This is a genomic window from Clostridium cavendishii DSM 21758 (genome assembly GCF_900141845.1).
In the GTDB taxonomy this organism is placed as follows: Bacteria; Bacillota; Clostridia; order Clostridiales; family Clostridiaceae; genus Clostridium_AG; species Clostridium_AG cavendishii.
Map to the genome: position 1 here is coordinate 173,015 of NZ_FQZB01000011.1, position 95,234 is coordinate 268,248.

64 protein-coding genes and 1 pseudogene (1 of these 65 cut by a window edge) are annotated in these 95,234 nt (G+C 28.2%); 11 read left to right on the forward strand and 54 right to left on the reverse strand.

Annotated elements, in window-relative coordinates; genetic code table 11:
• The 28 genes from BUB01_RS13485 to BUB01_RS13620 form a co-directional block, all read right to left on the reverse strand.
• Nucleotides 1-4,396, reverse strand: partial view of a non-ribosomal peptide synthetase gene (locus BUB01_RS13485; RefSeq protein ID WP_072988698.1) — the 5' portion only. Its footprint begins 3,569 nt before the window's first position; 4,396 of the gene's 7,965 nt are visible here — the first part of the coding sequence; its start codon is at nucleotides 4,394-4,396; the stop codon falls past the left edge of the window.
• Between the two features lie 5 nt (nucleotides 4,397-4,401).
• Nucleotides 4,402-8,205, reverse strand: coding sequence for an SDR family NAD(P)-dependent oxidoreductase (locus BUB01_RS13490; protein ID WP_072988701.1), 3,804 nt, complete (start codon nucleotides 8,203-8,205; stop codon nucleotides 4,402-4,404).
• Between the two features lie 28 nt (nucleotides 8,206-8,233).
• Entirely contained in the window at nucleotides 8,234-9,481 is a 1,248-nt protein-coding gene (gene fabD / locus BUB01_RS13495; RefSeq protein ID WP_072988703.1) for an ACP S-malonyltransferase, read from the reverse strand.
• 3 nt (nucleotides 9,482-9,484) lie between these two features.
• Nucleotides 9,485-15,898 (reverse strand): non-ribosomal peptide synthetase, encoded by a 6,414-nt coding sequence (locus BUB01_RS13500; RefSeq protein WP_072988706.1) that lies wholly within the window; start codon nucleotides 15,896-15,898, stop codon nucleotides 9,485-9,487.
• A gap of 126 nt (nucleotides 15,899-16,024) precedes the next feature.
• Complete coding sequence (locus BUB01_RS13505) at nucleotides 16,025-22,249, reverse strand: non-ribosomal peptide synthetase (RefSeq protein WP_072988710.1); 6,225 nt, start codon at nucleotides 22,247-22,249, stop codon at nucleotides 16,025-16,027.
• Nucleotides 22,250-22,306: 57 nt separating this feature from the next.
• A complete protein-coding gene (locus BUB01_RS13510) occupies nucleotides 22,307-23,239 on the reverse strand; it encodes an ACP S-malonyltransferase (protein WP_072988713.1) in 933 nt (310 codons plus the stop codon).
• Between the two features lie 51 nt (nucleotides 23,240-23,290).
• Nucleotides 23,291-25,165: an asparagine synthase (glutamine-hydrolyzing) gene (gene asnB, locus BUB01_RS13515; RefSeq protein ID WP_072988716.1), complete on the reverse strand. Its 1,875-nt coding sequence runs from the start codon at nucleotides 25,163-25,165 to the stop codon at nucleotides 23,291-23,293.
• A 126-nt stretch (nucleotides 25,166-25,291) separates the two neighbouring features.
• Nucleotides 25,292-26,869 (reverse strand): amino acid adenylation domain-containing protein, encoded by a 1,578-nt coding sequence (locus tag BUB01_RS13520; protein ID WP_072988718.1) that lies wholly within the window; start codon nucleotides 26,867-26,869, stop codon nucleotides 25,292-25,294.
• A gap of 98 nt (nucleotides 26,870-26,967) precedes the next feature.
• Nucleotides 26,968-28,107 carry an acyl-CoA dehydrogenase family protein gene (locus tag BUB01_RS13525; RefSeq protein ID WP_072988721.1) on the reverse strand — a complete coding sequence of 380 codons (1,140 nt, stop codon included), beginning with the start codon at nucleotides 28,105-28,107 and terminating at the stop codon, nucleotides 26,968-26,970.
• On the reverse strand, nucleotides 28,100-28,345 hold the full coding sequence (locus BUB01_RS13530; RefSeq protein WP_072988724.1) for an acyl carrier protein: 246 nt from the start codon (nucleotides 28,343-28,345) through the stop codon (nucleotides 28,100-28,102). Before BUB01_RS13530 ends, BUB01_RS13525 begins: the two co-directional genes overlap by 8 nt.
• Before the next feature lie 15 nt (nucleotides 28,346-28,360).
• Nucleotides 28,361-29,212, reverse strand: a complete 852-nt coding sequence (locus BUB01_RS13535; RefSeq protein ID WP_072988728.1) for a 3-hydroxyacyl-CoA dehydrogenase family protein — start codon at nucleotides 29,210-29,212, stop codon at nucleotides 28,361-28,363.
• 399 nt (nucleotides 29,213-29,611) lie between these two features.
• Nucleotides 29,612-29,878 (reverse strand): hypothetical protein, encoded by a 267-nt coding sequence (locus BUB01_RS13540; RefSeq protein WP_072988731.1) that lies wholly within the window; start codon nucleotides 29,876-29,878, stop codon nucleotides 29,612-29,614.
• A 933-nt stretch (nucleotides 29,879-30,811) separates the two neighbouring features.
• Nucleotides 30,812-31,057: a phosphopantetheine-binding protein gene (locus BUB01_RS13550; protein ID WP_072988735.1), complete on the reverse strand. Its 246-nt coding sequence runs from the start codon at nucleotides 31,055-31,057 to the stop codon at nucleotides 30,812-30,814.
• Nucleotides 31,048-31,740: a 4'-phosphopantetheinyl transferase family protein gene (locus BUB01_RS13555; RefSeq protein WP_084108791.1), complete on the reverse strand. Its 693-nt coding sequence runs from the start codon at nucleotides 31,738-31,740 to the stop codon at nucleotides 31,048-31,050. Before BUB01_RS13555 ends, BUB01_RS13550 begins: the two co-directional genes overlap by 10 nt.
• Before the next feature lie 1,131 nt (nucleotides 31,741-32,871).
• The gene (gene carB / locus BUB01_RS13560) at nucleotides 32,872-36,072 is read right to left on the reverse strand and encodes a carbamoyl-phosphate synthase large subunit (RefSeq protein WP_072988738.1); all 3,201 of its coding nucleotides are present in this window, start codon (nucleotides 36,070-36,072) and stop codon (nucleotides 32,872-32,874) included.
• A 61-nt stretch (nucleotides 36,073-36,133) separates the two neighbouring features.
• Nucleotides 36,134-37,183, reverse strand: coding sequence for a carbamoyl phosphate synthase small subunit (locus BUB01_RS13565; protein ID WP_072988741.1), 1,050 nt, complete (start codon nucleotides 37,181-37,183; stop codon nucleotides 36,134-36,136).
• A gap of 112 nt (nucleotides 37,184-37,295) precedes the next feature.
• Complete coding sequence (locus BUB01_RS13570; RefSeq protein WP_072988745.1) at nucleotides 37,296-40,370, reverse strand: cyclic peptide export ABC transporter; 3,075 nt, start codon at nucleotides 40,368-40,370, stop codon at nucleotides 37,296-37,298.
• A gap of 118 nt (nucleotides 40,371-40,488) precedes the next feature.
• Complete coding sequence (locus tag BUB01_RS13575) at nucleotides 40,489-44,973, reverse strand: non-ribosomal peptide synthetase (protein WP_072988749.1); 4,485 nt, start codon at nucleotides 44,971-44,973, stop codon at nucleotides 40,489-40,491.
• Nucleotides 44,974-45,098: 125 nt separating this feature from the next.
• Complete coding sequence (locus tag BUB01_RS23700) at nucleotides 45,099-45,287, reverse strand: hypothetical protein (protein WP_242958404.1); 189 nt, start codon at nucleotides 45,285-45,287, stop codon at nucleotides 45,099-45,101.
• Nucleotides 45,288-45,402: 115 nt separating this feature from the next.
• A complete protein-coding gene (locus BUB01_RS23705; RefSeq protein ID WP_242958405.1) occupies nucleotides 45,403-45,558 on the reverse strand; it encodes a hypothetical protein in 156 nt (51 codons plus the stop codon).
• A 77-nt stretch (nucleotides 45,559-45,635) separates the two neighbouring features.
• Nucleotides 45,636-47,387, reverse strand: coding sequence for an acetyl-CoA carboxylase carboxyltransferase subunit alpha/beta (gene accA / locus BUB01_RS13585; RefSeq protein WP_072988754.1), 1,752 nt, complete (start codon nucleotides 47,385-47,387; stop codon nucleotides 45,636-45,638).
• Between the two features lie 25 nt (nucleotides 47,388-47,412).
• Nucleotides 47,413-48,756, reverse strand: coding sequence for an acetyl-CoA carboxylase biotin carboxylase subunit (locus BUB01_RS13590; protein ID WP_072988757.1), 1,344 nt, complete (start codon nucleotides 48,754-48,756; stop codon nucleotides 47,413-47,415).
• Nucleotides 48,749-49,174, reverse strand: coding sequence for an acetyl-CoA carboxylase biotin carboxyl carrier protein (locus BUB01_RS13595; RefSeq protein ID WP_072988760.1), 426 nt, complete (start codon nucleotides 49,172-49,174; stop codon nucleotides 48,749-48,751). The genes BUB01_RS13590 and BUB01_RS13595 overlap by 8 nt, the downstream gene beginning before the upstream one ends.
• Before the next feature lie 254 nt (nucleotides 49,175-49,428).
• A complete protein-coding gene (locus tag BUB01_RS23990; protein ID WP_084108798.1) occupies nucleotides 49,429-49,578 on the reverse strand; it encodes a 4'-phosphopantetheinyl transferase superfamily protein in 150 nt (49 codons plus the stop codon).
• An 818-nt stretch (nucleotides 49,579-50,396) separates the two neighbouring features.
• Entirely contained in the window at nucleotides 50,397-51,353 is a 957-nt protein-coding gene (locus BUB01_RS13605; protein WP_072988762.1) for a hypothetical protein, read from the reverse strand.
• A gap of 323 nt (nucleotides 51,354-51,676) precedes the next feature.
• Entirely contained in the window at nucleotides 51,677-52,615 is a 939-nt protein-coding gene (locus BUB01_RS13610; RefSeq protein WP_072988765.1) for a type I phosphomannose isomerase catalytic subunit, read from the reverse strand.
• Nucleotides 52,616-52,659: 44 nt separating this feature from the next.
• Nucleotides 52,660-54,201: a response regulator gene (locus BUB01_RS13615; protein WP_072988768.1), complete on the reverse strand. Its 1,542-nt coding sequence runs from the start codon at nucleotides 54,199-54,201 to the stop codon at nucleotides 52,660-52,662.
• Entirely contained in the window at nucleotides 54,194-55,972 is a 1,779-nt protein-coding gene (locus BUB01_RS13620; protein ID WP_072988772.1) for a sensor histidine kinase, read from the reverse strand. Before BUB01_RS13620 ends, BUB01_RS13615 begins: the two co-directional genes overlap by 8 nt.
• Before the next feature lie 237 nt (nucleotides 55,973-56,209).
• Between BUB01_RS13620 and BUB01_RS13625 the strand changes: the two genes are divergently transcribed.
• A complete protein-coding gene (locus BUB01_RS13625) occupies nucleotides 56,210-56,884 on the forward strand; it encodes a DUF624 domain-containing protein (RefSeq protein WP_072988775.1) in 675 nt (224 codons plus the stop codon).
• A gap of 146 nt (nucleotides 56,885-57,030) precedes the next feature.
• On the opposite strand, the gene BUB01_RS13630 is transcribed toward BUB01_RS13625, so the two are convergent.
• From BUB01_RS13630 to BUB01_RS13650, 5 genes are all read right to left on the reverse strand, one after another.
• A complete protein-coding gene (locus BUB01_RS13630; protein WP_072988778.1) occupies nucleotides 57,031-57,939 on the reverse strand; it encodes an ROK family protein in 909 nt (302 codons plus the stop codon).
• A gap of 41 nt (nucleotides 57,940-57,980) precedes the next feature.
• The gene (locus BUB01_RS13635; protein WP_072988780.1) at nucleotides 57,981-59,372 is read right to left on the reverse strand and encodes a glycoside hydrolase family 1 protein; all 1,392 of its coding nucleotides are present in this window, start codon (nucleotides 59,370-59,372) and stop codon (nucleotides 57,981-57,983) included.
• Between the two features lie 15 nt (nucleotides 59,373-59,387).
• Entirely contained in the window at nucleotides 59,388-61,022 is a 1,635-nt protein-coding gene (locus BUB01_RS13640; protein WP_072988783.1) for a beta-N-acetylglucosaminidase domain-containing protein, read from the reverse strand.
• A gap of 207 nt (nucleotides 61,023-61,229) precedes the next feature.
• Nucleotides 61,230-61,772 carry a hypothetical protein gene (locus BUB01_RS13645; protein ID WP_207649993.1) on the reverse strand — a complete coding sequence of 181 codons (543 nt, stop codon included), beginning with the start codon at nucleotides 61,770-61,772 and terminating at the stop codon, nucleotides 61,230-61,232.
• A gap of 156 nt (nucleotides 61,773-61,928) precedes the next feature.
• The gene (locus BUB01_RS13650; RefSeq protein ID WP_072988789.1) at nucleotides 61,929-62,807 is read right to left on the reverse strand and encodes a YegS/Rv2252/BmrU family lipid kinase; all 879 of its coding nucleotides are present in this window, start codon (nucleotides 62,805-62,807) and stop codon (nucleotides 61,929-61,931) included.
• Between the two features lie 349 nt (nucleotides 62,808-63,156).
• Here BUB01_RS13650 and pssA point away from each other — a divergent pair, with 349 nt between their 5' ends.
• Nucleotides 63,157-63,681: a CDP-diacylglycerol--serine O-phosphatidyltransferase gene (gene pssA / locus BUB01_RS13655; protein ID WP_072988792.1), complete on the forward strand. Its 525-nt coding sequence runs from the start codon at nucleotides 63,157-63,159 to the stop codon at nucleotides 63,679-63,681.
• A 33-nt stretch (nucleotides 63,682-63,714) separates the two neighbouring features.
• Here the strand turns inward: pssA and BUB01_RS13660 are convergent, their stop codons facing one another.
• The 7 genes from BUB01_RS13660 to BUB01_RS13690 form a co-directional block, all read right to left on the reverse strand.
• On the reverse strand, nucleotides 63,715-64,080 hold the full coding sequence (locus tag BUB01_RS13660; RefSeq protein WP_072988795.1) for a hypothetical protein: 366 nt from the start codon (nucleotides 64,078-64,080) through the stop codon (nucleotides 63,715-63,717).
• Between the two features lie 103 nt (nucleotides 64,081-64,183).
• The gene (locus tag BUB01_RS13665) at nucleotides 64,184-64,738 is read right to left on the reverse strand and encodes a rubrerythrin family protein (protein WP_072988798.1); all 555 of its coding nucleotides are present in this window, start codon (nucleotides 64,736-64,738) and stop codon (nucleotides 64,184-64,186) included.
• Nucleotides 64,739-64,783: 45 nt separating this feature from the next.
• Nucleotides 64,784-66,154 (reverse strand): SpoVR family protein, encoded by a 1,371-nt coding sequence (locus BUB01_RS13670; RefSeq protein WP_072988801.1) that lies wholly within the window; start codon nucleotides 66,152-66,154, stop codon nucleotides 64,784-64,786.
• Between the two features lie 80 nt (nucleotides 66,155-66,234).
• Nucleotides 66,235-67,410, reverse strand: a complete 1,176-nt coding sequence (gene yhbH / locus BUB01_RS13675) for a sporulation protein YhbH (RefSeq protein ID WP_072988804.1) — start codon at nucleotides 67,408-67,410, stop codon at nucleotides 66,235-66,237.
• A gap of 7 nt (nucleotides 67,411-67,417) precedes the next feature.
• Nucleotides 67,418-69,340 (reverse strand): PrkA family serine protein kinase, encoded by a 1,923-nt coding sequence (locus BUB01_RS13680; protein WP_072988808.1) that lies wholly within the window; start codon nucleotides 69,338-69,340, stop codon nucleotides 67,418-67,420.
• 633 nt (nucleotides 69,341-69,973) lie between these two features.
• The gene (gene recQ, locus BUB01_RS13685; protein WP_072988813.1) at nucleotides 69,974-71,740 is read right to left on the reverse strand and encodes a DNA helicase RecQ; all 1,767 of its coding nucleotides are present in this window, start codon (nucleotides 71,738-71,740) and stop codon (nucleotides 69,974-69,976) included.
• 251 nt (nucleotides 71,741-71,991) lie between these two features.
• Nucleotides 71,992-73,662 carry a nucleoside kinase gene (locus BUB01_RS13690; protein ID WP_072988816.1) on the reverse strand — a complete coding sequence of 557 codons (1,671 nt, stop codon included), beginning with the start codon at nucleotides 73,660-73,662 and terminating at the stop codon, nucleotides 71,992-71,994.
• A gap of 192 nt (nucleotides 73,663-73,854) precedes the next feature.
• Between BUB01_RS13690 and BUB01_RS13695 the strand changes: the two genes are divergently transcribed.
• The gene (locus BUB01_RS13695; protein WP_072988819.1) at nucleotides 73,855-74,556 is read left to right on the forward strand and encodes a DUF421 domain-containing protein; all 702 of its coding nucleotides are present in this window, start codon (nucleotides 73,855-73,857) and stop codon (nucleotides 74,554-74,556) included.
• Nucleotides 74,557-74,574: 18 nt separating this feature from the next.
• The gene (locus BUB01_RS13700; RefSeq protein WP_072988823.1) at nucleotides 74,575-74,955 is read left to right on the forward strand and encodes a DUF4363 family protein; all 381 of its coding nucleotides are present in this window, start codon (nucleotides 74,575-74,577) and stop codon (nucleotides 74,953-74,955) included.
• Between the two features lie 170 nt (nucleotides 74,956-75,125).
• Here the strand turns inward: BUB01_RS13700 and BUB01_RS13705 are convergent, their stop codons facing one another.
• On the reverse strand, nucleotides 75,126-76,163 hold the full coding sequence (locus BUB01_RS13705) for a nucleoid-associated protein (RefSeq protein WP_072988825.1): 1,038 nt from the start codon (nucleotides 76,161-76,163) through the stop codon (nucleotides 75,126-75,128).
• Between the two features lie 573 nt (nucleotides 76,164-76,736).
• Here BUB01_RS13705 and BUB01_RS13710 point away from each other — a divergent pair.
• The 4 genes from BUB01_RS13710 (at nucleotide 76,737) to BUB01_RS13725 (ending at nucleotide 80,324) form a co-directional block, all read left to right on the forward strand.
• Nucleotides 76,737-77,360, forward strand: a complete 624-nt coding sequence (locus BUB01_RS13710; protein WP_072988828.1) for a class I SAM-dependent methyltransferase — start codon at nucleotides 76,737-76,739, stop codon at nucleotides 77,358-77,360.
• A gap of 128 nt (nucleotides 77,361-77,488) precedes the next feature.
• Nucleotides 77,489-78,640, forward strand: a complete 1,152-nt coding sequence (locus BUB01_RS13715; protein ID WP_072988830.1) for a trans-sulfuration enzyme family protein — start codon at nucleotides 77,489-77,491, stop codon at nucleotides 78,638-78,640.
• 121 nt (nucleotides 78,641-78,761) lie between these two features.
• Nucleotides 78,762-79,670, forward strand: coding sequence for a PLP-dependent cysteine synthase family protein (locus tag BUB01_RS13720; protein WP_072988834.1), 909 nt, complete (start codon nucleotides 78,762-78,764; stop codon nucleotides 79,668-79,670).
• Between the two features lie 198 nt (nucleotides 79,671-79,868).
• Nucleotides 79,869-80,324, forward strand: a complete 456-nt coding sequence (locus BUB01_RS13725; RefSeq protein WP_072988837.1) for an S-ribosylhomocysteine lyase — start codon at nucleotides 79,869-79,871, stop codon at nucleotides 80,322-80,324.
• 43 nt (nucleotides 80,325-80,367) lie between these two features.
• Here the strand turns inward: BUB01_RS13725 and BUB01_RS13730 are convergent, their stop codons facing one another.
• Complete coding sequence (locus BUB01_RS13730; RefSeq protein WP_072988840.1) at nucleotides 80,368-80,862, reverse strand: hypothetical protein; 495 nt, start codon at nucleotides 80,860-80,862, stop codon at nucleotides 80,368-80,370.
• Nucleotides 80,863-81,207: 345 nt separating this feature from the next.
• On the opposite strand from BUB01_RS13730, the gene BUB01_RS13735 reads away from it, so the two are divergent.
• Nucleotides 81,208-81,771: a class IV adenylate cyclase gene (locus BUB01_RS13735; protein WP_072988842.1), complete on the forward strand. Its 564-nt coding sequence runs from the start codon at nucleotides 81,208-81,210 to the stop codon at nucleotides 81,769-81,771.
• A gap of 302 nt (nucleotides 81,772-82,073) precedes the next feature.
• On the opposite strand, the gene BUB01_RS13740 is transcribed toward BUB01_RS13735, so the two are convergent.
• Together BUB01_RS13740 and BUB01_RS13745 are read right to left on the reverse strand one after the other, a co-directional pair.
• On the reverse strand, nucleotides 82,074-82,745 hold the full coding sequence (locus tag BUB01_RS13740; protein WP_072988845.1) for a hypothetical protein: 672 nt from the start codon (nucleotides 82,743-82,745) through the stop codon (nucleotides 82,074-82,076).
• A complete protein-coding gene (locus tag BUB01_RS13745) occupies nucleotides 82,746-83,303 on the reverse strand; it encodes a flavodoxin family protein (RefSeq protein ID WP_072988848.1) in 558 nt (185 codons plus the stop codon).
• 268 nt (nucleotides 83,304-83,571) lie between these two features.
• Here BUB01_RS13745 and ribD point away from each other — a divergent pair, with 268 nt between their 5' ends.
• Together ribD and ribA are read left to right on the forward strand one after the other, a co-directional pair.
• Nucleotides 83,572-84,630, forward strand: coding sequence for a bifunctional diaminohydroxyphosphoribosylaminopyrimidine deaminase/5-amino-6-(5-phosphoribosylamino)uracil reductase RibD (ribD, locus tag BUB01_RS13750; RefSeq protein WP_159433250.1), 1,059 nt, complete (start codon nucleotides 83,572-83,574; stop codon nucleotides 84,628-84,630).
• Between the two features lie 59 nt (nucleotides 84,631-84,689).
• Nucleotides 84,690-85,289 (forward strand): annotated as a pseudogene (gene ribA, locus BUB01_RS13755) (GTP cyclohydrolase II); the annotation flags it as partial.
• A gap of 31 nt (nucleotides 85,290-85,320) precedes the next feature.
• Here the strand turns inward: ribA and BUB01_RS13760 are convergent.
• The 10 genes from BUB01_RS13760 to BUB01_RS13805 all read right to left on the reverse strand — a co-directional run.
• Nucleotides 85,321-86,163 carry a prephenate dehydrogenase gene (locus BUB01_RS13760; protein WP_072988858.1) on the reverse strand — a complete coding sequence of 281 codons (843 nt, stop codon included), beginning with the start codon at nucleotides 86,161-86,163 and terminating at the stop codon, nucleotides 85,321-85,323.
• Between the two features lie 19 nt (nucleotides 86,164-86,182).
• Nucleotides 86,183-86,617 carry a type II 3-dehydroquinate dehydratase gene (gene aroQ, locus BUB01_RS13765; RefSeq protein WP_072988863.1) on the reverse strand — a complete coding sequence of 145 codons (435 nt, stop codon included), beginning with the start codon at nucleotides 86,615-86,617 and terminating at the stop codon, nucleotides 86,183-86,185.
• Nucleotides 86,618-86,691: 74 nt separating this feature from the next.
• The gene (locus tag BUB01_RS13770; RefSeq protein ID WP_072988866.1) at nucleotides 86,692-87,231 is read right to left on the reverse strand and encodes a shikimate kinase; all 540 of its coding nucleotides are present in this window, start codon (nucleotides 87,229-87,231) and stop codon (nucleotides 86,692-86,694) included.
• A gap of 14 nt (nucleotides 87,232-87,245) precedes the next feature.
• On the reverse strand, nucleotides 87,246-88,070 hold the full coding sequence (aroE, locus tag BUB01_RS13775) for a shikimate dehydrogenase (protein WP_072988868.1): 825 nt from the start codon (nucleotides 88,068-88,070) through the stop codon (nucleotides 87,246-87,248).
• Entirely contained in the window at nucleotides 88,064-89,287 is a 1,224-nt protein-coding gene (locus BUB01_RS13780) for a chorismate mutase (protein WP_072988871.1), read from the reverse strand. The genes aroE and BUB01_RS13780 overlap by 7 nt, the downstream gene beginning before the upstream one ends.
• Before the next feature lie 2 nt (nucleotides 89,288-89,289).
• Nucleotides 89,290-90,369: a chorismate synthase gene (gene aroC, locus BUB01_RS13785; RefSeq protein WP_072988874.1), complete on the reverse strand. Its 1,080-nt coding sequence runs from the start codon at nucleotides 90,367-90,369 to the stop codon at nucleotides 89,290-89,292.
• Nucleotides 90,347-91,633 (reverse strand): 3-phosphoshikimate 1-carboxyvinyltransferase, encoded by a 1,287-nt coding sequence (gene aroA, locus BUB01_RS13790; protein ID WP_072988877.1) that lies wholly within the window; start codon nucleotides 91,631-91,633, stop codon nucleotides 90,347-90,349. Before aroA ends, aroC begins: the two co-directional genes overlap by 23 nt.
• Entirely contained in the window at nucleotides 91,633-92,739 is a 1,107-nt protein-coding gene (gene aroB / locus BUB01_RS13795; protein ID WP_423231126.1) for a 3-dehydroquinate synthase, read from the reverse strand. Before aroB ends, aroA begins: the two co-directional genes overlap by 1 nt.
• 113 nt (nucleotides 92,740-92,852) lie before the next feature.
• The gene (gene aroF / locus BUB01_RS13800) at nucleotides 92,853-93,866 is read right to left on the reverse strand and encodes a 3-deoxy-7-phosphoheptulonate synthase (protein ID WP_072988885.1); all 1,014 of its coding nucleotides are present in this window, start codon (nucleotides 93,864-93,866) and stop codon (nucleotides 92,853-92,855) included.
• 635 nt (nucleotides 93,867-94,501) lie between these two features.
• On the reverse strand, nucleotides 94,502-95,234 hold a 733-nt coding region (locus tag BUB01_RS13805; RefSeq protein ID WP_143152498.1), incomplete at its 5' end, for a C40 family peptidase.

The window sequence follows — 95,234 nt, forward strand, 5'->3', positions numbered from 1 at the left end:
ATTCAACAGAAACTTTATGATCAACCCCTAACTTAAAATCTTCTATAATTTCTTTATTTATAATATTGCCTAATAGCAATTCTTGGTCAACTTCAATTATATTTGTTTCAATAAGATTAGGTAACTTTTCTTGATTTAATTGACCAAGAATAATATTACTATCGCTAATCTGTAAGGCATTATCGAAAAACTCAAGTGCATCACTGGTTAGAAGTGCTTTAAAAATTCCATCATTGTTTACATTGAACCGTTTTGCCATTCCTATTTCACTCCAAGCCGGCCAATTTACAGAAATTATCTTTCCACTTTCACCCTGTTGTGAAGCAAAAGAATCAAGATATGCATTTGCTGCTGTATAATCCCCTTGACCAATTCCACTGAGTATAGCTGTAATGGAAGAAAAAAGAACCATAAAATCAAGTTTATCCTGCTTAGTTACTTGGTCTAAAATCCAAGTTCCTTGTATTTTAGGAGAAATTACGTCATAAAATGTTTTAAAATCTTTTCTAAATATAAATCCATCCCCAGCGACCCCTGCACAATGTATAACACCATTGATTCTTCCAAATGTTGAGCGTATTTTATCAAAGGCAAGTGTTACATTATTTAAATCTTGAATTTGCATACACATCGTATATACCTTAGATCCATGTTTTTCAATTTCAATAATTTTATTAACTTTTTTTGACACATTGCCATTATTCTCTCTCTGTATTTGATGCCATGCCTCTCTTTTAGGAAATTCAGATCGTGTTACTAATATTAAAGTTACATTAGCTTTACGTGCTATGTGTTCAGCTATTTCCAATCCTAAATCACCTGTTCCACCTGTGATTACATATATCCCATCATTAATAATCTTATGTTCACTTTGTTTCAATCCCTCATACTTACATAATGTTTCTCTATATCTTTGATTGTTACGATATGCAGCTAAAAAATTTGTTTTATTGCTCCAAAGATCCTCTGTAAATATATCAGTAAAAATCTCTGTATCAATATCAAGTAGTCTACAATGTATATTAGGATATTCCATACATACACTCTTTGCTAATCCAAATAATGCCGCATTTTCTGGATGTACAACTAATTCATCCCCTGTAACCTTATAAGCATATTTTGAAATTAGTATAACTTCTATATCATTATTTGAAAATTTCTTAACCATCGACTTTGTCATATAAAATAAACTATACAACCCTCTATCAAGTATATTTTCAAGTTCATTCAAAGTATTAGTATTATCATCTGAAAGCATTCCTCCTATATATATAATGTGTGTAACTTGAAACTCTGACTTTAACACACTAAAAAGTGAATCAAAAGATTCCATATCGGAAGATATTACAAAACTTGTATTATTTTTTCTAAAATAGCTATGTCCAAATTCCACAAAAATAGCCTCATTATAGTAATCTTTATATGCATTTGAAAATCCCTCTCTTAAAGCTTCATTTCCACCAATCACAACAATGTCAGCTCCATTTGTGAATTCCTCAAATTTATTCTGAAACTTATTTTGTTTAAATTTAATTTGATATTTAAAGTCTACTTGTTGTTGTACTTTTAATTTACTAAAATTAGTAACAAGTTTAAGAATTATGCCATCAATTTCAACTAAACATTTTTCATGCTCATCCATTATACAAACATTGTATTTTATAAATTCCTCATTATCTATATCCGTTACCGGACACAATAAAGCATATACTTTTGCTGGTAAATTACCAAATACCTTAACTTTTCTATATGAAACAGGTAAATACACCTTAGACTTTCTTTGAGAAAGATGTGCACCTACGGATATAGCACAATCCAATAGTGCAGGGTGTAAGTGATATTGCTTCAGGTCTTGTAAAAAATCTGTATTAAGTTGTAATTCAACCAATGCTTTGTCATTTCCTGTTTGCAATTTTTTAATACAATTCCATCTTGGACCAAAAGTTATAGCTCCACCTTCTTTAAACACATCTTCAATATCAAATTCTACAATTTTGGAGCATTCTTGTTTAAACTCTTCAAGAGAAAATTGTTTCGATGGGTTTTCTTCACCTCTATGCAGTACATATTTTCCTGATCCATGTATTGTCCAGTTACCTGAAGTATAATTATCATCCAAATTACTACTAATAATTTCATAACCTATCTGATTTCTTTCAATAGAAACTATAAACTGTACAGTTCTTTCTTTATAAGGATTCATGGTTATAGGTGAATATATCTGAATATCTTCTATTGAGCATACACTTTGGTTAAATATCCGTTTTCCAGCTACAACAGCCATTTCTATATAGGCAGTTCCCGGAATTATGCTATCTCCATCTACTTTATGTTCCTGCAAAATCCAACTTTCTTCAACTGAAATCCTCGATTCAAAAATCACCTTGTTTTTAGTTATAAGTTTTATATCTCCTAAAAGAGGATGTTCATCATTATGTTTTTTAGTTTTCTCTGTCTTAATAGTTTCTGATGGAGATATCCAAAATCTTTTCTTTTCAAATGGATAACCTGGTATAGAAATCTTATTATATAATCCTTCTTCATAAAATTCTTGCCAATTTATTGTGGCTCCATTAATATACATACTACAAATTTCACGAAGTACATCTATGTTCTGGGATTCCTTATTCGTTTTTATAAATAAATCTGCTTTCTTTGAAATTTTCCTGATTTGTCCATCATTTAGCTCATTTCGGCTTAATCCATTCTTTAACCTAACAATTTTATGAAATCCATAAAACTGATTTTTATCTGGTACATTGAAATCTACCAAATTATTACCTATAGTTTCCATTAATTTTCCTAAAATTTGCTCTTTATTATTAAAAATAATTGCTACCCTATGCTGGTACTGGCCTCTTGAAATTGAAGCTGTATAACAAAAATCACTAAGACTTATGTTTGGATTTCTTCTTAAGTAATTTAAATATTTCATAATTTGCATCAATAGGGCTTGTTCTGTTTTTGCAGAGCATGTAAAAAGATAATTCTTTTTATCATTTTTAATAATTTTTTTCTCATCTGCTTCCTCCAAAAGAATATGCACATTAGTACCACTAAAACCGAAAGCACTTACTCCACATCGACGTATTTTACATGCAGGATTCCAATCTACTGTATGGCTATTAAAAAAAACTGGCGAAGATATAAAATCAATCAAACTATTGGGAGAAACAAATCCAACTGTTCCTGGTAACTTTTTGTACTTTAATGCTAATACCACTTTAATGATTGAAGCTAGTCCTGAACATCCTACCGTATGTCCTATATTATTTTTAACTGACCCAATTCCACAAAACTGCTTTTTATTTGTATATTTTTCAAAAGCTTGAGTCAAACCTTTTATTTCTATAGGATCTCCCAATACAGTTCCTGTTCCATGAGTTTCAATGTAACTAATGGTTTCTGGATCTACCCTCGCATCTTCCCAACAGCTTTGAATAACTTCTGCTTGAGAAATACTACTAGGTGCTGTGATGCTAGAAGTAGTTCCATCATTATTAGCTGATGACCCTTTAATAATGGCATATATATTATCATTATCTTCCTTTGCTTTTTCTAGTGGTTTTATAAGTATAGCCGCTATACCTTCACTCCATACAGTTCCATTCGCATGTTTATCAAAAGCTTTTACTTTGTCATTAGAGGCTTCATATACCATCCCTCCAGTTTCTGGAATCATATGTAATGTTACACCACCTACAATTGCTTGCTTACATTCTCCAGCTTTTAATGATTGTAATGCAACATGCAATGCAACCAAACTGGAGGAACAAGCTGTGTCTATAACTAAAGCAGGACCTTTTAAATTTAACAAATAAGAAATCCTACTAGCCATTATCCCAGTATGACAACCTGTAATCGCCAACTCATCCCCTGAATTCTCAATAGCTTTAAAATATTCTTTAATACTAGTTGTTTCGTGTCCAACAAACACTCCAGTACTGCTTCCTTTTATTGAGTTTATATCAATACCTGAATCTTCTATAGCACTAAAGGCTACTTGTAAAAATAGCCTCTGCTGTGGATCCATACGTTCAGCTTCCTGAGGAGATATGTTAAAAAACCTAGCATCAAAATTGTCCACTGATTGCAAATAACCGCCCTTTCTATAACTGATTGCATCTTCCATAAAAATATTAATGTCTTTTTTCCTATTATCAGGAAACTCTCCAATTGTAATATAACCATTATTAATAATATTCCAATATTCCTCTAGGTTATCTGCACCAGGAAAATTCAGTCCAATACCTATAATAGCAAACTCTCCATTTTTCACTTCATTACTTTCTACTTTTTTAAAATTATCAAGTTCACTAAGTAAAATTTTAGCTTCTTTTGCTGTTAAACTCTTATTAGCAACTTCACGAAGTATATGTTTTTTAACTTTTTCCAACTTCTTCACCTCTTCTCCAAATATCGTGCAGCCTCTAATTCTGATATCTCTCCATTTTCTAATTTTGCCAAAACAATATCTATATCATCATAATCAGAATGTATTCCTAATTTTTTATCAAGATATTCTGCCATACTTGAGATTGTCGGATAGGAAAAAATATCTGATACATTGAAAATATTTGGAAATACCTTATCCAATCTATTAAGGAGATGAACTGCTAACAATGAATTTCCTCCAAGATCATAAAAATTATCATACAAACTGATTTCTTCTACATTCAACGCTTCTGCCCATATAGCTGCAAGCTTCATTTCATTATCAGTTAATCCATCTTTCAAATCTGTCAATTTGAAATCAAATTCATCTATAGAATATTGAACGTCTTTAAATGTATATTCTATTTTGTTCTTACTTTCTATATCACGCATTATATTTTCAGATAACTCCACGGGTTTTGCATCTGGTTGTAATTGTAGGTCATTAAAATTAATTTCTCCTACAACTATATTACTAAGATCAGAATACATAAGCTTATCAAAAGCTTCAATAGCCTCTGATGTTAATAGCTTATGGAATCCTGTTGATTCATTTATTCCATAATCAACAGCCATCCCAGTTTCTTTCCACATAGCCCAATTAATACACAACGTTTTTCTATTTTCCTTGTTGCGATACTCCGAATAAGCATCTAAAAACATATTTGATGCTATATAATCACTTTGTCCTAAAACTGGAATAAAAACAGCTACAGAAGAAAATAAAATAAAGAAATCTAGTTCATCCTTTTGAGTAACCTTATCTAATACCAATGTTCCAAGAACTTTAGGTGCTAACACTTCATTAAATTTTTCATGGCTTTTTGTTTTTATTAAACCATCTCCCGCTTTTCCTGCAGCATGTATAATACCATTTATACTATTGTATTTTTTACGTATTTCATCAAATGCATGAGATACAGCTGATTCATCAGTTATATCAAGGGTAAGTATTTCTAAATTACACCCTTGCCTTTTTATTTCTTCTATAGTCTTTATTTTTCGTTTTAATTTGCTATTTCCAGGTTTATTTAGGATATCTTTAAACTCACATTCTTTAGGAAATGATTGTTTTTTTATCAGAATTATATTTTTATAATTATTTCCAGCTAAGTAGGTTGCTATTTCTAATCCTAAACCACCTGTTCCTCCAGTAATAATATAAGCTCCATTATATTCATTTACACATGATAATTTCACATCTTTTGGTATCTCATAATAATCTAATGTTTTAATATATCTTTTATTCTCACGATAAGCTACAATAGGTTCCAATCTATTTGAAATTAGCTCTTCTGATAGCAATGAAGAATCCGTATAATTATCAATATCTATTCCTCTGCAAAATACTAGATTGCTTTCATGATTCACAGCAGATATATATCCAAATAAAATAGCATTTATTGGATTGAGCTGATTCTCTAATTCAGTTACCTTGTTTACATTCTGTGCTATAACATAAATGTTTAATTTTTCATCAAGCTTAAAGTTTAATATTTCTTGTATAAATTTATGAAAACAAAAAATACCTTTATTTAAATGTTCCTGAATCGCAGAAATTTCACCTAATTTATCTTGGCTAAAATTTGATGCAAAATAAACTATTTCTGTTATTTTGCTTTCAATAAGACCTCGTATGTAATCTTTAACCTTATTACTACCACTTTGTATACATGTAACAAAATCACTAATATCACATACTGTTATAGTCTCATATAAACTCTTAAACTTTGTACAAAGTTCTTTACTATAGCCTGTACTATCGCAAATAACTAGGACATTGTGCTTTTCTGGTGTTACCGTGGGAACCAATATAGAATCATGAATCCATTCTATTTTACTGTATAATTTATTATTACTTTTAATATCAAACCAACATCTACTTTTCTCAAATGGATACTTTGGAAGAGACAATTTTACATAGTCTCTATTCCATATTTGATGCCATGGAATATCAAGCCCCTCAATATATAGGTTGCAAATCTCTATGGGAGTTCTGCTGTAAAATTTAGATTCTTCATTTAATCCTAATAACGATACATTCAAATTATCCTTCGTATCAATTAATTTTTGAATATTTACTCCTCTGCCTTGAGCAGATTTACAATTTTTACAAAATACATTTTCACCACAATTCTCGGGACTATTTATCCATTTTTTCAGTTTATCAACAATTTCTTGTGTATTTGACACAATCAATGCTAATCTATGTTTATAATGACTTCTTCCGTGAATCAAAGTGCCACAAATATCCTCTAATGGTATATAGTGTTGTTTACTTAAAAATACAATATATTCTTCTGCTAACTTTCTTAACATATTTTCACTTCTAGCAGATAAAACAAATATAGACTCAACCTCAAATTTTTCGTCATTTTCTATCTGACTATTATCCTCTGAATACTCTTCCAATACTAAATGACAGTTAGTTCCACTTAATCCATAAGAACTTATTCCAGCTATTCTAATATCATCATTCAAACCCCATTCACAAAGTTCATTATTAATGTATACAGGAAGTTCATGAAACGGTATTGACTGATTTGGCTCTTGAAAATGAAGCAAAGGAACCATTTTTTTCTCTTGCAAACACTTACAAATTTTTATAAACGATGCTATACCTGCTGCTCCTCCTAAATGACCTAAGTTTGTTTTAACTGAACCAATAGCACAAAATTGCTTATTTTTGGTATAATGATCAAATGCTCTTTTAAGCCCTTCCATTTCTATTGGATCTCCAAGATGTGTTCCTGAACCATGAGCTTCTATTAACGTAATTGTTTCTGGAGATATTCCAGAAGAAGCCCACGCTTTTACAAGTAATTCTTCCTGAGCTCTAGCATTTGGTACAGTAATACTCATAGAACTTCCATTTTGGTTAACAGCTCCCCCTTTAACTATGCAGTAAATATGATCATTATCAGCCAGAGCTTTATTTAGTGGTTTTAACAAAACAGCTCCTACCCCTTCACCATTTCCAGTACCATCAGAGTTATTATCAAAGGACTTTGTTCTATAATCAGAAGCTTCTATTCCAATTTGCTCCGACTTCTTTCCTTTAATAGGTAACAAATGAAGTTCTACTCCACCTGCAATAGCAAGATCACATTCTAAAGTTCTCAGTGCCTGACAAGCGGTATGAATAGCGACTAAAGATGATGAACAAGTAGTATCAATAGTTAAATTTGGTCCCCTCAAATCTAGAAAATGTGAAACTCTTGCTGAAATAACTGCACGTGTATTTCCTACCATTGCCATAGCATTTACTTCATTTTCTATTTCATCTATAAAACGTTTATAGGTTCGTTCTGTCTCAAAATCATTACTATATCCTAAATAAACACCAGTATTTGTTCCTTTCAACATATCACTGCTATATCCAGCATCTTCTATACAATGATAAGCTACTTGTAAAAAAAGTCTTTGAGCTGGATCTAACAAAGAAGCTTCCTTTAATGAATATCCAAAAAATTGATAATCAAAATACTCAACTGAATCTAAAAATCCACATTCTATGAATTCAATATCATCTTTTGGATATGACTTATTTCTCAATAGTTTGTCAGCCTCTCTTCTTCTAGATTGCGGAAAAACATCTACACAATCCTTTCCTTCACACAAATTTCCCCAAAATTCATCCAAGTCTCTCGCCTTGGGAAACTGACATGCAATCCCCACCACTGCAATATCATTTGCTGTAGTCTCCGATATATTTATAGATGTCTTAGCATCTACATCATCTAATGAAAAATTAAGTATTTTAGAATCCAATAAAATCACCTACTTAAATCTATGTCAACTACTCAAGAAGCATCTGAATATAAGTTTTATCAGAATCAGTCTCCTCAATCAGTTGCTGTAACCTTTCCTCTCTTTCATCTAGTGGTGTATGCTTAGTTTCAAAATTGCTGACAAGCATATTTATAGCTTGTCTTATATGTTCTTCCATTGGTATTGAACCATTTGATTCCAATTCTTCTACTATTCTTTTTAAATTGTTGTATGGTTTAACTACTCCATTATTATATTCTTCGGCATTATAATTTGAATTAGGTGTACAAACAGCAATAGCCATACAACGATGTAAAAACAACATTTTATCCATCTCTTTATCCTTTAAGTACATTTCCAATGTCTCTCTGTCTTCCTTTTTATCAAAAGCATAAGTCTCAATCTTAGGAAATGATCTTCTAATGATATTCCTTAAAGTAGCCTTCGGTCCAATATCTATAATAAGATTCACATCTTGTGCCTCTAAAAAATACATAGTTTGATTCCATTGTACAGGCATTGTAAGCTGATGTGTTAAGTTCTCAACAATTGCATATTTACTTGTATATGGTAATGCATTAACATTAGATAAAACTGGAATTTTAGGTTCTTTAAAATCCATTGTATACAGTAATTTCTGTAATTCTCTAGCAGCTGGTTCCATTAGTTCACAATGAAAAGGTGCGCTAACCTGCAACCACGTAACTTGTCCTCCATTCTTTTTAACTATTTTTTCAAGTTCGATGAGTCCATATTGTTCTCCAGATACTACTGTTTGATTTCCTGAATTATAAATAGATACACCTACATATTTTTTACTATCCTGAACTATTTTACAGAAATAATGTACCATACTAGAATCCATGTCAGTTATAGCTATCATTCCACCTTTACCATTTGAAACAGCCTCCTGCATCAATTCTCCTCTTTTACGCACAAGTTTTACAGCATCTATAAACTCAATAGCATCTGCGCATACTAATGAAGATATTTCCCCCAAACTATGTCCAGCCAAGAAACTTGGCTTAATTTTATGCTCATTCATTAATACTCTATATGCGGCAACTTCTACAGTTAATAGAGCCGGTTGTGCCACAAAGGTTTGTTCCAAATATTTGCTATCACCATTAAAACATGTACTAGCTAAATCATAGCCCAGCACTTCACTTGCTTGATGAAAAATTTCACGTACATAATCATAATTATCATAAAACTCTTTTGCCATACCAATATATTGAGATCCCTGTCCAGGAAAAACAATTGCTAACTTATTCATATATTATTCATCTCCATTCTGTAATTCTAAAACTATTATATTTAAAAGTTGAACGTACCCATTTAGGAACTTCTCCATTTTTTCTTTTAATAACACATCAGTACTAAAACCTAAGGATAGCATAAGTTCATTTTTTTTGTATTTATAAGTAAGCGATATGTCAAATACATTTTCATCTACTCTGTTTAATTGAATATTTTCTCTACTTGAAAAAAGTGAGATAATAATTTTGTTCTTTTTCTGAGTTCTTTGTAGTGTTTTGTTTGTAAACTCTTTGTTATGTTGTCCTACCAATTGTTCTATTATTACATCAGATAATTGTTTAATACTTTCAATTTCTTCAAAATTCACTGAAATATCTATAATTCTAGTTTTATCTGACACATAAATTGTTACCTCTCTTGATGTGCTAACTTCATGCAGAAGATAAATATATGACACAATCAACGCTATATCTATTTCCTTAAATGAATCATACTTTTGCTTACGTAATTTTATATATATATCCTCTTCTAAATTCGCTATCAGCATTGTTCGGTTACCCATAATATTATTCTTTACATGATATTCTTCTAATAACTTAACTCCTTTTAGTTTAAATTCATTTCTAACAGCCGGTAAGTTTTGCTTATCAATAAAATGTGACAATTCTATAATAGTTGAATGAATAAATAAATCAGCTACTGTAACCTTATTTGACAATTCAGCTGTAACTCGTGAAAGAACTTTAACAATTAAAAATGAGTTTCCACCTAAAGCAAAAAAGTTATCTGTTGTACTTATTACTTCTTTATTCAAAATATCTTTCCAGATTGCAAGTACAATTTTCTCTGTATCCGTTTTAGGTGGTATTATTTCCCTAGCTACTCTTTGTTTTTTTACCATGGAAAAAAGTTCCTTATAATCAATTTTCCCATTAGTCATTAATGGAAATTGACTTATAAAAACAAAGTGTTCTGGTATCATGTAATTTGGTAAAATTTCTTGAAGATTTCCCCTTAAAACCTCAGGACTTATTGGCTCATCATGAATATAAAATGCAAATAAAGAAACTTCACCCTCATCTGATTTTATGGACTTAACAATCACATCTTTAACACTACATTTCATAATTAATGCATTTTCAATTTCTCCTAACTCTATTCGGAAGCCGCGAATCTTTACTTGATTATCTAACCGCCCTTCAAAGACTAGGTCATTATTCTTAAGTTGTCTTACAAAATCTCCAGTTTTATATATTTTCTTAGTATAATCAATAGGATGTTTAATAAACTTTTCATAGGTGAGATTCTGATCATTATAATATCCTCTAGCTAAACCTCTTCCAGCGATGCACAACTCCCCTATTACTTCTGGCGGTTGTAGTTCATTATTTTGATCAACAATACAAAGCTCAGTGTTTGTAATTGGCTTTCCTATACTAACATGTGATACATCCGTTATTTCTTTCATAGTAGACCATACTGTTGTTTCTGTTGGACCATACATATTGAAAACTCGTAAATTTCCTGTGGATTTAACCTTTTCAGCCAGAGATTTGCTTAAATTTTCACCACCTATCATTATTGCTTCTAATCGTCCTATTCCTGATAATATCTTTTGATTTTCAAGAAGTAGTTGTAATCTAGATGGTGTAACTTGCATAAAATTTATATATCTCTTTTGAAACATTGTTGCCAACAATTCTGGATCAAGCTGTTCTTCTCTTGAAGCAAGTATAATTTCCATACCGCAACAAAGTGAAACTAAACTTTCCAAAACAAAGATATCAAATGATATTGTTGTTATTGATAAAAATGTTTTTCCTTCACCAAATGGTAGTTCATTTTTCATACTAACTATAAAATTTGAAAGTGCAGAGTGATCTATAATTACCCCCTTTGGTTTACCAGTCGATCCAGACGTATAAATCATATAAGCTATATCTTCCATGTCATTTGGCAAATATATTAACCTATCTTCATAATTTATACAGCATAACTCTTCAATAACAATTACTTCTTTTACCATTTTATGGTCTGTTAAATATTTCTCATTTGTTATTAATACTTTACATTCACTATTATCAATCATATATTGTATTCTTGATTTAGGGTACTCGGGATCCAAAGGAAGGTATCCACATCCTGCTTTAAGTACTCCAAGCATACTGATTATAATTTCTGGTGATCGATCTACTAAAATGGCAACCACATTTCCCTTGGATATTCCATTCTTCCTAATCGCATCAGCAATAATATCTGACTTTCTATCTACTTCATAATATGTAATTGAGTTATCCTTAAATGAAATTGCAACATTTGATGCTTGTTTATTTGCTTCTTTTTGAAACATTGATATTACATCACAATCCATATAATCTATTTGTTTCCCAATATAAGGTTGAATATCATCACTGTTATATATTTGTAATAACAACTCAGTTTTTGAAGCTGGTAAACTAGTTTTTTCTATCATATTGCAAAGTATTTTTTCAAAATAATCAAAATACGTATTAATCTGTTCTTTAGTAAAATGATCTAAATCATAACTAACTTTTAAGAAAAATTCATTATGTGTATGCATACAAATAAAGTCTAGAGGAATTTCTGTTTTATAATACTCATCGACGTCAAAACTCTCAACAGACTTCACTTTCTGATCCATCTGATCATATATATGGAAATCAACATAATTAAAAAAGTTATTTATATATATATTAGAAGAGTCATTATCTGCGTATTGAATAATCTTTGAAGTTGGTAGCCTTCCATAATGCTTCAACTGAATCATTTTTTCATTAATATCCTTTAAAAAGTCTCTCCAAGTCATCTCTTTCTCTATTACACATCTGAAAGGAACAGTATTGAGAAAACATCCAAGCATCTTATCCCCATCTTCGCAAAGTGGTCGATTATTTTCTACCAATCCTACTAAAAAGTCTGTATTATAAGATGTCATGTATAACATAAAAACATATGCAGCAAAACAAATAGATCTGATTTGTACTCCTTCTTTAATTGAAAGTTCCCGAATTAATTTATTTTTATCCATACCTAAGTTATATACCATAAATTGTTGTTCTTTTAATTCACTTCTTGTGTTTTTCTGTAATTGTGGAAACTCTAAAAACTTACAACCTTTTAATTCCTTTTTCCAAAATTCTTCCACAGACCTATCCTTATCAAAACGTATCTGCTGAATTATATAATCTTTGTAACTATGTTTTAATCCAACATCAGACAATAATTTGCCTTCTTTAATACTTACATACGTATTTGTTAATTCTGTCATGAAAGATGCAACACTCCATCCATCTAAAATAGAATGATGAACACTTAAAAGTAAAGCATAATCTCCTTGATATGATAGCTGAAAAATAGCTATCCTCCATAACTGATTTTTGCTTTCACTTTCTAAAGATATAAATGGATTCTGTCTATCTTTAATCATATGTTCAGATATTGCTAACATTTGATCTGCTTTAGAAATATTTTGTAAGCAAAAAAACTGCACTTTATTCGTTACTGCTTTATAAACAACTTGTACATGTGTAATAAAATTAGTTAAATAATACTTAGTTCTTAAAATAGGATGCTTCTTACATAATATATCTACTGATTTTTTAAATATATCCATTTGGAAATCTTCATCAAAAAACGTAACTATATGTTGATCATGATAAACAGAACCTTCTGATGATTTTAACGATTGCAGCACCATCCCCAACTGTATATCACTCATAGGATAAAAGTCCTCTATCATTTCCTCGTTAAGAATATCAAACTTATCTGACGTTAAAATCATCTGCTTTGTCTTATCTAATTCTAAATTGGCTTCTTCAAATGACTCTCTTACTCCAATATCTTTTGCATTCAAAATATAATTCTCTAGCTTTATAATATTATTATTTTCATATAAATTTATTATTGATAATTCAATCCCCATCTGTATATTTATCAAACTAATAGCGCGAATAGCTTTTATAGAATCTCCACCCAACGAAAAAAAGCTAGTATTTATCGAAAAACACTCAACTTTCAGAACCTCTTTCCATATATCATAAATACTTTGTTGTATACTACTTTTGGGTAAAGTAATTTCTTGATGCTGGATATCCACATCTTTTATATCCATGTCCTGAATATTAATCAATTCTTTTCTATTTATCTTTCCATTTGGTAAAAGAGGCATTTGATCTATAAAATAATACCGTGCTGGTAACATATAAGATGGTAAATAAAGTGACAGATGCGCCTTTAATTCTTCTGTATTTATTCTTTCTTGCCCAGAATAATAAACACATATATCTTTTTGATCTTCTACAATATTACGTACAACAGCTATGGCTTCTTCTATTTGTTGATGTCTAGTTAATGCAGCCTCAATTTCACCTAATTCAATTCGATATCCTCTTATCTTAATTTGGGAGTCATTTCTTCCTATATATTCTATATTACCATCGGGAAGCCATCGAGCTATATCTCCTGTTTTATAACAAATTTCTTCTGTACAATGTGTGTTCTGAATAAATTTCTCCTTTGTAAGCTCTGGTCTATTCAAATATCCCTTGGCTACCCCAACTCCTGAAATATATAATTCACCAATTGCTCCTATTCCCTGTCTTCGTTCTTCCAAATCAACAATGTAAAGTTTAATATTATTTATCGGTTTCCCTATAGGAATATTTTTTCCCCCATCATTTCTTGAACATTCATAATAAGTTACATCAATAGTTGCTTCTGTAGGACCATATTTATTAATAAGTTTCGGTGAGGATTTTTGTTGAAACAAGTCAAAGAAATCATTTACAGCATTTGCACTTAAAACCTCTCCACTACAAAAAACATATTTTAATTCATATAAAAGATATGAATTTTTATTCATTCTAACAGTTGCTGTAAACATTTGTAGCATAGTAGGAACAAAGTGAATCACCGTTACTTTATATTTGTGAATTGCTTCAACTATTGCATTAGGATCTTTTTCTGCACCAACCTCTAGTAATAACAGTGAAGCTCCACTTAAACTCCATAATAAAATCTCCCAAACTGAAACATCAAAACAAAATGTTGTTTTCTGCATAATTACGTCTGTAGAATTTATTGGGTATTTTTCCTGCATCCAAAGTAATCGATTTACTAATGAATTATGTTTTATCATGACCCCTTTTGATTGTCCAGTTGATCCGGATGTGTATATTACATATGCAATATCTGTAGATAAACACTGTGCATTCAAATTCTCCATTTCTCCGGAAAACCATCTATAAGAATCTTCTAGATTAATTACAAAAAAAGTATCACTTATAGCATGTGATAATGGTCCTTTTATTATTAAAGCCTTTGCTTGAGTATCAGTTAAAATATTTTCTATTTTATGTTTTGGGTACATAGGGTCGATTGGTACATATGCTGCTCCGGCTTTTAAAACAGCTAATATACTTATTATTAATTCAGCAGAACGCTCCATACATATGGCGACAATATTGTTACTTCCAACTCCTTTTTCTATTAACTTACGTGCCAACTGATTTGCCATTTTATTTGTTTCATCATAAGTATATTTATGATTATTAAAAATAAGTGCACAATTATTTGGCACTTTCTTAGTCTGCTCCTCAAAATATGAGTGAACAAGTCTATCAGAAGGAAATGATTTTTCTGTATCATTGAATTCATTTAACTTAGTATATTCCTCCTCACTTATCCAACAAATATCTGATATAGGAGCTTCATACAGATCTACCATTTGTCTTAATACTAAAGCTGTTTTACAAATCCAATTTTTAACTGAAACGTCATTATATTGTTTATTGTTATATAAAACCTGAATGAACAATCCATGTGATTCTTGAACCAAGGTAAATATAGTCTGATCAACCAGTTTTATTTCACTAATATTCCCATGAATCTTTTCACTACTAATAATAATTCTATATGGGTCATAGTTATTGTTATTAGTATTTAATCCTACATCATGTAAAATACGTTCCAAAGGATAGTGTCCATGTTTTACAGCTTTTTTAATTTCATCTACAGCCTGATTTAGAAATTTTTTAATTGTCATGGTATTATCTATCTTCATTTTAACAGCTAAAATTTGATTTATTTGCTGTGTTGACTGCTCACTTTTTAACATAGGCATGCCAACCATCAGATCCTTACTATTAATAAATTTTCCTACAACATATGCCGTAGCAGCAAAGAAAATAGAAAATAATGCAACATCAGAACCTCTACATAAAATATACAATTTATTTTTTAATTCTTCAGTTACTGGTATCCTCATCAAATCTGTTTGTACTTTACTCGTTTGAAAATCCGGATAAAATCTACTAAACTCTGTACCGCTTTCAAATTGATTTATCCAAAATTCTCTATCTTTTTCATACATGTTATTTGATTCTATTATATTCAATAAAAGATCTTTATTCATTATTCCCTCTATCCTAAATAATTTAATATTCTTGAATTTTGGTCCTTCAAAGTAGAAGGACCATTAAAATTTCTAACATTTATCTAATATCTTCATTGTTAATTGGTACATTACTGTCTTGAATAATTAATTTAAAATTTTGCTTTCAACCAAACTTACCATACTTGAAACAGTTGGATGTGAGAATAGTTCTACTACTTGAACCTTTATCTGCCACCTATTTTCAATTAATGTTCTCAATTTTACTAAAGTAGCAGAATCCCCTCCAATTTCAAAAAAATTATCTTCAATATCAATTTGAGATGTATTTAACACCTGTTCCCAAATATTGCACATCTCAGCTTCATTATCATTTTTTGTTTCTATTACTTCTATTTTCTTATTATAAAAACCCTTAACCATGCTTTCTAATTCATTTTTATCTATTTTCCCATTTAATGTTAATGGTATCTTGTCAACAAACATGAATTGTGAAGGAATCATATAATATGGAAGTTTTTCTGCTAAATAGTTACGAATCTCTTGGACATCCATTTTTTCTCTTACCACTATAAAAGCAATTATAGATATTTTATCACTTGCATCTTTAATACCTAGAACAACAACCTCTTTAACCTTTTTATTTTGCAATAAGATTGTTTCAATTTCATTTAATTCTATCCTATGTCCTCGAACTTTAACCTGGTTATCTTTTCTACCACAGTAAACAAGTTCACCATTTCTCAACTGTTTTGCATAATCACCAGTCTTATATAATCGCTCTTCAGGGTTATATGGATTATATACAAATCGTTCCTTAGTCAATTCTGGTTGATTAAGATATCCTCTAGCTACCCCTTCCCCACCAACATATATTTCTCCAATTGATCCTAACGGTACCAACTTTTTATTTTCATCCATCAAATATGTTGATAGCGTTGATATAGGTTTCCCAATATTACTTTGATTGTTATCTATTTCTTTGTCTGTTATTTTTTTATATGTTACATGAACAGTAGTTTCAGTTATTCCATACATATTTATTAAGGAAACATTTTGATTTTTACTATGCCACTCTTTCAGCATAGCTGGTTGTAGTTCCTCGCCTCCAAAAATAACATACCTTAAATTATGATCATTAATATCAACAGCCTCTTGTTCTATTAACATATTTCGAAAACTTCCTGGTGTTTGATTTAATACTGTTATCTTTTCTTTTTTCAATAATCTCCAAAATTCTTCTGGATCCCTAGCAGTTTCTCTTGAAATTACAACTGCTGTGCCACCATATAATAATGCTCCATATAATTCCCAAACGGAAAAATCAAAGCAAAATGAATGAAATACGCTCCATATATCAGACTCATTAAAGTCAAAAATCATATTATCATTTTTCATCAAACGTACTACATTTTTATGCTCAATTACAACTCCCTTTGGTAAACCCAAAGATCCTGATGTATATATAATATAAGCTATCTGATTTGGTGAAACTTCATCTGATGAATAGATACACTCCTGATCATCCAACTTTTCTTTATCAATACAGATTATACATAAATTTGTTTCATCAATGTTAAATGTTAATAATTCTGTTTCTGTTAGTAATATTCTCGCTCCACTATCATCGAGCATAAATTTTTTTCTTTCATCTGGATATTCAGGGTCAATAGGCATATATGCCCCACCTGCTTTTAATATTCCTAAAATTCCTGCTATCATTTTTATAGAACGATTAAAATGTATTCCAACTATATCTTCTTTTTCCAATCCTTTCCTTTTCAATAAAGTAGCAATTTTACTGGAATATTCATTCAACTCAAGATAACTCCACTGTTCTTCTCCGCAGATAATAGCTATTTTATTAGGTGATTTCTTAACCTGTTCTTCAAATAATTGATGTATAGTTTTATCAATAGGGTATTTTATAGATGAATTATTATTTTCACTCAATAAAAATGAAGTCTCCTTCTCCGATAATATATCTATATTCTCAATCATTACTTCTGGATTCTTTATTATATTTTTTACTAATCTTACATATCTATTTGCCAGCTCTTCAATTGTACTATGTTCAAACAAATCTGTGCGATATTCCCAATCTATTATCAATGTCTGATTTCTTTCGCTAATAGTCATCAATAAATCATACTTAGCCATTAATCGATTAAGTTCATAAATATAATGTTCATTCCCTGGCAATTCATTTACAGAAAAATCATTATTCAAGAACGTTAATACAAAATCAAAAATAGGATTTTTCCACATTTCTCTATAATTACTTAATTTTTCAGCTAAAACCTCAAATGGATAATCTTGGTTATTAAAAGCTTCTATTGTAATATCTTTTACTTCATAAAGATAGCTCGTAAATGACATTCTAGGATTAACTGTAGTCCATATCGGAACCATATTAACAAAATTACCAATAACTTTCTCTAAATCCGGATGCCTTCTACCTGCAACTGGAGTTCCTGTTATAACTTCACTTTCTAAACTGTATTTTGATAACATTACATGAAATGAAGCAAGCATAAACATATACATTGTAGTTTTCGTTTTGCGTAAAAATTGTACAATAAGTTCCACATCATCTTTTTCAATTATATGACTAACTTTTTTTACATTTGCACCTAAAGACTTAGGTCTTTTAAAGTCCATAGGAAAACTCATAGCTGGTACCCCATTTTTAAAACGTTCTAACCAGTATTGTTCTTGAAGAAATAATTCACCTGATTCAACAGAATGTCTTTGCCATATTGCAAAGTCTTTATATTGAACTTCTATATTCGGTAATACTTGTCCATTGTATATTTTATTGAATTCATTCAATAAAATCTTATAACTTAGACCATCAGAAATTGTATGATGCATATCAATCAGCATAATATGATACTCATCATTATTTACATTTAATAGTTTAACTCTTAATAACGGTGCTTTACTTAGATCAAAACTTTGAATAAATGAGCTAATTTTTATATCAAGATCTTTAGCATCAACTTTCTCTTCTAATATTGTTAGTTCACCGAATTCATGAATATTTTGTACATAAGTACCATTAACTGCTTTAAATGATGTTCTCAAAGCCTCATGTCTTTGAACTAATTTATTAAACGCACTTTTTAATTTTTCAGAATCTAACTCTCCTATAATTTTAATTGCTAAAGGCATATTATAAACAACTCCGCTTCCATTTACTTCACTATGGAGTAAAAGTTGACTCTGTGCATATGAAACAGAATAATCTGTATTATCTTGTTGATTTTCTAAATTTTTATTTTTTGATAAAGCATAAAATGCTATTTCTTTTTTAATAGGTTCTACATCAAAATCTCTATTGCTAATATCTAATTTTTTTTGAATATATTGAGATAATGCACTTATGGTTGGATGTTGGAACATTTCAGATAAAGGAATTTTTATATTGAATTCTTTTGCAAGTTGGCTATTTACTTGAAGTATGTTAAGTGAATCTCCCCCAACATCAAAGAAATCATGATGAATACCGACTTTTTTATCTAAAATTTTACCCCATATTTCCCAAATCTTTCTTTCAATCTCATTTTTAGGTGCTACTTCAACAACTTCAACTTCAAAAATCTTATTATCGCCTATATATGCCTTGTTGTTGATTTTCTTTCTCACTTCAGACATATCTTTAACTTGAATAAAGTAAAGAGGAACTAAATAATAAGGCATATTATCTTTTAAATAATTACGTAATGAATTTATATATATTTCTTTATCTGCAGTAAAATAAGTATATACGTATTCTTTTTCTTCATATTTTTGTATACATGTTAATGAGTCATTAATTCCCTCAAATTTAGTAACATATGAATCTATAACTTCTGCATATATGTTGTATCCGTCTAATCTTTTTACTTTACTTGAAGTGTGTACTAATTGTAAAAAACCATTTGTGTTCCATATTCCATACTCACCAGTTCGAATCCAATTTTTTTGTGTAGTATCATTTGGTCTTAATACACAAATCTCACCAATACCACCTATTATTTGCTCACGCCCATATCTATCCAATAAACAAAAGTAATTCTCATCTATAGGTTTTCCAATTAAATTATTTATTCCCCTTTCATCATTACGAGTATAATTATAAACAAATGTATAAAAATCAAATTCTAGATATCTATAAAGACCTATAAGCTCACAACAAGTTTCACAACTTATAACATCTTTAAATAACTGAACTAAGCTTTGTTTTAAAGGAATTTCATCAGTAAAAGTATATTTTAATTGCCCAAATTCACTAATATCATAATCTTCCTCAATTAATATTAAAATAGAATCAAGTAGTGATGGAATTGTCCTCAAAACAGTCACCTTACAGTCAATTAAATCATTAACTATCATATCCACGTCACTGCAATTTTCTGGATAGCAAAACATTGCTCCATTAGATAAACACCATATTAATTCCCATGCCGAATCAAAACAATTATAAGGTGTACATTGATATATTATATCTTCTTCACATATAGGAAACATTTTTTGTAAATATACTGAATTCATATACATTTCTATATTTTTTTCATATACACTCTGATTTTTTCCATTTACTATATGTGAATTCTTAACACAATATGATTCCCATTCTATTTCATTCTCAAATATTTTATTAATTTCTATAATATTTTGTCCCGATAAATTTTTATCTTCAGTAATAACGAAATTTTTATCTTTTATGAGATTATCAGAATATCGTTTTGGAAAATTATAATCAACTAATTCAAATGTACCTCCAACCTTCCATATTCCAATCATCGCAGCAAATAGATTAACAGACCTTTTTAGATGTAAAGCTACTATATGATTTGATTTGTAACCAACCTTATTTAGAAAATTTTTAACATGTTCAGCTTTTTCATTAAGAATAGCATATGTAGTTTTTTGATTTCCACAGCTAATTGCAACTCTATTTGAATTCCTATTTACATGTTCTTCAAATAACTTAATAAAACCCTCATATGAATTTTGCAATGAATTCTCCTGTAAACTTATAATTTTTTCATCATTCATATACTTCATTTTATCAAGATTGATATGTGGATTGCTTAAAGTTGATTGAATTATATTTATTAAATGCTTATATATTCCATCAATATATTCTTGCATAAACTTTTCAGTATCATAATTTATAGAAATATGAATATACTCATTTTTATCATGATATAATGTGACTGTTAAATCATAGTTATTCATTTCATTTATTGATACATCTTTTATTTTTAAGCTAAATTCAGACATAGATTCAATAGGATAATCTTCTACAACAAAAATAGTATTAAAGATACTATTTCTTCCAGATATATCTGTTAATTTCTGTATATCAACTAGTGAAGCACTTTCGTATGGTATTCTTTCACAAATATCTTCTCCAATTTTCCCCAAAACCTTATCTGGAGTATCCATATTACTTGTTTTTACTCTAAGAGGTATAGTATTTATGAACATACCTACAGTTTCAAGTATTCCCGGCAACGATACATTTCTACCTGATATTGTAGTTCCAAATACTACATCATTGGTGTCAAGATAATCTTGAAGTAATAAACCCCATATCATATAAAAAAATGCTGCAATAGTAGTATTTTTAGATTCTAAATATCCATAAATATTTTGACATAATTCTTTAGGTAAGTAAAAATTCGTAGATCCTACATCTTTTATAATATTGTCATTTTGTATCATCCCCAGATAAGTTGGTTGATTAATACCACTTAAGTAATTTCTCCAATATTCTGTATGAGGTGCCTTATCTTGACTTCTAATTTGTTGAGCAAAACTTCCAAAAATATTTGCGAAATTAATTGTATTTTCTATACTATAGTTATTAGATATAGAATCATATAATCTTAAAAATTGTTTCATAATAATCCCATTACTCCAGCCATCAAATAATATATGATGACTACTTAATATCACTAAATACTGATTACTATATTTCTTACATAAAGTTATACGAAAAGGAACTTCTTCCTCCAATTTAAAACCTAGTATCTTATCTTTTATCTTTATATTTACAATAGCTTCTTCTTTTTCCTTTTCACCTAACTCAGAAAAATCATAATGAAAAATACTGGGTATTACTTCTTTTAATATAATTTGCAATGGTTTAGATATTTTCTCCCACCTAAAGATAGTTCTTAGTGCCTCATTCCTAGTAACCACTTCTGTCCAAGCCTTTTCAAAAATATGTTTATCTATTTCCCCATCTATTTCCACTAATAATTGTTCAAAATAGAGGTCTTTATTGTCTAAATTATTTAAAGAATGAAATAACATTCCTTCCTGTACAAATGTCAAAGGATAAATGTTTTTAATTGCTGATTTTTGAATCTTTACCATTATATGACCCCCCTGAGGTAAATTCGCATTATTCATTAAATATTAATTATGTGAATTTCATATCATCTTTCTAATTTTCTCCAAGTCTGCAGGAAGATGAAAATTATATGTTTTTATTTGTTCTGTGGTGTTTTTCATTAGGAATGATAATATATTTTTTGATCCAATTTCTACTGCATTATAGATGTGATTATTTAATGCATATTGAATACAATCATTCCATTTAATTCTAGATGAAATACATTGAGCTAACGTTCCAGGTATATCCCCACATCCATTATAAGGAAGAGCAGTCATACTAGATATAATAGGGAATTTAAAAGGATTAAATGAATATTTTACCAACTCATTCATAAATTTATCAGCAGCTTCCTTCATTAAAATACTATGAATAGGACCATCTATATTTAATGGATATACTATCGCTCCCATCCTTTCTAATTTTCTAGCAGTTCTCATAATTGATTTCATCTCACCTGATATTGCAACATGGTGTGGAGAATTAACAGCTGAAATATAAACTTCATATCCTTTTTCTTGTTGTTCTTTACACAATTTTTCAACTTCTAAATGGTTTAAATTTACAACCCACATCATAGTTCCATTATTCTTTTGTATATGTGTTTCTATAATCTTTGTTCTAGCCTTTAAAATTAGAAGCATATCTTTATAATCAACTGCATTTGCACATGTCAAAGCAGTAAGCTCACCTAAACTATGTCCAATTCCTATCTGTGGAATAATACCAGTTTCATTATATAAAACTCTATAAGCTGCTACACCTACAGCAAATATAGCAAACTGTGCATTATGTGCTTTATTTAGTTCCTTACTATATTCCTTATTAAAGCATAATTTACGAAGATTTACTTTAAGAAAATCTTCTGCTTCTTCTAAAGTCCTATTCGCAATATCAAAATTATTACAAAGTTCATATCCCATTCCGGTATATTGCGCTCCGTGACCTGGGAACATAAATAATGTATTCAAATTAATCATTCACCTACCAATAATATTTTTTTAATTTCTAATAATTCAGTTTTATCCATTAAAATTAGGTAAATTAAACTTTTCACTTAATATACCAAATGTTATTACTGTTATTAATAAATCACTTTCAAAAGGTACATTTAATCTAAATCCTTGGGAGCAATATTTCTTTTTTAGTTGCTCAACAGTATTAGGGTTAAAATATCCTTGTCTCTTAATAGTAGAATAAGACAAAATATCGTTTACATACTCTTTACTATTTTGTAAAATATAAGCACTCCCTGGAGCTGTAAATGCAAATTTTTCTCTATCCAATATCTTTCTAGGTATCCAATTTTTAGAGACTTTTTTCAGTATGTATTTTTCATTTCCATCTTTAAGTTTAAATCTAGGTGGTATCCTTGCAGCAAGTTCTGCCAAATTTTTATCAAGAAATGGATATCGCGCCTCTATAGAATTAGCATATGACATTCTATCTCCATGATCTGATATCAAGTGATCTGCCAATCTTAATTTTAAATCAATATATGATCGTTGATTGATTATATCCCTATTTACCATTCTTTTTTTATTTACAACAAAATGATTTAAACAATCAAATTTATCAAAAATTTCAAGCATACCATTAGAATATAATTCTTTTTTTACACTTGAATTTTTGTAATACTCCTTTTCATAAACAAATCCATCTATTCCCCATAATAACTCTTGAATTTTTCGTTCCTGTATAGCAAATTCATCTCCAAAATTTTTCTTAGATCTAATTCTATCAAATTTATAACCTACGTAACCAGCAAAAAGTTCATCTGCTCCTTCACCAGTTAAAATAACCTTAATATTTTCTCTTCTAGCAGCTTCAGAAAGAGCTTCAGAAGCTGTATTATATGTTTCTCTCAGAGGACATTCACAATGATAAATAACCTTATCTAATCTACTAGATATATCTGAATATTGAAAAGTTTTACTATGGTGGATTGAGTTAATAAATTGCTGTATACAATGCTGATATTCATATTCTGAAATCTGTTCATCACTGAAATCAATAGAAAAAGAGTGCCTTATTATGTTTGGTGAAAGCTCCTTTACCTTTGCCGCAATTATGGATGAGTCTAAACCTCCACTCAAATATAATCCGATAGGAACATCTGAACGCAACCTAAGCTTAACAGATTCATTTATCCTTTCTCCAAGCTCTTTTGTGTAATAAGAAATGCTTTTCTCATAGTCTTCATGTCCAATTTCGGGAAAATCAATATCCCAGTACTCAAATTCTTTTACATCATATAAATCAGGTTTTACAATTAGATAATGCCCACTTTTCAAACTATTAATATTTTTAAATAGTGTTCTAGGACTAATTAAACCAGGAAACGTTAACACTTGATCTAATCCAGTTAAATCAACTTCTCTTTTAACACTTGGATGTTCCAATATTGATTTAATTTCTGATCCGAATATAAAAAAATTATCGGCTATTGTATAAAAAAAAGGAATAACACCAAAATGATCCCTTGCACATAGCATTATATTTTTTACAGAGTCATATATTACAAAAGCAAATTGCCCATTTAAATACTCAATACAACTACTACCATGTTCTTCATACAAATGTAAAATCACTTCAACATCAGTATTAGTTTTAAAGACATGTCCACGACTTTTCAATTCTGCTCTAAGTTCTATATAGTTAAATATTTCTCCATTGCAAATTAAAAATATCTTATTATTTTCATTTGATAAAGGTTGCATTCCTCCACTTAATCCAATTATACTTAATCTAGTAAAACCTAAAGCAATACTTCCATTACATAAAACCTGTTCTCCATCTGGTCCTCTATGTTCTAGCTTATTTATCATATTAGTAATAATTCTTCTATTACATCGATTACTCTTTGTCATATCAAAATAGCCACAAATTCCACACATCTTATTCCCTCCATCCATTTAAATAAAATAACTCAAATAAAAAATTCTATCTTCAATTCTAAATAGCAGTTTTTAATTTAGTTTAACGTTATGACTATAAATATTTCATTCCTAATGGACTTAATGTTAAATATTCTTTAGCATATTTCGGTCTATTTTTCCAGTTGGTAACACCGGTAACTCTTCCAATAGAGTAATGCGATTTGGAACCATATATTGTGGTAAACTTCCCCTTAAATGATCTTTTATAAGTTTTATGTCAATTTCTCCACTAGGTACTATGAATGCTATTAGTAAAACATCACTGTTCTTCTCAATATTAACTACAGCACACTGCTTAATATTTTCTAATTCCATTATGCTAGATTCAATCTCTTCTAGCTCAATTCTAAGTCCTCGTATCTTTACCTGACAATCTTTTCTTCCATGATACTCAATATTTCCATCCTTCATAAATGCACCTAAATCACCAGTTTTGTACATTCTCTCATTTGGAATTAAAGGATTCTCTATAAATCGTTCCATTGTTAATTCTTGATTGTTTAAATAACCTCTTGCCACTCCCACTCCTGAAATACAAATTTCTCCTACTTTTCCTATTGGTTGAATTTCACCATTAGATAAAATGTATATTTTTGTATTATCTATAGGCTTTCCAATCGGTACTCTTTCCAACTTTCCCTCTGTAGGGCAATTATAACAAGTAACATCAACCGTTGCTTCTGTTGGTCCATACAGATTAATAATACGTGCACCAGTTTTTGTATATAAAATTTTATTAAATAATTCAACACATATAGGACTCAAAACCTCACCACTAGTAAACACATATCTCAAACTTGATAGCCTATTAACTTCATCCGTGTCTTCTATATATTTTAAAAATTGGAATAACATAGAAGGTACAAAATGAACGACCGTAACATGGTTTTTTTCAATAGAATCAATTATTGCCTGTGGAAATCTTTCCATTCCAGGATCAAGTAAACATAATTGTGCCCCTGCAATAGACCACCAAAATAGCTCCCAAACAGAAACGTCAAATACAATAGGTGTTTTCTGCAAAATAACATCATCTTTTGATAATGGATACATTTTTTGCATCCAATTTAATCTATTTACAACAGAGCGATGTTCAACAACTACGCCTTTTGGTTTCCCTGTTGTACCAGATGTGTATATTACATAAATCGGGTCTCTGGCTTCGCAAACATTAACTAAATTTTCAACTGTTGTTTCATTCTCTATCACAACATCTATATTAATTAACTCTACACTATCTGTCTTGATTGCATCATTTTTCTTTACTAATACATAATTAATTCCGCTATCATATATAAGATATTCAATTCTTTTTGATGGAAGATCTGTTGAAATCGGCATATAAACTCCACCAGCCTTAATAATTGCATATACTCCAACAATCATTTCTAACGATCTATCTGCCACAATCCCAACAATTTCTCCTGTTTTAACACCTTTAGTATCTCTTAAAAATTTGGCTAACAAATTTGCTTTTCTGTTAATATCACTATATGTGTATCTCTGCCCATGAAAACATACTGCCACCCTATTTGGATACCATAATGACTGTTCTTCTATAAAACGCTGTATAGTTTTATTTTCTGGAAAATATGCATCAGTATGTTGAATATTTATACTACTCACATCATCAAAAAATACTTTGCTGTTATTGTATATCATTTTTACTCCTTCTTTATTACTTTCATACCAAATCTATACTTAAGTTTAGTAATACTTATCTATTTCATACTAATTTTATTATTATTTATAAATAATAATTATTTTTTATATTTTTTAGTAAAATAATTAGTTAATATCATTTCATGAATTTGGTTACTTCCCTCAATAATTTCTAAAATTTTAGAATCTCTATAATATCTTGATACAGGAGAAGTTCCTATACATCCACTAGCTCCTAAAATCTGAACGGCATTAGCGGAATGCTTACAAGCTACTTTTGAGACAAAATATTTTATTATCATTACTTCTTGAATAAGAGTGGCAATATTATCATTGTTACAAATACTTAAACACAATCTACTAGCAGCTTCATAATCTGTTCCCATCTGTGTTATCATCTCTTCAATAACACTTTGCTTAATTAAACGTTGTTTAAATGTGACACGATTAGAAGCATACTTGCAGCTTTCTTTCAAACAGCCTTCTAATATGCCAAGAGCAGTGAATGTGACACTGACTCTACCATAATTTAAAGCATATGGAGCAACACATTGCAAAGCCATATTCTCTTTTGCAACTAAATTTTCTGACGGAACATAACAGTTTTGAAATTCTAAAACTGCCAGGTTGCTTGCACGGAATCCTAGCATATCATCAATTTGAGTCACCTTCAATCCTTCCGTATCACGTGGTACCAAACATGCAATAGATTGACCATTATCATCTGTTTTTCCAAATACTAAAATAACATCAGCACTAGCTCCAAAGGTAATCCATCGTTTTGTACCATTAATCACATACCCATTATTCTCTCTTCTGAATGATGTTGTAATACCTTGTACATCACTTCCTGCTTCTGGTTCCGTAAGAGCTAATGCTCCTAAAATTTCACCAGCACACATTTTGTTTAGCCATTTTTCTTTTTGTTCCTCAGTTCCCCACTTATATATTGTTTGTAGTACCATTGTATGAACATTAAATAAACCAGCAAGAGATGTACTTGCTTCAGCAACTATTTTCGTAAAAATACCATATGTCATTATATCCCAGTTGTTTCCTCCGTAGATTTCCGGCATACAACAACCTAAGTATTTTTTTTCAGAACACAATGTAATAATATCTTTTGGTATACTTTGATTTTTCTCCCATTCATTTGTATATGGTAATATATTTTCTTGAACGAATATACTAAATTCATCGTAATATGCTTGATATTCAGTATTTAATAAATTATACATTTTGAACCTCTCTTTTTTTATTTATAAAATTAATAATAGCATTTACAGATTTAAAATTCTCCATATCTAAATCTTCTATTTTTATCTTAATATCAAAGTTACGTTCTAAAAATGTCATCAAATCAATAGCAAATAATGAGTTCACCAGTCCTTCTTCAAAAATTTCAAGATCGTAATCTATACTCTCTACATCTGCATTTTCAGATATATATTTAGCAATAATTTCTTTATTAATCATTCTTTATCCCTCCTACTACTTGTATTTATAGAAACCTTGTCCTGTTTTTTTGCCGAGATGTTTTGCATCTACCATCTTCTGCAACAAAGGACAACAGCGGAATTTTGATTCATGATAGCTTTCATATAGCACATTTAATGAATTTACAACTGTATCTAATCCTATTAAATCCGCTGTTTCCAATGGCCCCATTTTATGTCCAAAACAATCTCTAAATATTTTATCTACCTGTGCTGGTGCTGCAACTCCATTGTACACAACAAATGCTGCCTCATTCATAAATAAATGAGAAGTACGATTAGAAACAAAACCAGGTGCATCCTGTACTAATACCATTGCTTTTCCTAAAGACTTTAAGAAATTATTTGTATCTTCAATCGTTCTCTCTGAAGTATAAAATCCTTGAATAACTTCAGTAGTTTTTTTCAGATAAACAGGATTCATATAATGTACCCCAATAATTCTATCTGGAGCATCAACAAAACTTCCTATTCTTGTTATAGAACAACAAGAAGTATTTACCTGAATACAAACATTTTTATCGCAAACTTCATTTAGTTGTCGGTATATCCCTTCTTTTATTTCTAAATCTTCCGTAGCATTTTCAATTATTAAATCGCACTCTTTCATTTCAGTAATGTCTGTAGTATAACGTACATTTTTTTCACAATCATTGATATCAAGTTGTTTTAAAGCTGGTAGTAAAAGACTTGAATATCGTATAGTATTCTTCATTTTAGTCTTTGCCTCTTCCAAAATATCTGTATTTATATCCAGCAATATAACCTTGTATTTATGTAGTAATAAGTCAATACTTATATCTACCCCCATTGTACCGGCTCCTATTACCCCTATTGTTTTACTCATACAAACTCCTCCATATTTAATGTTTTTTACATATTAATTTATTACGTATAATTCTACTCAAAAAACACATTTTGAGTAATGAAAAAATCTTGGCTTTTTAAATCTTTGATATAAAAGGATTAAGAAATATGCTTAATCCTTTTAATTTAATTTATGAGAATGTAATTTTTCTATTTTTCACAAAAATCTTTCTGTATAAATTCATTTTACAAATATATAGGCTATATAAGTTTTAACTATCCATAATTCAGATCATAATCATCTATATTGAAAATTCTTAAATTTTCAATATAAATTTTATGTATACCATATTCTGTTTTATGGTTTCGTTAAACTATATATAACTTCTTTATTTGCCATATATTATTTCTCATACAAGGTTAATGTTAATTACTTTTCTTACTTAAATTCAATTCTATAATCAAGATTGGATAATATTTTTTCTGTATTTTCACGATAATGAAAATCTTCATATTTACTAAGTTGATTCCAAATTTCAGACAATTTTTTCTCATCTGATGGAGTCAAAAAGAAAACTGCTACTGAACGTCGAGTCAATAAATTTTCATATGGAATTTCCCAGTCTCTTACTATATCATTTAACTTCATTTGATCTAAATCTTGTTTTACTTCAATAATATCCAAAACGTTTCCAATCTGTGTCATTATAGCACCTCCATAGTATAATAATAATCTATCCACTAAAAGCTATTCTTTTCTTAATAGATTTATAGTAAAAACTTTTAAAAGCCTACATTCTTATTTAACTTTCTTTACCACAGCTAATTCTAAAATAAAAGGAACAGAAGAGCCTTATTCTTCGAAAAGTCGCATCTTCTTAGAGTTCACATAAATTTATAATTTTCACCTCTTTTGCTGTCTTCGTTATAAGGAACTTAATGTTATCGTTATCAATAACATTATCCAATAGCACGAACGTTAACATCAGAAAAACACTATTGACAGATCTGATTCAAAAAAGCTACTTTAATAGATTTAAAGGTTTCTCTTGACCCATGGAACCTTCCTCTTGATTTAAGAAATATTTTAAAAAATATTATGACCTAATAGATGATCCTCTCTACTTACGTGAATAAACTTCAATCTGAACTTCAAATGGTATTTCCTCAGTATTTCTAAATACTTTCAAATATAACTACAAATATGTCAATAAATTTAAAAATGCTCCCATAAATGACGTTATAAATTCCATACGCCTTACTGCTCGTTTTTGACTTACTTATGCTAATAATAAGTATAATGCCATTATTCAGGCTGCAAATGCTACCAAGACTTTTTACTATAATGTAATCTATAACATCAATAGTATTCGTTTACATTTGATTCAAAAATATGCTGAAAAAATTTTTCAACTCCCTCTGACATAAATGCACTTGTTAACGCAAATGAACCTATTGATTTTGTGAGGCAGATTCATCTTCTTGAAACATTTAAGGATTCAAAAAGGCATATCAAAACGTGGTTCCATGATTGTCAGAAAATTAATTCACATCAGAAACCCGCCAAAAGAATTGCATCTCTCAGCTAAGCTTAACAACATTTAAAATTTACTACAAGCTCCTCCATAATCCATGATTACTATTTTTGAGTTTTTTCTTGCACGTAATTGCACAGCATGTTAAGAAAAACATACTTATTAAAATCCAATTCTTCTTCATCAAACTCAAAATCAAATTCCTTTTCAATACCAACAACTATCTTAATAAAAGAAATTGAATTTATAGCTAGTTTAGTTAAATCATTATTATTCTCCAAATATTCCCTAACATTCTGTATATCACTATTTAGGGCAATGATTTCAATTATTTTTTTTCTTATATCCATATTAATATCTCCTTAAATATATTTTCATAACTTAAATACTTAATATCATTATCAAAATCATTATCTTCTCCACAAATTGATAATTTATATTCTTTATCAATTTTGAATTGCTTAAAATTTGGCCTAATTTGATCTTCAGATGTAATAAAAATATCATTTTCATTTACGTTTAAGCTAAAAGAATTAAGCGGTATAGATAACCCTTTCCCTTTATACTTTATATAACTTTCTTTTAACGTCCAAAGATCATAAAAATAGCTTATTTGTTTTTCTAATTGTTTACTCATCAAATCTTCATATTCAATTTTTGAAAAAAATCGTTTTGCAATATCTAAATCAATAGGCTTTATTTTCTCAATATCTATGCCAACTTCTTTATTACTTATAGCACATACTACCCAATTTTCAGAATGAGATATATTAAAATAAAAATTAGGTGGATTTTTCAAAAATGATTTTCCAAACTTATTATAAATAAATATTAAATTTTTATTGTTACAATTAGTTTTTTGACATGCCAAATATCTTACAAGTATATCGGCAAATAATGTTCTCTTTGAGTCCTCTATAAAACGAAATCTCCTTATTCTTTCACATTTATCTTTAGAAACAAGTAAAAGTAATTTTTCATACATTTCTTCATCTATAGATTCATCAATTCTAATTGCATATATCTCTATCATTTAATTACCCCATTTAATATCTTTCATCATTTTTGAATAAACTTCCTTTCCATACAAAAATCATTTATATTCTCTATACCCCATTAATACATTTTTATAGATTATTTTTTAATACTTCTTCATTTAAGAATCCCAACATCCATCTTAATTTCCAATATTATTTATAAAATTAACTCCTCTTACTTGAATATAAAAGAGGAGTTAATTATTCTAATCTTAAGATAATCTAAAGTTTCACATAAACACTATTAATGCTTAATTAAAGTCCACTTTTCGTTTTTCTCAATATTATTATATTTATATTTTTAATGAATTCTTTGTTAACTACTTTTGAAATAATATTTTTTAATTCATTTTTATTAATTCAAAAATTAAAATAATTTTTTACCATATATTTTAATCATATACTTTAGTTAACATATGTTTTTTATTATTAAACTACAATAATAAAAAATAAGTATCAACTCAGTTTTATATCTTTTTGAAAGTTTCTCTTATTTTTTGCATAGCTTCGCCCTTTCACTTATCCTAATTAATAAGCTAAAAACCTTTTCTTCTATGTTCCTTAACAGTAATCAACGTGACCCAGCAACGATTAATAACTAATAAGTGCTTTTTTGTCATTTCTATTGTAATAATATGTATTATTATATTATTATTATACATATTTTTTGGTTTTTTGTAAATATATTGTCAAATATTAATTTAATTTATTTTTTAGAATATATTGTATAACAATTAAATATGATGTATAATTTTATATTTTTTCCATTATAATATACAATATATAATATATATGTATTTTTTATATTTATCTAAACATAGATACTTATTTCTTTCAAAGACTAATTACATAAAAGAAGGGCCTTAATAATGGTGAGAACAATAATCCAAGTATCTACACTAAATAGTTATATGATAAAAAAATTAATTTATTTGTAAAATATACTAAATTTTTATTAAATACTATAACATTAAATAATTGGGCTTATACCAGAAAATCCACAGTATACGTTAATTTTAAAATTCAAACTTATATCTATGTCAAATTTAATCTTAACTAACTTAGCCATCAATAATTTTCATATTATTTCTTCAAACCTCTTTACATTATAGTAATATCTACATTATTCATAAATTTTTAACTTTCAAATTTTTAGAACTAATATTTCTACTTTTTATTTTCACAATACTATATAACATATCTAATGACGTTATCAGCTGAATATTATGTTCTACTGCAGATCTTCTTACTTTAAATCCCTCTCTTGTTGAGTCGTTTCCCTTTGTTGGAGTGTTCACAACAAGGTCAATCTTCCCACTTTCTATAACTTCTAATATATTTGGATTTCCATCCTTTATTTTTCTTACTACCTCTACATCTATTCCTCTTTCTTTAATCATATTAGCTGTTCCTTCTGTAGCTACGAAAGTGTATCCTAAATTACTTAAATCTTCAGCTATTTCAATAAATTCTTCTTTATCATTATTGCTTATAGTCGCTAAAATCCTCTTGCTCTTCTTCGTAAAATATATTCCTGCTCCTACAAAACCCTTAAATAACGCCTCTTCAACAGTGCGTCCTATCCCTAAAACTTCCCCCGTTGATTTCATCTCTGGTCCTAAACTTACTTCAACCATTGATAATTTATTAGTTGAGAACACTGGAACCTTAACTGATACAAGTTCTGGCTCTTTGTATATATCAATGCCATAGTCCAAATCTATTAGTTTGTATCCCATAATAACCTTTGTTGCTATATCAACTATAGGTATTCCTGAAACTTTACTTATATAAGGCACTGTTCTACTTGCCCTTGGGTTAACTTCTATTACATACAGGTCTCCCTTAAACTCTATAAACTGAATATTTACCATCCCTATAACATTTAGTTCTAAGGCAAGTTTCCTTGAGTAATCTAAAACTTTATCTCTTATTTCCTTGTTTATAGTTTGAGGAGGATATATTGTTGATGAATCTCCAGAATGTATACCAGCTCTATCTAAATGTTCCATTATTCCAGGTATTAGTATGTTCTCTCCATCACATATTGCATCAACTTCTATCTCCTTCCCTAGTAGGTATCTATCTATAAGAACTGGGTTCTTACAATCTCTTACGAAGGAATCTTCTAGATACTCTTTTAATTCTTTTTCACCATAAGTTATCTCCATACCTTGACCCCCTAATACATAAGATGGTCTAACCAGTACTGGATATCCTAACTTCTGTACCTCCATCAAGCCTTCTTCCGTACTCCAAACAGCTTTTCCTTTTGGTCTATTTAAGTTTAGCTTTTCTAATATTTCTTCAAACTTCTCCCTGTCTTCTGCCTCATCTATGTACTTTGGAAGAGTTCCAATTATAGGTATATTTTTATGTTCTAAGAATTTAGCAAGCTTTATAGCTGTTTGACCTCCAAATTGAAGAATTACTCCTAATGGTTTTTCCTTTTCTATTATATTTAATATATCTTCTTTAGTTAGTGGTTCAAAATAAAGTCTATCTGATATATCAAAGTCAGTTGATACTGTTTCTGGGTTATTGTTTATTATTATTGTTTCTATCCCCATTTTTCTTAGTGATTTTATACAATGAACTGAAGCATAGTCAAACTCTATTCCTTGACCTATTCTTATAGGCCCTGATCCTATAACTATTACTTTCTTTTTATTGCTAAATTCAACCTCATCTTTTACTCCATAAGCTGAGTAAAAATATGGAGAAACTGCTTCAAATTCTCCACCACAAGTATCAACCATGTTGTATCCTGGCTTTATGTTCCATATATGTCTTAACTCACATACACTTTCTGGACTTACTCTTAAAAAGTCTGCTATAGCTTTATCCGAGAATCCTTTTTTCTTTAGCTCAAATAGCCATTCTTTATTCAAGCTATCTATTGTTGAGTCTTTTAATCTTTCTTCTTGCTCAACTATATATTTAATCTTCTCTCCAAAAAATCTATCTACACCTGCTATTTCAACTACCTTTTCTAGCGAATGGCCTCTCCTTATCATTTCAGCTAAGACAAATAACCGCTCATCATCTGGAATCATAACCCTTTCCTTTAACTTTTCTAAGCTTAAGCTTCTTACTTCCTTATGTTCTAAAGAATATTGTCCTATTTCTAATGAACGAACTCCTTTTAAAAGTGCCGCTTCAAAATTAGAGCCTATTGCCATAACTTCACCTGTTGCCATCATCTTTGTTCCAAGAATTCTATTTGCTTTCTTAAACTTATCAAACGGCCATTTTGGTATCTTTACAACCACATAATCTAATGTAGGTTCGAAACATGCATATGTCTTTCCTGTTACTGCATTCTTTATTTCATCTAAGTTATATCCTAATGCAATCTTTGCAGCAACCTTTGCTATTGGATATCCTGTTGCCTTTGATGCAAGAGCTGATGATCTTGAAACTCTTGGGTTTATTTCTATGACTTCATATTTAAAACTTGTTGGATGTAAAGCAAATTGAACGTTACATCCACCCTCTATGCCTATAGAGTTTATTATATCTATTGATGCCGTTCTAAGCATTTGATATTCCTTATCTGAAAGTGTTTGTGATGGTGCTACAACTATTGAGTCACCAGTATGAACTCCAACTGGGTCTATATTTTCCATGTTACATATCGTGATACAGTTTCCTTGACCATCTCTTATAACTTCATACTCTACTTCTTTCCAACCCTTAACACTCTTTTCAAGTAGAACTTGACCAACAGGACTTAAGTTTAATCCACTGGCTAATATTTCCTCTAAAGTTTCCTTGTTTTCTGTTATTCCTCCACCAGTTCCCCCTAGTGTATAAGCTGGTCTAACTATAACAGGATATCCTATAACTTCTGCAAATTCTAATCCTGACTTTAAATCAATTACTATCTTTGATTCTATTATAGGTTGACCTATTTGTTCCATAACTTGTTTGAATAACTTTCTATCTTCACCTTTTTTTATTGACTCTATAGACGTTCCTATAACTTTAACTCCATACTTTTTAAGTATCCCTTTATCATTAAGCTTAACAGTAATGTTTAAGGCGGTTTGTCCACCCATTCCAGCAAGAACACTATCTGGCCTTTCTTTTTCTATTATCTTCTCAAGAAATTCAACTGTAAGTGGTTCTATATAAACCTTATTTGCTATTTCTTTATCAGTCATTATTGTAGCTGGGTTAGAGTTCACTAACACAACTTCTATTCCCTCTTCCTTTAGAGCACTACATGCTTGAGTTCCTGAATAGTCAAACTCAGCAGCTTGCCCAATTATTATTGGACCTGAACCTATAACTAAGACCTTTTTTATATCTTTATTTAATGGCATATTAACAATCTCCCTTCAATATTCTTATCTTCTCTAATTTTTTAACTAACGTAATGCTAATTTATTTAATTAAAGCTAAGAATTTATCAAACAAGTAGTTACTTTCTTTGGGTCCCGGACATGCTTCTGGGTGAAATTGTACGCTGAATATAGATAATTCTTTATGTCTCATACCTTCAACTGTTCCATCATTAACATTTAAGTGTGTTATTTCCATCATTTTTGGTATTTTAGTAACTACATATCCATGATTTTGTGAAGTTACATATATTTTATTTTCTTCCAAGTCCTTTACTGGATGGTTAACACCTCTGTGACCAAACTTTAATTTTCCAGTATTACCACCTAAAGCCAACGCTAAAAGTTGATGTCCTAGACATATTCCTCCTATAGGTTTCTTTCCTATAAGCTGCTTTATAGTTTCTATAACTTCTCCTAAATCTTCCGGGTCTCCAGGTCCATTTGATAAAAACACTAAATCTGGGCTTAATCTCAATATTTCTTCACTACTTGTTAGTGCTGGAAGCACTGTTAATTTACAATTTCTCTTTTTGAAACTTCTAATGATATTTTCTTTTACTCCAAAATCCAATATAGCAACATGCTTTCCTTCTCCCTCTAAAACATAAGCTTCCTTTGTAGAAACTATTTTTACTGCTTCTTTGTTCGAGAATTTACTTATTAAGCTTCTAGCATCTTCCTCATATAAGTCTTTTGTTGTTATTATACCTTTCATAGTTCCATAATTTCTTAAAACTTTAGTTAATGCTCTTGTATCTATTTCCTCAAGTCCCATTACTTTGTTTTCTTTAAGATATGCATCTAATGACAATTCATGTCTCCAATTACTTGGTATATTACATTTTTCTCTTACTATAAAACCTTTAACTTTTAGACTTTTCGATTCTAAATCTTCTAAGTTTAATCCATAATTACCTATTAGGGGATAGGTCATAGTAACTATCTGACCATAATATGATGGATCTGTTAGTATTTCTTGGTATCCAGTCATTCCTGTGTTGAAAACTACTTCTCCTACAGTGTCTTTTAGATATCCAAATACTTTTCCTTCAAACACCATACCATTTTCTAATATTAACTTCCCAACCATAAATACATCCTCCTGCACAAACAAACTAATAAATCATATACTCTCCATTAAATATTCTTCATAATATTTTTTATTAATATGTATTATCGTTATAATCTTAAAATTTATCAAATCAATACAACTTTCCCATCCCCATCTTTATAACCTTATCAGCTGAACTAAAATATTGCTCATCATGTGTTATTGCTATAACACATCTTCCCCTTTCTTTAAGCTCTGGGAGTAGGGTATTGTAGAAAAACAACCTAAATTCTGGATCTTGGTCTGCTGCCCATTCATCAAATAAGTATATAGGCTTGTCTTCTAAATATGATATAAGTAATGCTAATCTCTTTTTCTGACCTGTTGATAATTTAGTTGTACTAAATTTTCCGTCTTCAATTTTAACTTTTTTATCAAGCTGTAACACTTCTAAATATTTCTGAATTTCTTCTTCTTTCCTTTGCCATTCTATACCATATAACTTATCAAACAAATAAAAATCTGAAAAAATAGTAGTATAATTCTCACTCAATTTTTTCGGTTCCAACTTATTTCCATCTAAAGTTATATATCCTTTAGTTTCTTCATATAATCCAGTTAATAACTTAGCTAAAGTTGACTTACCACTACCATTCCCACCTGTTATAAATGTTATTTCTCCAGACATAAAAGAATGACTTATTGGTCCAATTCTAAAGCCTTTACCATCTTCTTTTTCGTATTCATATTCTATCTCATGTAATTGAAGTTTGAAGTTATCTTTCATAGAATCATTCTCGCTAACTAAATCACCATTGTCTAAAACATACAGTTCGTTAATTAAACTATTAATTCTCTTTAAACTTATTCTAACTTCTATAGCAGTAGGTATAGTATCTAATATTCCATGAACAGGTCCTGTCATATACAAAAGTATGAAAACATAACTTGCTACGCTTATGCTTTCTAAATTCTTTAAAATTAATGGGAAAATCAATGCTATAGCTCCTATTGCAAGGGTAAACAATAGTTCACCTATTACAAACATATTTGCAAAAGCTAATGATGATTTTCCTCTTTCAGTTTTATATTTTTTGCAGGTGCTTTTCATATCTTCTTGGAACTCATACTTTTTCTTTTTATTAAGACTCAGCTCTTTAAACCCACCTATTAGATCATTAATAAATTTAAAAAATGAGCTTTGAAGATCTCTAGCTTCCTCTCCAATTTTATTTGCATATCTGCCTACTAAATAATAGATACTTGAGATTATTAATATTATTAATAAGGCTAAGAATAATGCATATATATTTATACATCCTAAATATATAAAACAACATATAAGAGTAACTGTACTTGTAATTCCACTAATTAAAATATTTACGAATCTACTCATGGTTTCAGTATCATTATTTAAAGTAGATTGAATTCTTCCTTTTTCAATTTTTTCAAATTTATTATAAGGTGCTTTTAATATATGCTTAACGATTTCCATTCTTTTTGAGTAAACTATACTATTTGTTATGTCTATTAGCTTTCTTCTTATAATTTTTTGACCATAAACATATAAGATTATTCCTAAAACAAAGTATATTAATAGCTTCAATTTCATACTATTATCACTATTTATAGACATATTTATCGTGAAAATTATAAGTGCATTTCCAAATCCACTTGCAATACTTAATAATGACAATATTAATAAAGACTTATCATCTTTTTTTTTAAAAAAACTTATTAATAAAGCATATATATACGCTGTCCAAATACTTGTATAAAATAGATACAGAGCAATTTTTATACTATTAGGAACCCATACAAATACAAAATTCCATGATACTCCTTTATATAAAATATATGGAATTGAATAGATGCAATAGCTTATTCCTAATACAAACATTAAAGAAATAAGAATCTTCACAAAACTTTGTACAGATATTCTTGTGAAATTTCTTTCCTTTATTATTATTTCTCTAATTGATTTAACCATAAAATACAATGTACTTATTATAACTAAACTTGAAAAACATATAATGAATATAGATATATTATCCACTCTCTTATTAAAATCTCTTATGTTTATATTAGAATAATCTTTGCCTTTTAGTATTTCATTAACCACTCTACAAATAAATTGTACATAGTCTGAATTAGTGTTACTTAATACTGCTACTCCAACTTTTTTCTCTGGTTCAAAGGTTATAAATGAAGAATAATTAGGATTAGCTGCTCCATGTGAAATTCTCCCTCCTATATCTTGATAAATATCCCATCCTGCAGCATATGATGCTCCATCAATATCAGGTGCAATTGTTCTATTTGGTTCATGTGACCTTTTAACCAAATTATCATCAAAATTAGACTCTTTTGATGTTCCCATCTGAATTTTAAGCCACTTGGCCATATCTTCACCATTAGTTATGATATATCCTGCTGGCTTATTTCCTCTATAGACTGGGGCATCATAACTTCTTGGTTTCAAAAATTCTAACTTGTAACCTGTTGCTATTTCATTAATGACATTTTCATTTTTAAATAAATAAGTATTATTTAATCTAGCAGGTTTCATCACGTTTTCTTCCATATATTTTTCGTAACTTAATCCTGAAACTTTTTCTATTATTAATCCTAATACATCATAATTTATTGTTGCATATTGGAACTTTTCACCTGGCTTGCTATCAAGCTCTATACCAACCAGCGTTTTAACTGTTTGCTCTAATGCATTATCTTCATTTGAAACCGGAATTTTATCTATACTTTTAAAAGGTATTCCACTTGAATGATGTAGTAATTGTTCTAAAGTTATATTAGTATCTTCTCCTTTGTAATTTATCTTAAACCAAGGTATATACTTAGATACATTTTCATTAAGCTTAACCAATCCATCTTGTTCCAGCTTTAAAATTCCTAGTGCTGTAAAAGCTTTACTAGTAGATCCTAATTCAAATAATGTTTTATCTGTAACCGGAGTTTTATTCTTAATATCTGAGTATCCAAAGCCTTTCTGATAAATAGTTCTATCATCCTTTACTATAGTTATGGATAGCCCTGGAATTTTACCATTGTCCATATTTTCTTGTATAAACTTTTCTATCTCTATACTTTCATCTTGTGTCAATAAATCTATTGCTCCATTACTTTCTCCAGCAAATACAAATGTTGATGATAGCATTACACTTATAAAAACACTAAATATAACTAATAGTTTATTTATCTTTCTCATAATACTCATTACTCCTTGCATAATTATTTTCTACTCTCACATACCACTTGAAATAATAGTAGGATTTAATTAACTGAACTTTATAATTTAACTATAATCACATCTTAGTATGTAAACATTAATCAAACAGCACATCTAAATCCTCCTGCGAAATATCTACAGAAGCAAAATCTGATGGAGTAAATTCTTTTACATCTTTGTTCATGCATTTTTCTTTAATTAATTTTAATGTACTTATATAAGTATCTATTAATTTTTGAATTGTTTCTTCATTAAATTTATTCTTACTGTAGGTAACATTTATTTTTAATTCTTTATTCACTATCATGGCTACTATATCAATTAATGCTGTTAACGAATTTTCTTCATCGCTATTTAGCCCAAATTCAATACTAGATAAACTTAACTTTTCTTTATTCACAATATTATCAAAATCACCTAGGTAGTTGAACCTTACAAGTTTATTTTGTAATTCAGCTATTTGATTTTTTAAGAATCTAATAGTTCCATAATTAAATCCTTGATTCGGTATATTTCTTAGTTGTTCTTTTATAGACTTTATGTTTCTTTCTATATCATTAGATTCAACTTTGAAATATGCTGGGTACATACTTGTAAACCATCCTACAGTTCTTGATATATCAATATCACCACCTATATTCTCTCTTCCGTGTCTTTCAAATTCGATTACTACCTCATCATTCTTCGTTATACTATTGATAGTAAGAATTAGTGCCATAACTAATACTTCATTTAGATTCATACTATAAATTTCATTTACACCCTCTATTAAAGAATTTAGTGTATCTGCATCTAAAATTCCCTTGAACTCTTGTGATGTCTTCACTATATCTTTACCTTTATTAAAGTCTATTGGATAGTTAAAGTTACTATTATAAATATTGTTCCAATAGGATATTTCATTTTGAAAATCTTTTTTACTATATGTTATTAGTTCATTAGACCATTCTTTAAATGAGTAAGTTTTCATTGGTAACGATATTTCATTTCCTTTTTCTAAATTATTTAATATAGTTACAAAATCATTTAATATTACTCTCCAAGATACTCCATCCACTACTAAATGATGAGCTATGAATAATAAAGCTTGTTTTTTATCTTCTAAGTCAAACATAATTACATTAAATAAAAGACTATCCTCTATATCAAAACTAACATTAGCCTTATCAATTAAATATTCAACATTCTTAAATTCTTCATCATAATAAACTTCCTTTAAATCAATATATCTAAATGCTTCTATTACATTTAAATGTTTGTCATTATAGTATAATTTCTTAGTCTTCCTATTATAGTTAATTCGTAATCCATCATGATGTTTAACTAAGTTGTTTACAGCTATAATAACCTTCTTTATATCTAAGCATTTGTTATATTCTAATAATACATATTGATTATATAAATTTTCATTTTCAAATTTTTGATTAAAGAACCATTCTATAATGGGGGTATTTTCTATTTCTCCATAACTTTCATCTTGACTTATATTTACTGTTTCTTTCCCCGTTTCTATGGCTTCTGCTATTTTTTGAATAGAATCGTAAGATAGAATATCTTTTACTTTAATGGTTAACCCCTTATTCTTAAGCTTCGAAGATATTTGAATAGCTTTTATAGAATCTCCTCCAAGTTGATAATAGTTGTCATTCATGCTTACATTCTCAACCCCTAATATCTCCTCAATAACCTTAACTAATTCCTTTTCTGAAGAAGTACTATAGTTAACAAACTCCTTGGTAACATCTACCTTTTCCGGAAGTAATGAGTAATCAATTTTCCCATTTACGGTTAATGGTAGCCTATCCATAAATATAAAGTTAGTTGGTACCATATATTTAGGTAAAAATTTTAATAGCCATTCGTTTAATTCACTTTCATTAATTTGTCTATTCTTCACAATATAGGCATTTAATAATTTATTTCCTAATAGATTTTCCTTAAATACAACAACAGCATCTTTAACAAATTCATTTTCAGTTAAATGTTTTTCTATCTCTCCTAATTCAATTCTATGACCTCTTATTTTTACTTGATTATCAACTCTACTCACATATTCAATAGTTCCATTTTCTAAATACCTTGCAGTATCTCCAGTCCTATACATCCTCTTTCCTTCTATAAATGGATTTTCAATAAATCTTTCCTTAGTTAACTCTTCTCTATTTAAATATCCTCTGGCAACACCATCTCCTGATACATAAAGTTCACCTACAAATCCTGTTGGAATTGCATTTAATTCATTATCTAGTATATATACTTGGACATTATCGACTGGATAACCTATTGGTACTGATATACCCTGATTTTTTTCTTCATCATATTTGCATATCATACATCCTACCACAGTTTCAGTAGGTCCATATTCATTGTATATCTCTATATTCTTGCCAAAGCTATTGTAAACTGCTTCTGCTAAATTTACTTTTAAATCTTCTCCTCCAACAATAAAACGCTTTATATTAGATTTTGTATTATCCATATCTTTTAGCAAAGTTAAATGTGCAGGAGTAAGCTTTAACACTGTTACTTTATTTTCTCTTAATATCTTATATAGAACAAATTCTGTTTCATCATTATCATAAACAACAATTTTATTACCTGAAATTAATGGCGTAAATATAGATGTTATAGTTAAATCAAATGATATTGATGAATATAATGCCATTATTTCATTATCATCTTTTAAGTACATCTTATTAGCCCACCATATATAATTTGTAAGACCTTTATGTTCAATCATTACGCCCTTTGGCCTTCCAGTTGAACCTGATGTATAGATAATATAAGCTAAATCATCTAAATCATTAGTTTTCACTAAATTTTCTTTATTATATATATCTAAATTTATGTCTTTTACATTGATTACAGTTATTCTCGATTCAATAATCTCTTCTATTTTTAAATTTGTTAATACTATATTACTTTTGGAATCTTCAATCATATAACTTATTCTTTCTATTGGATAACTTGGATCAATAGGTAGATATGCTGCTCCTGCCTTTAGAACTGCTAAAATGCTTACTATCAGATCTATTGAGTTAGTTTCAATAATTACTACAATGGATTTTTTATTTATTTCTTTTTCTCTTAAGTAATTTGCTAATTGATTTGCCTTTTCGTTAAGTTGTTTATATGTTAATTGCTGTGAATTAAACTCTACTACAACCTTATCAGGTTTTTTAATTACCTGATCTTCAAACAATTCATTTACCATTTTCTTTGGATAATACTCAGTTGTTGAATTCCAATCATATACCTTGCATTTTCTCTCTTCTTCATTAATAAGTTTTATTTCATTAACTTCAAGTTTTTCATCTTTTATTACCTGATTGATTATATTAATCATAGATGCATACATTGTTTTAATTTCGCCATCCGTATATTCCAAAATTTTATAATCAAAATCCAACTCTATATTTTTATTATCTAATTCTTTAACTATAACCTGTAATGAGTAACTTTGATTTCCACAGTAATATTCTTCAACCTCTGCTTTTATACCATTTATATTACTTTCGTATTTAGAGTTATAGTAATTTACAGACATTTTAAATAAGCTGTTATAGTCATCTTTACTTAAATCTAAATCCTTAATTAGAAAGTCATAAGGATATTTTTGATGCACTAAACAAAGTTTAAAATCCTTATTAATCCGCTTTATTAAGTCTTCAATATTTGATTCTCTATTTAATTTAAATCTAAAAGGTAAAGTACTTGTGAACATACCTATCATACTCTTTTGATTCTTGCTAGTTCTATTAAAAACTGGCGTTCCTATTACTATATCATTCTTATATGTACTTTTATTTATATAGATAAGTAGTATTGCTATAAAGAAAGTATTTAAAGAACACTTTTTATCAATAATAAAATTTCGAATTATATTTGATAAATCATTATCAACATTAAAGCACTGTCTTTTTCCTTCTAAACTATTTGATGTATTGTATAAAAATTCTTCTGGCATATTATTAAATTTTTCTTTCCAAAAGTTCTTATTTTTTATAAACCTTTCTGAGCTCAAATATTCTTTTTCTTCTTCTATAAAATCTATATATGAAGAACATTCCTCTGTATCAAACTCTCTATTATTTACAATACTTGTGTATATTTTACATATTTGGCTTTGTATTAACGTAATTCCCCATCCATCACATATAATATGATGGATTTTAAGTAGCACTCCAAATTCATTGTCACTTATTTTATATATAGCAAAATAATATAATTTACTATCATCTAAATTAAAATTTTTTTCAAATAATCCCTTTACCCATTTTTTATGTTCATTTTTAGGTTCCTCATAATTTGTAAAATTTACAAACTCTATGCTTTCATATTCAAATTTTTTAACATATTGTACCGGTTCATTGTTTCTTTCATTAAATCTTAACCTAAGCCCATCGTTATCCTTTATTATGATATTTAGAGTTTGTTCCATACATTTAACATCTATATTTTTATTTATTTTTAAACATCCACCTATATTATGTAGTTGTGAGTCTGTGTTAATTTTCTCTATATACCATATTCTCTTTTGCGGATGTGTTAATTTGTAGCAGTCTCTCTTCTTCTCATTCATTTCAATTCCCCTTTTGAAACATTTTCTAATGCAATTAATGCTTCATTTATAATCTTACTTATATTTTCAGCATTATTATTTATAAAAAAGTATTTTTTCAAAAATGTAAATATTAAAATATCACATTAAATTCTATTTCTTTCTTCCTTATATTTATAATTATTAAGAATTCTGAAATCACTATGAATGATTTGCATAAATAAGATTAAAAACTCTTTATTATTATAAACTTCTTCTAACATAACACCTAAATCAATTACTTCTTTTATAAACTCATCATCTGATAAAGTATGAATATTTCTTTTTTCTTTCAATATCTAGTGCTTAATGCCCTTAGAAAAACATATACATAGACCTTCTAATGTTTTCATTATTTATTTTATAATATGACTCATAAGCTAATATTCTTCCTATGTCATGACTATAAATTTAATATTCCTCATCTATAATTTCTATATTTATTACTTTAAAAATATTGCCTACAGCTTCTTCTAATATTTCATAAAACTTTTTGTCAAGACGGTGTCCTTTCCCCTTAAGTTCCATTGATTTTAACTGTATATATGAATTTAAATATTTTTTCATTTATAAAATACTAAACCCGCCACACCTAAATATGAACTAATAGTTTTCATAGTACTTACCTCATAATTTCCTATATATTATATTAAAATTCCTTTTTTTCTTAAGTTTTCAAGTCTTTTTGTCAAAAGAGTATTAATATCACTTTGCAATAGCTCTACTACTTTGTTAAATAATTTTGTTTTTATATCGTTAATCAAAACTTCTTTTTCTATATTTATACCGCTTTTTCTTTCAGCTATTATCTCATTAACAATATTCAATTTTAGTAGTTCATCTGCTGTTAGTTTAAGATATTCAGCAATCTCTTTAGCTCTACTTGAATCCCTAAATAATATGGAAGCACACCCCTCTGGAGAAATGATTGAATAAATTGAATTTTCCAACATAAACATCCAATCAGCCACTCCAATAGCCAAAGCTCCACCACTTCCTCCTTCACCTGTAATTATTGAAATTATTGGAACTGCTAATTTTGTAAACTCTTTTATACAATTAGCAATAGCAGATGCTTGTCCCATTTTTTCCGCTTCTATTCCACCATCTGCACCTGGAGTATCAATAAAACACACTACTGGTATTCCAAACTTTTCAGATAATTTCGCTACCCTAATAACCTTTCTATATCCTTCTGGTTTAATCATACCAAAGTTTCTAATTATATTTTCATCTAAATTCTTACCTTTTGCACTTAATATAGCTGTAACAGGAATTCCATTAACAGTTCCTATACCCGTAACAATAGATTTATCATCCATGGAAATTCTATCTCCATGCAATTCAATAAAATTATCAAATATATTATTTTTATAATCTTCAAAATTAGGTCTATTAGGGCTTCTAGCTAATTTAACTCTTTCCCATGCACTTATATTTATAAGTGCATTATTGCTTATATTTTTATCTTCACTTACCTCAACAGTAAGTTTACTTTTGTTATCTCTGACGCTCTCAATGTATACCTCAATAATATCTGCTATTGTATTTCTTAATTTTCTCCTTTCGCATAAAATATCAACATGACCACTTTCTAAGTGAAATTCAGATGTCTGAAAATCACTTATAGTATTATTAAAGTTTTTACTCACTCTTTTTCCTGCAAATCCTATCGTTGCATTTGGCTCTGCTATAATAACATCTGCAATAGATGCAAAGCTTGCCATTACTCCTCCTGTAGTTGGATCAGTTAATATACTTATATACATCAATCCTTTACGATTATGATCTTCTATAGCTGAAACAACCTTAGCCATTTGATAAAGTGATATAATTCCTTCTTGCATTCTAGCTCCTCCCGAAGCTGAAAAAATCACAATAGGTTTATCTTCTTTTGTAGCTCTTTCTATCATTCTAGTTAGCCTCTCTCCAACTGCTGCCCCCATACTTCCCATAATAAATCTGTAATCCATTACACCAAAATAAACTTCATTATCAAGAATTTTACCTTTACCTGTTATAACAGCTTCATTAATATCCAATTCTTCTTTAAGCTTTTTCAATTTATTATCATAACCAGGAAATCCGATTAAATTTCTGCTAATTATATCTTCATCAAATAAAACTAACTCTTTTTTATCAAATATCAGATTTATTCTTTCTACAGCATTCATCCTAAAATGGTAATTACAGTGATTGCATACTTTATTATTTTTAATTAATTGCAAATAATTGAATTTTTTATTGCAATTAGGACAATTAATTGAATTATGATTGACTTCTTTATCTAATTGAACTGTTGAAGTATTTTGTTCTTTAGATGCAGAACTAACTGAAAACTCTCTTAGCCCTAAATATTTTTTCCGATTATTTATTATTTGAAACCATTCACTCATTTAATTTCCCACCTACTGTGATATTTTAATTATTTATTAAATCATTTAGAATAGAAGTATTATGTCTATCCATTAGAAATTGCTCATTATTAAGCATTTTAAGTAAAAATTCAATATTAGTCTCTACTCCATCAATAATAAATTCACAAAGACCTCTCTTCATCTTTCTAATACATTCTTCTCTATTATTTCCATAAACAATTAGTTTTGCGATATTTGAATCATATAACGGAGAAATTCTCATTCCTGTATATATTGATGAATCCACTCGAATTCCATTACCACCAGGAATATTTAAATTTTTTATTATACCAGCACTTGCAGAAAAGTTTTTTTTCGGTTGTTCTGCATTAATTCTGCACTCCATTGAATGACCTCTAAAAATGATATCCTCTTGCTTATATTCAAATCTTTTACCGCATGAAATCTTTATCTGCTCTTTTACTATATCCATATTACATACAAGTTCAGTTACAGAGTGCTCCACCTGGAGTCTGGTGTTCATTTCCATAAAATATATGTTTTTATATTTATCAACTAAAAATTCTATGGTACCTGCATTTACATAATTACATTTTAATGCAATTTCCTTAGAAAAGTCATATATCTTACTTCTAAGTTCATCATTCAATATAGTGGCTGGAGATTCTTCAATCACTTTTTGGTTTTTCCTCTGCATACTGCAATCACGTTCACCTAAAATTAGTATATTTTTATATTCATCTGCTAAAATCTGAACTTCTATATGTCTTGGTTCACTAATATATTTCTCAATATAAGTCTCATTATCATTAAATGACCTTTTAACTTCCTTTCCACAAAGGACAAAATTACTCTCAAATTCTCCCTCATTGTATACTTTCCTGATTCCTCTTCCTCCTCCACCATTTGTAGCCTTAATAATTACTGGATATCCAATCCCTCCTGCTAAAATCTTTGCTTTATCTTTATCAACTACCACTTCTTCTGCTCCAGGAATTATTGGTATTCCTAAGTTTTTTACATAAGTTTTTGCATTTATCTTATTTCCCATTAATTTAATTACATCTGATGAAGGCCCTATGAATTTTATATGGTTCTCCAAACACATCCTAGCAAATTCGTAGTTTTCTGCTAAGAAACCATAACCCGGATGTATTGCATCTACTTCATAAGCTTTAGCTACTTCAATTATTCTACCTATATTCAAATAACTTTCACTTGCATTTGCCGGCCCAATACAAATAGCTTTATCAGCAATCTTTACATGCATACCATCCTTATCCTTAGTGGAATATATAGCTACAGTTTCAATTCCCATCTCTAGGCAAGTTCTAATTATTCTTACTGCAACCTCGCCTCTATTAGCTATCAAAATACGCCTAAACATCTTCTTCCTTACTTTCCTTTATTATAAATAATGGTTGATTATATTCAACAAATTCATTGTCTTTGATTAAAACTTCAGTAATAAGGCCATTTTTATTGCAAGTAATTTCATTTAACATTTTCATAGCCTCGACAATACATAAAACTTCTCCCTCTTTAACTTCATCCCCAACAGCATAATTCTTACATTTTGCTTTGTTTTCCAAAATCCTTACATTACCAACTAATGGTGATTTGATTATATATTTCTCATTAATGTTAACGTCTTCATCATCGGCAAGATTTACCTTTTTTACATTAGTAAAGCTATTTTTATAATCTTCAATTCTCAATTTGAAATTGTCGCTTTCTACATAAATATTAAGGAGTTCATATTGTTTAAATAACTTTATAATTTGTTCTATTTTTTCAATCTCCAATCTAGTCACCTCCAAAAACAATTTTACTTATAAATATTATTAAAAAATTGTCTTCTATATTCATTCTAAAATATTCATCAATTAAACTTTTTTACTCTATGCTTATCATATTACTAAAAATTTTATTATCAAACGAACATACTGCTACTTTATAAACCGACTCTATGTCAAAGTCTGCGCCTTATATTCCTTATTCCTAATCACTTTAATACCTTCATATTTATTAAATTCAATACAAAATGAATTTAATTGCATTATAATTCTTGTCCACAACATTTAATATAACACTCTTTTAATGTCCATATTTCATAAAACTTATATAATTGAAAATTCAAGTCTTGATTGACAATAGTATCAACCTCCTTTGCTGTAAAGAACTTCTTAATTATCTCTTCGTACTCAATATGTTTTACATCTTAGATATCAATTCCTATAGTTTTATTATTAACAGCGTATAATACATAATCTCAAGAATTGGATATGTTAAAACTAAATTTTTAATAATCTTTTAAATAAGGCTTACCATATTGATTTTGTTTGAATTTTATATGTCCATTATTAATTTTAAACTTTTCAATTATTATTGAGCTTATTATATTTCATATTTTTACAGTATTTTCGCAAAACTTACTATTAATTCAATTATACTACATTTTTCGTTTTTTTCAACCAATATTGGAAAATACAAGCATATAAAGTTGTTTTATAATTATTCAAATCTTAAACAATTTGAACTTATATAAAAATATTATTTCCCACAAAACTTTTTTATTGTAACCCATTACCAATTTTCATATAATATATCTTATAAATATTAATGATAATATAGTGATATCCATAAGCCTCAAAAAGAAAAAATAAAAGTTTAAAACCTAAATCAAATAAAAAACTAAACTATACCATTAAAACACTTTGATTAAATACTAATATTAATGAAGTTATAATGCATGATGTTGATAAATTATATATATTGAAAATTCTTAAAGGCTATAGCCAATCCAAGATATATTATTAGCTAAGTAATTTATATACTAGAAATAAGATTTAAAGTTATTGAACCTAAATCTGAAGCAAAAAAGACTTCCGTTAAATACAGAAATCTTCTTGTTAATATTAGCCATATATTTTCAATTTATAATTACCTCTTCTTAAGTTATTGCCATATTAAACATTTTAATGTTATAACAACTTTTCATTTTTATAGATAATTCATTATTAATATTTATTTAGTTTTATTTATCAAGTAATCTTCTAGTATTATCTTAACCTCATCCATAATTCCCCTTTCCTTAAGAATTAAAAATGTGATTCTTTCCTTTATTTTAAAAAAGTAATTCTCATCTCTTATAAACCAAAATTTGATATATATATTTTTAATTAATTGAGATTCCTTAACTATTAACTTATATTTATCTATAATATCTTTTGAAATTATATTTTTATTAAATAAGTAATTTAATTTTTTCATAATTAAATTTTTATGCTCATAAATAAAATATATATCATTTACTAATAACTCTTCTACATTTTTATATTTTTCAATAAGTTTCTCTATTTTAATATATGCCTCTATCCCAAACTTAAAAGTATTAAATCCTTCAAATTTTAATATCTTATTTGGCACATTTGATAAACAATATTCAAGTAAATCTTCCACAATTTTTGTTTCTTCGATAATTTCAATAAAGTCTTCTTTTATTTTTATTAGTGTTAATTTAGCATTTTTATTATGTGAAAATACTGCTTTAATAATTTCATTAAAACTTATTTCAGTTTTATTTAATATTTGATTTTCATCATATCCTGCTATTATAAATATTTCTTTTATTAAATCATATCCAATTATTAAAGAGTTATGTATAAAATTAAACTTACCACTAGCTCTTCTATGCGGAACAAAAAATTCATTTAAATTTAAGTCAATATAATTTTCATTATAAATTGAATTAATTAATGTATTAATTAATTGTTCTTCTTTTATATTTTTTTCACTTATATAAAAACAGTCCCATTCACGATATCCACATTCATAATATTGTAAGTTTTCCCCACAAAAAACATTTGTAAATTTATTTAATAAAACATTTTCTCCATAATTAGTATTTGAAAATATAATACCAATTGGATATGCATAATATTGATAACTTCTTAATAAAATTTTGGTATCAAACTCTAACATTTTTTTTTTATTTTTCTGAAATTGATTCTCGTAACTAATAACTTTCGCCCCCTTGCATTTAATAATATTAAACTCGTTATTGGCACTCAAATAAAAGAAACTAACTTTAAAACACATAATATTATAATTTTAAAAAAATTTATTCTTATATACAGTAACCATCTTTGAATTTACTTTATTTTTCACCTAAAGTATTTTATTTGATTATAAACCTTATTTTACTAAATGAAGTTATAAAATTCAACAATATTTTAATATCTTTTTAATTATCAAAATTACAATTATCACCAGTAGTTATTTACCGATTATAATAGAATACATTTTTATTTAGTCATGGGATAACTTTTAAGTACTGTTAGATTTCCTTGAATTTCATAAGCACCTAAACTAGCCGGAATTAAAAGACTATCTCCTAGATTTATTTCTTCATTGAATCCTTCACCTACTATATTTCCATTACCATCTACACATGTTAATATATCAAAATGTTCTATATAACTAGTAGTATCAAAAGAGCTTTCTATAGTTATCTTCTCTATAGCAAAGTACTCTGTTTCACATAGAATACTCTTTTTATATCCATTAAAAACTTCCTCTATTCCACTTAAATTATCACATTGAAGACTAAAATCTATTACATCTAGTGCCTTTTCAATATGAAGTTCTCTTGGTCTGCCATAATCATAAACCCTATATGTAACATCGCTATTCTGTTGAATCTCTGCTATTATAACACCTTCACAAATAGCATGCACAAGTCCATTATTTATAAGAAAACAATCACCTTTTTTAACTTCTATTTTATTTAAAAACTTCTCAACTTGTGAATCCTTTATAGCTAGTTCAAACTCTTCCTTAGAACAATTTTTAGTTCCAACTATAAGACTTGCTCCAGGCTTTGCATCTATTACATACCAAGCTTCTGTCTTCCCACTATCCCCTTCATACTTAGCTGCATATTCATCTCCAGGATGGACCTGCACAGATAACTTTTCTTTTGAATTTATTAACTTAACTAGTAAAGGAAATCTTTCACTAGATACCTTTGATCCTAAAAGCTTATCACCACATTTATTTATTAATTCATTAAAATTAAGACCTTTAAATTCTCCATTTTGTACTATTCCAGTACCATTATCATGGCAAGCTATATCCCAACTTTCTCCTATATATCCTTCAGGTAAATTCTGCCTAAATTTTTCAAAATCTCTTCCCCCCCATACCTTCTTATAATATAAATTTTCAAATCTAATTGGATACATAAAACGTTTTCCTCCTTATTCTCTTGATGCTATTTTTCTATATCTTAATACTGTTTTGCTTCTCTAAAAGCTTGTGGATTAACTCCAAAATAGTTTTTGAACTTTCTATAAAAATAACTAGTATCTTCAAAACCAACAGTTTTTGCAATATCATTAATCTTTAAATTAGATGTTAATAGTAATTCCTTAGCTTTTTCATTTTTAACCTTATTCACATAATCTGAAAATGACATTCCTACCTCTTTTGTAAATACTTGTCCTAAATATGATGTATTTATATTGTAACTTTGAGATAATGTCTTTAAACTTAACTTTTCATTATAATTAAGATTTACATAATTCACAACTTGTCTTATAACTGGAGTATACTCATAACTTCCTATATCTTTAATGAATTCATGACATTCTTCTCTTAGTGTATCCTCTAGTTCATATATAGTTTCATTAGTAGCCATGTATTCTATTAAATTATTAAGATACTCATTTATTTTGTAATCATTTACTGTAAGTTCATCAGCAGCCTTTTTTAAACAAAGTAAAAGTTTTATAGATATATTTTTTATTTTATCTGGAGTGATTCCCTCTGTAATCCTTAAAGTATAAAAGGTTTCTTCTAAATATTTATCTATAGCTTTACTATCTTGCTCTAATAAGAGTTTATTAAAGACACCCATATCAATACCCAAATTATCCTTTAACTTTTGCTTACTTTTATTTATCTTATAATCTGATGCCACCGAGTTATAACCGTATTGAAGTAAATAATCTTGTAGGTATTCTGCTCTTTCAAAACTTTTGTAAAGACTACTAGGATTATTTACCACATGTCCTATTGAAATGAATATATCCTCTTCTCTTTCCTTCTTAAACTCACTAATTACATCTTTAAAATAATAGTATAATTTTTCATTATCAACCTCTGTATCTTTTGCTAAAATAACAGCTAAAATATTATTATCTAATAACAAAACTTGCCCTTGCTTTTCTTTAACCAACTGTTGTAAAAAACTTTTTATCTTATTCAAATCATTACTTTTATCTTTAATCTTTACAAGCGCAACTACATAAGAACTATATTGAAGTCCAATTGTTAACACAAATTCTCTCTTTTCAAGTTCATAAATACTTATTTTATTAGTTATCCATCTCTTATATATATTATCTTTTATTGTGTCTAACTCTTCTTGCTCTATATTTTTTTCTAATTCTTCATCTCTAATTTTGTCAATTGTAAGCTTAATTGTTTCTGTTAATTCTTCTTCATTTATAGGTTTTAATATATAATTCTCTATTCCTAAATATATAGCCTCTTTTGCATAAGCAAAATCATCATATCCACTCAGAATAATACTCTTAGTGCTACTTGAAATACTTTTAACATTTTTTATTAATTCTAATCCATTCATCTTTGGCATACTTATATCACTAATTAATATGTCTATTTTATTTTTATCAAAAATCTCTAATGCCTCTTCTCCATCATTTGCTGTAAATATTTCTTTTACTCCAAGTTCCTTCCATGGAATAATTGCTTTTAACCCTTCAACTATTAAATTTTCATCATCAACAATTAACACTCTACACATTATTCTTAATCCTCCTTGGTATTTTGATTATAACTTTAGCCCCACCCATAGGACTTTCATCTAAACTTAATCCAAATTCTATACCGTATGCTAATTTAATTCTTTCGTTTACATTTGTAAGCCCTATAGATTTATGACTTTGATCACCTTCATTAATTATTTTGTTGATTTTTTTAAGTTGCTCTTTACTCATACCTAACCCATTGTCTTCAACTATTACATTAACAACATTATCATCATTAGCTGTAACACTTATCATTAGTAAATTGTCTTCACTATCATGATTTATTCCATGTATCAAAAAGTTCTCTATTATAGGCTGTATAGAAAATTTAATTACTTCTATACTTGTAAGTTCTTCATCACACTCTATTATATAATCAAATTTATTTTCATATTTAAATTTATATAATTCTAAATACATTTTACAATGCTCTAATTCTAACCTCATTGTAATATATGTATCTTGCTTTACCATATTTCTAAATAATGTGGCTAGATTATATAGCATTTTACCTACCTGTTTATCTCCATTTGTAACAGCCTTCATTCTTATAGATTCTAATGTATTATATAAAAAGTGTGGATTTATTTGATTTTGAAATGCCATTATTTCAGCATTTTTTTGTTTTATTTCTGCTACGTATACTTGTTTAATATATCTATCTAATCGTTCACACATAAAGTTGAACCTTTTAGATATTAATGCTATTTCATCGTTCTCACTCCCTATGGCTATTCTTGATTCTAGGTTTCCATTCTCAACCTCTTCAATTGAGTTTAATATATTATTTGTTCTTCGTTCTAATTTTTTAAATTTATAATAAACTATAAAATTAACTAATATTATTAAAACTAAGGCTAATATATAAATACCTATTACTAATTTTATATTAAATTGTTTTATATCTCTTGTATCAACAACCCCTAATATAGACATACCATTTTGATTGGTTTGATAATTAAAATATTTGTTATCCTTTTTTTCAAGTGTAAAATTACTATTTTCTATTTCCTTCCAATCAGGATATTTTTCTGTTTCATATTTCTCCTTAGAATCAAAGAGAACTATACCTTCACTATTAATTACAAATATGTTAGCAATACTCTCAGTATCTTTATCTATTATTCTATCAACACCATCTAAGGAATAGGTAAAGACTATTTTACCAACATTTTTTAAGTTGGTAGTATCTTTTAAGTCTAAAAATATATTAATAAACCCTCTTCTTCTAGATTGTGTTTTGTATACGTATTCGTTAACCGAATTTTCTATTGTATAATTCAATTTTTCAATTGAATTTGATTTAATTATTTTATTATGCTTATTTATTAAATTATTCTTATCAACAAAATGTAGAGTATCATTTTCATAGCTATACAAAGATATACTTATAAGCTCTTTATCTGACTGAAATAAAGAACTAAAATAATTTTCCATCCCATAATAAGAGCTACTATTGCTTTCATATAGTGTATCTAACTTATGTTTCAAATACTTTTCTTCACTATTTTTCACATAATATAGTAGATCTTGTTGCCAAAGATCATTTGCATATAGCTTTTGTAAAAAAGTTTTAGATTCATCTTCCTGACCTTTTAATAAAGCGGATACGTCTCCTGTATTTTTAGAACTCAAATATAGCTTTTGACCTATTACGGTATTATCTATTTTTCTCACTGAAACAAAAGTAACAATTATAATAGATGCTGTTATAATAAAAAAATATAACAAAAACATTCTTTTATATATCTTAGATTTTAGTCTCATAACTTTACTCCTTTGTATTCTTTTGTTCTCTATAAGAATAATTATATTTTAATATTATTCTACATTCAACAAATCAATTACTCGCTTTTCCAATTTCAAAGCTGTAATAATTGCATATTTATTGAATAAATTATATGTTTAATAAATTTACATCAAATATTGCTTTATGTATTTGCTAAGTTAATTAAAATATAAGTATAGATAATTATATTTTAAAAATTTATATGAGGTGATTTTATGAATAAATTTCTAAATTCTAATAGACTACTTACTTTTTTTAATTATGTATATTGGTTTTTAATATGTAACGCTTTGATAGTTCTTTTAAATATCCCGATTATATTATTTTTAAATGCTTTTGGATTTACATCTGTTCTTAAAAATCTTCCAGTATTTTTGCTTTGTGCATTATTCTTTTTTCCTTCATTTACTGCTGGATTATATTGTATGGGAAAAATAGCAAGGCATGATGATTTATTTATTTTTAAAGATTTCTTTTCTTCATACAAGAAAAATTTTATACAGTCAATGATATTGGGATTGATTTATTCAATATTATTTCTAGGTTTCTATACTAATTATTTATTCTTTTCCGGCAAAGAAAATCTATCAGTACTTACCCCTGTATTTTTTGTTGGAATGTTTATTATTGGACTAATAATTCCACATTCACTAATTTTACTTTCTAGATTTGAATTTAAAATATTAAACTTACTAAAAACATCCTTAATTCTTCTATTTACTAGACCTGGAATAACCTTTGCAAATACAGTTTCTATATTATTTATACTTATGTTATTTCAAATAAGTCCTGGAATATCAATTCTATTTATCTTTAGTTTACTTTGTTTCTTATTTATGTTCGTAAACAAAGAACTTTTAAGTAAGTTAGAGGGATATTCTAATAGCTAGCTTAACAAAAACAGTATTAATATGCCACTATATGCCATCCAAATAAACTTATTCTAAATAACTAGATTTTAAAAACCCTCCAGTAAAATTTTTTTCACTGGAGGGTTTTTAATATAATTCACTAATAACCTCTATTTTCTTTTATACTAAATTAATTCATTTTTAACTTTAAAATTATACACTGCTCCCAAAAGATTAGCATCATTAAAATATTCACAGCTTTTCACTGTTGGGAATATTTTTGCTATTTCTACAGTATCTAAAATATTCTTAAGTTTATTATTTATGTTATCTATAATATCTTTTCTTTCGCTTATAGCTCCACCTATTATAATCATTTCTGGATCATATATATATTGTAAATTATATATACCAACAGCCAAATTTTGATAAAACATATCAATTGCCTTTATGCAATCTTGATCTCCACTTTCAGCAAGTTCAAATACCCTTTTACCATCTAATGAAGACTCATTAATCCCCTTAAGCTCACATGCTTTTCTGACCATTGCTCCAGTTGATGCTATTCTACTCCAATTTCTATCTTTAGCATCTTTTAAATCAGTTTGTAATAACATATATCCAAACTCTCCTCCATGGAGATTGGCCCCAGTATGAAGTTTTCTATCTTTTATAACAGCTCCACCTATTCCGGTACCACAAACTACAAATAACACATCTTTAGCATCTTTTGCCGCACCATTCCATACTTCTGCTAAGGCAGCACAATTAGCATCATTTTCCATATATACTTTTAAAGAAGTTCTTTTAGTTATTAGTTCCTTTATTTTAGGACCATGAATATAAGGTAATGCTGATGCTCCTTTTACAACTCCATTTAAATCATCTACAGCTCCAGGAGAACTTATAGCTATTCCTTCAAACTTATATTTATCTATATAATCTTTTGTTACATCACCAATAACATCTATTAGTTCCTCAATGTTATTTTGTGGTGTTTTTATACTACCCTTTTCTAAAATCTCAGCATTATCATTAATAACACCATATTTTATATTTGTCCCTCCAATGTCAAAAGTCATATAATATCTCATAATTCCCACTCCTTTAATTATATTTATTTTATGTGAATTATTTAAAACCCACCATTTTTTGAAACTTCTTTTATAAAATGACCTGATTTCTTTATTGTCTTTTCCATGTTCTCTAAGTTTAAAGATATAAACCCATATCTATTCTTATAAGCATTTTTCCATGACCAACAATCTATAGGTGTCCATAAATGGTATCCAAAACAATTACTATCCTCTTCTATACCTTTATGAAGATAAATTAGATGTTCTTTAATAAAATCAATTCTATAATCATCTTGAATTATTCCATCTTTTCCTCTAAATTTCTCTTCGCCTTCTACACCTATTCCATTTTCTGATACATACCACGGTATATTTTTATAATTGTTTTTTATGTTAATTGCTATATCATACATAGCTTCAGGATATATTTCCCAACCCCTATGAGGATTTATCCTTTTTCCTGGCATGTCATATCTTTCAAAATATCTATCTATCATCCAATTATCTTTAAAATCTAATTCTTTTTCTCTTGCTTTTATACGTGAAGGTTGATAGTAATTAACCCCCAAATAATCTACAGTATTTTCTTTTATTATCCTGTCCTCTTCTTCAGTAGAATCCCACATTACACCATCAGCCTTAAATATTTCAACTAATTCTTTAGGAAATGTACCATGCACTGCTGGATCTAAAAACATTCTATTAAAAAACATATCTGCTATATTTGAAGCTTTAACATCCTCTTCTGAATTTGACCTAGGATAAGATGGTGTTAAATTTAATATTATACATATCTTTCCACCATTTTTATAACAATCTGTTTTTCTAAATTCTTTAATAGCTTTTGCTGATGCTAAATTTAAATTATAGGCTGCTTGTACAGCTTTTTTACCATCTACTATTTGAGGATAGTGGTGTTTATACATATACTGCCCTTCTATTATTACTATTGGTTCATTAAAGGTTGCCCAATGCTTTACTCTATCACCAAATAATTCAAAAGCTTTTCTTGCAAATTTAGAAAACAAATCTACTACTTTTTTTGATTCCCATCCTCCATATTTATTATATAAATCTATTGGTAAATCAAAATGATGTAAATTCATAATAGGCTCAATTCCTGCCTTTATACATTCATCTATAACATCATTATAAAATCTAACTCCATCATTATCTAATTCACAAGTTTCAAAATCTCTTATAAGTCTTGTCCACTGTATAGAGGTTCTAAAAGAGTTTAACCCTATTTCTTTCATCATCTTTATATCTTCTTTGTAGCTATTATAAAAATTTGATGCAATATTCGGACCAACTTCATTAAAAAATTCATCCTTTTTTATGTCAAACCAATAATCAAATACATTGTCATTTGCCTTGTTAAATCTTCCTTCTGATTGTGGTCCTGATGATGCTGCTCCCCACCAAAAATCTTTTTTAAATTCATATTCCATTACTCTACCTCCAAATTAATAATAAGTTTCTAAAAGTTTAACTATAATATTGTCTCCTATTTTTATATTGCATGAATTTAACTCTTCAAAATACTTTTTAAACATGCCATGAACAAAATTATCTTTTTCATATAAGTGAGAATTTTGTACTATATATTTATATACAGTTATATCTCTTTTAGCTCTATCAATCCATGGAGCTACTTCCTCTAACATGTCATAATCATCCAAATTCATAATTGAATTAATGGCAAGTTCTAAATCTTCAAAGTACTTATTTAATATATCAAATTTTTTACCATTAACAGCTTTTTTTAATGATGTAGTGTATGTTTTTCTTAATAGATAATTTGCATTTAACTCTGAAAAAGCTTTTATTCCTAGATAAAATTCTCCACCTATATCTCTACTTGCAATATCTAATGATAGATTTTCGTTATATCTTTCTGGATTCCACATAAAATGACTATATGTTATTAATGTTAGCTTGGACATATTAAATTGTGGCATTGGATTTGCAACTATTCCTATATGATTATAATCTTGCATATGAATACTTCTGTTTTGTACTGGTGATAAAAATAAATTTCCTCTATCCTTTTCCATATCATTTACTGGTATGTTATCCCATAGAACTATTTCCCTATTTATACTTTCATTTATTAACTTTACATCTTCTTCTTTTATATTTTCTGCTATTGTAGCATATCCAGTCCAAAAGACCTTAATTTCATCAACCAAGTTTTCATTTATATCTTTCCTATATTCTGTATCATAATTTTGCCAATACTCAGTTGGACACATTATTAAGTTAAAATCTAATATATTTTCCTTCAAAAATTTATACACTTCATTACAGATATAGCTATGAACTTGTCCTACTCTTCTAAATTTTATTTTATGATTTTCATTTAAACTATAATCTATATCATCCATAAGTAAAGCAAAGTCCTTAACACCTATATCTAACATAGCCTTTATCTTTCTTAATACACTATCTATATCTTCTTTTAAAGTAACATCTATATCATTACCTGGACTTAAACAATAATAAAAATCAATTAAGTTATTATCACTGTATTTCTTAAGCTTCTTTATTTCTTCATACATATCTTGAGGATATTCTTCACGCCAAAGTTCTCTATGATATTTGTCATCCTTTGGAGCATACATGTATGTATTCATTCTATTTTCTATTAAAAAGTCTACTGCTTTGAACCTATCTTTAAAACTCCAAGGTTTGCCATAAAAGCCTTCTATAATCCCTCTAATATTAAAGGTAGGTTCATCCTTTATATGCACTATAGGAACTATTATCTCACCATCCTGTAGAATAATCAGCTTTTCCAAAAGTTTTTGTGCAAACCTAAGACCTCTTAAATTCCTACTATATATCTTAATATCCTCAAAATCGATTATTATTTCATAACCATCATCTTTTAAATCATTTTTATAGAAATATGTTAAATTAATATCAGCTTCTTTCTCTTTTACTACTTCTACTAAATCATTCTCTATATCACATACAATTTCTTGATGCATAGAAAATCTATTTATAAAATTTATGGTTATTTTTTCTTTATTTATTATTTTTTCTTCACCATTATAATAAATCTCATTTAATAAGTATTTTGTATCACTACTTATCATAAATATCCTCCCTACCCCTATAAAACATTTCAATATTAATCTATTAACTTATATTATAAAACATTTACATTTCATTTGTAGTGGATTAATTTTAGATTTATTGTTTAAATTTCATGTATTAATTTTTGATTTTAGCTTTTTCTCTATATTAAAATAACTATATGAAAAAAACTTTCATATAGTTATTTTAATATTAATTAATTATTTTTACCTTTTAAAACTTTTTATAGAATAATTACATAAAAATAAAAGTATTAAATCTCCTAATATTCTATTAGGTATATACTCTATATTTAAAATCATAGTTATATTTTGAACTATAATAAAAATAGCTCCTATTAATAATATCGACATTCCGTTTTTATTTACTAACTCATTGTCTATTTTAGCAACTATTAATATAAAAATTAATATAATTATACTTGTACCAACAAAATTATATAATACTTGTCCCTTTAAATTAATAATATACCCATACTTTGTACTTAACTTTAAATAAGGTTCTGTAAAATAGATTCCAACTATATACAAAAAAGAAAACACTGTTAATATTATATATTCTATACTGAAATTTATTTTATTATCTCTTAAAAAAATATAAAAACAAGTAATTAACATCATCGGTACATAAATAAAATCTAAATAATTTAAATATTTTAAATATCCTATAAGAGTTTGCTTGTCTACTACAACATAACTTAATAGTGCTATATATCTTAATATAAAAATTGTAAATAAAAAATTAAACATATATTTAATTTTTTGTGGTGAATTTTTACTATTATTATTTATAATCCATAACATAAAAAAAATTATAAGTAATAATAGTAAATAGTAAAAAGTTGTGTTTATCATCTTTTCTCCTATTCTAAATAGTATTATTACTTATAATTATTATATATCTTTTTATTTTATTCCTAAAAGTTTTATACCACCTTTTATACATTTAACACTAAGAGGAAAATCTGGACCCTTTTCGCCATCTATATCAGTAACTATATCTTCATCACATTCGATTAATAAATCATCAGTTTTTAAATATAAAACTTTTTCATCATCTAAATGCTCTCCTTTTAATACTTTTATAAATAAAGGTATTAAATCCTTTATTGAAACAGCTCTAAAAACAACTACGTCTAATTGTCCATCTGAAACATCTGCTCTTGTTGCTAACTTAAGATTTCCAGCTGTTTGTCCATTAAATACCAACATAAGATACATGTATTCATCATAAACTTTACCTTCACTAGTTATTTTAACTTTTAATCTTCTGAAATTAGGTAATTGTTCTAGCCCTTTTAAATAATAAGCTAATTTCCCTATAGTATTTTTTAAATTTACATCCGTTTTTTGTGATACATCTGTGAATAAACCTGTTGAAAGTACATTTATAAAATATTTATCATTTACCTTTCCAAGATCGACCTCAACTGGCTTTGATTCTAATATTTTAATACATGCTTCTGAAACATTTGCTGGCATACCTATAAATTTTGCAAAATCATTTGCAGTTCCAACTGGTAATATAGCTAAAGGTAAATCTATATTCATCTTTTTCATAGCATTTACTATATTATCTACTGTTCCATCTCCACCTGCAACTAATATGTATGAATAACTTTCATCTATATCCTTTAAGGCCTCTGCAACATCTAAATCTTTATCTATTCTAAATGGAACTATTGTATATCCTGATGCTTGATGTAATTTTATTACATTGTCTAACTCGGATAATATTGCGTTTTCTCCAGAAAATGGATTATATATAAATTTAACCTTGTTCATTTTTACCTCCATTTTGACAATTAGTTATTTTTGTCATTGATATTTTAATTTTAAAATGATACCATTTTATTTATACATTAAAAATTATATCATTCAGAGTATACAATGTCGAGTTTATATTACTTAATTAAGTACTTTAATTAAGTAATAATACTATTATAAATAGTATTAACTTTTATATACTATTTATTAAGGTAAATTTAAGAAAATAGCTACAACAGTTGATTTTATAGTATATTTCCTTAATTAATTGCAAATAACTATTAATTTACCACTTATTCTTTTTTATTTTTTGAGTTATAATAGATAATAGTATATTAGATTTTAAAAATTTTTTAGGAGTGATTATATGAGAAAAAGCAGTATACCTAATATATTTACTTATATTAATTTATCTTTTGGTATTTTATCAATTGTTGCAACTTATGAAAATCAATTTTTCTTTGCTGCATTGTTTATAATATGTGCTGCATTAGTAGACAGATATGATGGTAGAGTTGCACGTTTTTTAAATGTATCAAGTGATTTAGGAAAAGAATTAGACTCTTTAGCTGATTTAGTTTCCTTTGGTGTTGCTCCAGCAGTTTTAACATTTATTTCTTATGGATTTAAGGAAGTAGGAATATTAGGATATGCTTTAATGCTTATTTTCCCAATATGTGGAGCATTTAGATTAGCTAGATTTAATTCCACTGAATTTGATGGTTCATTTAGAGGTGTTCCTATAACAATAGCAGGAAGTGTAATAGCCGCATTTGATTTGATTACCACAAAAATGGGCATAGTAGCTGGTAAACCAACAATTTGGCCTATTTTATTGATGATATTATTTTCTTACTTAATGGTAAGTAAATTAGAACTAAAAAAGTTTTAAAAAACGCCTTATGGCGTTTTTTTATTTTCATTTTTAATCTTTATCATTTATATCACTTCTTGATTTCGTACTATTTTGAAACAAAAGTTCATTATCAACTTCTGTTAATATATCATCTTTAAAACTTTTATCTCCTATTAATTGAGCCTTTATTTTTAGATAATCCATATAACATATTTCTACTGAATCAATAGTTTTTAGAAGATCATCCATAATATCTCCTAATTTGTAGACTCTCTCTAAGGAATCTTTTAAATCTGATTTTTTTACATCTGCAATATTATTAAGCTCTCCTGCTCCACCAATTAAAAGTCTATATGCATTTGCATATTTATTAAGTAAATCTGTTAAATTATTAAGTTCTACAAAATATGAATTAAAAAAATTATTATATCCCATAAAATATTATTTCCTCATTTCTTTTAAATATACTCATTTAAAACTTTAAATTTAAATAGAAAAAACCTCACTTAATTTAATGAGATTCTTTCTATTTCTATTTTTATTTAATTTCACATTTTGGTTTAAAATAAGCTTGTGGGTATTTACATAATGGACAAACTTTAGGAGCTTCTGTTCCTTCATGAATATATCCACAATTCATACAAATCCATTCTATTGGTTCTTTAGATGTAAACACTGTTCCATTTGCAACCTTATCTTTAAGTACCTTAAACCTTTCTTGATGTCCTTCCTCTACCTCTCTAAGTTCTTTATAAAAGTCTGCAATCTGATCGTATCCTTCTTTTCTTGCAGTTTCTTCAAACTCTTTATATAAGGTTTCAAATTCTTCTGTCTCACCAGCTATTGCGGTTTGTAAGTTTTCTTCTGTACTTTTAACATTTCCTAAGTATCTATTGAATACTTCTCTTGAATGAGCATATTCATTTCTTCCAGTCTCTTCAAAAATTTCTGCTATTCCTTGAAAGCCTTCTTCCTTAGCCTTTTCTGCAAACATAAAATACTTAGCTCTTGCTCTTGATTCTCCAGCAAAAGTTTTATAAAGATTTTTTTCTGTTTCACTACCCTTTAAATTATTACCTTTATAATCAGTCATAATCCTTTCTCCTAAAAAACTCTTTCTGTATATACTATTCAAAAATTATTTTACTGTTACTTTTTTATCTTCATCACATATAAAACTTATTTCAGAGCCTTCTTTAGTCTTAGTTATTAAAACAACTTTTCTTCCCCATAACTCGGCAATATATTTTAGTGTTTCCTTAGCATAACTAGACTCAAGCTCTCTTCCATCAAAAATATGCTCTAGAGTTAATGATCCATCCTTTTTATTTAATTCGAGAACCCTTATATACGGTATAGAGCCTACACCACAATTAACTGCAATTGTATCTCTAATTTCTTTCCAACCGTTATCATCAGAAACCTCAGCTACTACATAATCAAAACCCTTCTTTGCATATTCAAACAAATTAAGTTCTGCACATAATTCCTTGGTCATATATCTTCTTAAAAATGAATTATCTCTTTCTAGTGCACGTACCTCAAATATTTTCTCTCTACCATATCTCTTTTCTATATCTTGAAACATAGTAAATCCTATATAATATGGATTAAGTCCACCTAATATAGGAGCAATCACATCATTATGTCTTTTTAAAAATTCCAAATGTAGTTTTTGAGGTAAATTAAGTTCCTTCATTAATGTATAATGCCAAAAGCTCGCCCAACCCTCATTCATTATTTTTGTTTCTATTTGAGGCATAAAATATTGACTTTCTCTTCTAACTATTTTCAAAATGGTTTTTTCCCAATCTGCTAAATCACCATAATCAATTATAAATTGTATAACATCATCTTCAGGACTTAAAGGAACTTTAGATATATCAGGCTCTGGTATATCTAATGGAGCATCCAGTATTCCTCTATCTCCGTTTAATCTATTATAATCATCCATTATTCTTTTTTTTAATTCTGCTTGTGATATTTTTGCTTCTCCAACAACTCTAGGTATTTGAAATCTAATTGCATGAGCTGCATCTAGTATCCTTTCAACCCTTTCATAACCTATACTTGGGTCATTTATATAGCTTCTTATAGTATCAGCATCTAACTTAAACATTTCTACAGTATAGTCTGCATTAGTTCCGTCTTTGAACAATCTATTATTCTTAAAAAAGTCATTATGCCCATAAACATGAGCTATAGTTAATATTTGAAGTAATAAAGTATTATCTTTCATTAAATACGCCAAACACGGATTTGAATTTATAACCATTTCATAGGCTAATCCAGTTAAATTTAAGGAATACAAAGTTTTATTTTTCTCATATGCTTTTCCATAACTCCAATGTGGATATCTCGATGGCATACCAACATAAGCCTCATAACTTAGCATCTGATTATAATCTATAATATCAAACTCTTGTGGATAGCAATTTAAATTATTTTCCTTTACTAGTTTTTCTATTTTTTCATTCCAATACTCAAGATCCGAAACATTATATTCCATTATTCCTCCTTTCAGGAAAAACCTTATCTCTATATAGTTACATGGTTATTTAATTCTTATATCAATTAAAATTTATTGCTTTAAATATCTTCATTTAATTCTTTTGAAAGCATAAATTTAAGAGCGTACCATAAATCCTTCTTTTCCTTTACTATAACAGACACAAAATTTTTCTTATTTATTTCTTTTAAAAACCTATAATACATTGTTGTAGAATAAGTTGATGGCAAAAGTTCTGCATAACCAAAAAGATTACAGATATCACAAAGCTCATTTACAGACTTTAATGCTCTTTCATTATCTTCACTCCAGTTGTCTCCATCAGATGCATAAAAAGGGTATATATTCCAAACCTCAGGAGGGTATTTTTCTCGAATAAGCTCTAATGCTTTATTTAAACCTGACGATATATAAGTTCCACCAGACTCTGCCTTATGGAAAAATTCATATTCATTTACTATCTTTGAAGATGTAGTATGTGATATAAACTCAAATGCAATATTATTGTACTTTCTTCTTAGAAATCTCGATAATACATAAAAAAATGATCTAGCTAAATATTTCTTAGTATTATCCATAGAACCTGAAACATCCATTATAAATATCATTACTGCATTACTTTCCTTCTTAGGCTTAACTTTAACTTTGTAATATCTTAAATCCTCTTCCCTAAAAGGAAATCTTGCCAGCTCTTCAGCTTTTCCAAGCTCCATAAGAGCTCTTTTCTTACCCTGCTTCCTTGCAAGCTTTGCCATAACCGTCTTTTTCTTTGCAAGTCTAGGATTTATACCATATCTTTGATAACCTCTTTTCCTTCCAGAACTCTCAACTATTATTTCTGAATATTTTTTTCTATCTAAATTAGGTAAATCTAAATCCTCAACTATATAATCTAATAATTCATCTAAAGTAATCTCTGTTTCGTAGATGTCCTGTCCTTCTTGATTACCAGCTCCAGCCTTCCCTTCCCCAGGTTGATCTGATGATGAGCCTACTTTATCTCCTCTTTTTTCTTCCCCTGTACCAGTTGCAACTCCCTTATTATTTCTCCCAAATATGAATTGATATTCTCTTATCCCTCTAATTGGAATTTTAAATTTTTTATTTTGAGCCTCACCTATTATACTTTCCTCTGATAATATATCACCTAAATTTTCCTTTATTGACTTTTCTACTAGTTGCCTATGCCTTCTTCTATCCTCTATAGCCCTGTCGTGTTCCACTTGATTTTCACCGTGGTCTCTAAAAATTGCCATGCTTTTATCAGTCCTTCCATAGGTTGTTGGCTGAATATTTTAGAATTACATCACAACAATGATCACAATATCCATTTTTCTTCATTTCTTCAACCATTGAACTATATTTTTCATCCTGCTCTTTATCTCTTACTCTAGATTTTGTTATTATTCTAGATAAATCCTTAACAGAGGCTGTTAATTTCTTTTCTATTGCTTCTTTTAGAGGTTCATAGGATGTGTAGTCAATTTTGCCACCACTTCTTACTATATAGAACATATATGAGGTAACATCAGCTCTAAATCCTTTAGCTGAAGCTTCACTTATACCTATTTGTTCTTCTATACTTCTCATAAAACTTTCATCAGGATTAAGTTCCTCTCCTGTAGAACTATCCTTTAACTTATTCTTATTTATATAAGCTTCTGCATTATCTAAATAATTATTAAATAAACTTTCTGCTTGCTCTCTAAATGAGTGAATAAATGCCTTAGTAATTTCCTTCTCTAGCATTTTGTTATATTCTTTTCTTATAGTATCTTGTATAAAACCTAAATACTTTTTCTTTTCTTCTTGTGATATATCCATGTCTTTAACAGATTTAACTATACTCTCCATTATACTCAATGGATTTATACAATTATGCTCTGAGTTTGAAAGTGCATTATCTATTGCTTTAATTATAAATCTTGTTGATATCCCCTTCATTCCTTCATTAGTACCAGCTTCTTCTCTAAGCTCTGTTATATCTATTTTCTTTGTACTACCTTTTTCAACTATATCTTCAGCATTATATATCTTAAGCTTTGTAATTGGATCTACTTTAGCTGATTGTATAAGTCTTGAAAGTATTGCAAACATAGCTGCTACTTCAATAGTATGAGGAGCTATATGAGCCTCAAAATTACTCTTCTTAAGAATTTTTTCATATATTCTTTTCTCAGCATTAAGTTCTAAACAATATGGAACTTCTATTTTTACTATTCTGTCTAATATTGCTTCATTTGTATGATCTGACTTAAATTTATTCCATTCAGCTTCATTAGAATGAGCTATTATAAGTCCATCAAAATAAATCATAGCACCTTTACCTGGTGATGGAATAGATTTTTCTTGGGTAGCTGTAATTATAGTATGAAGATATTCAACATCATTTTTAAATACTTCTATAAATTCAACAAGTCCCCTATTTCCAACATTAAAAGCTCCATTTAGGGAGAATATCCTTGGATCATCTTCTGGATACATATCCATTTTCGATATATCTACTGATCCTGTAAGTATAGAAGTATCTTGATTATTAGGATCGACAGGTGGTACAACACCTATCCCCTTCCTTGATCTTATTGAGAAATTTTTTCTAACTACAGGCACATCTTCATATTTACCATTAAATTCATGCATAAGTCTATATCTACAAACTGGACATAAATCACCTTCTATTTGAACACCAAGCACCTTTTCAAAATCTTTTCTTAAATGTTTTGGTATCAAATGAAGTGGCTCTTCATGCATAGGACATCCCTTTATAGAATAAATAGGTTCTGCTTCTTCCAAAGCCCTCTTTAATGACTCTACTAATGATGATTTACCCGCTCCAACAGGGCCTACTAAATATAAAACCTGCCTAGCTTCTTCTCCCTTCATAGATGCAGAATTAAAATAATTCATAAGTTTCATAAGCACCTTATCTATACCAAAGAAATCATTTTTAAAGAAATTATATCTTCTAATAACTTCATTCCCGTAAATCTTTTTAATACGTTGGTTTTCTTCAGGTCTTAGAATTTCAAAGCCTTGTTTTATTATTATATCGTTAATTCTTTTATGCGAAAGTTTAGGAGTATCAGGCTTATTTTTTACTATTTCTAAGTATTCAAGGAATGTTCCTTCAAATTTCTCTTTATTATTCTGCTCTCTGTCATTTTCAATAAACTCTTTAAAATTCATGCTTAATCCCTCCTTTTAATAGAAATATATTCAAGGATATAAACACTCTATGACTATAAATCTTATTTTTATATTTATAATTGTTTTTATTATGAAATTAATAAAACATATAGGTATAAATTACTTTTTTATTAATCTATACTTATATGTTTCGTTACTCTATCTAGAATATAATTAGAAATTTGAAATTAATATTTAAGAAATAAAAAATAGATGTGACATGGTTATTGATTTGCATTATCTAACATGCTTAGGTTATACAAAAACTAATTATCAATATTAATGTATTAGTCTAAAAAAATGCAAAAAAAAATCCCTCTAGCTTTGAGGGTACTAGAGGGTGAGAGAATAATTTGTAGGGAGCAACCTCCCTTAATTTAAAGTTGTTTAGGGATATAAAATCTACAATTAGATGTTTGAAAGCTAAATAAAAATTTTTTTGAATTTCATTTAACTTTCTATAGTAATTATCTCATATTTCTCTAAAATTTTCTACATTTTTTGTATCTTTTTTCATATTTATTATATTGTAATTTTTAAAGCCATTTTTATAACTATTTATTATTAAAATGTATTTTTTTCGGATTAAAATGCATTATTTGTTAATTGAAATGTATTTACACCTAATTCAAATCAACTTTCTTTTTTATAATTTCTTATTATTGATAATACAAATGCCCCATATTTTTCGACTTTATTCTTACCTACTCCTCTTATCTCTAATAAAGCTTCTCTACTAGTAGGTAAATTGTTAACTATTTCTATAAGTGTAGCATCTGAAAATATAATATATGGTTTAACATTTTCTCTCCTAGCTAAATCCTTACGTAAAATTCTAAGCTTTTTAAATAACTCTTCATCTAAACAAATTACTTTATTAAAGTTTAAAAGTGCTATTACATGTTCTTTACCCTTTAATACATTTAAAGATTTTTCATTTAATTTAACCATAGAATATGTTCCATCTTTTCTATTTAAATATCCTTGACTTATAAGCTCTCTTATAATATCTTTTATCGATTTCGCTGAATATTCTTTCATTATTCCATAAGTAGATAATTTATTTAGTTCATATTCTTGTATTTTAGGTCCTGAAACTCCTCTTAAAATATCTATAATTACTGCTTCACCATATTTTCCTTTAGTTCTATATATACAACTAAGAATTTTTTGGGTTTCTATTGTAATATCATTTAAATTCTCATTTTTTAAACAATTGCTACAATTATTGCAATATGGTCTTATATTAATTTCTCCAAAGTATTTTAATAAAAAAGCCCTATAGCATTCTTCACTTTCACAAAAATTAACCATAGCTTGAAGTTTCTTTAATTCTATTTCACGTCTATTTAATATTGATGAAGTATTTATTATATACTCTTGTCTTCTTATATCATCTCTAGAGTATAATAAATAACATCCACAAATTTCCCCATCTCTTCCGCCTCTTCCAATTTCCTGATAGTAACTTTCTAGATTTTTAGGTATAGTAAAATGTATAACATACCTTACATTAGATTTATCTATTCCCATTCCAAATGCGTTAGTAGCCACCATTATTAAAAAATTATCATATAAAAACTCCTCTTGAAAATAGTTTTTATCCTCATCACTTAAACCAGCATGATATTTACCAACTGAGAAGCCCCTATCTTTTAAATACTCATATAATCCATCTACTTCTTTTCTACTTGCACAATATATTATACCCGAATCTTCTTCTCTTTCTCTTATAATATCTTTTGTTTTTTCTAGTTTATCCTCTTCCTTATATACTGTAATATTTAAGTTTTCTCTATTAAAGCTACCTATATATATATATGGATTAATAAGACCTAATAACCTTATACTATCCTCCATTACCTCTTTTGTAGCAGTTGCTGTAAATGCAGTGACTATTGGCCTAACCTTTAACTTATTAACAAATCCTTGTATATCTCTATAACTCTGCCTAAAATCATGCCCCCATTGTGATACACAGTGTGCCTCATCAATAGCAATCTGACTTATATCAATTCCACTTAACAGTTTAATAAAATTTTCAGATTTTAATCTTTCAGGTGCTATATATATTATTTTAAACTTTCCTACTTTAGCCTCATTCGTAATCTCTGCAATTTCATCTAAGCTTAAGGTTGAATTTATAAAAGCTGCTGGTATTCCAACAGACCTCATACTATCTACTTGATCCTTCATAAGTGAAATAAGAGGTGATATAACAATAGTTACTCCATCTAATATCATCGCTGGTATTTGATAACAAATAGACTTTCCAGCTCCAGTTGGCAGTATTACAAACGTATCTCTTTTATTTAAAATATTTTTTATAACCTCATACTGTCCTTCTTTAAAAGAGGTGTATCCAAAAAATTCCTTTAAAATCTCAAACGCTCTATGCATTAAAAACTCCCTTTTTTTAGACTAAATTTTAAAATCCTAACCCTATATGTTATTAATATTACTTAACAACAATTTCTCTTCAATTATTATATCATATAAAACCTTATTTTTCATATTTCACCCAATTCACTAATAATCAATTATTAAAAAGTAAAAATTAAGAGTGGAGATATATAAAAATCCCCACTCTTAAAATTTACTCATCAGATATTTTTATAATATAATATTTATTATATTATAAATATTAATGATTAATATTTATAAAAACAACTACCTCCAATAAACTCCCTAAGTATAGAGTTATCTGGAACCTTCTCCTTATCTATCTCCTTGAAAAAATTCAAAAACGAAATAAGTCTTTTTGCCTCATAATATACTGGACTTTCTAGATTTATTTTTACTAATTCAGCTAAAGCATATTTCTTAAGTACTGAAAGTTCATATACTAAAGTAGAATTAAACATTACATCAGCTTCTTCTTGGAAAGTAAATATATTTTTTTCCTCTCCCCTTTTTATAGATGGCCACATGTTTAATGTATCCTCTGCTCCATACCCTCTAGACAAATAATCCCTTACAATTCTTCTTACCTTTCTAACATCAGTTGTTGCTATTCTATTGTGATTATCTACATTTAACTGTGTTAAAGCTGATATATATATTTTAAATTTATTAAAGTCAGGAATAGTAGATGTTAACTTATCATTTAATCCATGAATTCCTTCTATTATTAAAACACCATTTTCAGGTAAACTTATCTTATTACCTAACCACTCTCTTTCTCCTGTTTTAAAATTATAAGTTGGAAGTTCCACTACCTTACCTTCTAAAATTTCATTTAAATCTTTATTAAAAAGCTCTAAATCTAACGCATTTATACTTTCAAAATCAGGCTTTCCATCTTCTCCTATTGGTGTATCTACCCTATTTACAAAATAATCGTCTAATGATACAGGTATTGGAATCAGACCATTTACCCTAAGTTGTATAGCTAATCTTTTTGCAAATGTAGTCTTCCCAGAAGATGATGGTCCTGCTATAAGAATAATCTTTACTTCTTTTCTATCATTTATCATATCTGCAATGTAAGCTATTTTCTTTTCATGCAAAGCTTCAGAAACTCTTATTAAATCACCTAGCTCTTCTGGATTAACCTTTTCATTTAATGACCCAACGTCTGGTACATCTAAAATAGATAACCATTTATCTGTCTCATAAAAGATATTAAATAACTTTCTATTTTCAACAAACATAGGAATTTCAGTAGGATTACTAGTTTCAGGCCTCATTAATATAAAACCAGGATCATAATATATAACATCATAATTTTTAAGTATTCCTGTTGAGTAGCCCATTGATCCATAAAAGTAATCATATCTATCTTCTAACTTATATAACTTAACATGTTCACTTTTTAGTTCCTTTAATAACTTAACTTTATCATCCATACCATAATTTTCAAAGATTTTTATAGCATCTTCTCTTAAAAATTTTACTTTTTCTATTCTTAAATTTTGATTTATAAGCTCAGCCATTCTTTTCTTAATTAAAATTAGATCTTCAGCATTTAAAGCTTCTTCTTTATGTATTTCACCAAAAATACCTTTACTTATTGAATGTTCTATAGTTATCCTTGCATCTTTAAATATGTCTAATGCTGCTTTAATAAAAACAAACTGAAGAGTTCTTCCGTATGCTGCCATAGCCAACCCATCATCTATTCTTACCCCTTCTACAAGACCTTCTCCTTCTACTTTAGTTGTAAGCTCATGATATTCACCATTTATTCTCACTAAAACTATTGGTAAATCATTACTTTTTAAATTTTCCTCATAAATCTCTTCTATAGCTTTATAATACTCACTACCATTTTCCAATACTTTATTTTTTCCATTTTCCAACTTAAGTTTTAACAAGTCCAAAGCTTTCCCTCCTATAATTAAGGCCTATCTAAAGAAAAGTACTCTTCTCATTCTTAGCCTACTATTTGCTTTAATATACCCTTAATAACTATTATACATCTAATATTATACAATTACTCATAAAAAAGTTATTACATCTAGAATAAAATTTATTAAAATTTCACATAGTATCTTGTAAGGAGTTGATATAGTGTGTTTATAGTTCTTATTCGAACAATTATTCTTTATTCTTTAGTAGTTCTTGTTATTAGACTTATGGGAAAAAGTCAAATTGGAGAACTACAACCCTATGAATTAGTTATAACTATAATGATTTCAGATTTAGCTTCATTACCAATGCAAGATACTAGATTACCATTATTACTCGGAATTATACCTATAATAACTCTATTAATGGTTAAAACAATTCTCTCTGAACTTCAGCAAAAATCTCCATTTATAAGAAAACTTATAGATGGAGCCCCTTGTATTTTAATAAAAGATGGTAAAATAAATCTAAAAACACTAAAAAATCAGAGAATAAATATAAATGATATTATGGAAGAGCTTAGACTAAATGGATACTTCAATATAAGTGATATTCAATATGCTATATTAGAAAACAATGGACAGATATCAATAATACCAAAAATTAAAAAACAACCAGTTTCTAAAGAAGATTTGAAAATTCAAGCTCAAGAAGAACAATTACCAATTTTACTTTTATTAAACGGAAAACTTATTAATAAATCATTTCAGAAAATTAATAAAGATGAAGCTTGGTTTGACAAGTTTCTTCAAGAAGAAAAAGCACCTACTAGAAATGAACTCTATATAGCTATGCTTGATTCTAATGGTAAGCTTTTCTATCAATCAAAAAACGAAATAGAAAATTTGGATGAGTATCTAACTTAATATGAGGAGATGATTAAATTGAAAAATAGTATAATTTCTATTTTAATCTTTCTTTCTATGTTTATTTTTATAAAATATTCTCATGATGAGGTTATATCTCTTTGCGATGATATAATTAAAAAATGTGAAGTTATAGAAAACCTTATAGACTCCGAAGATTGGGATAAAAGTTATAATGATTCTATTAAGCTTATGAATGATATTGATGATTCTTTTTCCTTTATATCTGTATATATGAATCATCAAGAAGTAGATTTACTACATAATGAAACTCTTAAATTATCTCAATACGCCAAATTTAAAAACAAATCGGAATCTTTGGCATCAGTACATGTAATAAAACATTCTGCTGATTCTATAAAGGAATTACAAGATATCAGAATAAAAAACATATTCTAAGTTTAACGAAAACTATAGTTTTCCAATATGATACATAACTCATTAAAATTATTATTCTTATCATAATTTTATAAAATATTTATAAAGTTGAATTCTTAATTATAAATTTCTAAAATAATAAAAAAGAGTAGGATATTATTAAATAAAATTCTCCTACTCTTATTAATTTATTATTTTTCTATATAATTCATAACATGTTTAATGATCATATTTATACTTCCATCACCATTTCTTTGTATCTCAAACCTACTATTATCTTTATAGGCTTCCTCATTTAAATACAAATCAATATCTTTATCTATTTTAAGTCTAACTCTACTAAGCTTCTTTTCTACCCACTGCTTATCTACAGCAACCTCTTCAAGTCCATGTCCCATAACAAATTGGTTAAAGCTTTCTTCAGCTTGTGGATATTCCTTAAATAGTTCCTTAGAAAGCTCTTCTATATTTATATTGTCTTCTTCCCTAAGTTTAGATTTTATGGTAGTTCTTATTTGCTCTGCTGTATCAGCATTCTCATACATATTATTTCTAGTCCAAGTTTCTGTTGCCTTTAAAAAGGTTTTAGTCATATCTCTTTCATTTGTAACTATTGTACATCCTAAAAAGCTATTTATAAAATAATTAGCTCCATACTCATCTTCATCCTTAGATTTCTTTTGTTTATCTATAACCATTAAGTCTACAGTTTGACCTTCTACAATAGGTTTTATAAATGCACACTTTTGAACCTTTTGACTAGATGCAGGTAATCCTGACGCCTGTTCTATTATCCCAATACCTATTTTATCTTCTACAAAATCTATTTTATGAGTAAAGTTTTTAACATAATCCATCTTTAATATAGCAAGCATGCGCCCTTGATCCGTAACCAAAGAAACCACTATAAGATCACAACTTGGAATATTTGCATTACCTTTAATTATAGCAAACATTTGCCTTGCAAATTCCTTTGAAACCTCAACTAAATCTCTATTTTCTCCACTTAAGTATTCTTGAGAAACTTCTCTAACAATATTTCTTTCTGAATTAAAAACTGCATATTTAAGTTCATCATCCTTAAATGCTCTGTCTATATGTTTATAAAGAAATTTATAAATATCATCTGTCAATTCTAATTTATATTCATTTAAAATTGGTTCATCACCGTTTGCATCAACTATGTGAATAACAGCTTCTAAAATATTTATATCACTTACATATTCCACTATAAAACCACCCTTTCAAACAACTAATCTAAACAAACCTAAAGTATATTTTATCAAAGCAATTTAATTTATACAACTTTATAATTTTTAAAAATAATTGTTGACAAAATTAATCTTAAGCATATAATATAATTATAATAAAACATATAGATTTACTAGGAATTAAATGTGAGGAAGAAGGAAAGTAGCATTTAGGATGATTTGGCATAAGAAATACGTAACTTAAATAATGAACAAAAAATAAAAATCTATTTGTTCATTAATTTCTTAAATATGCCTAACAGAGAGGGATGTAATGCTGAGAGCATCCTATCAGAATTTATGTGAAGTGCCCTTTGGAGCAGTAGTTCGAAATTAGTTAAAACTAACTATTAAGTAGAGCTATTCGGGTTCACCCGTTACAGTGATAGAGCATGAATGTGCTTTAAAGAATTTAAGTGTGGATAATTTTATCCAAATTAGAGTGGAACCGCGGATTTTACTTCGTCTCTATATTATTGAGACGGAGTTTTTTTAGTTTTATTATATTTTAATATTAAATTTAAAATCTATTTTAGAAAGGAGAGATTGATTATGAGTTCAGTAAATTATTTTAATACTATTGCTAAAGACTGGAATGAAATAAGAGTTCATTATTTTAAAGATGAGTTGAGGGAGAAAGCCATATGTTGCACTTCTATTAAGGATAAAATAGTGGCTGACTTAGGAGCAGGCACTGGTTTTATATCCTTAGAAGTAGCTAAAGAAGCCAAAATTGTATTTCCAATAGATGCTTCTACTAATATGCTTAAAGAATTATATTCAGCAGCGAAAAAAGATAATTTAAATAACATTTATCCTATTAAGGGCTATGCTGAAGATTTACCTCTTTTCGATGAATCCATAGATATCATATTCATGAACATGGCACTTCATCATGTTGTAAATCCAGATAAAGTAATAAGAGAAATTTTTAGAGTTTTAAAACCTGGTGGTAAAGTTATTATAACTGATGTTGAAGAACATGATGGTATCTGGGCAAAGGAAGAAATGTTTGATGTTTGGCTCGGCTTTAATCATCCACAAATTGAAAAATGGTATAAAGAAGCTGGTTTTAAAAATATATCAGTTTCAAGTACTGGCTTAAAATGTCAAGGTTCTTCTTCTAAAGGCGACTTTACCGAAACTGGAGTTTTTATAGCACTAGGCACAAAATAAAAAATTATTATTTAGATAAACTAACTTCTAATAATAAAACTTTATCCTTCCTTAATCAAACCTACTACTAGAAACAAAACTAAATATGAGTTTTATAAAATAAATTAAATTAAAAGGAGAGATATTTTATGAATATAGAATCATTATTATTACACGGTGGAATTGATGGAGATCATAGAACTGGAGCTGTTAATGTTCCAATCTATCAGACTTCTACCTATAAACAACCAGAATTCGGAAGACATAGTGGATATGAATATTCAAGAACAGGAAATCCAACTAGAGAAGCTCTTGAGAAACTAATTGCTGATATAGAAGGAGGTACCCATGGATTTGCCTTTGCTTCCGGACTTGCAGCTATAACTGCTGTACTGACCTTATTTAAATCTGGTGATAAAGTTTTAATAACAAATAATCTTTATGGTGGTACTTTTAGAGTTATCGATAAAGTATTTAAGAATTTTGGAATAACCTATGATATTATAGATGACTTTGACAAAGTTTCAGATAATATAGACGCAAATACTAAAGCAATCTTTGTTGAATCACCTACTAATCCACTTTTAGATGTTGTAGATATTAAAAAAGCTTCTACTGAAGCTAAAAAGCATGGATTATTAACTATAGTTGATAATACCTTTATGACTCCATACTTCCAAAATCCACTTACTCTAGGTGCAGATATAGTAGTTCATTCTGGAACTAAGTATTTAGGTGGTCATAGTGACTTAGTTGCTGGTCTTGTTGTAGTTAATAACTCTGAACTAGCAGAAAGACTTCACTTCATACAAAATGCAACTGGTGGTATACTTCAGCCATTTGATAGTTTCCTTTTAATAAGAGGAATTAAAACATTAGCTGTTAGAATGGATAGACATGAAGAAAATGCAAGATATATAGCTAGTAAGCTAAATTCTAATCCTAATATATCAAAGGTATACTACCCAGGACTAGAAAGTCATTTAGGTCATGAAATCCAAAAAGAACAAGCTAAAGGCTTTGGTGGAGTAATTGCTTTTAAGTTAGATTCTAACATTGACTATATTAAATTTATAAATAATCTTGAGCTTGTGACCTTTGGTGAAAGCTTAGGCGGAGTTGAGTCATTATTATGCCATCCTGCTACTATGACTCATGCAGCTCTACCTGCTGAACTTAGAGAACGTATAGGAATAACTGAAAACCTAGTAAGACTATCAGTAGGAATAGAAAACAAAGATGATATCTTAAAGGATATCGAGGTAGCAATTGACGCTGCAAGATTGGTGGAAGTAGATTAATTTTCTTGTTCCGTCGCTACGCTCCAAGTCACCAAAAATTAATCTACTTCCACCTTCCTACAGGCTATGCATAATAAATTATATTTTGAGTTGATAACTTATAAAAAGAGGTGGGTTTAAGATGAATTATTATAATGATATACGTGATTTAATAGGTAGAACTCCTTTGCTTAAACTTAATAATTTAGGTATAAAGGAAGGGATTAATATATTTGCAAAACTTGAGAGTTTTAATCCTGGAGGAAGTTGTAAGGATAGAATTGGAGTTTATATGATAAGGGAAGCTGAAGAGAATGGACTTTTAAAGGAAGGATCTACTATTATTGAAGCTACAGCTGGTAACACTGGTATTGGGGTGGCCTTGGCTGCTATTAACAAGGGATATAATGTTATTTTTGTAGTTCCTACTAAGTTTTCTATTGAAAAACAAAAACTTATGAAAGCCTTGGGCGCTACAATAGTAAATACTCCTAAAGAAGAAGGCATGCAGGGAGCTGTTAATAAATCTAATGAATTGTTAAAAGAAATTCCTAATTCCATATCATTAAAGCAATTTGATAATCTTGCCAACCCTTTAGCCCATTATGAAACTACTGGTAAAGAAATTTATGAAGATTTAGATGGAAATATAGACTATTTAGTAGCTGGAGCTGGTAGTGGCGGAACTTTTTCAGGTATTATTAAATATTTAAAAGAAAAACTTCCTAATATACAAGGTATTTTAGCCGATCCAGAAGGTTCAACAATGGGTGGCGGTAATGAAAGTTGCTATAGAGTTGAAGGTATAGGTAATAACTTTATTCCAAATACTATGAATATGAATTTAGTAGACAAAGTTATCAAAACTACAGATGAAGAGGCTTTTGGCCTAGTCACACTTTTAGCTAAGAAAGAAGGTCTAATACTTGGTTCTTCATCTGGAGCTGCCTTATCAGCAGCATTAAAACTTGCTTCTACTATAGAAAAAGGAAATATCGTTGTGATTTTTCCTGACAGAGGTGAAAGATACTTTAGCACTGACTTATTTTAGGATTTATATATGTTGTAATATGTTTTCTACAAATTAAATTTAGTATTAGCTTTAGTTTGTGTTTAACAAATATATTAATATAAATATAGATTTCAAATTGCAACATATATAATTAATAACTGATTATATTATAATCAGTTGTAAAAACTGGTAATTAACTATACAATTAATTATATAGATGAAAGGTGGATAATTATTATGGTAAAAGTAGAAAGTTTTCAATTGGATCATACAAAAGTTAAAGCTCCTTATGTAAGAAAAGTAGAAACTAAATATGGAGAAAAAGGAGATGCTATTTCAAAATTTGATTTAAGATTTACTCAACCTAATAAAGAAGTCTTATCTGAAACAGGAATGCATTCCTTAGAACATTTATTAGCAGGACTTATGAGGGAAATCTTACCTGATATGATAGATATATCACCAATGGGATGTAAAACTGGATTTTATATGATAACTTGGGGTGATGTATCTGTTCAAAAGGTAATAGAAGCACTTACTTACTCCTTGAACAAGGTATTGGAAGCAACTGAAGTTCCTGCCGCTAATGAGTTACAATGTGGAACTGCTAGTCTCCATTCTTTAGATTTAGCTAAAGAACACGCAAGAAAAGTTCTAGAACAAGGCATAAGTGATAAATTTTATAGAGATTAAATATACAAAGCCCTAGCAAAATTTTGCTAGGGCTTATCTATTATTATCTTTTTACAACCTTTGGATTATATAAAAAACAAATATCTAAAAATTCTTTATTAGGTACAAACTCTATTTGTTTCTTATTTGACCCCTCATTAAGTATTGCAACATATACCTTGTCCTTGTTACCCTTAGGAATACAATTAATTATATCCTTAGGTTTATTAGAGAAACCTTTATAATCCTCACTATCTTTAGCTGCAATCAAAGATGTATCCTTAACTTCAAAAGATAGCTTGCTTTTTCTTGAATTAACTTGGTATATACAATCTATATCTACTTCTCCATTAGTTATTATATATTCATATTCACAATATAGAAATCTTTTAAAGTAAAACAATGCACCCGCTAAAATAGCCAAAATTACTGCAACACTAATACCCACAAATATTAATGAAATTAAAGATAATACAAATAAAACTATACTAATCCCATAAGCTATATTATATATAACTATATCTTCTATCCTGACTAATTGCTCCTTAAAATTATCCATAGTTCCCTCCATAAAATTTTTTACTCAACATTTGTCCTTTACCATCATAAAAAAATTTTCTCATCCCAAAAAGTACTTTAACAACTTGTCCTTATGTAAGGATATTATATCATAAATATTTGCTTTTTATAATATTTTGTGCCTTAATATTATAAAATTATAGAATCTCACTAATCTCTCCTATTCTTATTAAACTATTATCATATTTATTTGGATTTTTCTACAAAATCTATTGCAATTAAAACTTACATTGTTTGCTTAGTTTATTAATACTTCTTTTATTATTACAGATAGTAGTCTATAATTAAAATACTATATTGAATACTAACTAAAAGAGGTGCTTTTATGCAGGAATTGGAAACTAGAATATTAGATATTAATGTTGATAATATAAGAAATATACTTAAGAACCTTGAATGTGAAAATGTTAAATCAGAAAATCAAATAAATAAGCTTTTTGATTTTCCTGATAGACGTATGCTAGATAAGAAAGGCTATGCAAGGATTAGAACTGTTAATGATAGATTGAATAATAAAACTGTTTATTATATGACAACAAAAAAAATGCTTAGCCAAGAAAAATTTAAGGTTATGGAGGAAAATGAAACTGCAGTTGAGAACGGTGAAGTAGCTGAAAAGATATTTTATAGTTTAGGTCTTGTATTAGTAGAAACTATAAAAAAATATAGAGAAAGTTACAAATATAAAAACTCTCTTATTGAAATAGATATAAATGATCCTTTATTTTGCCCATTTCCTTATTTAGAAATAGAAACTACTTCTGAAGAAGAGCTTAATGAAATAGTATCTTTACTTGGTTATACAATTAATGACACAAGCTCTAAAACTATTTATGAAATTCTGAAAGAAAGAGGCCTATCTCCTTCAAGTGATAAAAAGGGCGTTTAATGTATTCGCACTAGGTACTGGTTGCAGATATTAACTTTCTTGTTCTACCTTACTCCAAGTAACAGAAAATTAATATCTGCTCCATACATCATAAAATTACATATTGAAACTTCTCTAAAATGACTTAATTTATAAACAAAAATGTTTTTCAACTTAAAATTTTATTCTTTTTTATTTATTTTCTCAAATTTAAAGTTACTTTACAAAACTTTAACTATTTTAAATTACTATTATCTATTTGTAATATTTAATTATAAATAGAAAACATCTTTATCCTTCGTATATAAGAATTCATCTTAATTTCAACATTGCTTTACTTTAAGCATATACGGTCTAAAATTAATTTTACTTAATGACTTATGCTTTAAGCTTTGCCGTTTCCAGTACATATTATTTGAATTTATCCATAGTCTTTTAGGAAGATATGGAGTAGCAAAGTTAACTCCATAAGTTTGCTTCTCATTTACTAAGTCTGCACAAAACATAAGTAATTCCTTTATAACTGGATCATAAGTTGCTCCTAACCTTTCAAAGTGTTTTCCTTCCACTGATTTTGCTAGTCCTATATAAACACCTCTTTGCCATTTAAAGCCCATATAATCTGAAAAAACTTTAGCACTTGAGATGTTGTATTTTGCATTTAATTCTTCTTGTAAATTTGAATTAATCACAATGGAAAAATACGGTGTCCTTTTTGAATCTCTTTTATGCTTTGCAAATATTTCGAAAATTTTTATAAGCTTGGAGGAGAATCCACCCATGTATAATTGGGTATATACTATTACATTTTCATAATCATATAAATCATTTATTGTTGAAGTTAATTTTACTTTATTCGAAAACAATTCATCTATTGTTATATTTATAAATCTGAATTCTTTACTTAATACCTTTTCTTCAACAAATTTACTTATTTGATATGAAACACTTTGATCTGCATTATCACAGCCTATTATATTTAATACGCTTTTCATCTAAATTTCCTCCTTCAGAAACTTAAAAAGTTCATTTTCCAAATAAATACTATTAGGAGATATAAATTTAACCTTTGTTTCTTTACTATTAAAATTCACTGCATTTTTCTTAGAAACTATATTTTTAAATAGCTCTTTTTCTGGCTCATCTTCATCACTTACAGCTATCACTACCATCTCTGGATAATTTTCATATCTCTTTTTATATTGAGTTTCCTTATTTATAAGCTTAAATAATGGAGTAACATTTGGCATAAGCCTATCTATTACTTTTTTAGTTATACTAGAATAACTTCCAAAACTTATTTCTGTAATTAATATAACCTTTTTTGCTTCTATCACTTCTTTTGCTATAATATTTCCTTCATCCTGAAGAACACATTCTCCTGGTGTCTTAATCCAACATCCAAAACACCCCACACAATTTCCTATATTACTTTCTTCAACATTAACTAATTTACCAGAGCCACTTAACTCAAGCTCCTCTGTTACTACATCTTTTATTCTCTTATAATAATCTACATCTTTATTAATTGAATTTAATACAAGTACTGCCATAATATCACCTCGACTAAACATAATATATTAATTGTAAAAATTTACCATAAACATATTATAATTGTATTTTATTGGAAAATCCATATTTTTTAATTTTTTTCGTTCGAGCTATATTTATTTAAATATATATTTTTCTTTATTTTTTATGTATTTTTATCTAAATCTGACTTATTAATTTATTTTAATAAATAATGATTATTACTTAACTTTTATTGTTTCTTATGCTATAATGACATTAAATAAAGAAATTTTTCAGGAGGATTTAGAGTTGGATAAAAATTATATGCTAAAAGCTATTGAAATATCAAAACTAGGAAGCGGCTTTGTAAATCCTAAGCCACTGGTTGGAGCTATTATTGTTAAAGATAGTAAAGTTATAGGCCAAGGCTATCTTAAAAATTTCGATTCTTTAAGTGCTATAAATATGGCGATTAATTCAGCTACTGAAAGTTTGGATAACTCTACCCTTTATATAAATATTGAATCTGATTTTAAAGAACTACTTGAAACAAATATAAAAAATGTTGTAGTAGGAACTTTAGATCCAATAAAAAATGGACAAGAAATTGAAACTTTAAAAACTAATGGTATCTCAGTAACTTTAGGAATCTTGAAAGAAGAATGTGAAGAATTAAATGAAATATATATACATTATTCAAAAACAAATACCCCATTTGTTTTTACTAAATGGGCAATGACTCTAGATGGGAAATTAGCTACTAAAACTTATGATTCGAAATGGATTAGTAGTGATGATAGTCTTAAATTTGTTCATCACTTAAGACAACAAGTTTCAGCTATTATGGTTGGTGAAAATACTGTTAAACAGGATAATCCTATGCTAACCACAAGATTAGAAGGAATTAAAATTTCTAATCCACTTAGAGTTATTTTATCAAAGTATGGAGATCTACCATTAGACTCCAACATCTTTAAAATAGATAAGGATAAAAAAACATTAATTTTATGTTCTTCTAAAATTCAAAAGTCTAAAGAAAAAGAAATATTAAAAACCGGAGCTAAAATATTAAAATTTGAAGAGAAAAATGGTCATTTAGATTTTAAAGATATTATAACAGCCTTAGGAAATAACAATATAGACTCCCTTTATATAGAAGGAGGTAGCGCTGTGTTAGCTTCAGCATTTGAAAGTAAAATAGTAAATAAAGTTTATGCTGCTGTTGCACCTAAAATAATAGGTGGTAAAAACGCCATAACGCCAGTATCTGGTAATGGAATTGAGAAAATGAGAGATGCTATAGTCTTAAATAAAGTATCTCATGAAATTATAGGTAATGATGTAATAATTAAAGGTTATATAAGCTAATTTTAAGGAGGATATTTATTATGTATATAAACACTAGCGATTTATTAGATAAAAATGAAAAAGTTGAAAACAGAAAAGTTATGGTAAAAGTTGAAGAGGCAAACATGCCTACAGCCTACGGTGATTTTAAAATAGTTGGCTTTGTTAATAAGGTAAATGGTGAACATCATGTTGCTTTAGTTAAAGGAGAACTTTCAGAAGATGACGAAGTTCTAGTTAGAGTTCACTCTGAATGTTTAACTGGTGATGCCTTCCACTCTCAAAGATGTGATTGTGGAGAACAACTAGCTTCTGCTATGGCAGCTATTGAAAAAGAAGGTAAGGGTGTACTTTTATACCTAAGACAAGAAGGACGTGGTATAGGTCTTATAAATAAAATAAGAGCTTATAAACTTCAACAAGAAGGTATGGATACTGAAGAAGCTAACTTGGCTTTAGGCTTCCCTGCTGATATGAGAGATTACAGCATAGGTTCTGAAATGTTAAGAAGTCTTAATGTAAAAAAAGTAAGACTTATGACAAATAATCCAAAAAAACTTTTGGGTCTTCAAACTCATGGTATTGAAATAGTTGAAAGAGTTCCCTTAATAATGGAAACTAATCTCCATAATGAAAAATATTTCAAGACAAAGAAAGAAAAAATGGGTCATTTATATTAAAAATAGCTGTAAGAGGAAAATCCTCTTACAGCTATAATTTTTCTCTTCTACTTGTTGATTTTTTAAAAATCTCTTCTAAAGAAGCTTTATCATCCCTTATTAAAGCTTCTTTTATAGTTTTCATTTCATGTTCAAAAGCATATATATTTTTTAGAAGATTCTCTTTATTTCCTAGGAATAACTCACTCCAAAGTTCTGCATTTATATTAGCTATTCTAGTTAAATCTCTATAGCTATCTCCTATACATTTACCTGTATCCTCATTTAAAGCCTCGCTATTTATTAATGAAACTGCTAAAACATGTGGAAGCTGACTTGTATAAGCTATTATATTATCATGCTCTTTAAGTCCCAAATACTTTACATTACTAAAACCCATTTCATAAGCTAAATTCTCTATAAGCTTTAAATTAGAAATAGCGTTATTATCTATTGGTGTTATTATAAAGTTTGCTCCCTTAAAAACTTCTGCTGATGCATAATCTAATCCTTTTTTTTCTCTTCCAGCCATAGGATGAGCAAATATAAAATCTACTCCATCTGGAAGAATCTTAATTATCTCTTGAGCAAATAAACCTTTTACCCCTGTTGCATCAGTTATCACAGTACCTTTTGCAAAATAAGCTTTATTATTTTCTATAAAACTTTTAACTAAGCTAGGATAAATAGATATTATTATAATATCAGAATTTTTAATTACCTCTTCAACATTATCTTCCAAACTGTAGCCCTTTTCTATAATCCCTAACTTCTCAGCTTTTCTTAATGTATCTTCATCCTTATCAATAGCAAATAATCTATATTTTTTCAAAGGCTTTAAAGCTAATGCATAGCTTCCGCCTATTACCCCAAGACCAACTATTGTAATATTCATTTTAAGCCCCCAATTATTTTTACTTTAAACTATTTTCTAAAGCATTCATTGCCATAACATATCCATACTCTCCAAAACCAGAAATCTGGCCTATACAAGCTGCTGCTGTTACTGATTTATGTCTCATTTCTTCCCTACTGTGTACATTACTTAGGTGTACCTCTACAGTTTTTATATCTACAGCTTTCAACGCATCATAAATAGCTATAGAATAATGAGTATATGCAGCTGGATTTATTATAATTCCATCATATCCATTAAAATATGTTTCATGAATTTTATTAATTATTTCACCCTCTATATTACTTTGAAAGAAAGTAAGCTCATGACCTAACGCCTTTCCCTCTTTTTCTATATAATCTATAACATCATCAAAACTTTTAGTTCCATATATATTCTTTTCTCTTATTCCTAATAAATTCAAATTAGGCCCATTTATTATCATAAATTTCAAAAAAATCACCCCTTATATTAAATATATATTATAATATTAAATCATAAAAATTGAGAGTTAATAGTTATCTTTCTTTAATTATAACCACCTTTTTCTTCCAATTCTCCACTGTTTTTCAATTCCTGTTTTATTTTATATAACAATTCTTCTGTTATCTCTTCTAAAGTCCCATCATTAACTAGTTCAATATTAGAATATGTTCTATAAGAATCTATTCTTTCTCTATATAGCTCTATTAATTTTTCTTTTCCTTCTTGAAGTAATGGTCTAGAATCTGTATCTATATCAGACATTATTAGCTCCAGTGGTCTATTTATAAAAACTATAAGAAATTTATTAAAAGCATCCATGTTATGTGTATTTTTTACTATACCTCCACCTGCTGATATTACTACACTACTTTTTGAAGAAGCATTTATACAAGCATCACTTTCTTTTTTTCTAAAATACTCTTCACCCATAGCTTCAAAAATTTGAGGTATGCTTAATCCTTCTTTTTCTTCTATAACTTTATCAATATCTATAAATTCATAAGAAAGCCTTTTTGCTAAACAAGCTCCTAAGGTACTCTTTCCTGAACCAGGCATTCCTATAAGTAAAACCCCATCATACAAATTAAATTCCTCCTTTAAAGGCTGACTTTAAGTTCATCATATATTTTATCTATAATAACTTCATCTATTTTGATGTTATTCCATATTTCTTCTGACTTTATAGCTTGAGCAACTAACATATATAGTCCATTAACAATTTTTAATCCTTCCTCTTCAGCTTCTTTTAAAAATAATGTTTTTTCTGGATTATAAATTATATCTATAGCTGTTTTAAATTTGCTTAAAACCTCTATACTAACTGCTGAACTTTTTATATTAGGATACATTCCACATGGTGTTGTATTTATTATGATATCACCTTTATCTAGATTCATTAAATCCTTATAATCTATAACAGGTATCTTACTTATAAATTTTGTTTCTTTAAATTTAATCTTAGCTTCTTCTTTATTCCTTGATACCAAAATAACTTTAGCTTCTTCATCTAACAAAGCTTGAAGAATAGCCTTAGATGCTCCCCCTGCTCCTAATACTACCGCTACAGAGTCCTTAACATCTATATTAAATTTTCTCAGCATAAGCTTAAAACCAAAGTAATCTGTATTATATCCACAAGCTTTTCCATCTAATATATTAATTGTATTTATTGCCCCTATATTTAGAGCTTCTTCAGATATATTATCCAAAGTTTCCATTATGACTTCTTTATATGGAATAGTTACATTTGCTCCTTTTATATTTAGAACTTTCAATTTATTTACTGTTTTTAATATATTCTTTTTTTCAACCTCAAAAAGATCATATTTAGCTTGCATTCCTAATAAATCAAAAAGTATATTATGAATATTTGGTGATAAAGAATGTGCTAGTTTTTCTCCAATTAGACCATAACTTAACATTTAGCTCCATCCCTTCCTTTATGTGTTTCCCAAGATTTATATGCACCTAAAAGTTTAAAATTAGTACTATTTTGCTCTACTAATTCAAGTACCTTTTTGACATTTTCTCCTTGTATACTACCTTCAAAATCTATATATAAATAATGTGAAAAATTGCTATCTCCCATTGGTCTTGATTCTATTTTTATCATATTAAGATTATTTTCAGTAAAATATCTTAAAATGTTGTATAACTGACCTGATTTATTTCCAAGTGAAAATACTACTGTTAATTTGTTAGCATCTTTTTCTGCTCTAAGTTCTTTTGATACTATTACAAATCTAGTTACATTATCTTTTTGATTATTTATATCTGCTTTTAATATCTCTAAACCATAAATCTCAGCAGCTCTTTTACTTGCAATAGCAGCCTTAGTATTATCATTCAAATCTCTTACAAGCTTTGCACTTATAGCAGTATTATGAAAATGAGTTAACTTACAATCCTTAAGAGTCTTTAGATATTTTGTACTTTGTTCAAACCCTTGTGTATGTGAATAGATTTCCTTTACCTCTTCTATTTTAGTACCTTTAACCCCTAGTAAATTCTGAGAAATTCTTAATCTCTCCTCACCTACTATATAAAAGCCATAATCTCTTACCAAATCATAAACTTTAGTTATTGCTCCAGTAAAAGAATTCTCCATAGGTAAAACTCCATATTCTATATCACCTTTATTTAAAGCTTCAAATAAGTCTTCAAATTCCTCATAATCATAGGTCTCTATACAAGAAGCTTCATCACTACATTTACATTCTTCTAATTCTTTACCGTCTATTTTATAATTATCTTTAAAATATTCTAGTAAAGCCTCTTCACTAAATGACCCTTTAACTCCAAAAAAACCAACATTTAGCACCTTATTTTTTTCTAGTTTTAGATTATTTGCTGCTACTTTATCGGTGTTAACTTCTATATTTTCAATTTGATATTCTTTGCTAAGATTCATCAAAGTTTGAAAAAACCTAGTAGTATATGAAGATAAATCTGAATCCTTAAGCCTATTTACATTCTTTTCAATAACTTGTATTTCCCTATCTTTATGGAAAATTTCTATGTTATTTTTCTTTTTATATTCTGCTACCTTTAAAACCATAGACATACGTTTTTCAAAAAGTTCTACCAATTCTTTATCTATTTCATCTATGTTTTGTCTATACCAATCTAAATCCTCCATAATCATTTGCCTCCTATTAAGTCTAAAATAGCTAAAGCTGCTATTGTTTCAATAACTACCAATGCCCTTTGTGCTATACATGGATCATGTCTCCCTTGCACTACTAATTTTGTATCCTCTAAAGTTTTAGCATTTATAGTTCTTTGCTCCTTAATAATTGATGCTGTTGGTTTAACTGCTGCTCTAAATATTATAGGCATTCCATTTGTTATGCCACCAGTTATACCACCATTATTATTGGAATATGTTTTTATACATTTACCATCCATATAATATTCATCATTTCCTTCAGATCCTCTCATTTTAGTATAGTCAAAGCCTGCTCCAAATTCTATCCCTTTAATTCCTGGAACTGAAAAAGCTAAATGAGCTATAGTACTTTCAACTGAATCAAAAAATGGATCTCCTATTCCAGCTTTTAATCCTATTATCCCACATTCAACTACTCCACCTACAGAATCTCCCTCCATTTTAGCTGAAAGTATTTCATGTTTTACTTTTTCTAAATTTTTATCTTCTAATATAGGTAATTCTTTTCCCCTTAAACTTAAAAGAGTCTCCTTATTTAGATTTATAGAATCAAAATAAGCTTCTTCTACTTTCCCTACGCTTTTTAAATGAGCTCCTATGAATATACCCTTTTTCTCTAATATTTGTTTAGCTAGTGCTCCTGCAAATACTAACGGTGCAGTTATTCTACCTGAAAAATGACCTCCACCTCTATAATCATTAAAGCCATCATATCTTATCAATCCTGGGTAATCAGCATGACCAGGTCTCATTACATCTTTTAAAAGTGAATAATCTTTAGAACGTGTATCAATATTTTTAATAACAGCACATATAGGTGCACCTGTTACTTTACCTTCAAATATACCACTTAAAATTTCTACCTTATCAGCTTCTTTTCTAGCTGTTGATAAATTATTTCTACCTGGTGCTCTTCTTTCCATTTCTTTATCTATATAATCAAAATCAATTTCAAATCCTGGCTCTAGACCATTTATAACAATCCCTATACCATTTCCATGTGATTCTCCAAATATAGAAATCTTCATGTTATTTCCCCATACTCCACTCACTCAATTCACCTCCTACTTTAATAAAATCTTTCCAAAAGTTAGGATAGGATTTACTAACACAGCTAGGATTTTTAAGTATAACTTCTCCCTCACACCTAGTAGAAGCTATTGCAAGCATCATAGCAATTCTATGGTCATCATAACTATCTACTTTAGCTCCTTTTAATCCATCCACACCATTTATTATTAAACCATCTTCAAGTTCTATAATGTTAGCACCTAACTTACTAAGCTCCGTAGTAATAGCTCTTAATCTATCACATTCCTTAATTCTTAACCTACCTGAATTTATAATCTTTGTTTCCCCTTTAGTTAAGGCAGCAACAACTGTAAGTACTGGTATTATATCTGGACAACTTGAGCCATCAATTATTGTAGGTTTAAGAGTATTAACTTGTACTTTTACACCCTCTTTAGTAATACTCAAATCACATCCCATTTTTTCTAATATATCTAGTACTTCCTTATCTCCCTGAAGTGAACTTATATCTATATCCTTTGATATTACATTATTTCCTATAGCTGCTGCAGATAAGAAAAATGCTGCTTGTGAATAATCACCTTCAACTCTATATTCTCTTGCTTCATACTCTTGATTTCCCTTTATTATAAATTCTTTATAATTATTATTTATAATTTCAACACCGAATTTCCCAAGCATACTTAATGTTAAATCAATATATGACTTAGATTCTAATTCTGTTGTAATTATTATATTAGAATCTTCCTTTAACATAGGTAATGAAAATAATAATCCACTAATAAATTGAGAGCTTATATTCCCTTTAACCTTAAACTCTCCACCTTTAAGTCTTCCTGAAACTTTAAGGTCTAACTCTCCATCTTTATATTCATATAAAATTCCTTGTTTCTCAAATATATCGTAATATATGTCAAGTGGTCTTTTACCTAAGTTACCTCTTCCTATAAATTTTACTCGGTTATTTTCTATAATTGATATAGGAACTAAAAATCTTAAGGTAGAGCCAGATTCATTACAATCTATTAAAATATCCTCATCTAATTTCTTAAAGATATTTTCTCCCTTTATAATAAGTCTATTACCTGCAAGCTCTATATCAGCACCTAAAGCCTTCATAGCTTTTATAGTCGCTATTATATCATCTGAAAAATCTATATTTTCAATTATGCTAGTTCCCTTAGAAAGGGAGGCACATATTACAGCTCTATGTGCCATACTTTTTGAAGGTGGTATATTAACTTCACCATTTAACTTTTTAGGCTTTATCTTTATATAACTCATCAATTACCTCCTTCTAATAAAAAGAATTCTTGATTTGTTTTATGAATAAAACAATCCCCTATATCCTTTATTAATATAATATTTAAATAATTATTGATATTCTTTTTATCTAGCATAATAGTTTCTATTATTTCATTATTGGTTTTCTTTACACATTCTCTATTACCATCTGTTAATTTATTTTGGTACAAATCACATTCATATGGAAGGTTATACTTTATAAGTATATTCTTTATCCTTTCAGCTAACCCAGTATTTGAAAAGCCTAACTTTTCAGATAATACTGTTATAGTATACATTCCTATAGCAACACCTTCCCCATGAGTATAGGTTTCATAATTAAAATATTTTTCTATTGCATGGCCTAATGTATGACCAAAGTTTAACATCATTCTATCTCCAGTGTCTCTTTCATCACGTTCAACAAACTCTCTCTTAATATTGCAGCATGTATAAATAACCTCATCTATATTTGCCATAAGATTCTTCTTATCTTCAAAACTTTCTAGTCTCTCAAACAACTTTCTATCTTTTATACAACCATATTTTATTACCTCAGCCATACCATCATAGAAAAATCTTTCTGGTAATGTATTTAAAATTTCAATATCTATAAGTACCATCTTAGGATGATAAAAACTACCTACTAAATTCTTACCTCTATCCAAATCAACAGCTACTTTACCCCCTACACTTGAGTCTACCTGAGCTAATAGTGATGTAGGTATTTGAACAAAATCTATACCTCTTAAAAATGTAGATGCGACAAAACCTGCTAAATCTCCAACAACTCCACCACCAAACGCAACTATTAAATCACTTCTTGTAACTTTAAAATCTAAAAGTTCATTATAAACAAAAGGTAAAGTATTAAAACTCTTGCTCTTCTCACCAGCTTCTATAACTATAATTTTAGTATCAAATCCTGAAGCACTTAAATTGTTGAAAATTTCCTCTCCATATAATCTTTCTAAATTAGTATCTGTTATAACAGCTATTTTTTTACCTCTAAATATAGATTTTATTTTTTGTCCAAAACTATGTCTTAATCCTTTATCTATAATTATTGGATAACTTCTATCCTTAAGCTTCACTGTAAGTTCCATTATTTAATCCACCTTTTTAATGTACTTTTTTCTTAAATATTGAAAACTAAGAGTTAAAAATTATTATTTTCTTAACTCTCAAACTTATCAATTAACATCTCCACTATTAAAACTTATATTTCTCTACCAACTGCTTCTGCTATAAGTCTTAATTCTGAAACTAGTTTATCATAACTTGCAGGTGTTATAGATTGTTGCCCATCACAAAGTGCTTTTGCAGGATTATTATGAACCTCTATTATAAGACCATCTGCTCCTACTGCAACTGCAGCCTTCGAAAGTGAATCTACCATCCAAGCCTTACCTGCCGAGTGACTTGGATCAACCACTACTGGTAAATGACTTAATTTCTTTATAGCTGGTATAGCACTTAAGTCTAATGTATTTCTTGTATATGTTTCAAAAGTTCTTATTCCTCTTTCACATAAAATAACATCTTCATTACCACCTGCCATTATATATTCAGCTGACATAAGTAGTTCTTCTATGGTAGCTGATAACCCTCTCTTTAAAAGTATTGGCTTATTAATTGTTCCAAGCTCCTTTAAAAGATCAAAGTTTTGCATATTTCTAGCTCCTACTTGTATTATATCAACATCCTGAACGAATTTCTCTATATAATGTGGCGACATTATTTCTGTAACTATAGGAAGTCCTGTATTTTTTCTTGCAATTTTTAATAGTTCCAGACCATCTGCACCAAGCCCTTGAAAGCTATAAGGTGAAGTTCTAGGCTTAAAAGCCCCTCCTCTTAAAAAACCTGCTCCACTTTTCTTAACTTCATTTGCAATTAATGTTATCTGCTCCTTTGTTTCAACTGAACAAGGCCCAGCTATTAAAGCTATTTCTTTTCCTCCAATTTTTCTTCCACAAACATCAATTATTGAATTATCTGGATGAAAAGCTCTATTTGCCTTTTTAAATGGCTCTTGTACATACATAACCCTTTCAACTATATCGCAAGCTTCAATGCTAGATGAATCTATTTTAGTGGTATCTCCAACTAACCCAAGTATGCTTATTTCTGCTCCATCTACAGGATGAACTTGAACCCCTTGCGACTCTAGCTTATTTATAAGCTTATCTACGTCTCCTTTTTTTGTTTTTGGTTTTAAAATTACTATCATGATATAAGCCCCCTTTTAAATTTGATTTTTAAGTAAAAAAATAAGACTCATATTAATGAGTCTTTTTCATACTATACTACCTAATTACATGGAATTTAATTTTGGAATATGCTTAACCCATTAGCAAAAATCATATTTTTTTGTAGAACAATTTACCAGCGCTAAAATTAAAGCCCCAGCTAAAGTAAAAGCTATAAAATTGTACTACCATTTCTTTCACTAATTTATTCATAAGTCCTCCGTTTTACTTTTAATTCCATTTTAACTCATTATACTCTTACAATATATATAAGTCAATTATTTATTATTTTAAATATTGTAAATAATATTGTTTCAGAACAGTATGTTATATAACTCCTTATCCTATTGCTTATGGTAGTTAACTCTCTATTAAAGTTTGTTACTATTTAAAATTAAATAAAACTACATCCTAAAGTATAAAATTTTACCTATTGTCATTATTTTTATACCAAAAACCAGAAGCCCTATAAAGTAAATTTTTTTCAATTTCTACTTTATAGGGTATAAAAATCATAATTAATACTCAAAGTACTTCATATATAAATTGCACCTTTAAACTGATTTATAAGAATAATTAAAATTTATTATAAAAAATTAAGGATAATACATTTTAATTATTTTATTATTCTCCTAGCTGCAACATAGTCTGATATTGGTCCTATTTTTACACCATCTCTTGGATTTGCAGCATGTATTATTTGTCCTTTTCCATAATATATTCCTACATGTTCTGGTCTTGAGGCTGTTCCTCTTTCGAATACTAAATCTCCAGGTTGTAATTCATTAAATGATATTGGTGTACCTTGATTTATTTGCTCATATGTGTTTCCTGATACTCCATATCCAAAATGTGAAAATACATAAGCTGTAAATCCAGCACAATCAAAGGAATCAGGTCCATGTCCTCCCCAGACATATGGTCTTCCTAAAAATTGCTCTGCATAAGTAATTATTTTTTGTCTTTCATCTAAATTAGGATTTACATACGTACCATCATACATCGCAGCAACTCTTGTAGTAGAACCGTCAAATTTACCTATTACAAATCTTCCTGTAATTCTTGTTGCATCGTAACTACCAAAATCTAATTCACGTTTTGCTACTAAGTTATTACCGGATGATTGTTCCCAACTCATTGCAGCAGGTTTATAATTTCCGTAATCATACATAGCTATAATTTTATCTTTTTGTTTACCTTTATATCTAGTAGAAGCAACCCTGCCTGTTATTGCATTTGCATCAAAAGAAGGAGCTACCCAACTTTCTTTTGTAGAATAGGTATCATTGTTATTTATTAATGTCCATGCACTAGTTTTAGCATTACCATAGTCATAAAACATAACGATT

Coding starts and splice junctions, on each gene's coding strand:
- fabD (WP_072988703.1), bottom strand. CDS start 9,481: ATGAATAAGTTAGCAATTGTTTTTCCTGGACAGGGATCTCAATATATT.
- BUB01_RS13500 (WP_072988706.1), bottom strand. CDS start 15,898: ATGAATAAAGATCTTTTATTGAATATAATAGAATCAAATAACATGTAT.
- BUB01_RS13505 (WP_072988710.1), bottom strand. CDS start 22,249: ATGGTAAAGATTCAAAAATCAGCAATTAAAAACATTTATCCTTTGACA.
- asnB (WP_072988716.1), bottom strand. CDS start 25,165: ATGTGTGGAATTTGTGGCTATTTTGATATGACAAAGAGTAATCGATGT.
- BUB01_RS13520 (WP_072988718.1), bottom strand. CDS start 26,869: ATGATATACAATAACAGCAAAGTATTTTTTGATGATGTGAGTAGTATA.
- BUB01_RS13525 (WP_072988721.1), bottom strand. CDS start 28,107: ATGTATAATTTATTAAATACTGAATATCAAGCATATTACGATGAATTT.
- BUB01_RS13530 (WP_072988724.1), bottom strand. CDS start 28,345: ATGATTAATAAAGAAATTATTGCTAAATATATATCTGAAAATGCAGAT.
- BUB01_RS13535 (WP_072988728.1), bottom strand. CDS start 29,212: ATGAGTAAAACAATAGGGGTAATAGGAGCCGGTACAATGGGGGTAGAT.
- BUB01_RS13540 (WP_072988731.1), bottom strand. CDS start 29,878: ATGACACAGATTGGAAACGTTTTGGATATTATTGAAGTAAAACAAGAT.
- BUB01_RS13550 (WP_072988735.1), bottom strand. CDS start 31,057: ATGGATATAAGAAAAAAAATAATTGAAATCATTGCCCTAAATAGTGAT.
- BUB01_RS13555 (WP_084108791.1), bottom strand. CDS start 31,740: ATGATAGAGATATATGCAATTAGAATTGATGAATCTATAGATGAAGAA.
- carB (WP_072988738.1), bottom strand. CDS start 36,072: ATGCCATTAAATAAAGATATAAAAAAGGTCTTAGTTATAGGTTCAGGT.
- BUB01_RS13565 (WP_072988741.1), bottom strand. CDS start 37,183: ATGGTTGGGAAGTTAATATTAGAAAATGGTATGGTGTTTGAAGGAAAA.
- BUB01_RS13570 (WP_072988745.1), bottom strand. CDS start 40,370: ATGAGAAAGATAAATAAACTATTAGTTATATTTAGTGTTTTTATAAGT.
- BUB01_RS13575 (WP_072988749.1), bottom strand. CDS start 44,973: ATGAATGAGAAGAAGAGAGACTGCTACAAATTAACACATCCGCAAAAG.
- BUB01_RS23705 (WP_242958405.1), bottom strand. CDS start 45,558: ATGAAAAAATATTTAAATTCATATATACAGTTAAAATCAATGGAACTT.
- accA (WP_072988754.1), bottom strand. CDS start 47,387: ATGAGTGAATGGTTTCAAATAATAAATAATCGGAAAAAATATTTAGGG.
- BUB01_RS13590 (WP_072988757.1), bottom strand. CDS start 48,756: ATGTTTAGGCGTATTTTGATAGCTAATAGAGGCGAGGTTGCAGTAAGA.
- BUB01_RS13605 (WP_072988762.1), bottom strand. CDS start 51,353: ATGTTAGAGTTTGATACCAAAATTTTATTAAGAAGTTATCAATATTAT.
- BUB01_RS13610 (WP_072988765.1), bottom strand. CDS start 52,615: ATGTATCCAATTAGATTTGAAAATTTATATTATAAGAAGGTATGGGGG.
- BUB01_RS13615 (WP_072988768.1), bottom strand. CDS start 54,201: ATGTGTAGAGTGTTAATTGTTGATGATGAAAATTTAATAGTTGAAGGG.
- BUB01_RS13620 (WP_072988772.1), bottom strand. CDS start 55,972: ATGAGACTAAAATCTAAGATATATAAAAGAATGTTTTTGTTATATTTT.
- BUB01_RS13625 (WP_072988775.1), top strand. CDS start 56,210: ATGAATAAATTTCTAAATTCTAATAGACTACTTACTTTTTTTAATTAT.
- BUB01_RS13630 (WP_072988778.1), bottom strand. CDS start 57,939: ATGAGATATTATATGACTTTTGACATTGGAGGGACAAATATAAAATAT.
- BUB01_RS13635 (WP_072988780.1), bottom strand. CDS start 59,372: ATGGAATATGAATTTAAAAAAGATTTTTGGTGGGGAGCAGCATCATCA.
- BUB01_RS13640 (WP_072988783.1), bottom strand. CDS start 61,022: ATGATAAGTAGTGATACAAAATACTTATTAAATGAGATTTATTATAAT.
- BUB01_RS13645 (WP_207649993.1), bottom strand. CDS start 61,772: ATGTTTAATTTTTTATTTACAATTTTTATATTAAGATATATAGCACTA.
- BUB01_RS13650 (WP_072988789.1), bottom strand. CDS start 62,807: ATGAACAAGGTTAAATTTATATATAATCCATTTTCTGGAGAAAACGCA.
- pssA (WP_072988792.1), top strand. CDS start 63,157: ATGAGAAAAAGCAGTATACCTAATATATTTACTTATATTAATTTATCT.
- BUB01_RS13660 (WP_072988795.1), bottom strand. CDS start 64,080: ATGGGATATAATAATTTTTTTAATTCATATTTTGTAGAACTTAATAAT.
- BUB01_RS13665 (WP_072988798.1), bottom strand. CDS start 64,738: ATGACTGATTATAAAGGTAATAATTTAAAGGGTAGTGAAACAGAAAAA.
- BUB01_RS13670 (WP_072988801.1), bottom strand. CDS start 66,154: ATGGAATATAATGTTTCGGATCTTGAGTATTGGAATGAAAAAATAGAA.
- yhbH (WP_072988804.1), bottom strand. CDS start 67,410: ATGGCAATTTTTAGAGACCACGGTGAAAATCAAGTGGAACACGACAGG.
- BUB01_RS13680 (WP_072988808.1), bottom strand. CDS start 69,340: ATGAATTTTAAAGAGTTTATTGAAAATGACAGAGAGCAGAATAATAAA.
- recQ (WP_072988813.1), bottom strand. CDS start 71,740: ATGCATAGAGCGTTTGAGATTTTAAAGGAATTTTTTGGATACACCTCT.
- BUB01_RS13710 (WP_072988828.1), top strand. CDS start 76,737: ATGAGTTCAGTAAATTATTTTAATACTATTGCTAAAGACTGGAATGAA.
- BUB01_RS13715 (WP_072988830.1), top strand. CDS start 77,489: ATGAATATAGAATCATTATTATTACACGGTGGAATTGATGGAGATCAT.
- BUB01_RS13720 (WP_072988834.1), top strand. CDS start 78,762: ATGAATTATTATAATGATATACGTGATTTAATAGGTAGAACTCCTTTG.
- BUB01_RS13725 (WP_072988837.1), top strand. CDS start 79,869: ATGGTAAAAGTAGAAAGTTTTCAATTGGATCATACAAAAGTTAAAGCT.
- BUB01_RS13730 (WP_072988840.1), bottom strand. CDS start 80,862: ATGGATAATTTTAAGGAGCAATTAGTCAGGATAGAAGATATAGTTATA.
- BUB01_RS13735 (WP_072988842.1), top strand. CDS start 81,208: ATGCAGGAATTGGAAACTAGAATATTAGATATTAATGTTGATAATATA.
- BUB01_RS13740 (WP_072988845.1), bottom strand. CDS start 82,745: ATGAAAAGCGTATTAAATATAATAGGCTGTGATAATGCAGATCAAAGT.
- BUB01_RS13745 (WP_072988848.1), bottom strand. CDS start 83,303: ATGGCAGTACTTGTATTAAATTCAATTAATAAAGATGTAGATTATTAT.
- BUB01_RS13760 (WP_072988858.1), bottom strand. CDS start 86,163: ATGAATATTACAATAGTTGGTCTTGGGGTAATAGGCGGAAGCTATGCA.
- aroE (WP_072988868.1), bottom strand. CDS start 88,070: ATGTTAAGTTATGGTCTAATTGGAGAAAAACTAGCACATTCTTTATCA.
- BUB01_RS13780 (WP_072988871.1), bottom strand. CDS start 89,287: ATGGAGGATTTAGATTGGTATAGACAAAACATAGATGAAATAGATAAA.
- aroA (WP_072988877.1), bottom strand. CDS start 91,633: ATGAGTTATATAAAGATAAAGCCTAAAAAGTTAAATGGTGAAGTTAAT.
- aroB (WP_423231126.1), bottom strand. CDS start 92,739: ATGGAACTTACAGTGAAGCTTAAGGATAGAAGTTATCCAATAATTATA.
- aroF (WP_072988885.1), bottom strand. CDS start 93,866: ATGATAGTAATTTTAAAACCAAAAACAAAAAAAGGAGACGTAGATAAG.